Origin of the sequence: Paeniglutamicibacter antarcticus (genome assembly GCF_039544305.1) — a bacterium.
In the GTDB taxonomy this organism is placed as follows: Bacteria; Actinomycetota; Actinomycetes; order Actinomycetales; family Micrococcaceae; genus Paeniglutamicibacter; species Paeniglutamicibacter antarcticus_C.
In genome coordinates this window covers 1-92,711 of record NZ_BAABLK010000002.1, presented here as the reverse complement: position 1 = coordinate 92,711, position 92,711 = coordinate 1, and the positions used below count along the sequence as shown (strand labels likewise).

Annotated in this window: 81 protein-coding genes, 4 tRNA genes, 2 pseudogenes and 3 riboswitches; of the genes and pseudogenes, 32 read left to right on the top strand and 55 right to left on the bottom strand. The window is 62.0% G+C overall.

What is annotated here, in order from left to right; genetic code table 11:
* From ABEA12_RS00430 to ABEA12_RS00410, 5 genes are all read right to left on the bottom strand, one after another.
* A partial coding sequence (locus ABEA12_RS00430; RefSeq protein ID WP_345465684.1) for a DDE-type integrase/transposase/recombinase occupies positions 1-422 on the bottom strand: 422 nt, incomplete at its 3' end.
* Positions 423-652: 230 nt separating this feature from the next.
* Positions 653-1,057, bottom strand: coding sequence for a hypothetical protein (locus tag ABEA12_RS00425; RefSeq protein ID WP_210101907.1), 405 nt, complete (start codon positions 1,055-1,057; stop codon positions 653-655).
* Between the two features lie 673 nt (positions 1,058-1,730).
* Positions 1,731-3,920 carry an Ig-like domain-containing protein gene (locus tag ABEA12_RS00420; protein ID WP_210101908.1) on the bottom strand — a complete coding sequence of 730 codons (2,190 nt, stop codon included), beginning with the start codon at positions 3,918-3,920 and terminating at the stop codon, positions 1,731-1,733.
* Positions 3,890-4,195 (bottom strand): ROK family protein, encoded by a 306-nt coding sequence (locus tag ABEA12_RS00415; protein WP_210101909.1) that lies wholly within the window; start codon positions 4,193-4,195, stop codon positions 3,890-3,892. Before ABEA12_RS00415 ends, ABEA12_RS00420 begins: the two co-directional genes overlap by 31 nt.
* Positions 4,192-5,397, bottom strand: a complete 1,206-nt coding sequence (locus ABEA12_RS00410) for an LOG family protein (RefSeq protein ID WP_210101910.1) — start codon at positions 5,395-5,397, stop codon at positions 4,192-4,194. The genes ABEA12_RS00415 and ABEA12_RS00410 overlap by 4 nt, the downstream gene beginning before the upstream one ends.
* A gap of 101 nt (positions 5,398-5,498) precedes the next feature.
* Between ABEA12_RS00410 and ABEA12_RS00405 the strand changes: the two genes are divergently transcribed.
* Entirely contained in the window at positions 5,499-8,828 is a 3,330-nt protein-coding gene (locus ABEA12_RS00405) for a DEAD/DEAH box helicase (protein ID WP_210101911.1), read from the top strand.
* A 23-nt stretch (positions 8,829-8,851) separates the two neighbouring features.
* Here the strand turns inward: ABEA12_RS00405 and ABEA12_RS00400 are convergent, their stop codons facing one another.
* The gene (locus ABEA12_RS00400; protein WP_210101912.1) at positions 8,852-9,907 is read right to left on the bottom strand and encodes a zinc-dependent alcohol dehydrogenase family protein; all 1,056 of its coding nucleotides are present in this window, start codon (positions 9,905-9,907) and stop codon (positions 8,852-8,854) included.
* A gap of 166 nt (positions 9,908-10,073) precedes the next feature.
* Positions 10,074-10,204, top strand: a riboswitch (SAM riboswitch).
* Positions 10,205-10,227: 23 nt separating this feature from the next.
* On the opposite strand from ABEA12_RS00400, the gene ABEA12_RS00395 reads away from it, so the two are divergent.
* The gene (locus ABEA12_RS00395) at positions 10,228-10,512 is read left to right on the top strand and encodes a hypothetical protein (protein WP_210101913.1); all 285 of its coding nucleotides are present in this window, start codon (positions 10,228-10,230) and stop codon (positions 10,510-10,512) included.
* 95 nt (positions 10,513-10,607) lie between these two features.
* Here ABEA12_RS00395 and ABEA12_RS00390 read toward each other — a convergent pair.
* From ABEA12_RS00390 to ABEA12_RS00355, 8 genes and pseudogenes are all read right to left on the bottom strand, one after another.
* A pseudogene (locus ABEA12_RS00390) lies at positions 10,608-10,772 on the bottom strand (succinate--CoA ligase subunit alpha); the annotation flags it as partial.
* 200 nt (positions 10,773-10,972) lie between these two features.
* Positions 10,973-11,980, bottom strand: a complete 1,008-nt coding sequence (locus tag ABEA12_RS00385) for a PDR/VanB family oxidoreductase (protein WP_345465673.1) — start codon at positions 11,978-11,980, stop codon at positions 10,973-10,975.
* Positions 11,977-13,119 carry an aminotransferase class I/II-fold pyridoxal phosphate-dependent enzyme gene (locus tag ABEA12_RS00380; RefSeq protein WP_345465687.1) on the bottom strand — a complete coding sequence of 381 codons (1,143 nt, stop codon included), beginning with the start codon at positions 13,117-13,119 and terminating at the stop codon, positions 11,977-11,979. The genes ABEA12_RS00385 and ABEA12_RS00380 overlap by 4 nt, the downstream gene beginning before the upstream one ends.
* 55 nt (positions 13,120-13,174) lie before the next feature.
* Positions 13,175-13,942 (bottom strand): amino acid ABC transporter ATP-binding protein, encoded by a 768-nt coding sequence (locus tag ABEA12_RS00375; RefSeq protein WP_345465670.1) that lies wholly within the window; start codon positions 13,940-13,942, stop codon positions 13,175-13,177.
* A complete protein-coding gene (locus ABEA12_RS00370; RefSeq protein WP_210101915.1) occupies positions 13,939-14,901 on the bottom strand; it encodes an amino acid ABC transporter permease in 963 nt (320 codons plus the stop codon). Before ABEA12_RS00370 ends, ABEA12_RS00375 begins: the two co-directional genes overlap by 4 nt.
* On the bottom strand, positions 14,898-15,797 hold the full coding sequence (locus ABEA12_RS00365; protein WP_210101916.1) for an ABC transporter substrate-binding protein: 900 nt from the start codon (positions 15,795-15,797) through the stop codon (positions 14,898-14,900). The genes ABEA12_RS00370 and ABEA12_RS00365 overlap by 4 nt, the downstream gene beginning before the upstream one ends.
* Before the next feature lie 139 nt (positions 15,798-15,936).
* Entirely contained in the window at positions 15,937-17,613 is a 1,677-nt protein-coding gene (locus ABEA12_RS00360; protein WP_210101917.1) for an HAL/PAL/TAL family ammonia-lyase, read from the bottom strand.
* Positions 17,591-18,376 (bottom strand): IclR family transcriptional regulator, encoded by a 786-nt coding sequence (locus ABEA12_RS00355; protein ID WP_210101918.1) that lies wholly within the window; start codon positions 18,374-18,376, stop codon positions 17,591-17,593. The genes ABEA12_RS00360 and ABEA12_RS00355 overlap by 23 nt, the downstream gene beginning before the upstream one ends.
* A gap of 177 nt (positions 18,377-18,553) precedes the next feature.
* Here ABEA12_RS00355 and ABEA12_RS00350 point away from each other — a divergent pair, with 177 nt between their 5' ends.
* Positions 18,554-19,762, top strand: coding sequence for a cytochrome P450 (locus ABEA12_RS00350; RefSeq protein ID WP_210101919.1), 1,209 nt, complete (start codon positions 18,554-18,556; stop codon positions 19,760-19,762).
* Positions 19,763-20,015: 253 nt separating this feature from the next.
* Here the strand turns inward: ABEA12_RS00350 and sucD are convergent, their stop codons facing one another.
* The 3 genes from sucD to pcrA form a co-directional block, all read right to left on the bottom strand.
* Positions 20,016-20,918 (bottom strand): succinate--CoA ligase subunit alpha, encoded by a 903-nt coding sequence (gene sucD, locus ABEA12_RS00345; protein WP_210101920.1) that lies wholly within the window; start codon positions 20,916-20,918, stop codon positions 20,016-20,018.
* 16 nt (positions 20,919-20,934) lie between these two features.
* The gene (gene sucC, locus ABEA12_RS00340) at positions 20,935-22,104 is read right to left on the bottom strand and encodes an ADP-forming succinate--CoA ligase subunit beta (protein WP_210101921.1); all 1,170 of its coding nucleotides are present in this window, start codon (positions 22,102-22,104) and stop codon (positions 20,935-20,937) included.
* A gap of 240 nt (positions 22,105-22,344) precedes the next feature.
* Positions 22,345-24,744: a DNA helicase PcrA gene (pcrA, locus tag ABEA12_RS00335; RefSeq protein ID WP_210101922.1), complete on the bottom strand. Its 2,400-nt coding sequence runs from the start codon at positions 24,742-24,744 to the stop codon at positions 22,345-22,347.
* Positions 24,745-24,817: 73 nt separating this feature from the next.
* On the opposite strand from pcrA, the gene ABEA12_RS00330 reads away from it, so the two are divergent.
* Entirely contained in the window at positions 24,818-25,453 is a 636-nt protein-coding gene (locus tag ABEA12_RS00330) for a hypothetical protein (RefSeq protein ID WP_345465657.1), read from the top strand.
* 88 nt (positions 25,454-25,541) lie between these two features.
* Positions 25,542-25,618 (top strand) — tRNA-Arg (locus ABEA12_RS00325).
* A gap of 562 nt (positions 25,619-26,180) precedes the next feature.
* Here ABEA12_RS00325 and ABEA12_RS00320 read toward each other — a convergent pair.
* Entirely contained in the window at positions 26,181-27,410 is a 1,230-nt protein-coding gene (locus ABEA12_RS00320) for an ROK family transcriptional regulator (RefSeq protein ID WP_210101923.1), read from the bottom strand.
* Positions 27,411-27,617: 207 nt separating this feature from the next.
* Between ABEA12_RS00320 and ABEA12_RS00315 the strand changes: the two genes are divergently transcribed.
* On the top strand, positions 27,618-28,019 hold the full coding sequence (locus ABEA12_RS00315) for an NUDIX hydrolase (protein WP_210101924.1): 402 nt from the start codon (positions 27,618-27,620) through the stop codon (positions 28,017-28,019).
* 10 nt (positions 28,020-28,029) lie between these two features.
* Here the strand turns inward: ABEA12_RS00315 and ABEA12_RS00310 are convergent, their stop codons facing one another.
* From ABEA12_RS00310 to ABEA12_RS00265, 10 genes are all read right to left on the bottom strand, one after another.
* A complete protein-coding gene (locus tag ABEA12_RS00310; RefSeq protein ID WP_210101925.1) occupies positions 28,030-29,886 on the bottom strand; it encodes an ABC transporter ATP-binding protein in 1,857 nt (618 codons plus the stop codon).
* A 211-nt stretch (positions 29,887-30,097) separates the two neighbouring features.
* Complete coding sequence (locus tag ABEA12_RS00305; protein WP_210101926.1) at positions 30,098-32,419, bottom strand: FdhF/YdeP family oxidoreductase; 2,322 nt, start codon at positions 32,417-32,419, stop codon at positions 30,098-30,100.
* A gap of 75 nt (positions 32,420-32,494) precedes the next feature.
* Positions 32,495-33,328, bottom strand: a complete 834-nt coding sequence (fdhD, locus tag ABEA12_RS00300) for a formate dehydrogenase accessory sulfurtransferase FdhD (protein ID WP_210101927.1) — start codon at positions 33,326-33,328, stop codon at positions 32,495-32,497.
* A gap of 64 nt (positions 33,329-33,392) precedes the next feature.
* Positions 33,393-34,586, bottom strand: a complete 1,194-nt coding sequence (locus ABEA12_RS00295) for a molybdopterin molybdotransferase MoeA (protein ID WP_210101928.1) — start codon at positions 34,584-34,586, stop codon at positions 33,393-33,395.
* Between the two features lie 11 nt (positions 34,587-34,597).
* The gene (locus tag ABEA12_RS00290) at positions 34,598-34,876 is read right to left on the bottom strand and encodes a DUF6457 domain-containing protein (RefSeq protein ID WP_210101929.1); all 279 of its coding nucleotides are present in this window, start codon (positions 34,874-34,876) and stop codon (positions 34,598-34,600) included.
* Between the two features lie 15 nt (positions 34,877-34,891).
* Positions 34,892-35,560, bottom strand: coding sequence for a molybdenum cofactor guanylyltransferase (mobA, locus tag ABEA12_RS00285; RefSeq protein WP_210101930.1), 669 nt, complete (start codon positions 35,558-35,560; stop codon positions 34,892-34,894).
* Complete coding sequence (locus ABEA12_RS00280) at positions 35,557-36,054, bottom strand: HNH endonuclease (RefSeq protein WP_210101931.1); 498 nt, start codon at positions 36,052-36,054, stop codon at positions 35,557-35,559. Before ABEA12_RS00280 ends, mobA begins: the two co-directional genes overlap by 4 nt.
* A gap of 305 nt (positions 36,055-36,359) precedes the next feature.
* The gene (locus ABEA12_RS00275; protein ID WP_210101932.1) at positions 36,360-37,298 is read right to left on the bottom strand and encodes an NlpC/P60 family protein; all 939 of its coding nucleotides are present in this window, start codon (positions 37,296-37,298) and stop codon (positions 36,360-36,362) included.
* Positions 37,299-37,303: 5 nt separating this feature from the next.
* Positions 37,304-37,458: riboswitch (cyclic di-AMP (ydaO/yuaA leader) on the bottom strand.
* A 127-nt stretch (positions 37,459-37,585) separates the two neighbouring features.
* Positions 37,586-38,593 (bottom strand): M23 family metallopeptidase, encoded by a 1,008-nt coding sequence (locus ABEA12_RS00270; protein WP_345465641.1) that lies wholly within the window; start codon positions 38,591-38,593, stop codon positions 37,586-37,588.
* A gap of 3 nt (positions 38,594-38,596) precedes the next feature.
* Positions 38,597-38,765, bottom strand: a riboswitch (cyclic di-AMP (ydaO/yuaA leader).
* A gap of 94 nt (positions 38,766-38,859) precedes the next feature.
* Complete coding sequence (locus tag ABEA12_RS00265; protein WP_210101934.1) at positions 38,860-39,558, bottom strand: iron-dependent transcriptional repressor DtxR; 699 nt, start codon at positions 39,556-39,558, stop codon at positions 38,860-38,862.
* A gap of 194 nt (positions 39,559-39,752) precedes the next feature.
* Between ABEA12_RS00265 and serC the strand changes: the two genes are divergently transcribed.
* Positions 39,753-40,874, top strand: coding sequence for a phosphoserine transaminase (gene serC / locus ABEA12_RS00260; protein WP_210101935.1), 1,122 nt, complete (start codon positions 39,753-39,755; stop codon positions 40,872-40,874).
* Between the two features lie 182 nt (positions 40,875-41,056).
* Here the strand turns inward: serC and ABEA12_RS00255 are convergent, their stop codons facing one another.
* On the bottom strand, positions 41,057-41,548 hold the full coding sequence (locus ABEA12_RS00255; protein ID WP_210101936.1) for a DUF3027 domain-containing protein: 492 nt from the start codon (positions 41,546-41,548) through the stop codon (positions 41,057-41,059).
* A gap of 4 nt (positions 41,549-41,552) precedes the next feature.
* Positions 41,553-41,936: a cold-shock protein gene (locus ABEA12_RS00250; RefSeq protein ID WP_210101937.1), complete on the bottom strand. Its 384-nt coding sequence runs from the start codon at positions 41,934-41,936 to the stop codon at positions 41,553-41,555.
* A 245-nt stretch (positions 41,937-42,181) separates the two neighbouring features.
* Between ABEA12_RS00250 and ABEA12_RS00245 the strand changes: the two genes are divergently transcribed.
* The 5 genes from ABEA12_RS00245 (at position 42,182) to ABEA12_RS00225 (ending at position 46,227) form a co-directional block, all read left to right on the top strand.
* On the top strand, positions 42,182-42,412 hold the full coding sequence (locus ABEA12_RS00245) for a hypothetical protein (protein ID WP_210101938.1): 231 nt from the start codon (positions 42,182-42,184) through the stop codon (positions 42,410-42,412).
* A gap of 133 nt (positions 42,413-42,545) precedes the next feature.
* A complete protein-coding gene (locus ABEA12_RS00240; RefSeq protein WP_210101939.1) occupies positions 42,546-43,256 on the top strand; it encodes a response regulator transcription factor in 711 nt (236 codons plus the stop codon).
* Between the two features lie 52 nt (positions 43,257-43,308).
* Positions 43,309-44,778: a sensor histidine kinase gene (locus ABEA12_RS00235; RefSeq protein ID WP_345465630.1), complete on the top strand. Its 1,470-nt coding sequence runs from the start codon at positions 43,309-43,311 to the stop codon at positions 44,776-44,778.
* A gap of 177 nt (positions 44,779-44,955) precedes the next feature.
* Positions 44,956-45,246, top strand: coding sequence for a WXG100 family type VII secretion target (locus ABEA12_RS00230; protein ID WP_210101941.1), 291 nt, complete (start codon positions 44,956-44,958; stop codon positions 45,244-45,246).
* A 39-nt stretch (positions 45,247-45,285) separates the two neighbouring features.
* A complete protein-coding gene (locus ABEA12_RS00225; RefSeq protein WP_210101942.1) occupies positions 45,286-46,227 on the top strand; it encodes a DUF4031 domain-containing protein in 942 nt (313 codons plus the stop codon).
* Positions 46,228-46,402: 175 nt separating this feature from the next.
* Here ABEA12_RS00225 and groL read toward each other — a convergent pair whose 3' ends face one another.
* The 3 genes from groL to ABEA12_RS00210 form a co-directional block, all read right to left on the bottom strand.
* Positions 46,403-48,040: a chaperonin GroEL gene (gene groL / locus ABEA12_RS00220; RefSeq protein WP_210101943.1), complete on the bottom strand. Its 1,638-nt coding sequence runs from the start codon at positions 48,038-48,040 to the stop codon at positions 46,403-46,405.
* Between the two features lie 280 nt (positions 48,041-48,320).
* Positions 48,321-49,019 (bottom strand): LytR C-terminal domain-containing protein, encoded by a 699-nt coding sequence (locus tag ABEA12_RS00215; RefSeq protein WP_210101944.1) that lies wholly within the window; start codon positions 49,017-49,019, stop codon positions 48,321-48,323.
* Between the two features lie 94 nt (positions 49,020-49,113).
* The gene (locus ABEA12_RS00210; RefSeq protein WP_210101945.1) at positions 49,114-49,410 is read right to left on the bottom strand and encodes a DUF3263 domain-containing protein; all 297 of its coding nucleotides are present in this window, start codon (positions 49,408-49,410) and stop codon (positions 49,114-49,116) included.
* Between the two features lie 134 nt (positions 49,411-49,544).
* On the opposite strand from ABEA12_RS00210, the gene ABEA12_RS00205 reads away from it, so the two are divergent.
* Positions 49,545-50,318, top strand: a complete 774-nt coding sequence (locus tag ABEA12_RS00205) for a uracil-DNA glycosylase (protein ID WP_210101946.1) — start codon at positions 49,545-49,547, stop codon at positions 50,316-50,318.
* On the opposite strand, the gene ABEA12_RS00200 is transcribed toward ABEA12_RS00205, so the two are convergent.
* Together ABEA12_RS00200 and ABEA12_RS00195 are read right to left on the bottom strand one after the other, a co-directional pair.
* Positions 50,315-52,129 carry a threonine/serine exporter family protein gene (locus tag ABEA12_RS00200; RefSeq protein WP_210101947.1) on the bottom strand — a complete coding sequence of 605 codons (1,815 nt, stop codon included), beginning with the start codon at positions 52,127-52,129 and terminating at the stop codon, positions 50,315-50,317. The genes ABEA12_RS00205 and ABEA12_RS00200 overlap by 4 nt on opposite strands.
* 325 nt (positions 52,130-52,454) lie before the next feature.
* A tRNA-Val gene (locus ABEA12_RS00195) sits at positions 52,455-52,531 on the bottom strand.
* 817 nt (positions 52,532-53,348) lie between these two features.
* Between ABEA12_RS00195 and ABEA12_RS00190 the strand changes: the two genes are divergently transcribed.
* From ABEA12_RS00190 to ABEA12_RS00170, 5 genes are all read left to right on the top strand, one after another.
* Complete coding sequence (locus ABEA12_RS00190) at positions 53,349-54,584, top strand: aminotransferase-like domain-containing protein (RefSeq protein WP_345465615.1); 1,236 nt, start codon at positions 53,349-53,351, stop codon at positions 54,582-54,584.
* A complete protein-coding gene (locus tag ABEA12_RS00185) occupies positions 54,581-55,879 on the top strand; it encodes a M20 family metallopeptidase (protein ID WP_345465612.1) in 1,299 nt (432 codons plus the stop codon). Before ABEA12_RS00190 ends, ABEA12_RS00185 begins: the two co-directional genes overlap by 4 nt.
* Positions 55,876-57,294, top strand: a complete 1,419-nt coding sequence (locus tag ABEA12_RS00180) for an MFS transporter (RefSeq protein WP_210101948.1) — start codon at positions 55,876-55,878, stop codon at positions 57,292-57,294. The genes ABEA12_RS00185 and ABEA12_RS00180 overlap by 4 nt, the downstream gene beginning before the upstream one ends.
* Before the next feature lie 38 nt (positions 57,295-57,332).
* Positions 57,333-58,088 carry an SDR family NAD(P)-dependent oxidoreductase gene (locus tag ABEA12_RS00175; protein ID WP_210101949.1) on the top strand — a complete coding sequence of 252 codons (756 nt, stop codon included), beginning with the start codon at positions 57,333-57,335 and terminating at the stop codon, positions 58,086-58,088.
* A 167-nt stretch (positions 58,089-58,255) separates the two neighbouring features.
* On the top strand, positions 58,256-59,176 hold the full coding sequence (locus ABEA12_RS00170; protein WP_210101950.1) for a LysR family transcriptional regulator: 921 nt from the start codon (positions 58,256-58,258) through the stop codon (positions 59,174-59,176).
* A gap of 188 nt (positions 59,177-59,364) precedes the next feature.
* Here the strand turns inward: ABEA12_RS00170 and ABEA12_RS00165 are convergent, their stop codons facing one another.
* The 4 genes from ABEA12_RS00165 to ABEA12_RS00150 form a co-directional block, all read right to left on the bottom strand.
* The gene (locus tag ABEA12_RS00165) at positions 59,365-60,852 is read right to left on the bottom strand and encodes an NAD-dependent succinate-semialdehyde dehydrogenase (protein WP_345465605.1); all 1,488 of its coding nucleotides are present in this window, start codon (positions 60,850-60,852) and stop codon (positions 59,365-59,367) included.
* Positions 60,849-62,150 carry an aminotransferase family protein gene (locus ABEA12_RS00160; protein ID WP_210101951.1) on the bottom strand — a complete coding sequence of 434 codons (1,302 nt, stop codon included), beginning with the start codon at positions 62,148-62,150 and terminating at the stop codon, positions 60,849-60,851. The genes ABEA12_RS00165 and ABEA12_RS00160 overlap by 4 nt, the downstream gene beginning before the upstream one ends.
* 139 nt (positions 62,151-62,289) lie before the next feature.
* Positions 62,290-63,186: a LysR family transcriptional regulator gene (locus tag ABEA12_RS00155; RefSeq protein WP_210101952.1), complete on the bottom strand. Its 897-nt coding sequence runs from the start codon at positions 63,184-63,186 to the stop codon at positions 62,290-62,292.
* Positions 63,180-64,352 carry an RsbRD N-terminal domain-containing protein gene (locus ABEA12_RS00150; protein WP_210101953.1) on the bottom strand — a complete coding sequence of 391 codons (1,173 nt, stop codon included), beginning with the start codon at positions 64,350-64,352 and terminating at the stop codon, positions 63,180-63,182. Before ABEA12_RS00150 ends, ABEA12_RS00155 begins: the two co-directional genes overlap by 7 nt.
* A 150-nt stretch (positions 64,353-64,502) precedes the next feature.
* Here ABEA12_RS00150 and ABEA12_RS00145 point away from each other — a divergent pair, with 150 nt between their 5' ends.
* Together ABEA12_RS00145 and ABEA12_RS00140 are read left to right on the top strand one after the other, a co-directional pair.
* The gene (locus tag ABEA12_RS00145) at positions 64,503-65,267 is read left to right on the top strand and encodes an MFS transporter (protein ID WP_210101954.1); all 765 of its coding nucleotides are present in this window, start codon (positions 64,503-64,505) and stop codon (positions 65,265-65,267) included.
* Positions 65,264-66,028 (top strand): annotated as a pseudogene (locus tag ABEA12_RS00140) (SDR family NAD(P)-dependent oxidoreductase). The gene ABEA12_RS00145 and the pseudogene ABEA12_RS00140 overlap by 4 nt, the downstream one beginning before the upstream one ends.
* A gap of 174 nt (positions 66,029-66,202) precedes the next feature.
* Here the strand turns inward: ABEA12_RS00140 and scpC are convergent.
* The 3 genes from scpC to ABEA12_RS00125 all read right to left on the bottom strand — a co-directional run bounded on the left by scpC (position 66,203) and on the right by ABEA12_RS00125 (position 68,976).
* Complete coding sequence (scpC, locus tag ABEA12_RS00135) at positions 66,203-67,774, bottom strand: succinyl-CoA:acetate CoA-transferase ScpC (protein WP_345465597.1); 1,572 nt, start codon at positions 67,772-67,774, stop codon at positions 66,203-66,205.
* Positions 67,775-68,080: 306 nt separating this feature from the next.
* Positions 68,081-68,638, bottom strand: a complete 558-nt coding sequence (locus tag ABEA12_RS00130; protein WP_210101956.1) for a GNAT family N-acetyltransferase — start codon at positions 68,636-68,638, stop codon at positions 68,081-68,083.
* Positions 68,639-68,835: 197 nt separating this feature from the next.
* On the bottom strand, positions 68,836-68,976 hold the full coding sequence (locus ABEA12_RS00125) for a hypothetical protein (protein ID WP_210101957.1): 141 nt from the start codon (positions 68,974-68,976) through the stop codon (positions 68,836-68,838).
* Positions 68,977-70,027: 1,051 nt separating this feature from the next.
* On the opposite strand from ABEA12_RS00125, the gene ABEA12_RS00120 reads away from it, so the two are divergent.
* On the top strand, positions 70,028-70,153 hold the full coding sequence (locus tag ABEA12_RS00120) for a hypothetical protein (protein ID WP_345465593.1): 126 nt from the start codon (positions 70,028-70,030) through the stop codon (positions 70,151-70,153).
* Positions 70,154-70,225: 72 nt separating this feature from the next.
* Here the strand turns inward: ABEA12_RS00120 and ABEA12_RS00115 are convergent, their stop codons facing one another.
* Genes ABEA12_RS00115 through uriH form a run of 3 tightly spaced genes read right to left on the bottom strand, consistent with a single transcriptional unit; the run spans position 70,226 to position 73,600 of the window.
* A complete protein-coding gene (locus ABEA12_RS00115; protein WP_345465590.1) occupies positions 70,226-71,206 on the bottom strand; it encodes a ribokinase in 981 nt (326 codons plus the stop codon).
* Positions 71,199-72,623: a uridine transporter UriT gene (gene uriT / locus ABEA12_RS00110; protein ID WP_210101958.1), complete on the bottom strand. Its 1,425-nt coding sequence runs from the start codon at positions 72,621-72,623 to the stop codon at positions 71,199-71,201. Before uriT ends, ABEA12_RS00115 begins: the two co-directional genes overlap by 8 nt.
* The gene (uriH, locus tag ABEA12_RS00105; protein ID WP_210101959.1) at positions 72,620-73,600 is read right to left on the bottom strand and encodes a uridine-preferring nucleoside hydrolase UriH; all 981 of its coding nucleotides are present in this window, start codon (positions 73,598-73,600) and stop codon (positions 72,620-72,622) included. Before uriH ends, uriT begins: the two co-directional genes overlap by 4 nt.
* A gap of 193 nt (positions 73,601-73,793) precedes the next feature.
* Here uriH and ABEA12_RS00100 point away from each other — a divergent pair, with 193 nt between their 5' ends.
* Positions 73,794-74,837 carry a LacI family DNA-binding transcriptional regulator gene (locus ABEA12_RS00100; protein WP_345465585.1) on the top strand — a complete coding sequence of 348 codons (1,044 nt, stop codon included), beginning with the start codon at positions 73,794-73,796 and terminating at the stop codon, positions 74,835-74,837.
* A gap of 8 nt (positions 74,838-74,845) precedes the next feature.
* Here ABEA12_RS00100 and ABEA12_RS00095 read toward each other — a convergent pair whose 3' ends face one another.
* The gene (locus ABEA12_RS00095) at positions 74,846-75,391 is read right to left on the bottom strand and encodes an RDD family protein (RefSeq protein WP_210101960.1); all 546 of its coding nucleotides are present in this window, start codon (positions 75,389-75,391) and stop codon (positions 74,846-74,848) included.
* A 250-nt stretch (positions 75,392-75,641) separates the two neighbouring features.
* On the opposite strand from ABEA12_RS00095, the gene ABEA12_RS00090 reads away from it, so the two are divergent.
* On the top strand, positions 75,642-76,151 hold the full coding sequence (locus ABEA12_RS00090) for a hypothetical protein (protein ID WP_210101961.1): 510 nt from the start codon (positions 75,642-75,644) through the stop codon (positions 76,149-76,151).
* A 140-nt stretch (positions 76,152-76,291) separates the two neighbouring features.
* On the opposite strand, the gene ABEA12_RS00085 is transcribed toward ABEA12_RS00090, so the two are convergent.
* Both ABEA12_RS00085 and ABEA12_RS00080 read right to left on the bottom strand, forming a co-directional pair.
* A tRNA-Thr gene (locus ABEA12_RS00085) sits at positions 76,292-76,368 on the bottom strand.
* 175 nt (positions 76,369-76,543) lie between these two features.
* Positions 76,544-77,407, bottom strand: a complete 864-nt coding sequence (locus tag ABEA12_RS00080; RefSeq protein WP_210101962.1) for a DsbA family protein — start codon at positions 77,405-77,407, stop codon at positions 76,544-76,546.
* Between the two features lie 183 nt (positions 77,408-77,590).
* Between ABEA12_RS00080 and ABEA12_RS00075 the strand changes: the two genes are divergently transcribed.
* The 8 genes from ABEA12_RS00075 (at position 77,591) to ABEA12_RS00040 (ending at position 86,169) form a co-directional block, all read left to right on the top strand.
* On the top strand, positions 77,591-79,066 hold the full coding sequence (locus ABEA12_RS00075; RefSeq protein WP_210101963.1) for an alpha,alpha-trehalose-phosphate synthase (UDP-forming): 1,476 nt from the start codon (positions 77,591-77,593) through the stop codon (positions 79,064-79,066).
* A 152-nt stretch (positions 79,067-79,218) separates the two neighbouring features.
* Positions 79,219-80,001 (top strand): trehalose-phosphatase, encoded by a 783-nt coding sequence (gene otsB / locus ABEA12_RS00070; protein ID WP_210101964.1) that lies wholly within the window; start codon positions 79,219-79,221, stop codon positions 79,999-80,001.
* A gap of 56 nt (positions 80,002-80,057) precedes the next feature.
* Positions 80,058-81,182, top strand: coding sequence for an ABC transporter ATP-binding protein (locus tag ABEA12_RS00065; protein WP_210101965.1), 1,125 nt, complete (start codon positions 80,058-80,060; stop codon positions 81,180-81,182).
* A 145-nt stretch (positions 81,183-81,327) separates the two neighbouring features.
* On the top strand, positions 81,328-82,656 hold the full coding sequence (locus ABEA12_RS00060) for a DUF4032 domain-containing protein (RefSeq protein WP_210101966.1): 1,329 nt from the start codon (positions 81,328-81,330) through the stop codon (positions 82,654-82,656).
* Between the two features lie 207 nt (positions 82,657-82,863).
* Positions 82,864-84,225 (top strand): hemolysin family protein, encoded by a 1,362-nt coding sequence (locus ABEA12_RS00055; RefSeq protein ID WP_210101967.1) that lies wholly within the window; start codon positions 82,864-82,866, stop codon positions 84,223-84,225.
* Entirely contained in the window at positions 84,218-85,258 is a 1,041-nt protein-coding gene (locus ABEA12_RS00050) for a hemolysin family protein (RefSeq protein ID WP_210101968.1), read from the top strand. The genes ABEA12_RS00055 and ABEA12_RS00050 overlap by 8 nt, the downstream gene beginning before the upstream one ends.
* Before the next feature lie 128 nt (positions 85,259-85,386).
* Positions 85,387-85,740 carry an alcohol dehydrogenase catalytic domain-containing protein gene (locus ABEA12_RS00045; protein WP_210102719.1) on the top strand — a complete coding sequence of 118 codons (354 nt, stop codon included), beginning with the start codon at positions 85,387-85,389 and terminating at the stop codon, positions 85,738-85,740.
* Positions 85,741-86,169 (top strand): zinc-binding dehydrogenase, encoded by a 429-nt coding sequence (locus ABEA12_RS00040; protein ID WP_210102720.1) that lies wholly within the window; start codon positions 85,741-85,743, stop codon positions 86,167-86,169.
* Positions 86,170-86,236: 67 nt separating this feature from the next.
* Here the strand turns inward: ABEA12_RS00040 and ABEA12_RS00035 are convergent, their stop codons facing one another.
* Positions 86,237-86,545: a hypothetical protein gene (locus ABEA12_RS00035; RefSeq protein ID WP_210102721.1), complete on the bottom strand. Its 309-nt coding sequence runs from the start codon at positions 86,543-86,545 to the stop codon at positions 86,237-86,239.
* 123 nt (positions 86,546-86,668) lie between these two features.
* On the opposite strand from ABEA12_RS00035, the gene ABEA12_RS00030 reads away from it, so the two are divergent.
* On the top strand, positions 86,669-88,423 hold the full coding sequence (locus ABEA12_RS00030; RefSeq protein WP_210101969.1) for a glycoside hydrolase family 13 protein: 1,755 nt from the start codon (positions 86,669-86,671) through the stop codon (positions 88,421-88,423).
* 4 nt (positions 88,424-88,427) lie between these two features.
* Here the strand turns inward: ABEA12_RS00030 and ABEA12_RS00025 are convergent, their stop codons facing one another.
* The 6 genes from ABEA12_RS00025 to ABEA12_RS00010 all read right to left on the bottom strand — a co-directional run bounded on the left by ABEA12_RS00025 (position 88,428) and on the right by ABEA12_RS00010 (position 92,524).
* The gene (locus ABEA12_RS00025) at positions 88,428-89,537 is read right to left on the bottom strand and encodes an FUSC family protein (RefSeq protein WP_210101970.1); all 1,110 of its coding nucleotides are present in this window, start codon (positions 89,535-89,537) and stop codon (positions 88,428-88,430) included.
* A gap of 1,019 nt (positions 89,538-90,556) precedes the next feature.
* Positions 90,557-90,633: transfer RNA gene (locus tag ABEA12_RS00020), tRNA-Pro, on the bottom strand.
* A gap of 71 nt (positions 90,634-90,704) precedes the next feature.
* Positions 90,705-90,974: an FAD-linked oxidase C-terminal domain-containing protein gene (locus tag ABEA12_RS18565; RefSeq protein WP_210101971.1), complete on the bottom strand. Its 270-nt coding sequence runs from the start codon at positions 90,972-90,974 to the stop codon at positions 90,705-90,707.
* The gene (locus ABEA12_RS18560; protein WP_425571706.1) at positions 90,898-91,059 is read right to left on the bottom strand and encodes a hypothetical protein; all 162 of its coding nucleotides are present in this window, start codon (positions 91,057-91,059) and stop codon (positions 90,898-90,900) included. Before ABEA12_RS18560 ends, ABEA12_RS18565 begins: the two co-directional genes overlap by 77 nt.
* A 728-nt stretch (positions 91,060-91,787) precedes the next feature.
* Positions 91,788-91,952, bottom strand: coding sequence for a hypothetical protein (locus ABEA12_RS00015; RefSeq protein ID WP_210101972.1), 165 nt, complete (start codon positions 91,950-91,952; stop codon positions 91,788-91,790).
* Between the two features lie 71 nt (positions 91,953-92,023).
* Positions 92,024-92,524, bottom strand: coding sequence for an SRPBCC domain-containing protein (locus tag ABEA12_RS00010; RefSeq protein ID WP_210101973.1), 501 nt, complete (start codon positions 92,522-92,524; stop codon positions 92,024-92,026).
* Between the last annotated feature and the right edge of the window lie 187 nt (positions 92,525-92,711).

The following is a 92,711-nucleotide window of genomic DNA, read 5'->3' as shown; positions in this document are numbered from 1 at the left end:
ACGGTTAAAGCATCACGCAGCAAGTGCGACCTCATGGCTGCTCCCGAGTCCGCGTGCACCGTATGGGGCGCTCCGTGCTCGGCGATGGCCGCTTCAAACATGTCCACGGCCAGGTGGTCAGCTTCGCTGTCCTCCACGCGCCAGCCCACGATCTGCCGAGATAAAATATCCATCACCGAATAGACCTTGAAGACGATTTTCCGCCATGGCGAATACACGTCAGAAATATCCCACGACCAAATCTGACCCGGCCCGGTGGCCTTCAACACGGGCTTGGCACTGCGGCCCCGTTTGTTCTGCGCTCTAGTGGGGACGGTGGGGCGCAGCATCTGATCTTCAATCTCCGCCGCGATACGCCACCACGTACGCCTAGAAGCGAGCACCAACCCGGCATCCCAGGCGGTGGCGAAGGAATGATCCACGGAGACCTGCTCGGCCCAGCCCAGCTTGATGCATTCGCTGATCTTCTCCCGGTCAGCCTCGCTGATCCGGCTCTCGTAGGCGCGTTCGGACTGATGGATCGGGTCCCGGACGTGTTCACGGGGATTCTGTCGGTAATGCCACGTGGAGCGCGATACGCCCGCCAGTTCAAGTGCCTTGCGCTGGGAACCGGTGACGTCCCTCAGGGTGCCGATGAGGTGGTTCTCGGCGGTTATGAACTTTTCGGATCGTTCGTCTGCTTGGTATCGGGCTCTGGCACGTTCAGCGTGTGCAAGAGCCCGATAGCTTTTCCCAAGGCGGTATTGGACCCCTCAAGCATGCGAATGCGTTCCTGGAGCTGTTCGACTTCTAACTGGTGTTCAGCGATTTCTTTGGCGCGAGCTTTTTCAAACGCGGACCGTTCGCCAGATGTTCGGGTCATACTCCCATGATCCCTTGGTACCAGGTTCCGGTCGAGGTCCCCGTCGTAGACCAGCTTCCGCCACTGCTGCAGGGTCCATGCCGGCACGTTCTTAGCGGCCAGCCAGCTTGCTTTGGTTCCGTGTGGTTGAAGGTAGTACTGGTGCATGAACTCACGGATTTCTTCGCGAGTGTATCCCTGGATTGTTGCTGTCATGGCTGTCTCCTTCAGCAAGGTTTGGACGAGCCGGGTGGCTCACAACCAGCCTGACGTAGAGAGCGAGGACTTTTCCGTTCCATCAACTAGAGGGTAATAAGAGCAAACACGCATCTTCGCGAACATGGTCACTTTAAGGACCAAACCACGATGCACCAGGGCTCCGGACATCTCGATTTAATTGATCTGCCCAGGAAACGCGAATGTGACTGTTTATACCGAAGAGACCCTTGGTATTCCGCGGTTATGACTCGGTGGTCTCTGCAAAATCAGGATGAATTATTATATCGAGCTCCTACACCTGGGCTGCTCAGATACGGTTCAAGTTCCTCGTGATACTGCGGATTCTCCAATTTGCTCTCGGGCCGATGTCCGGAGCCCTGATGCACAGCGATTTCGCGTAACTTGAACGATCTGCGGGGGAAAGTGTCGTAAAGAGAATCAGTTTCTCCAAAAAGCCCAGTCAAGCAGACCACATCGAGCGTACATGCCCCGATCCTCCCTCGGGCGGCGAGGCCCCAGTAAACACGGAGGGCACATATCCATTGTTGAGAGCGAATCGTGCTGACAGCACTTTGTGAGTGGACCGCGGACCACTATCTGGAGAGCCTTTTAGATGCCCCGATCCAGAGGCCGTTGGACTGGATACGGATTACAACCATGACATCCGTTACTAGAAATCCCTGTCTAGAGATCCACTCTCTGTCACCGGTGTTGTGGATGAGGCAGCACCGTTGGTGTTCTTGACGGCTGTTGTGGGCGTCCACACCATGTTCGCTGAGTTGGTGTTGGTGCGCAGGCTGTTGGAACCGTAGGTCACATTGCCCACCGTAACGGTGACTATGCTGCGGGGAATTCCGTTGATCGTTACCGTGGAAGTCTTCATGGTGCCGTCAAAGTAGATGGTTCTGGAGTTCCTTGCGAAGTCGCCCTTGGTGTTCACCGATCCAAGGTTCACCGAGCTGCCAGCTCGTTGGATATCTATGGTGTCGCTCTTTCCGCCCTGGGATAGCAGCTTTCCGTCACGTAATCGGACCGTTACTGGAATGGGTGCCCCGTTCCAGCCTGGCGTGACCGATGCCAAGTTCACCTGTTGGCTGTAACTGAAGCTCAGGGTGTCTCCGGCATCCACCCGACCGGCTATTCCGGAGCCATTGATGCTCTGAATATCTGCTGCACGCAGTGGGCTGTTATCCACCCGTCGGTTACTCACCGTGGCAGAAACTGTTTCCTTGCCGGCGGAATCCAGCAGGACCGCACGGACGTCGTAAAGTCCGTCAGTCACCCCGGTAGTGCTCCAGGGGCAGGTAGAGGGTGAAGTGTTGACAGTGCACCGTGTGGTCCACGTGGTGGTGCCAGCGGGTGCCGTTTGAATCCGGACATTGCTAATGCCAGCTGTGGAGTTGGCATCTGCGCGTAGTGTGACAGTGCCCGAAAGGTAGGAGCCAGGATCCTGCACCGAGATAGTGGACACGGTGTTGTCAACGGTGCGGTAGGAGGTGGCCGAAGATATCGACGTATTTCCTGCCTCGTCGGTGGCGACGGCGCGGAAGCTGTAGGTGCCATAGGCCATGGTGGTGGTGTTGAACCGGCAGGAGTATGGCTCATCTTCCAGGGTGCACATATTTACCCAAGTGGATGTGCCGGATCGGAGGTACTGCAGCTGCACTTGGGCGACTCCGGAGGCAGCATCTGATGCCGATGCTTCGAAAGTGGTGGTGCCGCGAATGGTGGGGCCCGGATCTGCCAAGGAAACCAACGGACCATGGTTATCCACCAATACATCCGTGACGAGGTTGGAGTACGTGATGCTGGTGCCAGAGACGGCCACGGAGCGAAGGTCGTAGGCTTTGTCGGCAAGAGCTGCGGTATTCCACAAGCAGTTGTAGGGGGACGCGAGGTTTTGACAGATGGGTTTCCAGTTGTTGCTGTCGGCTACAGAGTATTCCACCCGCACGGTGTAGGGGATCGTTCCCGGGCGGCTCAGCGTCGTGGAAAGGTTGGTTGTCCCGCGGGCGGTCTCGCCCGGATCGTCCAGGAACACAGTAAAGGAGTTCGCTACCGTGGTGCGGATCGGATCAGTCGTGGTGCTGAGACCGGCTTTGTCCGTGGCTTTGGCACGCAAAAGGTAAGTACCGTCCGGCAGCGTCGCGGTGTTCCAAGCGCAGGCATAGGGTGTGGATTCGGAGGTGCACAAGTTCACCCAGCTTCCGGTGGCTGCCGGCGCATACTGGATGAGTACGCTGCGGATGCCGCTTCGGGCGTCCGAAGCGGCTGCCGTGAGCAACACCGTGTCCTTGACAATAGTACCGGGGCTTGTCAGCGCGACCGAGGGCGGTTCCCAGTCGTCGGCGGCGCCGAACGTATTTGATGCGTTGGCAGTGGTGGCCGTGAACGCCGCGGAAGAAAACACGCTGGCGCCCACCACCGTCATGATGGTCAGAGCCGCCACGATTCCAAAGGCTACGCTGAGCCTCTGCACAGGGGAGGCAGCGGCATCTTCTGGCCATGGCACAGTATTTTGGTTCTGGTGTCCGGCCCATGGGGCAGTTTCCTTGCCGCCGTTGCCGCCGTTGCCGCCGTCACCGGTGTTGTCATCCGGTGGAACGTCGTCGTCGGAGTCTTTCTCGGGGCGGCGGCTGGAAACTCCCAGCACAGCAGCAGCCACGGCCACCGAGGTCAGAAGGGACCACAACATAAGCGCAATGAAATCGCCGTTGCGTAGCCACAGGCCCGGCAGGCCTATGTAGGGGATGAGCAACCGTGCTTGCCCGCTGATTTGCTCCCGATTGATAGGGGTGCTGTCTACCTCGACGTTGGCATCGCCGGCCGTCACAAAGGTGCCGTCCGTGTTCTCTGCCACGATGCGATGCAGGCGTGTTTTTTCAACCCCGCTAGGTTCGGCCTCTGCAGGGCTTCGATACTGCACCACGCCGCCCCGACACCCACCTCCGCGTCGGGGATCCCGGCACCGAGCTCTGCGACCAGAGCCGTGACCGTCTCCAGCACGGCCGCAGGATCGTGTCCAACGGTGGAGCGCTGCATGCGCCGTGTCACCTGCCCTTCGGCGTCCACCAATCCAGCAGCGATCTTGGTGCCGCCGACATCGACGCCAATGGCCATCGATCCCGTGCTCATGCCAGTCCCCTGACCCCGAAGTTGGAACCGTCGTTGAGCTCCGTCAGGATCCGCACGGCCTCTTCCGGGTCATCGACGATGAAGATCTTCTCTTCCATGGCCCGTCCACGGGCCAGCTCCTCGAGCAGCGGGAAGGCCGGCAGCGTCTTGGTCCAATGCTCGATCCCAACCAACACCATCGGACTGATGCTGCCAGCCGCGCCATAGTAGTTTTCGCAGGCGTCCTGGAAGATCTCCTGGACGGTCCCGGCCGCGCCGGGCAGAAAGACCACCCCGCCGGTACACTTCTCCAGGAGCACCGCTTCACGGGTGGCGTTGGCAAAGTATTTCGCGATGTGGGTGGCGAACATGTTCGGAGGCTCGTGGCCGTAGAACCAGGTGGGGACACCAAGGTTCGCCACGCCCACCGGCCAGCGTTCACGCACCGCTTCGGCGGCCCGAGCCCAATTGGTGATCGAAGGGTCGAATCCCGGCTCCTTTGCCAGCATCGCAAGCGCGGCTTTGAGTGTCTCCTGACCGGCGGAGCCAAGATACGCACCCAGGTTCGCTGCTTCCATGGCCCCGGGCCCGCCACCGGTGGCAACGATGAAACCGGCCTCGGATAACGCATGGCCCAATCGGGCAGCCTTTTCGTACCCGAGGGATCCACGCTGCTGGGCATGGCCACCCATGACGCCGACCAGGTCCGCGTGGGACAGTTCCCCGGTACGGATCTGTGAATCAAGCCGCGATCCGATCGCATGGTCATGCAAGGTCGTGGACAACGCCGCATTCAGCGCATCATGTGCGCCCGCGCCCAATCGATGCGCGGACCATGCGTAGATCCGCGCATCGGGCACCGACTCATAAGGCCCGGAGTCCAGGCCACCATACAGTTCAGCCCCGGTGTAAAGTTCGCCGCGGTACGGGTCGAAGGGCAGGCCGGGGATCTCCGGGAAGACCAAGGCCCCTCCGGCGCGCAGCCGGCGTTCGATCTTCGTTTCGATCTCGCACCCCATGAACACCGAGCCTGCCGAGCGCAACTTGTCCAGCACCGCACTTCGCTCGCGCAGGTCGACCGATTGCACATGCCACCCGTGCATGGAGGCTGCCAACCGTTTGTCCGTCAATGCCAGTGCCGTGGCCGCGTGCTTGTCGAAATCCTTCAGCGAGGCAATTTCAACCACGCGCGGGAGGGGATGCAAGGCCGGAGTGCTGTTCATGACATCAAAGACTATCTACATTCGGGGCACCGAGATGTATTTGTGCACAGCACATCCCGTCTTGGTTCGTGCTGGCGGGCTGAACGTGAAACGATAGGAGGATGACCGATTCTGCTTTTCCCATGGTCGACGCGCGTGAAATTCTGCGTGTCGTTGGTGGTGTTTCCTTCACCCGAGGCAAGGCCTTGGCCACAGATGCCGCGCTGAGCGGATTCTTGTGGGATCCGGTTGCCCAGGCCCTGGCCGCTACGGTGTCCGAGGATGGCGAGCCCCCACGCGATGTCGCCATCACGCTGGCTACCAAGAAGACGGTGCGCGTCATTGACGCTGCCACCTGCCCCTGTGCCGACGCGCCCAAGTGCCGGCATGTCGCCGCCGTGCTCATTTACTCAAACTCCATGCACCTGCGCGCCAAGGACGTGGTGTACCGCACCACCGCCGCCGCTGTGCCGGCGTGGCAGCAATCATTGCAGGAGCTGCTCGCCCCTGCACCGGCAACCCCCAAGTCCTTGGGCGGGCCCAGTTCCAAGCACCCCGTACTGCAGATGGGTTTGCAATTCGACCTGCAGGACACCACACTCTCGGCACACCAGCAGTGGGCTCCCGGCTCAGGCGTGGGACAGCTCAAGGTCGCCTCCCGCCGTTGGCGCCTAGGGGTGCGCCCGGTAGTGCGTTCCGGGATTGACCGTTGGGCGCGCTCAAACCTGCGCTGGAACAACATCACCTTCAAGACCTACGGGTTGAACCTGGATATCGAGCAGCACCGCTGGTTCTGCCAGTTCGTTCCGCTGTACCGGGCCAAGGGCGAACTCTACTTCGGTGAAGATAACGACTGGTTGTATCTTGACGAGTACTCCTCCGCCCTGCTCTGGGAGCTGCTGCCCGAAGCCAAGGCGCTGGGAGTAGCCCTGGTGGGCATGCGCACCAACACCCGCATCATGTTAGCCTCCCCCGCCCATGTGACCCTGGGGGCACGGGCCACGGAGGACGGGCTGGCACTGGCCCCCTCGGTATCCCTGAACGGGCACAAGTTCATCCTCGATGCGAACATGGCTGCAGGTTCGATCGGTAACCACGGCGTCTACGCCGCCACCGAGGACCACCATGAGATCCTACTGGGTCAGGTTCCCGGCGGGCTGAGCCACACCGAGCTGTCGATGTTGCGCCACCCCGAGACCCTGAACGTTCCCGAGGGTGAAACCGAGGAGTTCTTCTCCCGCGTCTATCCGCGCCTTGCACGCAAGCTGCGAGTCACCAGCCCCGATGCCTCGATCGAGTTGCCGGCGGTGCTGCCGCCCAAGCTCGTAGCCAAGATCCGCTACGGCACCACCGAATCCATCGACGTGGACTGGACCTTCGACTACCAAGGCATGGTCGTTGACGCTGCGGACCGGGACATCGCGGTGGAATCCGCGCTGGAATCCACCGTGCTGGAAATCTTGAACCGGTACCCAGCCTTCGAGGCCACGGTGCTTGGGCCCAAGCACCTGAAGGGGCTCGAGGTCATCGACTTCGTCCGCCGGGTGCTACCGGAACTCACCGAAGTCGAGGGCCTGGTAATCAAGGAAACCGGGAACCGCCCCGAGTTCCACGAACTCACCGAGTCCCCCGAACTGGTGATCACCACCGTGGAATCGGACCGGCGCGACTGGTTCGACCTGGGCTTGCTGATCTCCATCGGCGGACGCCAGATCCCCTTCGCCGAGATCCTGCGAGCCCTGATCAACGGCGAGACCAAGCTGCTGATGCCCGATCGCAGCTACTTCTCCTTGCAGGACCCGCTATTCGACAAGCTGCGCTCCTTGGTCTCCGAGGCCAGTGGGTTGCGGGACATGAAGGACAAGGAAGCGGATATCTCGCTAACCCAGTACCAGTACGCGATGTGGGAGGAACTCGACGCCCTGGCTGCACACGTCGAGGGCCCCGATGCGTGGGTGAGTGCACTGAATTCGCTGGTGGACCTGAAGGCCACCGAAACCGAGCTTCCCGCGACGCTCAATGCGACCTTGCGCCCGTACCAGACCGAAGGTGTCGGCTGGCTTGCGACCCTGTGGCGCAACGGACTGGGTGGGGTGCTCGCCGATGACATGGGCCTGGGCAAGACCGTCCAGGCGTTGGCGTTGATCCTCCACGCCCATCAGGTGTGGGAGAACCCAGAGGCCCACGAGGACGTCTCGGGGACGGCCGCGCAGCGTGCACCGTTCCTGGTGATCGCACCGACCTCGGTTGTCTCGAACTGGAAGGACGAGGCGGCACGCTTCGCCCCGTCGTTGCGTGTAGCCACGATCACCGACACCGAGTCGCGGGCCGCGGCCTCGCTGGCGACCATAGCCGGCGAGAACGACATCGTCGTCACTTCCTACACCTTGCTGCGCCTGGATGACAACGCCTATGCCGACATCACCTGGGCCGGGCTGATCCTTGACGAAGCACAGTTTGTGAAGAATAAGGCGACCAAGGCCCACCACGTGGCCCGGGACATGCCGGCACGCTTCAAGTTGGCGATCACCGGCACACCCATGGAAAACAATCTCATGGAGCTTTGGTCGATCTTCGCCATCGTCGCACCCGGGCTTTTCCCCTCGGCGTTGCGCTTCGCGGAGAACTACCAACGCCCCATTGAACGCCAGGGACTGCCCGAGCCTTTGGCCCGCCTGCGCCGGAGGGTCCGACCCTTCATGCTGCGCCGCACCAAGGCCGCCGTGGTCACCGACCTGCCCCCGAAGCAGGAACAGGTCCTGCACGTGGAACTGGGCGAGGCACACCGCCGGGTCTACGACACGCACCTGCAGCGCGAACGCCAGAAGGTGCTGCGCCTGGTCACCGACATGGACAAGAACCGGTTCACGATTTTCCAATCACTGACCCTTTTGCGCATGCTGGCACTGGATGCGTCCCTGGTGGATCCCGACTACGCCGATGTCCCCAGCGCCAAGCTGGACGTGCTCTTCGAGCAACTCGAGGATGTCCTGGCCGAGGGCCACCGCGCGCTGATATTCTCCCAGTTCACGTCTTTCCTGAAGAAGGCAGCAGACCGGTTGGACGCCGCGGGAACCCCGTACGCCTACCTGGACGGCTCTACGCGCAAACGCGCGGAGGTTATCGATTCCTTCAAGTCCGGCGCCGCACCGGTGTTCCTGATCTCCCTGAAGGCCGGCGGCTTCGGGCTGAACCTCACCGAAGCCGACTATTGCTTCCTGCTCGATCCCTGGTGGAACCCGGCAGCCGAGTCCCAGGCAGTGGACCGGGCGCACCGCATCGGCCAGACCCGCAACGTCATGGTCTACCGGATGGTCGCCAAGGACACCATCGAGGAGAAGGTGGTGGCGCTGCAGGATTCCAAGCGCCAGCTCATCTCCTCGGTCATGGACGAGGGTGCCGGATTCGGCAAGGTGCTCAACGCCGACGACATCAGGGAGCTGCTGCGCTAGAGGCACAGCTGCTCCCCCGGCGCCTATGGCACAAGCATGACCTTGATGGAGCGGCGTTCGTCCATGGCCGCATACGCCTCGGGTGCCTGCTCAAGGCCCATGACGGAGTCGAAGACCAGGCCGGGGTTGATCGATCCGGCCAGCACGTCTTCGAGCAGCTCGGGCAGGTAGGCGCGGGTACTGGCCGCCCCGCCCGCCACCGAGATGTTCTTCGAGAACAGCACACCCATCGGCAGTCCATCTTGGCCGTGGGGTACCCCCACAAACCCCAGCGCGCCACCGGGGCGGGTGCAGGCCAGCGCCTGGTCCATCGCCTCGGCGGTTCCCACGCATTCAAGCACAGAATCGGCAAGGACTCCACCGAGCAGCCCGCGCACCTTCTCCGCGGCTTCGGCGCCGCGTTCGGCCACCACGTCGGTGGCCCCGAACCCGCGTGCCAGAGCGGCACGGTCTTCGTACCTGGCCATCGCGATGATGCGGCTGGCGCCCAGTCGCTTGGCGGCCAGCACCCCGCAGAGCCCCACGGCTCCGTCCCCGACCACCACCACCGTGCGGCCCGGTGCGACACGCGCTCCCAGTGCCGCGTGGTGCCCGGTGCCCATCACGTCGGAAAGCGCCAGCAAGGACTTTGACAGCTTTTCATCGGGATCACTGACCCCGGGTACCGGAACCAGCGTTCCCTCGGCGTTGGGAACGCGCACCGCCTCTCCCTGACCACCGTCAACGGGCAGCCCGTGCTCGTCGGTACCGCCCCAAGTGGCCCGGTGCTCGCAGGCCACCTGGACTCCGTTGCGGCACGGAGGGCAGGAACCGCAGCTGTTGGCCCAGGGTGCCACCACGAAGTCCCCCACCGCCAGGCTGGTGACCCTGGAACCGACGGCTTCGATGACGCCGATGAATTCATGGCCGATGCGCCGTGGCTCCGTCGTCTCGGTGACGCCGCGGTAAGGCCATAGGTCCGAACCGCAGACGCAGGCGGCGGTGACCCGCACCAACGCATCGGTGTCGGCAAGGAGCTGCGGGTATGGGCAGTCCTCGACGCGGATGTCCCGCGGTCCGTGGATCAAGGTGGCGCGCATTCTTCCTCCGCAAGGTCGGGTTGGTGTTTCCACGATCCAGCCTATGCCTGTTTCGTGTTCGTTCTGCAACGTATAACCACAATCAACCTCGCGTTGATGACCGTTTGTTGCCCGGGAAACCCTGTTGCTCGCAAATCGTGCCCGCGGCCAAGTACAGTTGGTAATGCTTCACGAATTCTGGCTGCCGCACGGCAAGGCTCCGACCGGCCAGATACCAACCCCATAGTTGCACGGTGGGTGGTTCGGATGACGAAGCGGCCCCTCGGTTGCATCCCGCGCGAAGGGCAAGGACAACGAACCCCAAGGACGTGTGCGCCATCATGTACAGCCCAACATTGGCCTCTTCACCGCAGACCAATCCATTGCCGCGCTTTGCCGGCGACTGGATCACCGCATGGATCGAGGTCCACGACGATACCGGCCTGCTGCATGTGGGCGCAGGGCCGCGCGAGTGGGTCTTAGAAGCGCTGGCGCCGCACAAGCTCTTCACGGCCATGGCCGGCCACGGGCCTCTCGAGGTCGAATTCAACCCCGAGCTGCTGGTGGTCCTTCTTCCCGGGGCCCACAAGCTGGTCGGGAGCTCATTCTTCCGCCTGCGCAGCTAGGAAGATCAGGCGCGGCAGGACTAAAAAGACCGGTGGCGGCCTCGTTTGCTAGGTGAGTAGCAAGGAGGCCGCCACCGAAAGGGCGATCCACACGCTTAGAGTGCGGCGTAGATTTCGCGCAGCAGCGTCGCGGTTTCCGACGGGGTCTTGCCGACCTTCACACCGGCAGCCTCGAGTGCTTCCTTCTTGGCCTGTGCCGTACCGGCCGAGCCCGAGACGACGGCGCCAGCATGGCTTATGGTCTCGGGCTCCGGGCCGGTGCTCAGGCCCGGAACCCGAGACCATTTCTGGTTGCCTTGGACTAGGCAACGAGAGTCTTTTAGGGAGTACCGTGGGTGGGCCACGTCGCTTGGCATCGCGAACCTGACCACATGCCCCGCCCTCAGACCCTGGCAATCGACCTCCAAAGCTCTTCGTGAATCCCGACGGGCTTTCGAAAACAGATAGGCTTCTGACCGGCCTAGATGTCCAGGATCATACGCAATCCCTTGCACCGGGAGACGCAGATCATCATAGTGTCCCCGGCGTCGCGTTCCTCCTCAGAGAGCAACGAGTCGCGGTGGTCAATCTCCCCCGAAACGACTTCCGTCTCGCAGGTCCCGCAGATCCCCTCCCGGCAGGAGTTTAAGGCCGGGATCCCGGCTTGCGCCAAAGCATCCAAAATACTGGTGCCCACCGGCACCTGGACCTCAACACCAGTCGTGGTTTCAACCGTAAATTCGTGGTCCCCGTCTGCCGGGAGCGTGGCCGCGGGGTCGGCCACGAACCGCTCAAAGTGGAACCGGGTTCTGTCGTCCCAGCCTGTAGTCAGGGACGTGATGAAGTCAAGTAGCGGCCCGGGACCGCATACGTACGTGTGGAAGTCGGCATCGGTGGATCCCAACAAATCCTTTAGCGGATACAAGCCAGCGGTGTCATCGGCATGCAAATGCACCTTGTCCCCGTAGCGTGCCAGCTCCGCTGTAAATGCCATCGAGTCCAGGCTTCGGCCCAGGTAGACCAGCCTCCAGGGAACCCCGGCCGCATCGGCCTGGGCGAGCATCGGCAGGATCGGAGTGATCCCGATGCCCCCGGCGATGAATAGGTACTCGTTGGCATGCCCGAGTGCGAAGTTGTTCCTCGGTTCGCGGACCTTGATTCTGGCCCCTGGCTGCAGGTCGTCATGCACGAATGCCGACCCTCCGCGGCCGCTCGGTTCTCGCAGCACCCCCAACCGCCAACGCCCGGTGCCCGGTTCGGAGCACAACGAATACTGGCGCAGCAGTCCGTTGGGCAGCAGCACGTCGATGTGCGAGCCGGGGGTCCACGCCGGCAACGGCGTCGCTGAGGGATGTTCCAGGTGCAGAGACACCACGCAATCGGATTCTCGGCGGATCTCGGCGATTTCCACCTCGAAAAAGCCGTCGCCTCCGATGGGTGGGCCCTCTCGTGGTTCCGGGACCAGTCCGGTGTCGATTGCGGTGGTCACGACGCACCTCCTGTGCTGTGGTTTTTTGGTGCGGACGGCGCCGCGATGGGGGATGCTGCTTGTCCTGACGGCAAAGTGGAAAGAGAATCCAACGCAGCCAAGACGGCCTCCGATGCCTCACGCACCGAGATCGTTACCCGCACACCAGCACCTTGGAAAGCGCGCACGGAGACCCCATGCGCAACGCACGCGGCTTCAAGTTCCAACGACCGAAATCCGGCGGGAATCCACACAAAGTTTCCACCGCTGGACGGAAACTCCAGCCCTCGCGCAACCAGCTCGGAAGCCAGATAATCTCGCTCGGCCACCACCTCAGCGACCGAGGCCTTTAGATAATCGATATCGGCCCAGGCCGCAACGGCACCGGCTTGGGCCAGCGAGCTGAGCCCGAACGGAGGCGCCACTGCCCTGATGTTCGCCGCAATGTCGGTGTGAGCGAGCAGGTAGCCTGCTCGGGCTCCGGCCAGGCCGTACGCCTTTGAAAAGGTCCTCAGAATCAGCAGGTTCGGATACTTGTCCAACAGCTCGGCGGAGTCGTTGCCCGAAAAGCTGTACTCCGTGTAAGCCTCGTCCAGCACCACCAGTACCTCACGTGGGGCATTGTCCAAGAACTCCGTGATCTCCCACATTTCCAGCACAGTACCAGTCGGGTTGTTGGGGTTACAGAGCAACACCACGCTTGTATCGGCGCCGATGGCGGCCCCAATGGCTTCCAAATCGTGGCGATGGCAAGCATCGAGCGCCACCGGGACCGAATTAGCTCCGGCCAAGGCGATCAGGATTGGGTATGCTTCGTAGCTGCGCCAGGCGTAGATCACGCTGGATCCCGGCGGCGCGTAGGCGCTGAGGATCTGGCCCAGCAGTGCCAGCGATCCGGCACCAACCGCGATCTGTTCGGCGCTCAGTCCAAGTGTGTCGGATATGGCCATTACCAGTTTCTCCCCGGCGATTCCCGGATAACGGTTGGTACCGGCGGCGGCCTCGGTCATCGCGGCGACTGCCGAGGGTGCCGGGGCGATGCACGATTCGTTAGAGGATCCGACCCACTTTACTGTCCCCAGCCCTGCGGCCCGCGAGTACTGCGGCAGTGTGCCCACAACCGGCAGGGGAACCGGGCCGGTTGCCATGCCCGTGTGCATACTCACTGATCTACTCCGGTCATCTGGTACAAGTTGCGGCTCTCCAGGTCCATGGCTAGGCCAAGACCTTGGAAAGGAAGGCCTGCGTACGTGCCTCACGCGGATTTTCCAGCACCTGCGTCGGACTGCCCGATTCGACCAGTTGCCCGTCGGCCATGAAATGCACGACATCCCCGACTTCCTTGGCGAACCCCATTTCATGGGTTACCACCACCATCGTCATGCCCGAAGCCGCCAGCGAGGTCATTACATCAAGCACCTCTCCGACCAGTTCAGGATCCAAGGCGCTGGTCGGCTCGTCGAAGAGCATCAGTTGCGGTTTCAGGGCCAGGGCCCGGGCGATCGCCACGCGTTGCTGCTGGCCACCGGAGAGTTGGGCAGGGTAGTGCTTGTACTTGTCGGCCAATCCAACCCGGTCCAGTAACTCCATGCCCTCGCGCATCGCCTTGGACTTGGGGACCTTCTGCACGATGATCGGACCCTCGACCACATTTTCCAACGCGGTGCGGTGCGGGAACAAGTTGAACTGCTGGAACACCATGCCCACTGCCGCCCGCTGCCTTGCGGTCTCATTTTCCTTGAGCTCGTGAAGGCTGTTTCCGGAGCGGCGGTAGCCGATCCGTTCGCTCTTTACCCACAGTTCGCCGTCATTGATCTTTTCCAGGTGGTTGATGCAGCGAAGGAAGGTCGATTTGCCTGAGCCCGAGGGCCCCAGCAGGCAGGCTACCTGCCCGGTCTGCACCTCCAAGGTGATGCCCTTGAGGACCTCTATGTGCCCGAAAGACTTGTGAACGTTGCGTGCCCGCAGCATGGGTTCGATCATTTGATGGGCTCCAATTCCGGTTCTATGTTCTGGGCCGCGGCGGACGCGGCAACGGTCCCTGCCGGGGCGGAGGTGCCCGGCTTGGGCGGCTTCTTGCCCTTGATAGGGGTAAAGCCGCGCTCGAAGTGGCGCTCGACGAAGTACTGCCCGATCGACAGCAGCGCTGTAACCGCCAGGTACCAGATAGCTGCGACGAGCAACAACGGAATGGTCTGGAAGTTGCGCGAGTAAATGATCGAAACACTGGTGAGCAGCTCGGAGTATCCGATTACGATCACCAATGAGGTGTATTTGAGCATGCCGATGGTTTCGTTGCCGGTTGGCGGGATAATCACGCGCATGGCCTGGGGCAAAACGACCCGGCGCATGGTCTGCATCCGCGACATGCCGATCGCCTTGGCGGCTTCAGTCTGTCCCGTTGAGATCGCCCGGATTCCCGAGCGCACGATCTCCCCCATGTAGGCCCCCTCGTTCAGGCTCAGGCCCAGTAGGGCCGCAGTGAACGGGGAGATGACAGAGTTCGTGTCGATTTCCAGCAATTTCGGCCCGAACGGCACACCCAACCCGATGGTGGGCACCAAAGCTGCCAAGAAAAACCAGAACAACAGCTGAACCATCAGCGGGGTACCGCGGAAGAACCATGAGTATCCCCAGGCGGCGGTGGACAGGATCGGGTTGCTTGAGAGCCGGCAGACGGCCACCACGATCCCCAGCAGGATACCTATGACCATCGAGACCGCCGTGAGCATCAGGGTCTTGCCTAGTCCCGACAGCACCGGTGGGGCAAAGAGGAACTCTCCCACCACGTCCCAGTGGAAGCGCTCATTGGTGAACATCGAGAAGACAAGCATCCCCAGGATGCCCACCACGAGGAATGCCGCCACCCAGCGGCCAACGTAGCGGGCCGGAACAACCCTCAACTCGGGTTCTTCATTCCTGCGAACGGCCGTCGCGCTCATTCCTTGACTCCGTTAACCGGGAAGCTCTCCATCGAGTGGTCTGCCATGTCGTACTTGGTCAGGATCTTGTCATAGGATCCGTCGGACTTGATGGCCTCCAGCCCTTTCTGGATGGTGCCCATCAGCTGCTCTTGATCCTTGGGGAAGACTATGCCGAAGGCTAGGTCCTGGTAACGCTCACCCATGGCCAGCGCCCCCTTGGATTCAGCGGCAATCACCGAACCTGATGTCGAATCCACCAGAAACGCGTCAACGCGGTCGGACTGCAGTGCCAGCACGGCCTGGTTCTGGCCGGCGAAGATGGTCACTTCGATACTCTTTTTACCCTCTTCCTCGCACTTCTTGGAGGCTTCGGCCGCATCGGCGTCCTCCGTGGTGCCCTTGACGATACCCACGTGGGTACCACAGAGGTCTTCAAGGGTCTTGAGCTTCTCTGCGTTGGCCGTAGAGGTCATCACACCGCCGCCAGCCGAGAAGTAGTCCAGGAAGTTCACGGCCTTCTGCCGTTCCACGGTGTCCGACATGGCGGACATAGCCATGTCGTAGCGCGCAGAGGATAGGCCCGGGATGATCGCGTCGAAGGCGATGTTATCGAACTTCATAGTGACTCCGAGCTGTTTTTCCAACTCGTCAGCGATCTCGCGATCGATGCCGACTATGGTGCTGCCGTCAGTGTCGAATGACTCGAAAGGAGGGTATTCCACGTTGCTTGCCACGTTGATGGTTCCCGACTTCTGGACCTTCTCCGGCAATTCTTTGAACAGTGCGGCGGAATTCTCTCCTGCCGACGGTTTCTCGGCTTCTGCGGCTCCGCCACATGCGCTCAGACCAACCATAGCGGCGATGGCCAGGGCACCAAGTGCGGTGGAACGGACGGTGCGATTCGTATTTTTCATGATTCGTACTCCCTTTGCTTGCTGCTCGTGGAATTGCTTGAAGGGTGCCCATCGTCGTTGACGGGTGTTTTTGGGTGCAACCATCCAGGGCTCCGACCTACGCCGGTGTCTGGACTTGGTGTGACGGGGTTGTGTGTGCCTAGCCGGCGAGCACCTGGTTCACAGCCAGCACGACAGATCCGTCGTGGACGAGGTCAAGGGACTTGCGGACTCTGGGGTACAGGACCACATCCGCACGGATGTGGTCGATCGGCCGGCCGTCGTCCGATGTGGTTCCCCGAACCAGGTCCAGGGCCGCGGCCGCAGCTGGGCTCAGGAGCGCATCGGCCGTGGCTTCGAGACCGAGGCGTAGTTCAAGGGCTTGGGACGCCATGAGCAGTTCGATGCCGACCACAGATTCGATGTTCGCCACGATCTGGCGCGCGTGTCGTCCGGCGTTGTTGGCCATTGACACGTGGTCTTCTTGGTTGGCACAGGTCGGGATCGAGTCCACTGAGTCGGGGTGGGCCAGTGTCTTGCAATCGGACACCAGCGCAGCTGCCAGGTATTGCGGCAGCATGTAGCCGCAGTCCATACCCGTCTGTTCGGAGTCAACGAGCATGTCCGGCAACCCGCGATTCAATGTGCCGTCGTCAAGACGAAAGAGCCGTCGTTCAGTGATCGATCCAATCTCTGTGACCACTATGGAGATGAAGTCGGCAGCGAAAGCCACGTATTCAGCGTGGAAATTTCCACCCGATACTGCCTTGAGCGAACGAGTGTCGGGCAGCGAGGGAAAGATCAGCGGGTTGTCGGTCGCAGCATTGATCTCATTTTCCAATATCCCGGCCGCAAACGCGAGGGTGTCTTTGATCGGGCCGAAGACCTGTGGGACGCAACGCAGTGAATAGGCGTCCTGCGGAGGCTGGCGGACCGGATCCGTTGCGGCGTTGCCATCGATGAGGGTGGAGCCCGCCAGCAGTTCGCGAATGCGTGCCGCGACTTCGATCTGCCCCTGTTGACCGCGAGCCTGATGCAGTTCGTCAATGAATGCGTCGCCAAAGCCCATCAACGCCTCGATGGTCATGGCTGCCGTGATCTGTGCGGTTTCCAGCAGGTTCTGCGCATCATAAAGCGCCAGGGCGGCCTGGGCTGCGGAGAAGGAAGTGCCGTTGAGCAATGCCAGCCCGTCCTTGGCACCCAGTGGCAGGCGTTCAATGCCGGCTGCTTCCATGGCCTTGATACCCGAGACCACCTTCCCATCAAGCATGGCTTCTCCGGAGTCCAGCTCCAGGTCTTCGCCAGTATGCGAACGGGACATCACGATGGCCACGTGAGCCAGCGGGATCAGGTCTCCGGATGCACCGAGGGAACCGTATTCAGGGATCGCCGGACAAACCCCAGCGTTAAGCATGGCGGCGAGCGTAGTAACAATTTCGGGGCGGATGCCGGAGTAGCCCTGTGTGAGCGAGACGATGCGGATGAACATGGTCGCCCGCACCACTTCTTCATCGACGTAGCGGCCCACCCCAGAAGCGTTGGAGAGCACCAAGCGGCGCGATAGTTCGGCGGCATCAGAGGGTTCAGCGAACGCGCGGCGCCCTGCTAAGGAACCAAAGCCCGTGTTTACGGAGTAGATCGGTGGGGTCTCAGTCCCCTGCCCCATCGAGTCGACTACGCCCTGCAACCACTTGCGCGACGGTTCCATGGTCTCGAAGACAGCTTCATCAATCAGTAGTGGCCGGCGGTGGCGTGCAACTTGGATGAGGTCGTCGAGGGTGACCCGATGCACACCGATGGTCACCGGTGCGGTCTCAGGCAATAGTGCTGTAGTCATCAAGTGTCTCCCTGGTTGATTTATTTGGCGTGGTGCTTTGCACCGAGTCTGATAGCTTGGCGGCGGCCTCGCGCATCACCTTCAGCGTCGAGCCGATCCAAAGCTTGGAACCACAGCGGATCTCGGGGCCGGCTACGTTGAGTGAGCAGACGATCTCACCGCGGTTGAAGACCGGAACGGCCAGGGACACGGACCCATCGTCGAGTTCGCCCCGGGAAACTACATGTCCCGTTGAGCGGATCTGCGGGATGCTGGCCCGAAGCTGGTCAGCGTTCAGTGTCTTGGAGGTGAAACGGTTCATCGGACCGGAGAGTACCTGGTGAATAACCTCCGGCGGCGCCCAGGCCAGCAGCATTCGCTGCCCGGCTCCGGCGTAAAGAGGGAGGAGTTCATTAATGGCGAAGGTGTATTTTAGCGACTTGTCGGATTCGGCTCGACGCAAGCACATGGCTTGGTCACCGATCCGCACGATCATTACGGCGGTTTCCCCTACCTGCTCGACGATCGAACGCAGTAGGGCGCTTCCGACCTCAACGAGGTAGGACTGGGCGAGATGTCGGCCAGAGACACCGAGCAGGACGCGTCCGGGGCGGTAGCATCCTTCTTCCTCGGTCACGAATTCCTGGTCGCGCAACACCCGAAAGTAACGGTAGGCCGTACTAGGTGGGATGTTGAGTTTCAAGGCCACCGCATCGACTGTGGTTTCACCACGGGCCACGATTTCAGCCAGGATTTGAAGTCCGCGTTCAAACGACGATGACATGTCCGGCCCCTTCCGCTCCCAATGTGATCGAGCCCACATCCGCAGGCTCTGGATAGATGCTCCATGCTTTACCCCGGGAGAACAATCTTGATTCTCGCATAATGAGAATGAAATTAACGGGCAGCCCCAGTCATCGTTAGGTTTGGTCTCATTCACCACTAGTTAAGGGGAAGCCCCATGGAATCAGCCATTGCCGCGTCAACGGTCCCGGTCTGCACGGAAGATCCCTACGCTCCAGAGAACCTGGTCAATCCGTACCCGCTCTTCGAGCGGATGCGGCAAGCCGGTCCACTGACGATGATGCAGTGCCACGGACTGCATGCGATCACACGATTCAATGAATGCAAGGAGGTCCTCGATGACTACAGAACCTTCGTATCCGGGGCAGGCGCAGGCCCGAAGAACCTGCACCACGAACCCAGCTGGCGGGCCCAAGGCATCATGGAATCGGACCCCCCGATCCACACTGAAATGCGCCACGCGATAGGCGGGGTAATCTCCCCGCGCGGAGTTCGCTCGCTACGTGCGGGGTTTCAGGAATACGCCACTGAACTGGTTGATAGCCTGCTCGAACGCGGCAGCTTTGACCTGATTAAGGACATGACAGAAGTCTTCCCGCTCAGGGTCTTCGGCGACGCGGTGGGGATCCCGCGCGAGGGTCGGGCCGAGCACCTGCCTGCCCTTGGAGCCGCGAACTTCTCTACGTTCGGCCCCGATACCGCTCTCGCCCGCGAGCACTTTGCCTCCGGGGCCGGGAACAACGAGTGGGCCATGGCAAACACCGCGCGTGAGAACCTGTCCCCAGGTTCACTGGGCGCCCAGATCTGGGAGTATTCGGATCGAGGGGAAATCACCGCTGACCAAGCTGCACTGCTCGTCCGGGCCATGCTCTCAGCGGGGCTGGACACCACCATCTTCTCCCTCGGCGCTACCCTGCTGGCGCTGGTCCGCCACCCCGGAGAGTATACGAAAGTCCACCAGAACCCGAAGCTTGTGAAGTTCGCCATCGACGAGGCATTCCGCTACGAATCGCCCTTCCAGTCTTTCTACCGCACGACCTCACGCGACACCGAGCTGGGAGGGATGCAGCTGCCCGCGGACACCAAGGTGGCGCTTTTTGTCGGTTCCGCCAATCGCGACGCCGAACGCTGGGGACCCACTGCAGACCAGTACGACATTTCCCGACAGGCCGGAGGTCATCTGGCCTTTGGCATGGGCATCCACCAATGCGTGGGACAGCCACTGTCCCGATTGGAAATGGATGTCCTTCTGACCGAGTTCGCCACACGCGTGAAGTCGATCGAACTCACGGCCGAGCCCGAGCCGTTCCTGCATACCACCTTGCGCGGCTGGTCCTCGATCCCGGTCACCGTTAGCGCGGCTTGATCGCCCCTGAAGTGCGGCCGCAGCATGCTGGCAGGGTGGAGTGGCCCTCTTACATCAGCCAGGGGGCCCGCCCGCAGGTCCAAACCCTCTGATCCTGGATCTCTACGCGTGGATTGCGACCGGCTTCTGCAGCGGGAGTGCGTGCCAAGGTTTATGGCGGAGCCACGCCACCCCAAGACTTAAAAGACCGGTGGCGGCCTCGTTTGCTAGGTCAGTAGCAAGGAGGCCGCCACCGAAAGGGCGATCCACACGCTTAGAGTGCGGCGTAGATTTCGCGCAGCAGCGTCGCGGTTTCCGACGGGGTCTTGCCGACCTTCACACCGGCAGCCTCGAGTGCTTCCTTCTTGGCCTGTGCCGTACCGGCCGAGCCCGAGACGATGGCGCCAGCATGGCCCATGGTCTTGCCCTCTGGTGCGGTGAAGCCTGCCACGTAGCCGACAACCGGCTTGGTGACGTTGGCCTTGATGTACTCGGCTGCACGCTCTTCGGCGTCGCCGCCGATTTCACCGATCATGACGATGGCTTTGGTCTCCGGATCCGCCTCGAACGCAGCAAGTGCGTCGATGTGGGTGGTTCCGATGATCGGGTCGCCGCCGATGCCTATGGCCGAGGAGAAGCCCAGGTCGCGCAGTTCGTACATCATCTGGTAGGTCAGGGTTCCGGACTTGGAGACCAAGCCGATCGGGCCCTTGGAGGTGATGTTGGCCGGGGTGATGCCGACCAGCGCTTCACCGGGGGTGATGATGCCGGGGCAGTTTGGGCCGATGATGCGGGTGACCTGGTTGCCGTCTGCGTCGACCTTGGACTGGGCAAGTGCCCAGAACTCGGCCGAATCCTGTACCGGGACACCCTCGGTGATGACAACGACCAGGCCGATGCCTGCCTCGATGGCTTCAACGACTGCATCCTTGGTGAACGCCGGGGGAACGAAGACGATGGAGGTGTCTGCACCGGTTTCGGACATGGCTTCCGCCACTGCTCCGTAGACCTTGATTTCCTTCTCGCCGTGGGTCACGGTGGTGCCGGCCTTGCGGGCGTTGACGCCGCCAACAATGTCGGTTCCGGCCTTCAGCATCAGGGCGGTGTGCTTTGTGCCTTCGCCGCCGGTAATGCCCTGAACGATGACCTTGGAGGCCTTGTTAAGGTAAATGCTCATGTTCGCGTATCCCTACTTACTTCGCTGCGTTGGCGAGCTCGGCAGCCTTGGCGGCGCCCTCGTCCATGGTTGCTGCCAGGGTGACCAGCGGGTGGTTGGCTTCGGCCAGGATGCGGCGACCTTCCTCCACGTTGTTGCCGTCAAGACGTACGACCAGCGGCTTGTTGGCCGCGTCGCCCAAGGTGTTCAGCGCACCGACAATGCCGTTGGCCACTGCGTCGCACGCGGTGATGCCACCGAAGACGTTTACAAACACCGACTTGACCTGCTCGTCGTTGAGGATGACATCGAGTCCGGCAGCCATGACTGCTGCCGAGGCTCCGCCGCCGATGTCCAGGAAGTTGGCGGGCTTCACGTTGCCGTGATTTTCGCCTGCGTAGGCAACGACGTCCAGGGTCGACATGACAAGGCCGGCACCATTGCCGATGATGCCAACTTCGCCGTCAAGCTTGACGTAGTTCAGGCCCTGCGCCTTGGCCTTGGCCTCGAGCGGATCCGCTGCGTCCTTGTCTTCAAGGTCCGCGTGGTGCGGATTGCGGAATTCGGCGTTCTCATCGATGGAGACCTTGCCGTCCAGTGCCACGATCTCGCCGGCCCCGGTGCGAACCAGCGGATTGACCTCAACCAGGGTTGCGTCTTCCTTCTTGAAGACGTCCCACAGCTTCAGGATCGCGGAAGCGACCTTCTCGGTCAGTTCCGGGGCGAAACCTGCCGCGGCGACGATTTCGTCGGCCTTGGCCTGGTCAATACCCACTTCCGGGTCAACGGCAACGCGGGCCAGGGCCTCGGGACGCTCGACTGCGAGCACCTCGATTTCCACACCGCCTTCAACCGAGCACATGGCCAGGTAGTTGCGGTTGGCGCGGTCCAGCAGTACGGAGAAGTAAAACTCCTCGGCAATGTCGGCACCCTGGGCGATCATGACCTTGTTCACGGTATGGCCCTTGATGTCCATGCCGAGAATGTCGGTGGCGTACTGGAATGCCTCGTCGGCGGTCTTTGCGACCTTTACGCCACCGGCCTTGCCGCGGCCTCCGACCTTAACCTGGGCTTTAACAACCACGACGCCGCCGATTTTCTCGGCTGCGGCCTTGGCTTCTTCAGGAGTGTAGGCAACGATGCCGGCCAGCACGGGTACACCGTGCGACTCGAACATATCGCGCGCCTGGTATTCATACAGGTCCACGGGCTTGTGTCCTTCTTGTCGAAGTCTATGCTGACTCAAGGCAGGGCTCCGTAAATACGGTTCCATGCTTTGAGGGGAAGAGCCCGCCCTGGGAACAGGCCAGGCTCCATTGCTCAGCCTAACGCGTTCGCCGCCAATGGCACAGTTCTACAACAGGTAGAGCAAAATAGCCCGTGATGCGGGGCACAAAGCCGCCAAAGCAACGGCCTAAGGAGGTATGAAAACCGACCGCAAGCGTCGCTAGTCAAGCTTGGACAACGGGGCGTACCGAAGCAATAGCCGCTTCTCCGCATCCGCAAACTTCACCTTGGCCACCGTCTTGTCCCCGGAGCCCTCCAGAGCCAAGACAACGCCCTGGCCGAAAGTCCCGTGACTGACTTTGTCCCCCACGGACAGGGAAACGATTTCCTTGTTCGGTTGTACGCGGCCCTTGGCCGTGGGAGCGGTTCGCAGCGTGTGGATTTCCGGCGCACCCGAAACTCTGCCCCCGCCCCCTCCGCTTGACCCGGAGCCCCAGTAGGAACCCGATTCATAGCGGCTGGTGGCAAAGTTGTCGCGACGCCCGAACGAATCGATACTCGAACGCTTGGTACCTTCACGCTTCCAATCCAAAAGGTCCTGCGGGATTTCCTCCAGGAACTGGCTGGCGGGGTTGTATTGGGCCTGGCCCCAGAGACTGCGGTATTCGGCGCGGGTCAGGTAAAGGCGCTGACGTGCCCGGGTGAGCCCCACGTAAGCCAGCCGTCGCTCCTCGGCCAATTCCTTTTCATCGGTGAGGGACCTCTGGTGCGGGAAGATGCCGTGTTCCATGCCGGTGAGGAACACCACCGGGAATTCAAGGCCCTTGGCCGTATGCAGGGTCATCAGCGTAACCATCCCCTCGCGGTGGGCCATATCCACGCCTTCGGCATCCGAAGGTGCCTCCGGTATGGAATCGGCATCGGCCACCAGTGCCACGCGTTCCAGGAAATCGGTCAGCGTGCCTTCGGGGTTTTCCTTGATGAAGTCCCTGACCACTGCCACCAGTTCGGCAAGGTTCTCCACGCGGGATTCATCCTGCGGGTCGTTGGTCGAGCGCAGCATTTCCAGGTAGCCGGTCTGCTCCAGCACCGCTTCCAGCGCTTCCGCCGGTCCTGAACCATCGGCGACCACCGCCAGGTCATTCATGATCTTCACGAAGGCCCCGACCATATTCTGGCCCCGTGTTCCCAACCCGGGTGCATCCTCTGCACGGCGCAACGCTTCCATGAAGGAAACCCGTTCGCGTTCGGCAAGTGCAGCAACAGAGTATTCGGCCCGGTCGCCGATACCGCGCTTGGGCTCGTTGAGGATACGCCGCACATTGACGTCGTCTTCCGGGTTGACCAGCGCGCGCAGGTAGGCCAAGGCGTCCTTGATTTCCTTGCGGTCGTAAAAACGTGTTCCTCCAATGACCTTGTATTTCAGGTCCATCCGGATCAGCTGTTCCTCGAGCGAACGCGATTGGGCGTTGGTGCGGTAAAAAATAGCGACGTCGCCGGGGCGGATGTCTTCCTCGTCGTTCAAGCGCAGGATCTCCTCTGCGATCCAACGCGCTTCGTCCGACTCGGATTCCCCCACGTACCCGATGATCTTTTCGCCGTCACCCTCGGCAGTCCACAGGCGCTTCTCGGGACGGTCTGGGTTGCGTTTGATGACTTCGTTGGCGGCCGAGAGGATGGTCTGGGTCGAACGGTAGTTTTGCTCGAGCTTGATGGTTTCGGCATCCGGGTAGTCCTTGGAGAACTCCACGATGTTGCGGATGTCGGCGCCTCGGAAGGCGTAGATCGATTGGTCCGAGTCGCCGACCACGGTCAGCTCCCCTCCGGGGGTCGGCCCATCGGGTCCGGTCAGCTCGCGCACGAGTGCATACTGTGCGTGGTTCGTGTCTTGGTACTCGTCGACCATGACATGGCGGAACCGTCGGCGGTAGTTGTCCGCCACGGCCGGGAATGCCCTGAAGAGATTGACCACGTGAGCGATCAGGTCGTCGAAGTCAAGAGCATTGGCTGCGCGCAAGCGCTCGGTGTAGCCGCGGTAGACCTGGGACACGGCAGAGGCGAACGGATCGTTGCTGGCAATGCTTCGGGCATATTCCTCATCATCGATGAGTTCGTTCTTCAGCGCGGAGATCTTGTGAGACATCGATTTGGGAGTGAACTTCTTCGGGTCCAGTTCCAGGCCCTTGGACACCATGGTGATCAGTCGCAGGGAATCTGCGGAGTCGTAGATGGAGAAGCTCGGCTTCAATCCGACCGCGGCAGCCTCGCGGCGCAGGATCCGCACGCACGAGGAGTGGAAGGTCGAGACCCACATCTTTTTTGCCACTTCCTCGCCCACCAGGGCGGCGATGCGTTCTCGCATCTCGGCGGCCGCCTTGTTGGTGAAGGTGATCGCCAGGATCTCGTGTGGACGTGCCCGCCCGGTGGCCAACAGGTATGCAATGCGGTGCGAAAGAACGCGTGTCTTGCCGGATCCGGCGCCGGCAACGATCAGCAGCGGGGAGCCTGCATGCTTGACGGCTTGTTCCTGATTGGAGTTAAGTCCGGCAAGCAGGGATTGGGCATCTGGCAGGGACTGGGGTTCAGCGGGTGCGACGAAGTCATCGAAAAGAAAATCCATGATGCGCCCCAGTCTACGGCGACGGACTGACGGGTTGGTCCGGTCTTGGCCTTTTGGCGGCATAATTGGGGTCATGGGTAAGTCTCAGAAGAAAAAGAAACAATACCACCGCCCTGCTCCGGCAGCGCCGATGGTCAACTCCTCAAGCCAGCGTTCGCCGGAGAAAGCGGCCAGCAACGGGAATCTCATTCTTATTGCCGGCTTTGTCGTGGTGCTCTTCCTCTTTTGGTACTATCACCTGCTTGTACTGAACCAAATGACCGATCTTTCCAACGGACTGACCATGCCCGACCAAATGATCGGCGGTTACTCGGTGGAACACATCGAGGCGCTACGCCAGGCGATGGATGCTGACGCCGTGGGTCAGCTGAACTATGTTCACAAGACAGCGGGTCTCCTCTTTCCGCTTTTCCTCGCGTTGATCACCATGCTCGCCGTGAACATCAACACCGCCCGGGGCGCCGGGCGGTGGGCGTTGTGGTCGGTGCCGATTCTCTTCGCCGTGGCTGACCTATGGGAAAACCGTGCCATTGATGCATTGTTCATCAGTCCGTTGGATCCCTCGGCCGTTTCCCTGGCATCGACGTTGACAACCGCCAGTTGGATCCTGCTCATCGCCACTGCAGCGATTCTGTTCGGGGTGCTCATCGCTTCGTTCGTGCGCACGTTCCGCGAAAAGTGGGAACTATCTAAGAAGGGCCTGCTTTAGGGACATTTCCATGCGGCACGGTGCGCCGCATAACCCATGCTTCGCCAAATACCGTTAGGATTGATTCGGTTCGATTCGGATGAAGCGAGCCCCTGTAGCTCAGTTGGATAGAGCGACTCTCTCCTAAAGAGTAGGCCGTCGGTTCAATTCCGGCCAGGGGCACCAGCTAATGCACGACCTGCTTTGATGCAGGTCGTGCGGCGTTTAATGACCGGATTGGACGACGGATATCTCCAGCGTTTCGATCTCCCCGGGCATCATGAAGGCAGCTGCACCTCCAGGCACGACCATGGCTGCTCAACAAAACGATTTTTCCGGAGCGGATCCGTCCGGGTCACCCCTCGGCCCGGGAATCGGCGCGGATGCCCTTGCGGCAGAGGACCCATCTCCCTTTTGAGGGCGCATTTTGCATCACCTCGCTAAAAACGGCGCGCTAGGTGGGTGCCGTCGACCGGTGAAACCGTGGGATAACTCCCATTACATTCCACGGCACCGGTCGACAGCGTTAAGAGCCGGGCCCCCAGCAACCGACCTGCCGTTCCCCCACGCGCTGGCTTTGCGGACTAAAAAAACTTTCACGCAAACAACGGTGGGCAGCTCAGCTGCAACCAACTCTTAACGGTCATCTAAATCCATTGGACATAGATTGTCAACTGAATTACCTGCGGTAAGTAAATGGGTCGCCAAAAGCGACTTCTAACGACCCATCGACGCAATAAATGCCCGTTTAGCGCAACAGCAATGCTGCTGCCTTGGGCGACAGGCTTGCATCCATGATGGCGCAAGCACCGCCGATTGCTCCCACTTCATGGCCCAACGTGGAGGAGCGAACCTCGATGGCATGGACGTTTTTGGAGCTGAAGCGTTCGTTGATGATCCCACGCACCTCGTCGAGGCACCATTCCCCGACCTCCGACCACAGCGGGCCTGCCATGATCACCAGACCGATATCAAGTGTGTTGCACAACTGGCCGGCCACCTGGCCCACGTGGCTCATGCATTGACGAATCAACTGGACGGCGTTTTCGTTGCCCGATTTTGCCATGGTCACGATCTCGTTCATGCCCGATGCGCGTTCCTCCGCGGTGCCCTCATCGGGAACCGTCAGGTTGAGACCCAGTGCACGGGCGTTTTGCGCGATCAGGTTGAAAGACAAAGAGGCATGCAGGCAATCGTTGCGGAGACAGATGGTGCATTCCTGGGCGACGATGCCTGTCGAAAAGTGCCCCACCTCGCCAGCATTGTTGCTGATGCCTCTGTGGACCTCGCCGTTCAAGACCATGCCAGCGCCGATTCCGGCACCCACGTACATCGTGAGGAAATTATCGCGTTCGGCATCGTTGCTCTTCCACTGCTCGGCGATGGATGCGGCAATCGTGTCCTTCTCGATCACAACGTCGAGCTTGAGCAGGCGCTGCAGCGGCTCAAGTATCTCCACGTCCTTCCAGCCATCGAGCAACGGTGGATCGACCATGACCCCTCGTTCGGGATCCAGTGGGCCGGGGACAACCACACCCACGCCGAGCACGTGCGTGCGTGGAACACCTGATTCGGAAATGATCTCGTCCACAGTCTGCGCCATGGCCTCGATGGTCTTTTCCGGAACTTCAACGGCTGGGATGTCCACCCGGCGCGAATGCAGCGTTTCACCGCGCAGGTTCAACATCACCACGGTGATGACACCGGGGTCGAGGTGGATGCCCACGGCCACCATGCGGTTGGCTTCGAGCTCCAAGACGGTACGTGGCTTGCCCGGACCGGAGACGATCGTCCGGTCCTCGCGGACCAAGCCCTCATCCAGCAGCCGGCGTACGACGTTTGAAATTGTTTGTGGGGAAAGGCCCGTTGAGCCGGCAAGTTCTACACGGCTGACCCCGTCAACCGCACGGCGAATCGATTCAAAGATGACCGCCTGATTAAAATCCCCAAGTCGCCCTAAGTTGGTGCCCCGCTGCATCAATTCTCCATTTGTAGATCCTCATTTGATCCCCCGCTGGTCTTGCCTGACCCGCTGGCCTTTCGGCTAATGCGGTTCAGTCGAACATGGCGTCCTAGCCGGATTGGCTCCGGCCTCCATTGCTAAACGGAAATCACGCCCTGAGACCTGTCCACCAAGCACGTTATCACTCCCACCTGTGTGTTTAATGGTTGTTAAGCTCAAGTTATGCCAAAGATTCTTACGATCGCAGCCCTGCAACTCCTGGACTCTTCCAAACGCATTCTTCTGGTGCGTAAAAGCGGAACACGAATGTTCATGCAGCCCGGCGGGAAACTCGAGCCAGACGAAAGTCCGCTGTCCGCAGTGTTGCGTGAGGTCCACGAAGAGCTGGGGTTAGTGTTCGGTCCCGACGACGTCGTGCCCGCCGGCGTGTGGATCGGTCCAGCGGCCAATGAAGCGGATACCGATATCCATGCACACCTGTTCGCAGCGCAGACCGACTGCACTCCCGTGGTCCAGGCCGAGATCGCGGAGATGCTCTGGATCGACCCCGCTGCAGCGCTGCGGCGCACCGATATTGCACCCCTGCTGCGAGAGAAGGTTCTTCCGGGATTGCTGGGTCCCTAGTCTCCGCCGGTCACTGTGCGAACTGGGTGTCGTGTAGCTCCGCATAGCGGCCGCGTGCTGCCAAAAGCTCGGTGTGGGTGCCGCGTTCAGCGATTCGCCCGTCTTCGATGACCAGTATCAAGTCCGCCGAGCGGATGGTGGAGAGCCTGTGGGCAATCACCAGTGCCGTCCTGTCTGCCAAGGCGTCGGCCAAGGCAGCCTGAACCGCCGCCTCATTGGAGGAATCCAGTGCGGCCGTAGCCTCGTCGAGGATGACGACCTGCGGGGCAGCCAACAGCAACCGGGCAATGGTCATGCGCTGGCGTTCCCCGCCCGAGAGCCGGTACCCGCGTTCCCCCACCACGGTGTCTAACCCCTCGGGCAGTCCGGCGATTGTCGGCTCCAGCCGGGCCCGGCGCAGGGCTTGCCAAATTTCCTCGTCGCTGGCTCCGGGTTTCGCCAACCGGAGGTTCGAGCCGATGGTCTCGTGGAACAGGTGTCCGTCCTGGGTGACCATGGAGACCGTCGAGCGCAGCGAATCGAGCCGGAGCTCGCGAATATTGGTTCCGGCTAATTCAACGGCGCCCGAATCCACGTCATAGAGACGAGCCAGGAGGGATGCAATGGTGGATTTTCCTGCTCCCGACGAACCAACCAGGGCTACCGTGGACCCTGCGGGGATCTCGAAGTCGATCCCGTGAAGCACGGTTTCCCCACCCCTGGTGTCAAGCACCGAGACGTCCTCCAGCGAGGCCAAGGAGACCTTTTCCGCGCTGGGATAGGCAAAGGAAACGTTGGAGAACTTCACTGCGACTGGCCCCGGCTCCAGCACCCTCGCGTCGAGCGCGTCGGTGATCAGTGGTTTGAGATCCAGGATCTCAAAAACCCTGTCGAAGCTAACCAATGCACTGGTGATTTCCACCCGTGCATTGGCTAGGGAAGTCAGCGGAACGTATAGCTTGGTCAGGAGCATTGCCAGGACCACGACGTCGCCGGCCGCCATTTGGCCACGCAACGCGTAGACCCCGCCCAGGCCGTAAACCAAGGCCAAGGCCAAGGCGGCAACCAGGGTGAGCATCGCGACGAAGAAGAACTGGCGCATTGCCATCTTCACCCCGATGTCCCGCACGCGTCCGGCACGCAAGGCGAATTGCGCCGATTCGTCGGCCGGACGGCCAAAGAGCTTGATCAAGGTGGCGCCGGGCGCCGAGAAGCGTTCTGTCATTTGGCTGCCCATCGAGGCATTCAGGTCAGCGGATTCCTTGCGCAACCACGCGATGGACCTGCTGAAGTACCGCGCAGGGAGCAGGAAGATCGGCAGCAGCACCAACGCAAGTGCGGTGACTTGCCACGAAGTGGTGAACATGACGCCGGCTGTCAGCACCAGTGCTACGGTGTTGGACACCAGCCCTGACAAGGTGCCGGCGAACGCGGACTGGGCGCCGATCACGTCGTTGTTCAGCCGGCTGACCAGCGCCCCGGTGCGTGTCCGGGTGAAGAAGGCAACGGGCATCTTTTGCACGTGGTCGAAGACCGCGGTGCGCAAATCGAAGATAATGCCCTCGCCCAGGCGCGAGGAATACCAGCGCACCACCAGCGATACGGCTGACTCGGCGACGGCGACTCCAGCAATGATCAATGCCAGGTTCACAACGACCTGAATTCCGCTCTTGTCCACGATGGCGTCAATCACGCGTCCGGCCAGCACCGGGGTGACCACCGCGAGGACCGCGGCCACCACCGAAAAGAGGACGAAGACCAGCAGCCGGTTCTTGTAGCTTGTGGCAAAGGCCAGTACCCGTCGAGGGGTAGTATCCGCGTAGGCCCTGGACTTCTCCGGGCCCGACATTCGCCACAGCGAATGCCAGGCCGCGTTTTCCATGCTCATGAGTTGCTCTCGCCATCCAGCTAGGTAGTTGTGCGGTGCCAATGGAAGGTTTCCCCGGGCACAGAGACTATCGATCTTAGTCCGCCGCGGGCATCGAATGCCCCGACACAGGCATAACCCCTGTGGGCCCCCGGTTCTTCCCGGACAGCAAAACGGGGGACCTGCCCGGAACCAAAAGCCCGGAAAGCTCCCCCGTTTTGTGTCGTTCCGCCTAGCTGTTCAGCGTCGGTCCCGGGGCCAGTTCGTGCGGCACGAAGCGCACCATCATGGCCTTGAATCCCGGGGTGTTTGATTCCCGTGCCACCAAGTCCCGGTGCACCAGTGCATTCGCCTCGGGGAAGTACGCGGCGGCGCAACCCTTGGCCGTCGGGTAGGAAACCAGCCGGAAGCGGTTAGCCCGGCGCTCGGTACCACGGAATGTGGAAATGACATCCACCAGGTCCTTGTCTTCCCAGCCCATCTCCACCAGGTCATCGGGGTTCGCTAAGATGACCCGGCGTCCGTCCTTGATCCCGCGGTACCTGTCATCGAGTCCGTAGAAAGTGGTGTTGTACTGGTCGTGGCTGCGCATGGTCTGAAGGATCAGGTGCCCCTCGGGGGCATACAGCGCCTCGAAGTCGGAGACCGTGAACTTGCCCTTGCCGATGTCTGTGGCGAAGGAACGCGAATCGCGCGGCGGGTTGGGCAGCACGAAGCCGTTGCGCCCACGCACCCGTTTGTTAAAGTCCTCGAACCCGGGCAGAACCCGGGAAATATGGTCTCGGACGACATCGTAGTCCGCTGCCATGGCCTTCCAATCCACGACGTGGTTATCGCCCAGGATGGCCAGTGCCATCCGTGCCACGATGACGGGCTCTGCCAGCATGTGCTCGGACACGGGCTTCAGGCGCCCTTGTGTGGATTTGATGACCGACATGGAATCTTCCACGGAGAGGAACTGCGGCCCGCCGGGGTGTTTGTCGTCGCGGTCGGTGCGTCCCAGGGTGGGCAAAATCAGCGAGGTCTGCCCATGCACCACGTGGGAACGGTTGGGCTTGGTGGAGATGTGCACCGTCAACTTGGAGCGCTGCATACCCGCTTCCAGGGCCTCGGTTTCCGAGTTCGCCAGGGCAAAGTTCCCACCCATGGACACGAACACGTCGACTTCATCCTTCTCAAAAGCGTCCAACGCCTCGGTGGAGTCATACCCGTGGGCACGCGGGGAATCAATGCTGAATTCCTTGTCAAGGGCAAGCAGCAGGGCCTCTCCGGGTTTCTCCCAAATGCCCATGGTCCGATCGCCCTGGACATTGGAGTGTCCACGTACCGGGCATGCCCCTGCGCCGGGCTTGCCGAAGTTGCCTTGGAGCAGCAGAATGTTAATGATTTCCTTCAGCGTCGGCACCGAGTGCGGTTGCTGGGTCAGCCCGAGCGCCCAGCAGAAGATAGAGGCCTTGGATTTGATCAGCAGCTCAGCCACGGTGGTGATCTCGGCGCGGGTCAGTCCGGTTGCTTCCTCGGTCGCTTCCCAGTCGATGGTGGCGCGTGCATCCTTGTAAGCGTCGAATCCATCGGTTACCGAGTCGATGAAGTCGTGGTCGACAACGGTGCCGGGGCTCTTGGCTTCCGCCTCGAACAGCAGGTGGCCAAAGGCTTGGAAGAGCGCCAGGTCCCCGCCGACCTTGATCTGCAAGAAGTGGTCGGAAATATCCTCGGATTTTCCGAGCATGCCACCCACGGCCTGCGGGTCCTTGAACCCGAAGAATCCCGCCTCGGGCAGCGGGTTCACCGCAACCACATGCGCGCCGCGCTTGCGGGCATCGGCAAGCGACGAGAGCATCCTCGGGTGGTTGGTTCCGGGGTTCTGGCCAATGACGAAGATCAGTTCCGCGTGCTCGAAGTCTTCGAGCGACACGGTGCCCTTGCCGATCCCGATCGTGGGGTTCAGCGCGGAGCCGGAAGATTCGTGGCACATGTTCGAGCAGTCCGGCAGGTTGTTGGTGCCCAGCGATCGGGCCAGCAACTGGTACATGAATGCTGTTTCATTGGCCGTACGCCCGGAGGTGTAGAACACGCATTTGTCCGGCGTTGTCGCATTTACGTGCTCGCCAATGGTGGCGAAGGCCTGCGCCCAGGTGATCGGCGTGTAGTGGCTCTCGCCGGCACGTATGATCATCGGTTCGGTGATCCGGCCCTGGGAACCTAGCCAGTACTCGGTTTTTTCACGCAATACGTTAATCGGGTGCTTGGCCCACCACTCGGGGGTCACGGTGCGGGCGCTGGCTTCCTCGGCAATGGCCTTGGCACCGTTCTCGCAGAACTCTGCGGGTTTGCGCGCCCCGGTGATGGATTCGGGCCATGCGCAGCCTGGGCAGTCGAAACCGCCACGCTGGTTGATGCGCAGCATTGAACGCAATGTCCGGCTCACTCCGGCCTCAGAGAAGCCGCGTTCCAAGGACACCATCACCGCCTTGACCCCGGCCGCGCTGCGTTTTGGCTTCGTGACCTTCAGGTCGTCCTCGTTGATGTCTTGGGATGGGGCTGGCCGATGCATTTGTCCTCCACGTTCAACAACGGTGTTGCGGACCGTAGCCGCTTGCACGCCAAACAGGGAGGAGCCAAACCGTGTTCAGGACCCGGATCTCAGCCTGTCGGCATGCGTGTATATGTTCACCGTACTACCCCGGGAAAACGCCGCAAGTGTCAGCCCTGTTTCATCTGCCAGTTCCACTGCCAGGGAAGAGGGTGCACTGACCGCCGAAAGCACCGGGATTCCGGCCATTGCGGCCTTCTGGACCAACTCGAAGGACGCCCGTCCGGAGACCTGGAGGATCGCGTCACGAAGCGGTAATTTCCGTTCACGCAGCGCGGCTCCGACAACCTTGTCCACGGCGTTGTGCCGTCCCACGTCTTCACGCAGTAGCAATAGCTCCCCGTCGGTGGTGAAAAGCCCAGCTGCGTGCACCCCGCCAGTGGCCGAGAACAGGTTCTGGGACTCCCGCAGGCTGTCGGGCATCTTCAACAGCACTCCAACGTCCACGTGCCCGCGGTCCGGGTCCAGCGGGTAGGAGGATTTCTTCGATACGTCGTCGATGGAGTTCGTTCCGCAAATTCCGCATGCCGAAGACGTGACAACGTTCCTTGCTGCGGCAAGGTCTGGAGGATGGGCACCGAATCCCAGCTGCACGTCAATCACGTTGAAGGTCTGGTGGCCTTCTTCGTCGGTTCCCGCGCAGTAGCGCATGGACACCAGGTGTTCGGTGCGGCTGATGATGCCTTCGGCCAACAGGAACCCTGCAACCATGTCGAAATCGTCCCCGGGTGTTCGCATGGACGTGGTGAAGGAGGTGCCGTTGAAACGGATCTCCAGTGGTTCCTCCACGGCCAGTTTCTCCTCGCGGCTGATCCGCGCCCCGTCAGCAGATGCCCTTACGATCCGTCGGCGGGTTATTAAACGTCCCATGTCTTTGTTTGCCTTCCTTGACTCGGGATTTGCCTGCATGTGCCGTGGTGCAGCGCCGTCCCACTTACCAAGGTAACCCTAGATAGGATACGTGCGCCCCTTTGCTTGTTCCTTCGGGGCCCACCACTAGGATTGCATCGGCCGCGGCCAGTCCGCGCAACATCGCCGGCGCTACGTGTTCCGCCGGAGCCAATGTGTCCAGCTCGTTGGTTGAGGCGATCCAGCGTGCAGGAACCAGCCGTGTCCTGCCGGGAAGGGCAGGGAAGTCGGTGGCTGAAACCGCGGTATGCACCTGTTCCAGTTCGCGGCCGCAGGCCCCGCGCAGCATCGGGTCCAGGACCGTGACCAGGGCCATCAGTGCCGCTAACGGGTTTCCCGGAAGCGCCACCAGCAGCCGGTTACCGGGCAACCGGGAAACCATGGAGGGGTGTCCCGGCCTCATCGCAATGGAGGAGATGACTTCCTCGCCGTCGAGTTCCCGTGCCGCGGCGCGCACGAAGTCGCGGTCTGAGAAACCGGTTCCACCGGTGGTGACAATTATCTGCGCGGCCCGGGCCGCCGGCGAGTCAAGGGCGGCGATCGTTGCCGCGAGGGTGTCCCCTATACGCGTGGTGGTGCATTCCCCGCCCCCCAGCGCCGCAACGACCTGTGGCAGGACTGGGGAAAACCCGTCGCGGACTTGGCCCGGCGCCGGACGCCCGGAGGTGATCACCTCGTCACCCGTGAAAACCAAATGCACCCGAGGCGTTGCGGCGACCAAAAGTTCGTCGTGGCCCGATACCGCGGCAGCGGCAATCACTCCGGCACGCAGCAGCGTACCCGCCACGGCCAGGGTTTCCCCCTCGGCGGCCTCGATGCCAGCGGGGCGGATGTCCGCCCCGCATGGCAGGTCACGCCAGGTGGACAGCACGTTACCTTCAAGGCTTGAATGTTCGACGCGCAAAATGGAGGTGGCGCCTTGCGGAATAAGGGATCCGGTCACCACGGCGGCGGCCTCGCCGACGGCGATGTCCTGCTCGTCCCCGGCCCCGGGGTTGGTCGCCAGGGGTTTGAGCAGCTGCCAAGGTCCGGGTCCATTGACCGCGTAGCCGTCCATCGCGGAGGTGGCGCAATGCGGCAAGGGGTATCTCGTCTCCAGATCGGCCGCAAGGAACCGGCCGGAGACCTGGTGGAGGGACACAGTTTCGGGGGTGCCTGCGATGCTGACCCCCAACTCGTGGGCGGCAAGGCGCGCGGCCTCCCAGTGGTGATCGTTCAACGGGATCCGGGCTAAGCGTTGTCTGTGGTTTCGACGCGTGCGGCAATGACCGCGCGTGCCAATTCATCGGCAGAGTCCATGGCGGGTTTTTCGTCCGACTCTCCCCTGCCTACGGCAAGCCCAGCCGCATAGCCGGCAACGTAAGTGGTCAACGGGGCGGCGGGGCGGACAATGGAGTGCGCGGCTACCCCGGCAAGCGAGAGCACCTTGTCGATGTCGACCTCGGTGCCCTTGAGCTCGAAAGCGCCCAGGAGTTCGTTGATCCACTGGTCGAGTTGGACTTCAGGCATGGTGCGTTCTCCTTGTCAGTGGTCGTTGGCCACTGCTATCCCGTGCCGCCCGGCGTCCCCGGGCGTGTCAATGTCGCTGAAGTCCGCATCCGGGACCTTCAATCGCTCCATCTGCACTGTAGCAAGCAGACGCATCATCGACGCATTCTCAAGACTTCCACGGGGTTCGGCGGCTTGGTCGATGGCTTGGCGCAGAGGCTCGGTGAGAACCGCGCAAGAAAGCGTCTGCAACACACCTGACCCGTCCTGCGGAACCCATGCCTCAATGCCGTCGGCCGGGTGCCTGGTGGCATGGAGCAGTGCAGCGACCACGGGACCGGGGTCAAGCAGGTCCGATGCCAGAACCACGGTGAGTTCGGAGGCAACGTTTTGTTGTTGGGCGCTTTCGTCATCCGGCCCGTCGTCAAGCGCCGTACGTCCGGCGGCGACCGCAGCGGCAGGTCCCGCATAACTGGGGTACTCGCGTGTTATCAGCACCCGCTGGCTATCAGGCGCGGTTTCCATGTACTTGGTCACCACCTCGGCCAGTGCATGACCGCCGACCACGGCAATGGCTTGGGCATCGCGCACCGCATTGAGGGAATGTTCAAGCAGCGTTTCCCCGCGGTGTTCCAGCAATGGCTTGCTGACACCGCCAAGTCGGGAACCGCGGCCGCCGGCCACGATTATCGCATCGAATTTCATGCTGCACTCCGTAAAAAGGGACTCCAGGCCTCCGCGGGCCGCTCGAGCTCCGTGATGAACCACTGGGCTCCCCGAGGTCGACTCGGGGCGAACCGCAGCTTCCAGCCCAGCTGCGCCAACGTCCGGTCTGCCTTGGCGCTATTACAGTTCTGGCAAGCCGCAACTAGATTCTCCCATGAATCCTCTCCTCCGCGACTCCGCGCCACGATGTGGTCGATGGTGTTCGCGTTTCTTCCGCAATAGGCGCACCGGTGCGCGTCACGGCGAAGCACCCCGCGACGCGAAACGTTGATGGTGTTGCGGTATGGGAGTCGAATGTAGCGGTTGAGCAGGATAACCGTTGGCCGTGGCATGACTTGGTTCACGCTTACTACCGGGTATCGGTCGTCATCGGCCAGCACCGTCGCCTTCCCGGTGATGACAAGGAGAAGTGCCCGGCGGAAGGTAATGACCGCCAGTGGTTCAAATCCTGCATTCAGTACTAGGGTTCGCATGTGCGCATCCTTAGATCCTGACCCGGCACAACAGAAGGGACCCGTCCACGACGGAAATCCCTCACGGTGGCGCACGCGGCACTTGGCTTTGGCTCCTGTGAACCAGCCTAAGACAACGAACCGGAGTTTTGCTCGCATTTGGGGAGAACTCGTTCAAAATTCAATCGAAAGTTCTCCAGCCATCCACCCTCGCGCGGCCAAGCTCGATGGCCGCACGTTCGGGGAACACGAATCGTTGGCCCCATTAACGGCAAAGGCCCCGGTCGATCCTTTCGGATCGACCGGGGCCGTTGCGAAGCTGGTACTTAGCCCTTGAGCGTGTAGTAGCCGTAGAGCGGGTTGCGCGAAACGTCGTGCAAGATGGTCCCGGTACTCGGGTTCTGTGCGCCGATCATCTTACCTCCACCGAGGTAGATACCGACGTGGCCTCCACCGTTCTGGAAGACCAAGTCGCCCGGCTTCGGGCTGCCGGTGCGAACGAACTGGCCCGAACCGCGGATCGCGGACGTGCCACGTGCGATATTGATGCCGTGCTTTGCGTAAACGTACTTGACGAACCCGGAGCAGTCCCAACCCGAAGGTGTATTCCCGCCCCATACGTAGGGTGCGCCCACGTATTTGGCAGCGGTTGCAGCGATACCCGAAAGGTTGCCCGTGTTGACAGACTTGGTTTTGCTCTCGGCTTTGGGCGCCTCAGGAGTTGACGCGACCGGTGCCGGCGAGGAGTTGCCGCGGCTTTCGCGGGTCATCGGGGCGCTGGAGTCAGAGTTGTTGCTCGAGCGGGTCTGCGGCGCGGTGGAGTTCGAGTTGTTGCTCGAGCGGGTCTGCGGCGCGGTGGAGTTCGAGTTGTTGCTCGAGCGCGTCACCGGGGCAGTGCTGTTGGACTTCGGGGCGACCTCGTCGGCCACTGCGATCACTACGGGAGCCGGAGCGGGCTTAGAGGTGAATTCCGCGCGCTCGATGTTCAGGTCCTTGGCGCCGGTTGCGGCGACCGATACGGCCTTTACCGCGACGCGTTCTGCCGAAAGGCCTTCAACGGGGACCGCAGTAGCTTCGCGGGAAACATCCCCCTGCGCTGCCGGAACGCCCAGGGTTAGGACGAGGCCTGATGCTGCTGCGATAACGGCTGCCTGACGGCCTACCGATCCGGCGTTCGAGGCGACTGCCTTCGAAATGGACTCGAGTGGGTTGGTCCGAACCGCGGTCGCGCGGTGGCGGCCCAATGCTTGACGACGTGTAGTCACGTGATATTGCCTCTCCTGATGCCTACGGGGTGAGCTGTCGGGTTCGAGTGGGAGTCACTCGGCAAATCGACCGCCAGGTCGAGCTGCTTAACCCCAAGGCTTCCTGGTATAGAAACCGAAATTGGGTCCCCCGCCACTGCCAAACGAGTAATTGAACGGACACCGTGGGCTGGCAGTGCTCGGCACTTCCCGCGGCGGTGAGCAGGGGTATTCCCCGATCACTTATTTAGAATATATGAAGCATCTGCAAAAGTCACGTTACGGTCACGGAACGGTGACAATTGCCGTTATAACCAACCCTCGGGGTCTACCCACTGGCTGTTGACGATGACCTCGAGGTGCAGGTGACATCCAGTCGAGTTGCCCGTGGTGCCGCTCAATGAGACGACATCCCCGCGCTGGACCTTTTGTCCCACAGACACCTTCAAGGCGGAATTGTGGTTGTAGCTTGTTTCCAGTCCGTTGCCGTGATCGACCTTCACACGGTTGCCGGAGTGACCGGCTAACTCTGACTGCACTACCGTGCCCGCGGCGCTCGCCTTGACCGGAGTGCCACAGGCAACTCCGTAGTCCAGGCCGTTGTGGTTCATGAAGCCGGGACCGGTCGGGTTCTTGCGGTGGCCAAAGCGCGAGGTCAGTCGCACGGAGTCCACCGGCTGGGCCAGAACACCTGTTTTGGTCATCGCCGTGACATCTCCGCCGGCAGCGGTCATGACCATTGCCAGCTTGTCTTCCTTGGTGAATTCGCTGGTGACCGAGGCTCGCTCGATCTTGACCTCGTCACCGACAGGGGCCGTCACGTCAACCACGACGGACTGGGCCACGCGCTCGGAACCGGCGACGGTCTCTTCGGCTTCCTGCGCGGGGGTGGCGGCTGCGAACGCGAGCCCTGAAACAGCTGCAACGGCGGCGATCTTGTGCGTAAACCCAAGGCGGGAGCGTTTGGCCCGGGGTGCGAACTTCAGGACGTTGTCCAGCTCGTCAGCTTCACCCGGCACGTCGACCGGCACCACTGGTGCGGTCGGCTCCACGGGCAGTTGGGTGCCAGCGATCGATGCCGAATCCGGGGATACCCCGTAGCGCAGGCCAGCGTCGAAGCGACGCCCTGTGTACTGTGCGGATCCAGCGGCCTCGAAACCTTCCGGGACAGCGCTCAGTGCGCGTCGACCGGAGCGTCGGGAAGTGTTCGCACCGCTCAGGGCGGTGTCGACAATCTGCTCTAGTGAGCCTTCAGCAGGCGAAGCATCAACGGTACCGGACGCACGACGGCGTCCGGAAGTGTGCTGCTGAGTCAAATGACAACCTCTCATATATCGCCTGCGAAGTTAGCTGTCGGATTCGAGTCATGAGGCAACTCGGCCGAGCCCACTTAGGCGGACTCAGCTTCACCCCGAGTGCCATGGCCAATGGCCAGGAACGGTTGAATGGGTCCTCCGCCCCTACCGCGAATTCTTGCTCCTGTATCCGCCGGTAGGGTTATGCGAACCGGATCAGGACTGGATTACCTAAGTGCAACCCAACGTGAAACCCTACCGCCATTTGCGCCAAAGTTACAATTCCGTTATCTATCCATGCGGCGGACGAATACATGGGCGCTGACTTCGGTCGGAAGCTCCAGCGCTCCCTCGATGCCCTGGACGCGCACAACCACGTAATCTTCGGCCCTTTCTAGGGTGACTAGGGCTCCAGGACGAATACCGCCCTCATCGAGTTGCACCAGCAACTCGGGTTCAACCTGGATGGTTTCGGCCAGGCGTTCGATGCGAACGGGCCCGACATTGCCGTCCAGAAGGGCCGAATCGAGACTTTGGACACCTACGGAGATTTCGGATAGCACGGGTCCACCCAATGCTTCGAGTCCCGGTATCGGGTTTCCGTACGGGGACGAGGCAGGCTGGCCAAGCAACTTATAAAGCCGCTGCTCCACCCGTTCGCTCATGACGTGCTCCCAGCGGCAGGCCTCCTCGTGGACGTACTCCCACTCCAGCCCGATCACATCTGCCAGCAGGCGTTCGGCCAGGCGGTGCTTGCGCATCACCCCGGTGGCGACTTCCGCGCCATGCTCGGTCAGCTCAAGGTGCCGGTCGGGAGTCACCACGACCAAACCGTCACGCTCCATGCGGGCCACCGTTTGCGAAACCGTGGGGCCCGAATGCCCCAGTCGCTCGGCAATGCGCGCGCGCAGGGCAATAATGCCCTCCTCCTGGAGTTCCAGGATGGTGCGCAGGTACATTTCGGTGGTATCGATCAGGTCTGACACGTTTGCAGCTCCCGCATGGGTTGATTTTTACAACAATTCACTACGCTTCCACTCTACCTGCGTTCACATTGCCGACTCGTTATTACGCATTGGGCATCAGAGTGCGGGATTATTGAACCGTTGGGCATCCCTGGATCGCATCAAAGAACGGATGCGAGGGTGTCAAAGCGCAAAACACCCTTATGAGGAGCAGCATGAGCACCGTCGTGACCATTCCCGAAGACCTTTTGCCCGTGGACGGCCGATTCGGCGCGGGGCCCTCCAAGGTCCGGCCTGAACAGCTCCAGGCCCTCGTCGACGCAGGCACGCGGCTCCTGGGGACCTCGCACCGCCAGGCCCCGGTGAAAAACCTGGTGGGGGAAATCCAGGAAGGCCTAAAAACCTTCTTCAACGCCCCTGACGACTACGAGGTTGTCCTCGGCGTTGGCGGATCCACCGCGTTTTGGGACGTTGCCACCTTCGGGTTGGTCCGCAACAAGGCCCAGCACCTCTCCTTCGGCGAATTCGGGTCGAAGTTCGCGTCGGCAACCAACAAGGCACCGTTCCTGAAGCCGTCCTCCATCATCGTGGCGGAACCCGGCACGCGCCCGGTTCCCGTGGCCGAAGCCGGCGTGGATGTATATGCTTGGCCCCAGAACGAGACCTCCACCGGCGTTGCCGCGCCCGTTCACCGGGTCGAAGGCGCCGATGAGGACTCCCTGGTTGTCATTGATGCCACCTCGGCAGCTGGAGGGCTGGCAGTGGATGTCTCCCAGGCCGACGTCTATTACTTCGCTCCGCAGAAGAACTTCGCCTCGGACGGCGGCCTTTGGATCGCGTTCTTCTCCCCGGCGGCAATTGCGCGCGCCGAGGAAATTGCTTCATCGGGCCGCTGGATCCCTGATTTCCTGAGCCTGAAGACGGCAATCGACAATTCGCGGCTGAACCAGACCTACAACACCCCGGCCCTGTCCACCCTGGTCACGCTCAATGCCCAGGTGCAGTGGCTCAACGCCAACGGCGGCCTGGAATTCGCGGCCGCTCGCACAGCTGATTCAGCTTCGCGGGTCTACGACTGGGCCGAGGCTTCCAAGGTGGCAAGTCCGTACGTCGCATCAGCCGAGGACCGCTCCAACGTCATTGCCACGATCGATTTTGACGGTTCCGTCGATGCTGCAGCCATCGCCAAGACCCTGCGCGCCAACGGCGTGGTGGACGTCGAGCCGTACCGCAAGCTTGGACGCAACCAGCTACGAATCGCGACTTTCGTCGCGATCGAGCCCGAGGACGTCTCGGCCCTGCTCAAATGCATCGAGTACGTCTTGCAGAACAGCTAGTTTCCCACCGGAAACCTCGGGGCGGTGCACCGACGCTGGTTGATACCAGTTGCCGGGGCATCGCCTCTTCTTTCCCGGCGCCCGTGGAAGAGGTTCATTTCCACGCAAGAAAAGGACCGGGTGGAGCTCCACCCGGTCCTTTTTCGTAACCTAGTAGATATATCACCTAGGTTACTTTTCAGTTATTTAAAGTTTTCTGAATCAGGCTGGTATGCATCCGCTTCGGCAGTTTGACCAGGGCCGTATCCATCCAAGATTTCCTCGGTGGATTGCCCTTCGGAAGGCTCCCCAGCCGGGGTCTCGGCGCCGCTCGCTGCGGCTGCTGCTTCCTCCGCTGCGCTGCGCTCGGCGTCCCTCTCCTCCGGGCTGACGCGTTCGGCCCAGGGAACCCAAGGCGGCGCCAACAACGCATCCTCGCCCGGAACGATCCCGACCTCACACACCGTAAGGTCCTTGGCCTGGGCGCGAGGGATGCGGGTCAGCGTCGCGAACCAGCACCAACCCTCGTACCCCGGGAGCAATGCGGCGAAACGGTGGGTGACCAAGCGTTCGCCGTCGCTGACCGCCTCGAGGTGTTCGCCGATCAGCGACCCATCGGTGATTTCGAGCAATGCCTCACGTGCCGGCCCGATGGCCTTGGCCAGTGTCAGGTCCAGTATCGGTTTGCGTACCATGGGATTAGGCGTCCAAGTCGTCGGCTACGGCGCGCAGCACGGATGCAATCTTGGCGCCATGTGTTTTTTCCGGGTAGCGGCCTTTGCGCAACCCGTTGGAGACCGAGTCGAGCACCTGGATCAGGTCCTCGATCAGCACAGCGGTGTCCACGGCAGGCTTTCGCTTGGCGCGGGCCACCGAGGGTGCGTCGTCAAGGGTGCGCACGCTGAGCGCCTGGGCGCCCTTGTGTCCTTCAGCAATGCCGAACTCCATGCGGGTACCGGCGCGCAGCTCGGTTACGCCCGCGGGCAACGCCGAGGCGTTCAAATACACTTCCTGGCCCTCGTCGGTCACCAGGAATCCGAACCCCTTGGAGGGTTCGTACCATTTCACTTTGCCGGTTGGCACGTCTAGCTACCTCGTTCTTGCGTCTCGATGGGCCAACCACGGGGTCAAGCTGTTCCGCGTTCCCAATTCTGGCGGTCTCCCGGCTCGCTACCCCGCAATCCCCCACCGAGGGGGTCTTGCGGACGGGTTCATGCGTCCGGGGAAGTATATATCTTCTAGGGTACGACATTCGCGGCTTCACACCCTCCACCTAAGAGGGACGGGCCCGATGTGGCCCTTCGCCCTGCGCGCGGTAGTTTTAAAGGGTGAACACCACCGCTTCGAACCCTGCCTCCCAACGCATCCTCACCTTCCTGGCCGGAGGGATCGCCGTCGTTTCTCTCGCTGCGCTGGTGACGGTGCTCGTTCAGTACATGCTGCAGGTGGCCGCCACGCCCGCTCTGCTTGCCGTTGCACTCTACGGACTGCCGCTGGCCTTCATCCTGCTCATGGCCGTCCTGGTGCTGAACTTCCGCGAACGCCGACGTTCCAGCTGAGCGCGCCCACCCGCTCGTTGCTCCGGCTTTCGGCAAGTTCAGGGCACTTTGGGCGCCGGCGCCGGGGCACAAGTCCTTGCGCGCACAAGAAACACACAGGGTTCTTACAGATATCGGTTGCAGACTGGTAGCCATGAACGCCAAAACCCCAGAAGCAAAGCTCTTGGTCGTCGATGATGAGCCAAACATCCGCGAACTGCTTTCCACCTCCCTGCGTTTCGCAGGGTTCGAAGTGGTTGCTGCGGCCAATGGCCGCGAGGCCTTGGCCGCCGTCGAAGCCCAGACCCCTGACCTTGCCGTGCTCGATGTGATGCTCCCGGACATGGACGGATTCACCATCACCCGCCGGTTGCGCGCAGCCGGCAAGCATTTCCCCGTGCTGTTCCTCACAGCACGCGACGACACCGAAGACAAAGTCACCGGGCTCACCGTCGGCGGGGATGACTACGTCACCAAGCCATTCAGCCTCGATGAGGTCGTGGCCCGCATCCGCGCAGTGCTGCGACGTACGCAGCCCGACGAGGAAGATGCCGCGATCATTCGCGTCGATGACCTTGAGCTAAACGACGACGCCCACGAGGTGCGCCGCTCGGGGGAAGTCATCGAACTCTCCCCGACCGAATTCAAGTTGCTGCGCTACCTGATGATGAACCCAAACCGGGTGCTGTCCAAGGCGCAGATCCTGGACCACGTGTGGGAATACGACTTCAACGGCGATGCCTCGATCGTGGAATCCTATATTTCCTACCTGCGCCGGAAGATCGATTCGCGCCCCGAGTGGCCCTCGCTGATCCAGACCAAGCGCGGTGTCGGCTACCTGATGCGAACCGCTGACCGCCGCTAAGACGAAAGACCGGTTCCCCTACGTGGAAAGCGCCCGCAGGTTCTGGCGACAGGTGTCGCTTCGGACCAAGCTCGTTGCGCTCATGAGCTCCCTGATGATCCTGGGAATCGTGGTCACGGCAGTCGGGTCGGCGCAGTCACTGCGGTTGATGCTCACTGCACAACTGGACACCGACCTGAAGACCAACACCGCCACGGTCACCTCCTCGATGCTCAACGACTATGCGGGCATCACCACCATCAACCCCAAATCCAACGGCGTGGCCCGTTTCTACGGGGACCTGCGCGACGAGTCGGGGACGATCCTTTACAAGATGCCGCGCAAGCCGTCCGCGGACCAGAAACCACAGGACGCGCCGGAGGTCGACCCCGACGCGCTGGAACGGTTGCGTGAGGATCCAGCGGCCACGCTTTCTGTGCCAGGCACCAACATTGGCTCCTCCGGATGGCGGGTACGCATCGTGGATCTGCCGCGCACCGACTACGACCTCATCTATGCCCTGCCCATGACCTCGGTAAACGACACCGTCACCAAGGCCACGATGCTGGTGATGTCCACCGGCATGCTGGCCACGTTGCTGATGTCAATGATCGCCTACGGGATCACCACCCGGGCACTGCTGCCTCTGATCCGGGTCGAACGCACCGCCGCCGCCATCGCCGCCGGTGACCTGTCCCGCCGTGTGGAGGACTACCCTCCGGAGACCGAAGTCGGACGCCTCTCGCGTTCGTTGAACGCCATGCTGGCCCACATCGAGCACGCCTTCCGCGGACGGGCCGCCTCGGAACACAAGATGCGCCGGTTCATCCAAGACGCCTCGCACGAGTTGCGCACTCCGCTGGTGACGATCCAGGGCTACTCCGAGTTCTATCGCCAAGGTGGGCTGAACGACCCGGAGATGTTGCGCACCGCCATGGGCCGCATCGAGGCCGAGTCAAAGCGCATGGGCCAGCTGGTCGAGGACCTGCTGACCCTGGCACGGCTCGATGAGCAGCGCCCGCTGGAGCGCAAGCCCATCGACCTGTTGATGCTGGCCGGTGACACCGTCGAGGACGCCCGGGTCAACGCGGCGGATCGCAAGGTGCGCCTGGTCGGCTTGGACGGAGGCTCCCCCCAGCCGGCACCCACCAGCGGGGACGAGGCGAGATTGCGGCAGATTGTGGCCAATTTGATGACTAATGCCCTGCGCTACACCCCCGAGGGCACCGACATCGAGATCGCAGTGGGTGTCAAGCCCGTCATCGACGGATGGTCCGATGCCGTGTTGGAAATCCGGGACCACGGCCCAGGCATCTCCGAGGACGACGCGGGCCGGGTCTTCGAACGGTTCTACCGCGCGGATTCTTCCCGACAGCGCCAAACCGGCGGAACCGGGCTCGGGCTGGCCATCGTCGCGGCGATCGCCGCGCAACACGACGGATCAATCAGGCTCAGCGAGACAGCCGGCGGCGGGGCAACCATGTCGATCCATCTGCCCTACGTCACGCCCGAGGACGACCCTGAAGGCACTGAGATCGACTAGCCACCTCCCCGCGTTATCCACACCCCGCTGCGGCATCTCCCAACAGCGGGGTGCGTGTTTTTACCCTGAAGACGGAAGCACGCACGACATCCTTGGCGGGTTTCCCACCGGTGCCCCAGGAGCAACGCCCTGCATGGTCCCGGCGCCAGCAACCATCGCACGGGAGTGAAGACGATCATGAGCACTTTTGCCGCCAACACCAATGAGATGCAGGCCCGGTCAATGAACCTGCATGCCACCATCGAACGAGTGCGGGCGGAGGTGAACTCGTTGACGTCCTCGCTGCAGGACTTGCAAGGTACTTGGCAGGGGGCGGCCTCGAGCAACTTCCAGTCGGTGGTCGCTGACTGGCGCAACACCCAGGCGCGCGTGGAGGAGTCGCTTTCTTCCATCGGCACGGCGCTGAACCGCGCTTCAACGCAGTACGACGAGGCGGAAGCAGCCAATGCGAGCCTCTTTACCTATTGATCCGCGTTGCCAGGGTTTGGGGCGTACTAGTGTGGAAACGTGTCCCTTCTCATTGATCCCCCCTCCTGGCCGGCCCACGGAACGCTCTTTTCGCACTTGGTCTCGGATGTCTCCTTGGGAGAGTTGCATGGCTTCGCCAGGGCCCAGGGTTTGCCGGAGCGTGCCTTCGACCGAGACCACTACGATGTGCCACAACGTCGCTATCAGACGCTGGTGGCCGCCGGCGCGCTCCCGGTCCCGGCCACCGAGCTGGTGCGCCGCCTGATTTCCTCCGGGTTGCGGGTGCGCGCAAAGGAGCGGCCCGAACGCCTCGAAGCAGTGTTGCTCTCTCGCTGGGACGCCTTGGGCCTGGCCGCACCCGCGCTTGGCCGCGAGCTGTTGTCTTGCTGGAGCCAGAAACAACGTTTCTACCACGACCGGGCACACCTGCTTGCGGTGCTCACTTCCCTTGAGGCCTTGACCCGATCAACTACCTATGTGCCTGCACACCTCCCGGTGTACCTTGCAGCGTGGTTCCACGACGCCGTCTACCAGGGCACGGCAACGGACGAAGAGGATTCCGCGGCCTTGGCCCTCGACCGCCTGGAGTTCCAGGGGGTTCGTGCACCGGTCGTGGAGGAAGTGGTTCGGCTGGTCGCGCTAACCAAAACGCACAAGCCCGAACCGGGGGATTCCGCGGGGGCACTGCTCTGCGATGCCGACCTTGAAGTGCTGGCGCGGAAGCCTGCCGCCTACAGGCGCTACGCCTCTGCGGTGCGCCTCGAATATGCCCATGTTTCCGATGCCGAATTTGCCCGAGGCCGCACCCTGATCCTGCACAGGCTGCTGGATGGCCGTTCGCTGTACTCCAGTTCCCGGGGCCAAGAGCTCTGGGAGGAACCTGCTAGGGCCAATATCGAGGCCGAACTGCGGGACCTGGAACCCTGGGGTCGGCTGAACGGTGGAATCCAGCTCCCGGCGCATCGCTCCGGCATGTCCTGAAGCTACGCAAGCAACCTTGGGCCCATCGCAACGGCGCGGACCCGGGTTAAGCGAAACGGGCCGCCTCCCCCGCCTGTACACCGTCCGCCCCGAAGGGGAACAGTGCACGGGAAGGGAAAGCGGCCCGTGGTTTCGCTAGCGAAGACTACACGCTAGGCGTGGTGCAGCAGGGGGATTAGAATCCGCCCATGCCACCCATGCCACCCATGTCATCGCCACCCGGTGCTGCAGAGCCGGCCGGGGCCGGCTTGTCTGCAACCACGGCTTCGGTGGTGAGGAACAATCCGGCGATCGAGGCGGCGTTCTGCAGTGCAGAGCGGGTCACCTTTACCGGGTCGTTCACGCCTGCTGCAAGCAGGTCCTCGTACACGCCGGTTGCTGCGTTAAGTCCGTGGCCTGCGGGCAGGCCCTTGACCTTGTCGGCAACGACGCCTGGCTCCAGGCCTGCGTTGAAGGCGATCTGCTTCAGCGGGGCTTCGATGGCAACGCGCACGATGTTTGCACCGGTTGCTTCGTCGCCTTCCAGCTTCAGCTTCGGGAATGCGATGGCGCCGGCCTGGATGAGGGATACGCCGCCACCGGCGACGATTCCCTCTTCGACTGCAGCCTTGGCGTTGCGCACTGCATCTTCGATGCGGTGCTTGCGCTCCTTGAGCTCAACCTCGGTTGCCGCTCCGGCCTTGATGACTGCAACTCCGCCAGCCAGCTTGGCCAGGCGCTCCTGCAGCTTCTCGCGGTCGTAGTCCGAATCGGAGTTCTCGATCTCGGCGCGAATCTGGTTCACGCGTCCGGCGATCTCCTCGGCGTCTCCGGCACCTTCGACGATGGTGGTCTCGTCCTTGGTGACGACTACCTTGCGGGCGGAGCCCAGCAGGTCGATAGTGGCGTTTTCGAGCTTCAGGCCGATTTCCTCGGAGATGACCTGGCCACCGGTGAGGATGGCGATGTCGGCCAGCATGGCCTTGCGGCGGTCGCCGAAGCCCGGTGCCTTGACGGCGACGGACTTGAACAGGCCACGGATCTTGTTCACGATCAGCGTTGCCAAGGCTTCGCCTTCGATGTCCTCTGCGATGATCAGCAGCGGCTTGTTCGACTGCATGACCTTCTCCAGGATGGAGACCATGTCCTTGACGTTGGTGATCTTCGAGTTGACGATCAGGACGTACGGATCCTCAAGGACCGTTTCCTGGCGCTCGTTGTCGGTGACGAAGTAGGCCGAGATGTAGCCCTTGTCGAAGCGCATGCCCTCGGTGAGCTCAAGCTCGAGGCCGAAGGTGTTCGACTCCTCGACGGTGATGACACCTTCCTTGCCGACCTTGTCCAGTGCCTCGGCGATCAGTGCGCCGATTTCGTTGTCACCGGCGGAGATCGATGCGGTGGCAGCGATCTGTTCCTTGGTCTCGATTTCCTTGGCGGAGGCCAGCAGCTCTGCGGTGACCGCGTCCACTGCCTTCTCGATGCCTCGCTTCAGGGAAAGCGGGTCGGCGCCAGCAGCAACGTTGCGCAGGCCTTCCTTGACCAAGGCCTGTGCCAGGACGGTGGCGGTGGTGGTGCCGTCGCCTGCGACGTCGTCGGTCTTCTTGGCGACCTCCTTGACGAGCTCGGCACCGATCTTCTCGTACGGGTCGTCGAGCTCGATCTCCTTGGCGATGGAGACGCCGTCGTTGGTGATCGTGGGTGCGCCCCACTTCTTCTCAAGAACGACGTTGCGTCCACGCGGGCCAAGGGTAACCTTGACGGCGTCAGCCAGGATGTTCAGTCCGCGCTCGAGGCCTCGGCGGGCTTCCTCGTCGAATGCAATCATTTTGGCCATAGGGGCTTATGTCCTTTCGGGACGGTCATGCGTATCTACGACCTGAGGCAACGCCCGCGACGGACGAAGAATCCGCGATGTCATGGGACGATCGCAAAAACTTCTCGCTGCCTTGGTCAAGGACTCACTCAAACAACATCACCAAACCGCATGGATCCGGTCGAAACTTCAACCGAACTAGCAGTCGATACGTGCGAGTGCTAATACAAATCTTGGCACTCTAGGACTCGGAGTGCAAGCTGTGGGGCTTTGCCGACAGCGTAGTCGGCTCCGGGAAGGACTAACGGAAGTTGCTTCCCAGCACGATAGCGATATTGCCGGGGATATTTACGCTCTGCATGATCGAGGTGATGCCCAGTTCCTTGGCCGCAGCCTCCGCCGTGGCCTTATGGCTCTCACTGCGGTAGTAGACGGTGGAATAGGTGACCTTCTTGGTCCAGTTCGACGCCGAGACGTTGCTGTATCCGGCCTCCAGCAGGGTCGTGCGGGCCGTGCCGGCGATACCGCCGACGGTGGCGCCGTTGTAGACACCCATCGCCATGGATGCATCCACGCCTTCGGGCATGTCGCTTTCACCGGCATCGGCCGACTCCGAGGACCCGGTCGATTCCCTCGGATCAGCGGACTCATCAGCCGAATCGCTCGGTTTTTCAGATTCGCTCGCAGCGCTGGATTCGGAAGGTTTCCCGGATTCGGGGTCGGACGCCGATTCCGGCGGCGCAACAGTTGGTTCCTGGGTGCCCGAGGAACTCGCCGCCGCCGGCGCCGGGTCATCCGAGGAGCCCACGAGCTTGGGCAAGACCATGAAGGAGAAGAGTCCCACCACCAAGGCCAGCGCACCAAAGACCATCAACCAGCGCAACCCGGATTGAGCCCCGCCCACGGATGCGGCAGATGCCCAGCCGTTCTCGCGGTGCGAGCCGCTACGGTTACTGAACTCAGGGACGCGATCAAATTCATCGCGCGGATAGTTGGTCATGCCCGTCCTCGGTGAAGTGGCTTGCAGTATGGGCGTACGCGGATACAGGAGCACAAGCGCCGTCGAGCCCCGAAATGCCCCACGAGCGTTGCGATCATGCCTCGGAATCGTGCCTTTTCGCCGTCCGAGCGCGATGCCTCGTCGTTCGTAGTCTACGCAATCGCTTGACCAGCATGGGGTCATGGGCCAGCGCCGCGTCCGTGTCGATAAGTGTGTTCAACAGTTGATAGTAATTTGCCGCCGAGATGGAGAACATCTGGGAGATGGCTTGTTCCTTAGCACCGGCGTACTTCCACCAGTGGCGTTCCAGCGCGAGAATCCGCTGGGAACGCTCGTCCAGGTCGCTGGATTCATCTAGCTCGAATTCGAACCCAAGCGTCTCTGATGACATCGCACTTCCCTCATTGATCCGGTTCCCGATACACGGCGAACCACCGGGCAATCTGCCTCAACTCTAAGTATCCTAACGTGTCACTCGACGAGCCAGCTGTCATTCGTGCCGGGCCACGGCCCACAATGGTTTCCATGGAACCGCACGAAACACCACTGTTCGAGCTCGCCGCCCCGGCCAGGGACGCCACGCCCTTCCCCTTCGCCAACGGGCTCTGCCAGGCCGTTGATAAAGGCTTCGTGGCGGCAGACTGGGCCGAGGCACTGGCCCCGGTGGAAGGGCAGCTGGTGGCACTGGCACACATCTTGGAGGCAAGGCGTGCCGCCGGCGAGCGCATCCTGCCCGAGCCGGGGAACATCCTGCGGGCCTTCAGCCGTCCGCTGGCCATGGCCCGGGTGTTGGTCATGGGCCAAGACCCCTATCCCACGCCGGGGCATTCGATGGGGCTGAGTTTTGCCGCGCTGCCAGCGGTGCACCCGCTGCCGCGCAGCCTGAAGAACATCTACACCGAGCTTCACGAGGACACCGGCGTGAAGACCCCGGGGCACGGGGACCTTTCTGCGTGGGCGGACCAAGGCGTGGTGCTCTTGAACCGAGTGCCCACGGTGGGTTCGGGCGATGCTGGGTCACACCGGAAGCTCGGCTGGGAGGCAGTGACCGACGCCGCGATGGGGGCCCTTGCCGCCCGCGGTGGTCCGATCGTCGCCATATTATGGGGCAAGGACGCCCAGTCATTGGCTCCTGCCTTGGAGCCGATCCCGATCATCTCCTCCGCGCACCCCTCGCCACTGTCGGCACGGCGCGGGTTCTTTGGCTCCAAGCCCTTCTCCCGGGCCAACGCGCTACTGCTGGCTTCCGGCGGGGCACCCATCGACTGGACGCTTCCGGCCGTTGCCCAGAGGTCTTAACGCCGGCGGATGTTACGGCGTTCAGCCAGTACCTCGGCGCCGATCAGCGGGCGCGCGATGGTGTCGCCAAAGACCACGCCGCCGGCAATGGCCATCATGATCGTGAAGGCGGTGAACATCTGGATCATGGCGCCGGACATGTCATCGACGTTGAAGACGATCCCGTACATGGAACGGAAGATCATCAGTCCGGGCAGCAGGAACACAATGGCCGGTGCGGCTAGCACCAGTTGAGGGGCACGCAACTTGAAAGCCACCCAGCGACCGGCCAGGCCAATGAACGTCGCAGCGACGGCGGGCGAAGCCCTGTCCCCCACGCCCAAGGCCTGGATCCCCAAAAGGATCAGGTAGCCCATCAGTGCGATTGCCCCGGTGGGCAGCAGGAGCTTCGGGTCCGATTGCTCGGTGATCGCCCCGGCGATGACCGCCACCACCACCAAAGCGGCCAGGAGCCAACCAGGATAGGAAATCGTGTCGATGACACTGACATCCAGCTTCGGGGCGCCAAACATCGCTGCGGATACCAAGGCAGCCATGATGCCGGTCAGGATCGCGGCATAGGTCAACGCCGCGGAAAAGAAACGCCCGGCGGCAGTGACGGGGAACCCGTTGATCGCATCCTGAAGCGCGGAAACGAACCTGGCAGAGGGCAAGAGCAGAAGGATTCCTCCGGCCACCACCAGCGCAGGATCGATGGGCGCCCGCAAAGCATGGAAAAGCACGGCTATGGCGGTAACAATGAAGCTGGAGGTCGCTATGGCAAAGAACTCCGGAACGCGCCACCGAGATGCATATTTCGCCACCGGGCCAAGCGCCACCGATGAGACGAAAGCCAAGGCCGACCCCAGCAGGGAGCCGCCGATGAAGACCACGAAACAGGCGGCAAAGAGCCCGGTTGCCGCGGCGACCATCCAGCGCGGGAACGGCCTTGGCTTGCGTGAAATATCGCGCAGCCTGTCCACCGACTGTTGACGCGTCACGCCGCCGGAAACAATATCCGAGACCAGTTGGTGCACTTGCGCCAGCCCGGCAAAGTTGTTCGTCCAGGAGCGTACAACGCGCAGCATGGAGAACGATTCGCCCTCCGGCGGGGAGAAGTTCAGGTGGATGGACTGGTTGGTGATGTCCACGTCGGTATGGCGAAGCCCCAACGCCGCAGTCACGGCGATGACGCTCGTCTCGACCTCCAATGACCCAGCCCCGTAGCGGAACATGCTCTCTGCCAGGTCTAGGGCGAATTCAAGGGTTTTGCGGGCCGAAGCGTCCTTGGTCGCATTCACCTTCGGGTTCGCGTACGGAGTTCCCCTGAGCTTTTCAACGATGTCGATCGCCTGGGTGGGCGGGGAATCCGAAGCCAGCAAGCGCGAAATCATTCGCTTGGCCGTGGGGTTTACCCGCGGAGGCAGTGAAGGGGCCCCGGAATGGGTAACTCCGACCAAACCTGTCTTGGCATTGATGGCGTCCTGGGCCAACGTGGTGGGACGCTGGCTGCGGGCGGGACGAACAGGCTTTGGCTGCTTTGGCGGCCGCGGGCTCCCCGGACGCTTCGCCACGGGTTTGCCCCCTGGCTTGATCGCGGGCTTTGCGCCCACGGAGGCTTGCGGGAGCGCAGCGCCGGGCGCGTCGGTCTTCCGCGGTGCTGCGTCGGGAATCCTGGGGGCATTTTGCGCGTGGGCTGCTGCGTCCGTCAGGGCCTGGGCGATGTTGATCATTTCCCGCGTTTGGACACGGCGAATGCTCGAGACCTGCGGGTTGGGATCCTCGCCGGGGGATGCCGGTGTGTTGGCGTCCGGGTCCTTACCTGAAGACACGCTTTCTCCTGTCAATTGCGCCTGTTCACACCACACTACAGCCGCGGTATCGCCCCATGATCCACGAGCCGTGCATCTCACATTCAGCGCCGTGGACACCGTTGTCGCCGCTGCCGCGGGAAGACCCATAACGGGTACGGAATTTAGACAATTTTGGTGTGCACATAGGGAAAGTTCTCTTGGAAGCACCCCCGGAAATCATGAGCACTTCCACTGCCTGCACACAGCAAACCGGGTTCGGTATCTAATTCGTCGATGAGCCCACCGGCGATGCCAAGAGCCTTAACCGCGAAAAGAACCCCGGAACGCCGGGGTTCTTTTCGTATGGTGGTTCTTAGCAGACTCGAACTGCTGACCTCTCGCGTGTGAAGCGAGCGCTCTAACCAACTGAGCTAAAGAACCGTCTTGCCACTCCCAAGGGAGTACCAAGCAAGATTAGCCGAGCATCACGGTACTCGCCAAATCGGCGAGCCCGTTGCCGGGCGCCATGACCATCGGTCTCGGCCGGCATTCCTTGCCGCTCGTAGTGGCCAATGGAAGAACCCGAAACACCCTTGATCGCCCCGCGATCGACACCCTGAAGATGATGCAGCGATGCCTGGGCGCCGGTTTCGGCATCTACCGTTCCGGAAGACCGGTTCGCATCCGAACGCCATGCCGTCCAGGGCAGCGCCTCCAACATGCGATGCAGTGGCATGTTTCCGTTTCTCGGAGGTCTTACTCCGCGCAACCCTCGATTCCATCAATAAGCTCAACTTAACGATACGGACCTGATTTACTATCTTCCTCTAATGGTTGCCGTCACAATATGATGGACATCACAGGTCATGGTTCATCGGGGCCCAAAGAAAGACGAGGGTTCAATTGGTCGAGGTTCTTCTGGGCCACGATGCTTCGGAGCCAGCCGAACGCGCTCCAGTCCAGAACCTGCTCGCAGAAGGGGTCAAACGAACAGTACCTCGACGCACGGCTAGTGCCGGTCCCGGCAATTTCGCAGTGCTTCACCGGCTCGGCTTTTCCATGCACGAACCACGTCGATTCACGCGATGCACCCCACTCCTCCAACGGCACTTCCCCACGGAATGTCCATGACTATCCCCACGAGATCGTGCCGGCTCGGTTACGAGGTCTCCGTACCTGTCCAGGTGGCCGGCGGCATCGAGCCTACTGGCCGAGATAGCTCGTAAGCCAACCATCACTAAGGTAAGGAGTATTTACCATGTCCATGACATCACTGCTCAGCCCGCTAGGAACACGGCTCGCCTCTCGCGCAAGCCAGCTGAAGGGATCGATAATCGATAACTCCACGTCCTTGCTGGCCAGCCAGACGCACGATATCGTGCGTTTTGCCATGGGCGCACCGAATGCGGAACTGATCCCGGAGAAGGACTTCACCCGGCTCTCGGGAATGCCGGCCAATGGCCGCTACGACTACGCTGCGACCGAAGGGGTCCCGGAGCTTGTCGACCAGTTGGTCGAGTACCACGCCCGTCACGGGGAAGACATCGACCCGGCCCGCGTGCTGATCACCACTGGCGGCATGCAGGGCCTGGATATCGCTTTCAAGCTGTTTGTGGATCCCGGTGACGTTGTCATCGTCGAATCCCCCACCTACACCAACGGGATCGGCACCGCCTTGAGCTACCAGGCCAAGGTGGTTGAGGCCCCGGTGGATGATGACGGCTTAATCGTCGAAAAGCTGCGGCAGCTGGTTGAGGAGACGGGGCAGGCGCCGAAGGCCATCTACACGATCCCGAATTTCCAAAACCCCTCGGGCCGGACACTGTCCGAAGCCCGTCGTCGACTGCTGCTGGAGCTGGCCGAGGAATGGGACGCGTTCATCATCGACGACGACCCATACGGGGCCTTGCGCTTCGACGGCCAGGAAGTCCCCGGCTTCCTGGATTTGAGCCCCGGAAACCCCCGGGTGGTGCAAGTCCGGACCTTCTCCAAGGTCTTGGCGCCCGGGTTGCGCGTTGGCTGGATGAACCTCGATCCGGCTTTGCGCCAACTGGCCATTAACGCCAAGCAGTCAATGGACACCTGCACCAACGGACCGATGCAGCAGCTCATTGCCGATTACCTGGCCGAGGGAAAGCTCGACAAGCACCTTGATGGATTGCGCTCGGTCTACCGCGAGCGAAAGCAAGCCATGCGCGCGGCACTCGCCTCGGAACTCGGTGACGATGTCGTGGCCACCGATCCCGAGGGCGGCTTCTTCCTCTGGCTCACCTTGCGTGGAAAGTATGCCGCGGTGAACACGGAAGACTTGTTTCCCACTGCACTGAAGCACGGGGTCGCCTACATCCCCGGACCTGCCTTTTCCAACTCCGGGACGTTCACCGATGCGTTGCGGCTGTGCTTTGCAACCTCGACTCCCGAACGGATCGTGACGGGAGTTCAGCGATTGCGGGCGGCACTGGATGAGCAGATAGAACTCGGAGGCAATTCTTGATCACCCACACCTCTTCGGACCCGTCGCCGACACGGACGGTTGCGAGAGACCAGCACCCCACGCGTGAAGAGCGCATACTGAACCGGATCAGCCGCACCGACGTGGTGGACCTGGCCTCAAGGCTCGTGGCTGCGGCCAGCGAAAACCCCGGCGGCACCGAGCATGCAACGGTCCAGGAACTGGAAAAAGCGCTCAGGGCCATCGGTGCCGAGGTGCACCTGACCCAGGTTGCCCCCGGCAGGCCCAACCTGGTCGCGCACCTCGGAGGCACCCCGGATGCACCGGGCATCCTCTTCCTGGGCCACAGTGACGTGGTGCCTGCCGGCCCGGGATGGGACCATGATCCCTTCGTTCCGCGCCAGGAGGGTGACCTGCTCTACGGCCGGGGATCCACAGACATGAAGGGCGGGCTGGCTGCCGTGGTCACGGCCATGGCAGCGGTCCATGCAGAAGCACCCGAGACCGCCATGACACTGATCTGCACGGTGGACGAGGAAGCCGACGCCCTGGGCATCGAACACTACATCGCGCAAGCACCACAGCGGCGGTATGCGGCCTGTGTGGTGGCCGAGCCCACCGATCTTGTGACCATCGTAGGCTGCCGTGGCGCGGCAAACCTGGAAATCACCATCACCGGCGCCAGCGCGCACGCCGGCCGGCCAGCGGACGGCACCAGCGCCATTCTGGGCGCAGGAGAAGTGATCAAGGCCGTTGAAAGGGACTGCGCCAGCTTGGCGTCGGACCCGCACCCTGTGCTGGGAGCCGCAACCTGGAACATCGGCACGATTTCCGGGGGGCACGGAACTTCCATCGTCCCGGACACCTGCAACCTGGCGATGGACCGACGACTCCTGCCGGGGGAAGAACCCGAGCGGATCCTGGACCGGCTGCTCACCGCGGTTCGCGCCTCGGCACAGGACTCCCAACGCGCCGAGTCGGGCCGCATCGATTTCGAGGGCCACGTGACAATGCAGATGCCCGGGTTCCTCACCGACCCTGATTCCGCTTTCCCCACTCTCGTAACCCGTGCGTTGCAGGAGATGGAAATAGATCGGGGAACCGGGATTTGGACCGCCTCATGCGAGGGAGGATTCATTTCCGAGCACCACGGCGTCCCCACCGTTGTTCTGGGCCCCGGGGATCTTAACGGCCAAGCCCACCAACCCAACGAGAACGTCTCAATCAACGACCTGCACGCAGCGGCCGGTGCCTACGCACTGATCGCCATGCGAAGCGCTTGCGCACCACGGATCGATCCACCCGGTACTACCACGCTGCAAAGGAACAGGCGATGACCACCCCACACACAGAATTGCCAGAGCTGAGGCTCGAGGCCGACTTCACGCCGGCGGAGCTAAAAATGGCCCGCAAGTCCGTTGCCGGTTCAGCGATCGGAAATGCCATCGAGTGGTTCGACTATGGAATCTACGGATACCTGATCGTTTACATATCCCAACTATTCTTCACATTCGGTGAAAACGACGGGGCCATGCCTCGGATCCTGGCCTTCTCCACGTTCGCAATCTCGTTCATGATCCGTCCACTGGGTGGCATGATCCTGGGACCGCTCGGTGACCGCTTTGGACGACGCAAGATCCTGATCTTCACGATCGTGATGATCAGCGTCTCCACCGCTTGCATCGGCGCGCTCCCAACCTTTGCGCAGGCCGGCTACCTGGCACCGATCATGTTGGTCTTGCTGCGCATGCTGCAGGGTTTCTCGGCAGGCGGGGAGTATGCAGGGGCTGCCGTCTTCATGGCCGAGCACGCCCCGGATAACCGCCGAGGCTTCTACGGATCCTTCCTCGAATTCGGTACGCTGGCAGGTTTCAGTGCAGCAGCCATCCTGTGCACATTGCTCACGTTGGTGGTGGGCGAGGACGGAATGATGGCAGGCTGGTGGCGTTTGCCATTCATCCTGACCCTGTTCCTTGGTTTTATCGCCATGTGGATGCGACGCCACCTAGCCGAATCCGAGACCTTCACCCAGGACTCAAAGGAATCCAAGGAAGTGAATACCGCCCCGCAGGCACTGCGTACCTTGATGCGAAAGTACCCGGGTCAGCTGATCAAACTCTTTGGCCTCATTGTGCTGGTCAACGTAGCCTTTTACCTGGTGCTCACCTACATGCCCAGCTACCTGACGGCCACACTGGGGCACGGTGCGACCGAATCGAACCTCAGCCTGGTCGCCATCCAGCTGCTGATGATTGCGGTGATTGTTCCGCTCGGCGCGCTCAGTGACAGGATAGGTCGCAAACCATTGCTGATCACTGCCAGTACCGGCTTCGTGGTGTTCTCCGTCCCGGCAGTCCTCCTGCTACAAACGGGTGGGATTTGGGGACAGCTGGCTGGCATCGGCATCCTTGGCTTCTTCCTGGTGATGCTCTTGTCAACGATCTCTTCGACGCTGCCGGCGTTGTTCCCGACTTCGGTTCGATACTCGGGCTTTGCCATCGGCTACAACCTATCGACGGCCCTCTTCGGCGGTACAGCGGCGGTGGCGAACGAAGCGATCATCGGAGTCACCGGCAACGCGTTGGTTCCAGGCTGGTACCTGATGGCCGCCGGCGTGGTGGGGCTGGTTGCCGTGCTGACATTCAACGAAACCTCGGGGCGGTCGCTACGTGGCAACGTGATCCCTGGCAGCGACGACAAGGTTCGGGCTGAAAAAGGCCAAGTCCTGGTTGGTTCTGTGAACAAGGGATAGACATGCTGGATACAAGGAACTTGAAGGAGAACTTGCACATGAAGACTCAGCAACGCGTGGCACTGGTCACCGGCGCAACCTCTGGAATCGGCTCGGAAGTAGCCCGCCGTTTGGTCAATGACGGAATGTTCGTCATACTCACGGGACGTTCGGCCGAACGCGGCCAGCGCATGGCCAACGAGCTTGGCGAGAGCTCGCATTTCGTGCAGGCGGACCTCACCGCCCCGGACGGTCCCCAGGAATTGGTGGACGCAACACTGGAAGTGGCAGGCCGGCTCGATGTCTTGGTGAACAACGCGGCCATCGACCACACCGGTCCGATGCTTGATGTCCCTGCGGAGGAGATCCGTGAAACATTCGAGACCAACACGATCGCCACGATCCGCTGCCTCCAGGCAGCCGGACGGGTCATGCGCGAACAGGACTCCGGAGGCGCCATCATCAACGTCACCTCGCGGTTGGCGAGCATCGGCGTACCCTCCATGGGGATCTACAGCGCAAGCAAGGGCGCGATCCTTGCACTGACCAAGGCCGCTGCGGTCGAGCTGGCTCCCCATAACATTCGGGTCAACGCCGTGGCTCCGGGGATGACGCGCACCCCGTTGTTTGAGGAATGGCTGGCCTCGCAGGAGGATCCGGCGGCCACCGAGAGGGGCGTCTCGGCAGCCATCCCGCTGGGCAGGGTGGCCCGGCCCGAAGACGTGGCCGAGGCTGTGGCCTATTTCGCCAGCGAGACCAATACCTACGTAACGGGTGTTTCGCTGCCCGTCGACGGTGGCTACCTCGCAACATAGTTTCGGGCTCAGGCTCGGCGCACATCATCGCGCCGCCATTGCATGGTGGTAGCACCGACGAGCCTGCCGAGCCACGGCGACGCACCTCGGCAGTGTTTGAACACGCCTTGACTCGTAAGTTAAACTGATGGGCCTGGGCATCACCCCTCAGGGAACTGGGAGGTATCGTGCTCGACGTCAAGCGCCTGGCACTTCTGCGCGAACTGGAACTACGTGGAAGCATTGACGCAACTGCCCGTGTTTTGGGTATCAGCCCATCCGCTGTGTCCCAGCAGCTCACCAAGCTTGAGTCGGAAGTCGGAGTCGTCCTGTTGGAACAAGTCGGACGTAATATCCGGCTTACTCCCGCTGCGGAGCAACTGGTGCTTCGGGTCGAGGAAGTCGTAGCCGTCTTGGAGCGCGCCGAAACCGAGCTTGAATCTAGGCGCAGCCGGATCCAGGGTGTGGTGCGCTTCGCCGGCTTCAGTACGTTCGCACGGCGGTATCTCCCCGAGGTGCTTCGCCTAATGGAGCAAACCCACCCCGACGTTGTGGTTGAATTCATGCAGCTCGAACCGGAAACAGCCTTGGACATGGTCGCATCCAAACGCGTCGATATAGCCGTGATCGACGAGTATTCGCACAGCCCGCGGCGAGCTGACCCCGGGATCGTGCGCACCCACCTGATGCGTGACCAGATCGATGTCTACACTCCGCATCCGGTTCCAAGCCTTCAGGCACTTGCAGGGCTTCACTGGGCATTCGAGCCGGCCGGAAGTGACTCCGCTCAATGGGCTACGCGCATCTGCCGTGAATTCGGCTTCGAGCCGGCGGTCCTCTTCGAATCCCCCGACCCACAAGTCCACCAAGAGCTGGTCCTGGCCGGCGTTGCGGCCGCGTTCCTGCCGCAGATGCTGCTGGAAAGCCCCAGAGTGCCTTCCCTGCCGATGTCCCATTGGACCTCGTTGCCGCAAGGTGTGGAAGACGAAATGTACCGGGATGTCTATGCGGTTTGCCGGCGCGGCGCCCAGTTGCGGCCGGAGTTTGCCGGCTTCCTCAAGCTCCTGGGCGAGGTCACGGCCAAGCAGCCGACCCACCTTTCACCTTAGACCGGGCCCCTGGAAGACTTCGTCCCGGATTTTGGCGCCCTCGGACTCGACGGCGTCGTGCTGCCACAAGCCCGAGCAGCCGGCCAAGGCTTTGGTGCAAAAACCGGCTCGAAGCCCCGGAGAGTCCGGAACCCTGTCCACCACAGCGTTCCGGACTCTCCCGGGCACCCCGGGCCGTGCGCATCTCTCTAGCTCGTTGCGCGGCGGGCAATATTGTAGAAGCGGATGCTCTGGTATTCCTCGATACCCTCGGCACCGCCTTCGCGGCCTAGTCCGGATTGCTTGACTCCCCCAAAGGGCGCCGCCGCATTCGACGGAACGCCTTGGTTGATTCCCACAATTCCGGTTTCCAAGCGGTCCGCGACATTCAGTGCGCGGTCCAGGTTCTCGGAGAAGACGTAGCCGGCCAGACCGAACTCCGTGTCATTGGCCTGGCTGACCGCCTCGTCTTCCGTGCTGAAGCGCTGGATGGCGGCGATGGGACCGAATATCTCTTCCCGCACGACATCGGCGTTTGCCACGACGCGATCAAGCACCGTGGGGGCAAAGAAATGGCCAGGCCCGTCGTAGCTATATCCCCCGGTCAGCAGCTCGGCGCCCATGTCCACCGCGTTCCGTGTCAAGGACTCCATCTGCCTCACCGCGCGATCATCGATGAGCGGACCGAGCACGCTACCTGCGCCAAGCCCGGCACCAACTGGCACCTGGGCGAAGCGCCTGGCCAACTCCGCACCAAATTCGTCGGCGATGCCATCCTGTACGTAGATGCGGTTGGCGCCGATGCAGGACTGGCCGCCATTACGCAGTTTGGCTGCCAAGGTGCCCTCCAGCGCCCGCTCCATGTCCGCGTCGTCAAAGACAATGAGCGGGGCGTTTCCGCCGAGCTCCATGGAGCTGCGCAGCACGTTCTTGGATGCCAGTTCCAGAAGCTGCCGACCGACGGGTGTCGATCCGGTGAACGAGACCTTGCGGACCCTCGGGTCCCGCAGAACCGCACCGCTGAATGCCGCCGAATCCGCGGTCGTGACGACCTGGATGAGACCTTCGGGAACCCCCGCCTCCACGGCAAGTTTCACCGCGTAATAGGTGGTCAGCGGAGTTAGTGTCGCAGGCTTGACGACCACCGGGCAACCGGCGGCCAGTGCGGGAGCGATCTTTCGGGTGGCCATGGCCAGAGGAAAGTTCCACGGGGTGATCAGAACGGCAAGGCCCACCGGCGCCCTTCGCGTCAGGATGCTGGCCCCTCCGTCCGGAGCCTCTCGGTAGTCCCCGGCCGGCCGAACCGCTTCCTCGGCGTACCACCGCACGAAGTCCGATCCGTATTTGACCTCACCGGCCGCCTCGGCCAGGGTCTTGCCCATTTCACGCGAAATCAGGTGCGCGATTTGTTCGCGATGGCGGATCAGCAGTTCGTGCCAAGCATGGAGTACGTCAGCGCGTCCACGGGCGCTGGTTTTTGCCCAAGCCTGGCCAGCCGTCTCTGCCCTGCCCACGAATTCCAGCGCTGTCTGCACGCTGCGGTTTGGGACGTGCCCAATGGTCTCACCGGTCGCGGGGTCAGCCACCGCGATTCCTTCGTCATGAAGGCCGATCGATTCGATCGCGGCATCGGCGATGGCCATGGTCGCGGCATCGGGGGCAATAAGGGTGCGCGTCGCCTCGGTCATCTGGCTCATCGATTCTCACGCTCCACAATGGCATGCTCAATCGCTGCGACATACCCCGTGAGTTCCTCGTCGCTGATGATGAACGGCGGGCTGATCTGGAGGGTGTTGCCGCGCAGTGGGCGACTGATGAAACCCAGCTCAATGAGGTCGTCGCAGATCTGGACGGCGTTGAGGTGCCCGGCCAGTGAAACCCCGCCCAGCAGGCCCGCAACCCTGACCTCTGTCACCGCACCCTGGCGTTGTGCCAGGCCGGTCAGTGCTGTGCGAAGCACGGCCTCGAGTTCGCTGACGCGCGGAACAAGGTTCTCACGCTCGAGGATTTCCAGGTGGCGAATCGCCACCGCGGAAGCCGTGGCGTGGCCGGCATAGGTCGCACCGTGCCGGAAGATCGGGGTATCAGCGGAATCCACGTAGAACGGTTCCCAGATACGTGGGCTAACAAGTACGCCACCCAGGGGAGCGTAGCCCGAGGTGACCCCCTTGGCGAAGGTGACCATGTCCGGCTCGAGGCCATACCGTTCGGAGGCGAACATGGTGCCCAGGCGGCCAAAGCCGGTGATCACTTCATCGACGATGAGCAGGATCTCGTGCTGGCGGCATAGCCGCTGGATCGCTTCGAAGTAGCCGGGCTCCGGCGGGTTGACTCCGCCGGTGCCTTGCACCGGCTCGGTCACCAGTGCTGCGATGTTCTTAGCACCGACCTGTGCGATCAGTGCTTCCACCTGCGCTGCGTCGTTGAATGAGATCCGTGCGGTTTCCGGGACGAGCGACTCGGTGCCGTAGCCTTCACGGTTGAATTCCAGCCCGGCGATGCTCGTCCCGTAGGCGTGCAAGCCATGGTAGGCGAACTCGCGGCTGAGAATGATTTTCTTGGTGGTCCGGCCTTCACGCTGCCAGTGCCGGCGCGCAAGCTTGCAAGCAACGTCGATGGCGTCGGAGCCACCGGAATTCAGGATGACCTTGGAGCGTTCGATAGGCGAGATCCCTGCCAGGAGCTCTCCCAGGACCACTGCCTTGTCGTTCGTGAAGCGCGCAAAGGTGTGATAGGTCTCGAGCTTGAGCATCTGTTCGTGGGCGACCTGTGCCAGCTCCGGGTTGCCGTGGCCGATATTGGCATGCCACAGTCCGGCGGTCCCGTCGAAGAGGCGTCGTCCGTCGTCGGTATAGACGTAGGAACCTTCGCCGCGGTCAATAACCAGTTGTCGGCCGACCACCGTGGGAGTGTGCCCCTGGGCGGGCCACAAGGCCGGTGCATCGATCAGGGTGTTGGCGGCATGGGCCGAGGCGGCCATTTCGTTGACGGTCATCGCGAATCGTTCCTCTCAAGCTGTTATGTGCTATCCGGCATGCGCCGTGCGCTAAGCGACAGGTGCACCCACTACCAATCTAGCCAGCATCATGCGTAAAGATAAGCGAAAGATCTTGACAGTTACCTGTAAGTGATACTTACAAGACCAGTCTGTCGGCTAGGGCACGGGTCACGGCTTTGCGCACCGCGAGCAAGGCCCGGTCCTCCTCGGTGCCGCTGCGCACCAGAAACTGGATGATGCGCTGCTGGTCAACAGGCAGCCACGGGCTTGGCCGGATTCCACTGTCAGTTTCCCTCAAGACCATGTCCGGCAGGAAAGCGGCCGCCAATCCGTGCTCCACCAGGCGCAAGTGAAAAAGCAGGTCGGAGGAAACGTGCGCGACAACCGGTTCGATGCCACGTTCGCGGCAGACCCTCATTGCCCATTGGGTAGCTGCGGATTCCGCCGGCTCCATGACCCACCGAACCTGGCGCGCATCATCAAAGGAGTTGAAGTCCCGTCCGTGGGGCAGATAGCCCCGCACCGAATCGTGGCCCAACACCGTGGTGTGCAGGTCCCCGACAGCCTGTTCCGCGGTGCCGGGAAAAGAATCGGTGATGACGGCGTCAACGCGGCGGGACACCAACCGAAGAACCGCGTCCTCGGGCTCATAGCGATGGATCCGCACTTCCAGGTCGGGGTGCTCGAGAGCCAGGGCTTGCAGAACGGAGGGGAGCACCGTGCGGCTGATGGTGGCAAACGCGGCAATTGTCACCACCCCTTGCACGCGTTCGTGTGAAGTCGCCAGGTCGGACTCGGCCCGCTCCAAGGCAGCAAGGATCGTTTCGGTGTTGCGCACCAATTCCTCGCCGGCGGAGGTAAGTTTCACGTTCCGGCCGACTCTTTCCAGTAGCTTCACACCAGCTTCCTTCTCCAGCACGGCCAGTTGCTGGGAGACAGCCGAATGGCTGTAGGAGAGGTTTCGGGCTGCGGCGCTCATGCTGCCATGGAGCTTGACCTCGCGCAGCAGGGTGAGCCGGTGGATATCTAGCATGGGTCCGCCAAATCATCGTTGATTGAGGTGATCGCGAGGATCGCCAATGCCGCTTGAATGGGGATCCCCAGGTTGGCGCCGGTCAGCTGCTCGAAACGTGCGAGTCGCTTGACCACCGTGTTTCGGTGGCAGAAATGAGCCTCGGCGGTTTCCTTGATGGAGCCGGTGTGCGAATAGGTTGACACGGTTTCAACCAGCCGCTGGCGGTCATGCCGGGGAACACCGGCGATGCCATCCAGATCGATAGGCAGCAGTTCCGCAGGGATGCTCTGGACGAGGTTTTTCCATGCGACCGCCGGCCATGCCGAATCGATGGCCACGGCCGATGGCCGGCGGGAAGCCCTGGCTTCAACGATGGCCAGTCCGGCCTGCACTGCGTCCGGAAGCTTCGCCAACCCGGCAACCGAGGGGATGCAGGCGATATGCATGTGCGGAGGAAGGTTGTCGAATGACCCGGTGGCACAAGGGGAAAAGTGGCACGTGCCACCGATGAGCTCGTGGACGTAGACAGGGCTTTCGTGCGATTCGCAAACCCGGCAGTCCATTTCGTGTGGTCCGAGTTGCAAGGAAACGTCGAAGACGGCGTCGATGCCCACTCCCAGGTCCAAGGCGATCGAAATCAGTTCATTCCGATCCGGGAGAGGGTCCGTGAAGATCTTCGCAAGCGTCCGTTGGCGCCGTTGGGCACTATAACGATTGAGGAGTTCCTCTTCCCGAAGATATGAGCTCTGGACTGCCTGGACATGCCATTCAACAAGCCCCAGCACCGCATCGGTGTTGCGCACAAGCGCTCCCATGGTCTTGTCAGTGGCAATCTCCCTGAGCGCATTCCAGATCACCCGCGAGTTTGTTCTGACCCCTTCAAGCAATTGCTCTGCGGACACGCCTTGCCTGGCGCGTCGCCTACCAAGCTCAAATGGCAGCCTTTCCAGCTCTGCCACGATCTTCCCGCCGCCTAGCAGGATGAGATACATATCCATCGTTGAACCGATCAACGACCTGATCTCTTCGGAGGATACCTTGTCGTCGTAGAAGTGCTCGGCAGGAAAGCGCACTTGGAAGTCCTCGACCAGAGCGGCCCTGCGCTCACGCAGCTGCGCGATGAGACGGAGCCATTCAGGGTCGCATTTCAGCTCCGACGTATTGGGAACCTGTATGAGTTCCAAGCATTCCTCCTTGCAGGACACGGTCGATCGTTCAGTGTTCTTTTGGGGGCTGTCGCCTCCTATGCCCACCCTACAGAGCCGCAGGTACGCCAGCCTGCCCCAGCTAGGTTCACCATCGGCAATATCCTCAGTTCGGGTGCCTTCCTTTCATTGAGTTTCCTTCCGCCGGAATCCTTCGACGCCTGGGGTTGGCGCCTTCCGTTTATCGCTGCCTTTCCGTTGCTCTTCGTGGCCCTGTGGATCCGCGCACGTGTAGACGAGTCACCGGCATTCAAGCAGGTCAAGGGTGAAGCCGAGGTACGAAAACTCCCTGCTGTCACGGTGATCCGCGAGTACCCCCGCGCAATCTTCATGGCTGCCGCACTTGCCTTCATCTCCATTGGCAGCTTCTTCCTGGTGACCACCTTCGCCATCAGCTACGGCACAGGCACCGTTGGCCTCAGCTCAGCGACCATGCTGATCGCGACCCTGTCGGCGGCGATCTTGCAGATCGTTACGGTGCTCGTGACGGGACGGCTTGCCGACAGGATCGAGCCGACCAGGCTCGCACTGATCGGTTGCATAGCAACCGCATTGCTGGCATTTCCCGCCGTTGCGGCGCTTTCCTCGGGCAGCCCCGTGCTGGCGGTCCTGGCCATCGTCGTCATCGTTCAACCGATCGCCATCTCCTATGCCGTCACCGGGGTGATCCTCCCGAGGCTGTTCGGAGCGGATGTCCGCTACAGTGGCGTTGCCATTGGGTTCAACATTGCTGGCCTGGTCGGTGGATTCGTGCCTTTGATCGCGACGTACCTACTGCTCGTCTCGGGCTCCCAGTGGTGGACAATCGCAGCGTTCCTGCTGGTCATCGCGTTGATCTCCATTATCGGCACCTTGGCCGCACAGACCACCATCAGAAAGCGGATGAATGCATGAGCAACCACCGCCAAAAGCCCCCGACACGCACGGCTTTGGTCACCGGAGGCACTTCCGGAATCGGTGCCGCCATCGCATCCATGCTGCGCTCCCGGGGCTTCGAGGTTTCTGTTGCGGGACGTTGCACCCGACGTGGCTCGGAGTTGGCCGCTGAGGATGAAGGGATGCATTTCATCGAAGCGGACCTGACCTTGGCCGGGGCGCCCCAGGAAGTGGTTGCCCGGGCAGTGGATAAAATGGGTCGGCTCGACGTCCTGGTCAACAATGCCGGCCGCCGCCACGCGGGAATGATCGTGGAGACGCCGCTGGATGAAATCACCGAGGTCTTCGCATTGAACACCTTCGCCGCAATGGCGATGACCGCTGCTGCGGCCAAGGTCATGGAGAAGCAGGGCGATGGAAGCATCATCCACGTTCTCTCCCGATTGGCCACCGTGGGCGTTGCTACACTGAGCACCTACAGCGCATCCAAGGGAGCCCTGCTGGCCTATACGAAGGCAGCAGCCGTTGAACTGGCGCCCTCGGGGATTCGCGTCAATGCCGTGGCCCCGGGAATGACGATGACTCCATTGATCGAGGACTGGCTCGACGAGCAGGCTGATCCCGAAGGCGCGTTGGCTGGCGTGATGGCCGCAATTTAGCTGGGACGCCTGGCAAGGGAGGAAGACGTTGCGGCCGCCGTATGCTATCTGGCTTCCCCGGAAGCCGCATACGTCTCCGGTGTTGCCATTCCCATAGACGGGGGCTACACCGCCCAATGAATCGTGCTCGACAAGACGTCCAGGAAAAGCCGGCATCCTGGCCTCGTGGGCCAGCCCCGCGATGCCAGGATGCTCTTGGTTTTCACGGCAGGCGGCGAGCCGGCCGATCCATGCTGGCTTCCCCAACAGGCTTGCCGCTAATGCGGGAAACGGGTGGTTTCCCGCCGCCCCCGTTTAGTCCGTTCCGGGGGCAGTGCGCATGTCTCCGGTGTCGATGTAGCGCTGGTGCCAGGCCAACGACTCGTTCAGCAGGTGAGGGGTGTGCTTGCCGTAGCTGCTGACCTTGGCACGGTCGAAGTAGTCCTGCAGCATCGGGCGGTACTCCGGGTTGGAGCACTTGTCGATGATGACCTGGGCTCGCTGCTTCGGGGAGAGCCCGCGCAAGTCGGCCAGGCCCTGTTCGGTAATCAGGATCATGGTGTCGTGTTCGGTGTGGTCGACGTGGCTGGCCATCGGCACGATCCCCGAGATCTTCCCGCCCTTGGCGATCGACGGGGACATGAACACCGAGAGGTAACCGTTGCGCGCGAAGTCGCCGGAGCCGCCGATACCGTTCATGACGTGGGAACCAACCACGTTGGTGGAGTTCACGTTGCCGTAGATGTCCGCCTCGATCATGCCGTTCAAGGCGATGGCGCCCAACCGGCGAATGAGCTCTGGGTGGTTGGAAATCTCCTGGGGCCGGAGCAGGATGCGTTCACGGTAGAACTCGACGTGCTTGTTGAATTCCTCGATGCCATCGCTGGAGAGCGAGAACGAGGTCGCCGAGGCAAAGCCCAGCGTCCCGTCCTTGAGCAAAGACAGCATGCCGTCCTGGATGACCTCGGTGTAGGCCTGCAGGCCCTTGTAACCACCGCGGGCCAAGCCGGCGAGAACCGCATTGGCGATGTTGCCGACGCCCGACTGCAGCGGCAGCAACTTGTCCGTCAGGCGCCCGGCCCGGATCTCGTGGTCAAGGAAGTCGAGCAGGTGGTCGGCGATCTGCGTGCTGGTTTCATCGATCGGGGCAAACGGGGACAGCCGGTCCGGGGCGTTGGTCTCCACCACGGCGACGATCTTTGCAGGATCCACCCGCAGGTAGGGCTCGCCGATCCGCTGGTCTGCGGTGGTCATTTCGATCGGCTTGCGGTGCGGAGGCAATGCCGTGCCGTAGTAGATGTCGTGCATGCCTTCCATGGCAGCTGACTGTTCCGTGTTGACCTCGATGATGACTTTTTCGGCCATGTCCAGCCACGTCTTGTTGTTTCCCACGGAGGATGAGGGGATCAGTCGCCCGTCATGGGTGACTCCAACAACTTCGATGATCGCCAAGTCGATCTTGCCGTAGAAGCCGAACCAGGCGTGCTGGGCAACGTGCGAGAGATGGATATCGAGGTACTCCATCTCGCCGTCGTTGATGCGGCGGCTCAGCTCCGGGTCGGACATGTACGGCAGACGCAGCTCCATGCCACCGGCGCGCGCCAGCACGCCGTCGAGCTCGGGTGCGGTCGAGGCGCCCGTGAGCACCTTGATCTTGAAGCTCTGCCCGGCGGCTTGTTCCTTTTCCATGAGCGCGGCTAGCGCCCCCGGGACTGCCTTCGGGTAGCCGGCGCCGGTGAACCCGCTCATGGCCACCGTCATGCCCGGTTTCACCAGTGCCGCGGCCTGCTCGGCCGGCATGAGGAGGTCAAGGAGTTTTGAGTATTGGATCCGATCGTGCAAGGCTGCCCTTCCGTAGGATGTGCGGCACACGTTGCTTCGTGCCATCTGCGACACTTTAGCCGGTGATCGCATCACATTCTCGCCACTTAGTGGATACCGCGCCAGCAACGCGCGCCGCTTTCGGTGAACTGACCTGCATTTGCGATGACTGGCGGCACTTTCTTGGTGCTCGATAACGCTGAAGACCGGCCAACAACCGAAAAGGCGTGCTTCGGGGTGCTATGGCTGGAATTTTCCGGACCCGTCCGTCCCGGCCAACCCGGTAGCGGGCATCTGCGAGGAGTGATGGTGAATGCCCGGATGCCCGGCCGAGGGACAGCCGGCAGGAATCCGAATGGTCGGACGTGGCTCTCAGGTCCCGTAGAGCTTCAGGACATATTGGCGGCACACGTAGACGCGCTTGAACTTCCGGCGCATGACATGCTCGTGCTTGATGTCGGCATGCATGAACGCACCGACGGGCCGGGATAGGCCAACGGGGCTTTGAAAGCCTTCATCGGGGTCTTCGTGGGACTTGTAGACGTGCAGGTACCTATAGGCCTCGACGAAGCCGTTCTCCTTGTACCAACTATTTGCCGCAGCGTCTTCCCGGGTCCAGGCATCGAGTTCCCGCATCTCGGGAGGCAGCCTGTCCAGTGCTTCATCGAGCAAGACCGAGGCAAGTCCTTCTTGCCGGGCGACAGGGTGCACGGCGAGTGAATCGATGGTTGCGGTTGTCCCGTCCATTTCGATATCGATGAGGCCGACGACCTTGCCTTCGGACTCTGCAACCAAACTCAAGCAAGGTGCTTGGATACTGCTGCGGTCGGTCCTGACATCGTCGTAGTAGTCCGTGTCCAGGAAGCTCAGCACTCGGCACTCGAGCCAGCCGGTCTCGTCGGATGGCTGGTATTCACGAATCTGGAACATGTGGAACGACCTGTCCTTGCCGTTGCGGATCACGCCGCCAAATTAGCACCTGGCGGTCATTCAATTCAAGCACCCCGTGCCCGAAACCGCTCATGGACGGCAAAGAAAAACGGTTGCGTCACCCATTTCAATGGTTGACGCAACCGTTTCCGCTACCCATTGGCCCGGGCCGTTCATACCCGTGCCGATTTGCCTAACTATGCGACCTGTTCGGCGTTCAGTTCTTCGTACTCATTGTGCTCCTTGCGGTATCGAGCGACCATCGCGAAGCTCAAGATGCCCAAGAGTCCGATCATGGTGAAGGCCGTAATGATGAGTGCTTCATGACCTGGTGTCATTATGGTTCGTCCTTTCCTGAAAATGCGGTGGGTGACCGGGGCGTTGCCCGACATCCTTCACCGCCGGAAGTGCCTCCGTTCACCGCCGGGAGGCGTCAAACGGAGGCTACGTTCCGAATCCTGCTGTTCTTGCTGTTTGCGTTGCTTCCCCTGCTCCATGGCAAGGGCGGGCCAGCTCGTTGGGTCCTTTGGCCGTGCCGCGAACCGGCTTGCTGCACTTCGTTGGCGGGTCCCGCCATCGAGGTGCCGGCGTTATTGACTACGGTCATTCGTACCGAGCCGACCTCGTCGGATTCCCTGCAATCGCTTGCGGGAGAACCTGTTTGACGCGATCATTCGGATTTCCCGGTCTCCGAAAACAATGCTGCTTCCGGCTGTGCGGACGCGTCTCGACCCAGCTGTTCGTTCAATCAAGGGTTGTTCGTTGAATTTGAGCGGCGGCACGAATTCCATTCGGCTGCTCACGCTCTTCTATCAACCCTTGGTACGATCCTTAATAATCGCACATTTGTACTAAGAAATCAAATTGATTGACTATTCATTGTGTTGTGCAAGTCCAACTCAACCAAGGAAGTCACGTCACGAACCGGCCGGGAACGCACATCGACAGAGGTTGGTTTCCGCGTTCATCCGGATCAGGGTTTCGCACTGCCGGACGGCCCCTTGAACGTGAATTGGTCCATTTTGATGAGGTGAGGCCAATATCGGTTTCCGCCCTGCACGAAGCGCGGTCGTTCCCACCTTGTGTGGCTGCTTGGCCTCGCAGAAGCCTGCGTGGAAACAGGGAGTGCCCGTGAACTCCTTCAAGCGCGGCGGCTGGACCGGCGAGTGTAGCCGAACGCATCAAACCCGGCCTTCCGGCCCCGCTGACCATGACACAGGAATCGACGATACCGGTGGCGAGCACCTCAGCCTTCTGGCCCGAGCCAGGTAGCTGCTTCGCCGTGATCACTTTTGGCCGCTCGTCACGCCCCGACGCGGTGACGGCCCTGGATGCAATGGATGCACATGTCATCGGGCGGCGACTGGAACGCACCGGTGGCAACGGACCGTGCCCTGCGGGCCTTGCACCGACACCCACGAGCTGACGCTGCCGGAATCCTTCAGCGGACACCCGGTAAACATCCTGGTGACATTGGCGGAGTCCGCAAACACCGCGGCATTGGTCCTGGGCTGAGGCCTTGGCTCGCCGGAACGACAAAAGCCGCAAGCGGAACCCCGATCGCTCAGGATCCCGCCACCAAGAATTCTATTCCTCGCGCTTGGCGTTCACCGCGGCAGCGTCCGGGTAAGCGGCTTGCGTACCCTTCTTGGTGGCGGCAAGGGCAGCTCCCACCGAGGCGAACGCGGCCGCGTTGGCCAGGGTGTCCCCTGCCGCCAGTCGCGCAGCCAAGCCCCCGGTAAAGGCATCGCCGGCTCCAGTGGTATCCACCGCGGCCACCCGGGTCGGAGCGATGCGCACGACCCTCCGGTCTTCGATGGCTTCCGAGTCCAGCACCACCGAGCCGTGGGCTCCGAGAGTCACTACGGCACTTTGAAGGCCGCGTTCGACCAGGTGTTCGAGCACCGGCACCCAGGCGGAAACGGTTGCCTCGGGTCCGGGAATCCGTGCCCCGCCAAGAAATTGCGATGCCTCATGGGCGTTGACCAGCAACACGTTCGCAAGCCTGGCCAAGCCAGGCGGGATCGGTGCGTACGGCGAGAGGTTCAACAACACCTTGGCACCCGCTTGGGCGCCGGCGAGCGCTGCGGCTTCGACGGTCTCCAAGCGGACTTCCAGGCATAGGCAGAGAACGGAGGCCCCCTGGAAAGCCGATGCGGCGGAGGCAATGTCGGCCGGGGACAGCGTCCCGTTGGCGCCGGCGGAAATGACAATGCTATTTTCCCCCTCGGCGTCAACGGTGACCACCGCGACGCCGGTCTCCACACCATCGGCCCGGCGCACGTGGGCGATGTCCACGTTGGCCGCCGCACAGGATTCGAGCAGCATGTCGCCGTTGGAGTCTTGCCCCACGGCTCCCACCAAGCTCACGTTGCCGCCCAGCAGTCCTGCAGCGACTGCCTGGTTGGCGCTCTTGCCGCCGGGGTTCACGGTGAACCCCTCGCCGTGCAGGGTCTCCCCCGGCCGGGGCAAACGCTGGGTGTAGATACTCAGGTCGGCGTTCAGCGAGCCGACCACCACGATCCGGGCGTTCTGTGTGCTTGTGGCTTGCGCGTTCAACTTATTCAACCTCTGCGTCTACGGGTTTGGGAATCAGGAGCGAGGCGGCGAACGCAGCCACGGTAATGAGCAGGCCGACGACCACCACCATTGTGTAGGAGGTGCGCTCGCCCATGGACGAGGTTCCCATAAGCACAGCGGGCAGCACAAGGAAGCTCAGCCCGGCACCCAGGTTGAAGGCCCCGGCGTTCATCCCCGGCAGGAACCCCGGGTTCGAGGCCGGCGAGAGCACGATGCCCAGTCCATTGAGCATGATGTTGGCGGTTCCTGCGTACATGATTCCCAGCAACGCCGTGCCGGCAACCATTAAGGGCAGCGAATCCAGGCCAAAGAGCACGATGACCAGCAGGGCGAGGATGGAACCGACCATGCCGACGCGCAACACCACGGTGTAGCCCCATATCGGTGCCAGCCGTCCGCTGATTGGCCCAAAAACCCAGCCCAGCAACGCGAAGGGTGTCAGGATGAGCAACGCGGTTTGGGTAGGACCTACCCCGAAACCAGGGGCCGCGGCTTGGACAAAGGCAGGGACGATGCCGTTGATGACGGCGAAGATGCCCGTCATGGTCAGCACGGTTGTCAGAAGCGGCGCCCAGGTGGCACGCTGGCGCAGGTGCTCGATCTGCACCATGGGTTCGGCCACGGACTTCTCGGTGGCCCAAAAACCGTAGAAGGCCGCTGCGCCAACGGCCAGCAGCACCAAGGACAGCAGCACCGTTGGGCCATCGATGCCACCGACCAGTGTGGCGGCCTCGTTCAACGCGGTCAGCACGGCGCCGACGGCGATGACGATGAAAAACACCCCGCGCCAGTCCATGCGCGTACCGGCCTGTGGCTTGGATTCGGAGCTCAGCAGTGCGACGAACAGGGCTGCAAGCACGGACAGGACGACCATGAACCAGAAGATGGAACGGAAGCCGTGGTTCTCGGCCAGGTAGCCGCCAAGGAACGAATCGATCCCGGCGACCCCGCCGTTCACGGCAAGGATTAGTCCCATCAATGTGCCGTAGCGGCGCGGGTTTGGCACGGCGCTGCGCAGCATCAACAGTGCAAGCGGGACGGTGGGCCCGGATACCCCCTGGATGATGCGTCCGGCAAAGAGCCAGCCGATGTTCGGGGCCAATGCCGCCACGACGGATCCGCCTGCAGCCAGCAGCATCATGATGACCAGGATGCGCTTGCGGCCAACGACGTCGGAAAGCCGGGGCAGGAAGAGCGAGAACAGTGCGGCGGTGGTGAAGAACCACGTCTGCGACAGGCCAATGGCCGCTTGGTCGGTGCCCAGTTCCTCGCCCATGGTAACCAGCGCCGGGCTGAGCATCGAGGCATTGAGCTGGAATGCCACGCAAGCTGTCAGCAGCGCGGCCGTCAGGGCGGCAGCGCCTCCCCGGGACGTGGCGGGGGATTCCTGCATCAGGGTGCTCATGCGCGGAGGACCTCGACCTCTCCGATATTCACCAATGCGTCGGTGACAAGATCCCAGAAACGTTGGTGGTCAAGGTCCACTGCCACCGAGGTGTTGCAGTCTTCCGGTGCCGGTGCGCGGAAGTCAGCAACCGTCATGCCTAGGGTCAGCTTGCCCTGCAGCTCGATGTCGACCGGGACCTTGCGGGTGGTGACAATGGTTGGGTCAATCACGTAGGCCACCGCACAAGGATCGTGGACCGGCGGGAACTCGAACCCCTGGGCACCCTTGTAGGCGTCGGCAAAGAAATCCATGAGCTCGCGCACGAACCTGGCCGGTCCGGTTCCTATGGCCTCGATCCTGGCTACGACCTCGTCTGTGGCCAGCGCCTGGTGGGTCAGGTCAAGCCCGACCATGACCACCGGCCACTTCTCGTTGAAGACGATGTGGGCGGCCTCGGGGTCGATGATGATGTTGAATTCGGCCACGGGGCTCCAGTTGCCCACGTGGTATCCCCCGCCCATCAGGACGACTTCCTTGACCCGCTCCACGATGCGTGGTTCCTTACGGGCGGCCATGGCGATGTTGGTCAGCCCTCCGGTGGGAACCAAGGTGATGGTTCCGGGTTCGTGGGCCATGACGGTGTCGATGATCAGGTCCACCGCATGGCGCGGATCAAGCTCAATGGAAGGCTCGGGCAGTGCCGGTCCGTCCATGCCCGATTCGCCATGGATATCGGGCGCATTTTCAATGGTTCGCACCAACGGACGTGCACATCCCGCAGCGAAGGGAACCCCGGTGATGCCGGCGATGGCTCCTGTCGCCAAGGCGTTCTTGGTGACCTTGGCCAGGGTCTGGTTGCCTACCACTGTTGTCACCGCCAGCAGTTCGATCCCAGGGCTTCCGTGTGCCAACAAGATAGCAACGGCGTCGTCATGGCCCGGGTCGCAATCAAGGATGATCTTGCGCGGCTCGGTGCTCGTCCTGGGTGCGCCCATTTTCGTTCTCCACATCGTCGGGGATACCTCTTCCGGGGCCTTGGCACCGCGGACGGGGAAAGGTGTTTCACCGGAATTCTGGCACCTTGGGCCCCGGTGCGTCAAACGCTTAACTTAGCAAGCTAAAAAAATCGGGTCAAACGCTTGATTTTAACACCGACAGGCTTGCCGCGACTCGACTAGGATAAAGGCCATGCATCCGACCCATAAGCCGCGCGCCATCCCGCCGAGCCGACGGCGGGTCACTGCGGCCATGGTCGCCGAACACGCAGGGGTTTCCACCGCAACGGTGTCCCTGGTCGCCAATGGCAAGGCCATCGGCAGGGTATCGGCCTCCAACGAGGCCAAGGTCCGCGAAGCCATTCGAGAACTCGGCTACGTCGTGGACGGGATCGGCAGCTCGCTGGCCCGGGGCGTGAGCAACACCGTCATCATGGTAGCCCCGGATATTTCCAACCCGTTCTTTGCCACGGTCATTGCCGGGGTGCGCTTCGCCCTGGGTTCCGAATACCAGTTGCTGCTTTCGGTCACCGACGCCGGCCAGCTGCCCAGTGCCGATGACACGCGAAAGTTATTGGGATTGCGCCCGGCAGGCCTGCTGGTTGACGCTCCGGATCCTTCCTTCCTTGAGGAGCTCTCGGCCCCCGGTCCCTTGGTGCTGCTTGACGCCCCGGAATTCGGGTCCGATGTCCCGGCTGTCAACCTCGACGTCGCCCAGGGCGCGCGACTGCTGGCCGAGCACCTTGCCGAAACCGGCCACAAGAAGGTCGCCTACCTTGACGGCACCACCGGCACTACCACCTTCGAGGTCAGGCGTGAGGCCTTCCTCCTGGCTTCACGGGAACTGGGCATGGAGGTCCCCGAGTGCGCCTTGGCTGCCACCACCGTGAATGTGGCCTTGGCCGCGGAGGAATTCAGCGCGGTATGGCCGAGGTGGAAGAAGGCGGGCGTTACTGCCGTGGCATGCGCAACCGACACCCATGCCTACGGCATTCTGCAAGAGGCTCGGGCAACGGGGATCTCCATCCCCGGGGAACTTGCGGTGGCAGGATTCGACGACCTTCCATATTCCCGGACCAGCGCACCGGGCCTGACCAGTGTGCATCTACCGGGCGAACTGCTGGGACGCCGGGCCGGCGAACAGCTTCTGCGTCTCATGGCCGGCGAAGAGCTGGAGACCCAACAGGTGGTTCTTCAGAGCTCACTGATGGTGCGCGGCTCGACCCTCGAGGCCTGAGGTGTTCCTCAAGCAGCGGGCTTCACTCGCAATCGCACCATGGTTCGGCCCGCCATGTCGTGCGGTCCCCGACCCGTGACTAAAACCCTCACGATATAGACCAAGGCCGCGGCGGTTGCTGGATTCAAGCCCACGAAGACCCAGACCGGTGGCATCGCTTCCCACCCCTCGCGGTAGAACACGTACATCATCTGCCAAACGAAAATGTGGGCGAATTCCCAAGGCACCAATTTCACGATTGTCCGCAGCAGGATCTGCATCTTGTTGGGCGTCCTACCATCCGTGCTTCGCACTTCGAGTCCCATTTTTCGCTTGCCCCAGGTCGCGTGGTATTCGCCCGATTCGGTCTTGAAGAGGTAGACGCCCACCGCAAAGACCAGAAGGAAGAAATAGAGCACTCCGCTGCCCAAAGGCGCGAGCATTCCCAGGGTGTCAGGCAGCTCCCCGCGGACCAGGAACACGACGGTTGAGCACACCCCAAGGACGGCCAACCAGCCCATGATGACCAAGTAATCCAGTCCCAGCGCGGCAAAGCGCTTGGTCCGCTTACGCATGGCGCCAGACTAACCAGTGCGCCCGCGTTTTCCAATGCTTGGGTCGTTTCGGCCGCGGTGCGGAAGCCATGCTCGCGCTCCGTGCACCAGATGGAAAGTCCCCGCCAGGATTCGAACACTTGGCTGGGGGCGCGGCATCATTGGCGCTCCCACTTGGCAAATCTGGAAAGAGGGTCCCTGAACGGACCCGGCGGGTCGTTCGCGTTCATGCCTGACACGGCGCACGGCAACGAAGGCACAAGGGGCTTGAATGACTGAGAAACCAGGTATACCTGGACGTTCCGAGACAGTGCTCGACAGCTCGGCACTTCGACTCTTATTCCTGGCCCCTGTCTGTTCCCTCGTCGTGGTGACGGTGCTTTACCTGTTCCTTGTCCCCCATATGCCGGAACACGTTGCCCGCCATGTTGGTCCGGACGGAGTCGGATACAGTTCCACGCCAGTTGTTTTCACCCTCATCTGTTCCGCGGCAGCAATAGCGTTCGCCATAGGAGCCTCCACCGCCAGGGGCTTCATGAAAGCCGGCCACTGGTACCAGAAGGAAAAATCTATCGCCGTGGCGATCCTGTCCTTGGGATACGGCGTCGTAGGCATCGCGCTGGCAACACTGGTAAGCATCGCTGGCACCCGAGCGGATCCCCTTTCAGGAGATTCGATGGGGACCTCCATGCTCGCTTTCCTCTTCTTTTTCATCGGAGCGGCATGGATCCAGACCGTCGCCCTTCCGCGCGGCAAAATGGAAGAGCTCAACGGGAGCTAGTTGCACGGCTGGATTCTTGAACTCCGGTTCCCCCTTCCCACAGCGTTCTTCAGGTGCTTTGGATGATGCCAAGCTCTCGAAGAAAACCAAATATCCCCGCATTTCCTGGCTTTTACGCCTAGGAAACACGGGGATATCGATGGAGCCCCCTGCCGGATTCGAACCGGCGACCCTCGCTTTACAAGAGCGATGCTCTGGCCAACTGAGCTAAGGAGGCGTGCTGCCAAGGTCTATTCGATCACGACCCAAGTGCAGGAACCAGCGTAGCGGATACACCCCTGTGACCGGAAACCGGAGCATCGCGAGCAACAGGCACATCAATCCGCACTTGGGTGGCTCACCGAACTAACGGAGAACCACCCAAGGCCGGGGACTGCGTGGCATCGTGTTGTTTACTTGTTCGCCTTGATGGCTTCTTCTACCACTGAAGCGAAATCGGGCTCGGCGTTGGCGTCCCATTCCTTGCCCTGGATGAATGTTGTCGGGGTTCCGGCAATAGAATCGGCCAGCGCAGCCTGGTTGGTGAACTCGACGAACGGGTGGAAGGTGCCGTCGTCTATGCATTTACCAACGTCAGCACCGCTGTCCTTGGCCATCTGGGCCAGTTCCGCATTCTTCATCTCGCCCTCGGGGTAATGGGCAAACAGGGCCTTGGAGAATGTCAGGTACGAGGCCGGTGCCGCGTCGGCGACGCAGGCCAGCGCGTTTGCTCCGCGCGAGGAGAAGTTGGTCGGTGATCCCCTGTCCAGGAAGGCCACGGTGCGATACTCGACCTTGACGTCGCCGGCCGCCAGCCAGCTGCCGACCTGGTCCGCGTATTCGGTCTCGAAATCGGCGCAATGCACGCAGTTGACATCCACGTAGAACAACAAGTTGACCGGCTCGCCCTTGGGAGCGGCCTTGTCATCACGGGGCGCGGGTTCCTTCGGCTCGGTCGGCGCGGCGCCGGCTGCGTTGACGTCTACCGCGAGGCCGGAAGTATCGGCAACGGTGGTGTCGGAGGTGAGCGTAATGCCACCGGCGGCGTTCCCGCCCTTGGGCACGGCACCGGATTCGGCGACCTTGCCGGAGTTGTTCTGTACGACAAGCCCGACAATCAGGGCAATCACAGCGAGCACAGCCACCAGGACGCCCACCTTGATGAGCAGTGACTTGCGCTTGTCAGCGGCTTCTTGGGCCACTCGCACTTGCTGCGCTTGTTCGCGCGCGCTGGCGGTCCGCTCGGCCTTGCTCGGCCGCTGGCTATTTGATGCCATAGGTCAAAACGTCCTTCAAAAGTTGGATTGGTAGTTCCCCGACCAACCCAGTTTAGGGCACTGGGAGCGCGTAGCTTATCTTCCCAATGTCGCTTCCATCACGTCGTTGACCTAAGCTCAAACTTACTCTTGAGCTTCAGAATGCTTGAGCTTAGGAATAGCTTTAGGAATGGAAGGGGCAACATGCAAGAGGAACAAGGAATCGAGCCTCCATCCGGTAGCGAGAACCCAAGCTACGACTTCATCGTGGTGGCCAACCGACTACCCGTGCACCGCTTTGAAGGCGAGAACGGTGAACTCTTGTGGCGCCGCTCCCCGGGCGGTCTGGTAACCGCCATCGCCCCGGTGATGCAGGCTTCGGATGGCGCCTGGGTCGGTTGGCACGGAGCCACGAACGAAGTGCTTGAGCCATTCGAGAACGAACGCATCCACCTGGTCCCGGTCCCCTTGGACGACGAAGACCTGGAAATGTACTACGAGGGCTTCTCCAACTCGACCATCTGGCCGCTGTATCACGACGTGATCGTGCCCCCGGAGTTCCACCGCACCTGGTGGGACAACTACAAGAAGGTCAACAAGCGTTTTGCCGATGCCACCGCGGCGGTCGCCAGCGAGGGCGCCACCGTATGGGTGCAGGACTACCAGTTGCAGCTTGTCCCCAAGCTCCTGCGTGAGGCCCGCCCGGACCTGCGCATCGGTTTCTTCAACCACATCCCGTTCCCCTCCCCCGGGATCTTCTCCCAGCTGCCTTGGCGCAAGCAGATCCTTGAGGGCTTGGCCGGTGCCGACGTGGTCGGTTTCCAGCGCACCGCCGACGCGAGCAACTTCCTGCGATCGATGCGCCGCTACACGGACCGCACGGTCAAAGGTTCGCTGGCGATCCCGCCAGCATCGCCAGAGGCCAGCGGTTCAAGCCCGAATATCTGCCGTGCAGAGGCCCACCCCATCTCAATCGACACCCAGTACGTCGCCGATCTTGCGCACGATCCGGAGATCGTTGCCCGTGCCAAGCAGATCCGCCAGGAACTGGGCAATCCCAAGACGATCCTGCTGGGCGTTGACCGCCTTGACTACACCAAGGGGATCCGGCACCGGCTTAAGGCCTATGGCGAACTGCTGGCCGAGGGCTCCGTCACTGTCGGCGAGGCGTGCCTGGTGCAGGTTGCCAGCCCCAGCCGCGAGAACGTCGAGCGTTACCAGCAGCTCAAGGACCAGGTCGAGCTCATGGTAGGCAACCTCAATGGCGAGCACGACACCATGGAACACACGGCAATCCGCTATCTGCACCACTCCTACCCGATGCGGGAAATGATCGCCCTGTACCTGGCCGCGGACATCATGTTAGTGACGTCGCTGCGCGACGGAATGAACCTCGTGGCCAAGGAATTCGTGGCAGCACACACCGATGACACCGGAATGCTGGTGCTCTCGGAGTTCACCGGGGCCGCGGACCAGCTGACGCAGTCGGTGTTGGTGAACCCGCACGACATCGACGGAATGAAGTCGGGGATCCTGCGAGCGCTGCGCATGGATCCACAGGACGCGTCCCGACGGATGCGCCGCATGCGCCGGCACCTGCGGGAGCACGACGTGGCCAACTGGTCCCAGACCTTCCTTGCTTCGCTGGGCCAGCCGCTGCCGGTGGACGTGCTGGTCTAGCCTGGGAGTGATTATGGCGCGGGTGCCGCGGGTAACGTCCAGTTGCATCCGCGCAGCTTGTTTTGCCCCGGCTGTGGATTTCGGCCGCTGGCACGCACTGTCCCACCCATCCATGCCCGTCTCATCTGCCTGAAAGGATCAGCTGGTTAATTATGGGTCCCATCACCCCCGAACTTGCCGACGCCATCGAGTCCCTGATCGACACCCCGGTCCTGCTTGTGGCCCTGGACTTCGACGGAACACTGGCCCCGTTGGTCGACCGCCCGGAGGACGCACGCCCCCTGCCCGCCGCCGCAGAGGCCCTGGCGGGCCTTTCGGCCCTGGAAAACACCGTGACCGCACTGATCTCCGGGCGCGATCTGGCCTCACTGCGCGCGGTTGGCAGCCCGCCGGAACAAACCCTGCTGGTGGGCAGCCACGGAACGGAGCGCTGGGCACCGGAAATCTTCGGCGCCGACGACGAGCACATCGATCTCAGCTCCGCTCAAAGCACGGCACTGGCCAAGGCCACCGGAATCCTGGAAGCCATCAGTGCCGCCCACCCGGGCACCACACTGGAATACAAGCCCGCCGCGATCGTGCTGCACGTTCGCCAGGCAGCGACCGAAGTCGCCACGGCCGCATTGCACGCGGCACATGGGCAGCTCGACGACATCGAGAACCTGCAGGCCCTTGACGGCAAGGCAGTGCTCGAAGCCAGTGTCCTGGTGGGCACCAAGGGCGATGGGCTGAATTGGTTGCGCGAGGTTGCAGACGCCACGACCGTTGTATTTGCCGGCGACGATGTCACCGATGAGGACGCGTTTGCCGTGCTGCGCCCCGGAGACATCGGGGTCAAAATCGGGTCGGGCACCACCAAGGCACAATTTCGCCTTAATGGGCCCGGGGAATTGCCAGCCCTTTTGGATTCCATCCTCGATATGAGAAGCTTGTGATTCCATTCACTTCGGATCGTCGGGCACGTACCTGCCCGTGAAAGGGTCGTTGCCCCATGGCATCAGTAACTTTTGACCAAGCTACCCGCGTTTACCCGGGCTCCACCAAGCCCAGCGTCGACAAGATTTCATTGGACATCGCCGACGGCGAATTCCTGGTTCTCGTCGGCCCATCCGGCTGCGGAAAGTCCACCACGCTGCGCATGCTCGCCGGCCTGGAGGACATCAACTCCGGACGCATCTTCATCGGCGACCGCGATGTCACCAACGTTCCACCCAAGGACCGCGACATCGCCATGGTTTTCCAAAACTATGCGCTCTACCCGCATATGTCTGTTGGTGACAACATGGGATTCGCCCTGAAGATCGCCGGCATCGACAAGGAAGAACGCGCCCGCCGCGTACAGGAAGCAGCAAAGCTTCTTGACCTTGAGGACTACCTGGACCGCAAGCCCAAGGCACTCTCCGGTGGCCAGCGCCAGCGTGTGGCCATGGGCCGGGCCATTGTCCGAAGCCCGCAGGTCTTCCTCATGGATGAGCCACTGTCCAACCTTGATGCCAAGCTGCGCGTGCAGACCCGTACGCAGATCGCCTCGCTAACCCGCCGACTGGGCGTCACCACGGTCTACGTAACCCACGACCAGGTCGAGGCATTGACCATGGGCGACCGCGTTGCCGTGCTCAAGGACGGGTTGCTTCAGCAAGTCGGTACCCCGCGGGACCTCTACGATTTCCCCGCCAACATCTTTGTTGCTGGCTTCATCGGTTCACCCGCGATGAACCTACTGGAACTTCCGGTGGTCAATGGCGGGGTCGCCTTCGGCGGCACCACCTACCCCGTCTCCTCCTCGACCCTCGAGGCCGCCACCGGCAACACGGTGACCTTGGGTGTTCGTCCCGAGGACCTTGGCCTGGTTTCGGCCGGCGAGGGCCTAGCCGTCGAGGTTGACGTGGTTGAGGAACTCGGCGCGGATGCCTACGTCTACGGGCACACCACCGTGGGCGGCACCGAGTACCAGATGGTCGTGCGCGTCGATGGCCGCAAGCCACCATTCAAGGGCGAGACCGTCTACGTATTGCCGAAAGCCGGACACATCCACCTCTTCGACACCGCATCCACCGAGCGATTGGCTGAACCGGCGAGCACCGGGGCGCACGCCCAGGTAGCCGCCGAGGTCTAGGACCGCCCGCCCGCTCGTTCACGAGCGGCACATAGCACTACGGCCACTGGCGGCCGTATCCAGCCCATCGCTGGGTACGGCCGCCAGTGGCCTATCCACCTACTTCCCGCTTCCTCCCCACTGCAGCAAGAGACGGCAGCACGCCATGATTCGCCACACCGCCAATTGGCACGACGAGCCCACCAACCATGCCCAGGCCGGCAAGTTGCCGCGTGATGCGGCTACGTCCATCCCACCGGCAGTGACCGGTTCGCTGTCGATCACCGCTGCGACGGCGGACCCAGCCCTGCTGGACCTGCCCTGGCACATCGCGCTCGAAGACTGGCCCAGCGAAACCCTGGCCCCGCTGCCGCGCGGCATCTCACGCCACGTTGTCCGCTTCGCCATGATGGGCGGCACCGTCATCGCCATCAAGGAAACCAGCGAGCACGTGGCCCGGCACGAATACCACATGCTGCGCAAGCTACGTCGGTTGGCGGCCCCCTGCGTGGAGCCCGTTGCCGTGATCACCGGCCGCAAGGACACCAGCGGCAACGACCTGGATCCCGTACTGGTCACCGGGCACCTGAAGTACTCCCTGCCCTACCGGGCGCTGTTCTCCCAGAAGCTGCGCCGAGAGACCCTCACCCGGCTCATTGACGCCCAGGCACTGCTGTTGGTCCGCCTGCACCTGACCGGTTTCTATTGGGGGGACGTGTCACTGTCCAACACACTCTTCAGGCGCGATGCAGGCTCGTTTGCCGCTTATCTGGTGGACGCCGAAACCGGGGAACTCTACCCCGGGCTTTCCTCGGGGCAGCGCGAGTACGACCTGGAGATCGCCCGGGTGAACATCGCCGGGGAACTCATGGACCTCATGGAGGCCGGGTTGATCGAGGACACCGTCGACCCTGTGGCGACCAGTGAAGACATCCTGCATTCCTACCGTGGGCTCTGGGCCGAACTCAACGACAAGGAATCCTTCGACTTCTCCGAACGCTGGCGCGTTGACGAGAGGATCCGACGGCTCAACGAGCTGGGCTTCGACGTTGAGGAGATCAGTCTCAAGACCTCCGCCGACGGCGGACAACTGCTCATCCAGCCCAAGGTCGTCGACGCGGGCCACCACACGCGCCGGCTGCTGCGCCTGACCGGGCTGGATGTGGAGGAGGGACAGGCGCGCAGGCTCCTGAACGATCTCGATGCCTACAAGGCCAAAAAGCATCCTGAAATGGACGAGGAACTCGCCGCAGCCCGATGGGTGAGCAACGTCTTTGACCGGATCACCGGCGCGATTCCGCGTGAGTTTCACGGCAAGCTTGAACCGGCGCAAATCGTCCACGAGGTGCTTGAGCACCGCTGGTACATTTCCGAGGCGCGCGGCTCCAACGTCCCCATGGAGGAAGCCGTCGCCTCCTACGTGGAGGCAGTGCTGCGCCACCGCCGCGACGAGGCCCGGCTGATGCTCGAACCCGATGTCGAGCTCGGGGAGTAAACCAAGGGACTTGGATCGGCGGTCGGCCATAAAGCCGTTTAACCGCAAACTCACAGCATTCCCGGAGCCTGCGCTGAATAGTTATCAGCGCTGGGCGCAATCAGCCCCGTTATACTAGTTGGACTATGGATGACCCCCCTTCACATATGCCCAAGCCCCTCGTCCCACTAACCGGTTATCCGGTCACTGCCGGACAGGGGCGCCCAAATGAATGAATGGATCATGATCGGCATCGGTCTCGTCCTGACCGTTGGCACGGGATTGTTCGTTGCATCCGAATTTGCGCTGGTCAACCTCGACCGCCATGAACTTGAAGCCCGCGCCCAGCGCGGCGAAAAACGCCTGGGCACCACGATCAACGCACTGAAGATCACCTCGACGCACCTCTCCGGTGCCCAGCTCGGCATCACCATCACCACCCTGCTCACCGGGTACACCTTCGAACCGGCGATCAGCTCCCTGTTGCGCGAGCCGCTGCTGGACATGGGCCTGGGTGAGTCACTGGTCCCCGCGCTCGGTGCCGTGAGCGGGATCGTCATCGCCACGGTCTTCTCGATGATCATTGGCGAACTGGTTCCCAAGAACTTCGCCCTAGCGTTGCCGCTGGCCACGGCAAAGCTCGTTGTGCCCTTCCAGGCGTTGTTCACCTTGGTCTTCAAACCGGTGATCGTGGCGTTCAACAACACCGCCAACGCCATCATCCGTTCCTTCGGCATCGAACCCAAGGAGGAGCTCTCCGGCGCCCGGAGCGCAGAGGAACTCAGCTCGCTGGTGAGGCGATCCGCCCTGGAGGGAGTATTGGATGACGACCACGCCACGTTGCTGCACCGGACCCTGCGTTTCTCCGAGCGCAGCGCCGCCGATGTCATGACTCCGCGGGTGCGCATGGTCGCCGTGGGTGCGCAAGACACCGCCGAGGACGTCGTCAACGTGTCCATTACGACCGGTTTCTCCCGCTTCCCGGTCATTGGTCGCGACCGGGACGAGGTCCTGGGCGTGCTGCACGTGAAACAGGCCTTCGCGCTCCCCCTTCAGCAGCGCGCGCGGTTGAAGGCCGCCGATCTGATGATCGAACCGTTCCTGGTTCCCGAGTCCATGGGCGTCGATTCGTTGCTCGGGCTGTTGCGCAACCACGGGCTGCAGGTCGGCATCGTCTCCGATGAACACGGAGGCACCGCGGGAATCGTCACGCTCGAAGATCTCGTCGAGGAAATCGTCGGGGAACTCGAGGACGAGCATGACCGGGCTCGGGTCGATGTCATCAAGACGGGGCGCTCGATCATCTTCGATGCGTCCCTGCGCCCCGACGAACTGCTGGACCGCGCCGGGATCAACGTCCCCGACGGCGAAGACTACGACACGCTGGCCGGGTTCGTCACGGACCGACTGGACAGGATCCCCGAGCTCGGCGACGAGGTCTCCCTGCTCGAGGGCACCCTGCGGGTCGAGCGCGTGCTGGGAACCCACGTGGAGCGCTTGAGGTTCACCCCCTCCGGATCCATCGAAGTTCTCGCTAACCAGCACGACGACATCATAGAGCGCATCACCGAGGAGCTAACCCATGAGTGAGTACGTCCCCGGAATCATTTGGCTCGTGGTGCTGCTGGCCATCAATGCCTTCTTCGTGGGCGCGGAGTTCGCCGTGATTTCGGCCCGTCGATCCCAGATCGAGCCCAAGGCCGAGGCCGGCTCCAAGGCCGCCAAAACTGCTCTGTGGGCCATGGAGCATGCAACGCTCATGCTGGCCACCAGCCAGCTGGGCATCACCGTGTGCTCCTTGGTCATCCTGAACGTCTCGGAACCGGCCATCCACCACCTGCTGGAAATCCCGCTGGGCTTCACCTCGCTCTCCGTCGAGGCCATCGGCATCATTGCGTTCATTGCGGCCCTGCTACTGGTCACCTTCCTGCATGTGGTCATCGGTGAAATGGTTCCCAAAAACATCTCATTCTCGGTTCCCACCCGCGCGGTGCTGCTGCTGGCTCCCCCGTTGGTGCTGGTCGCGCGCATCGTCAAGCCGGTGATCTGGTCCCTGAACGGCATCGCCAATTCGGTGTTGCGGCTCTTCCGGGTCCAACCCAAGGACGGGGCAACCAGTGCCTTCACCCTTGATGAGGTGGCAAGCATCGTGTCACAGTCAACGCGGGACGGCGTGCTCTCCGACGCGAGCGGTACATTGAGCAAGGCTTTCGAATTCACGACCAAGACCGTCGCCGACGTCGAGGTTCCCATCACCGAGATGGTGCTGCTTCCGGTGGACTCAACACCCTCCGACATCCAAAGCGCAGTGGCCACGCACGGGTTCTCCCGATACATCCTGACCACGCACGACGGAGAACTCGGTGGCTACCTCCACCTGAAGGATGTCATGGACCTGACCGGTGCCGGGAAATTCACCGAGGCGGTTCCGCCTAAGCGGATCCGCGCCCTGGCATCGGCCTTCAGCGGCAGTGACCTCGAGGACGCCCTGGCAACGATGCGCCGCACCGGCGCCCACGTTGCCCGCGTTTTCGACGGCGAGTCAAACACCACCGGCGTCTTGTTCCTCGAAGACATCATCGAGGAACTTGTCGGCGAGGTGCGCGATGCCACGAGCACCTGATCACGATCGGCTAAAGAACCCGCGGTTTTAATCCACCTCAGGTCTGCCGCCGGGTCTCCTTTGCCGTCCCCGCTTTTCGACATTCTTCCACCTTGTAGTGTGCGCCGCACTCAAGGATAGGAGAACCCATGAAGGCCGCCATGTACTACGGCAAGGAAGATATCCGCATCGAGGAGATCCAGGAGCCCCAGGTACGCTCCGGTATCGTCAAGATCGTACCCGCGTTCAACGACATCTGCGGAAGCGATGTGCACTTTTTCCACGAAGGGCCCATGGCACAGGCCCCGTCGTTCAATGGACCTCACCCGCTATCTGGCGACATGCCTTCAATCATCCTGTGCCACGAATTGTCTGGCATCGTCCAAGTGGTCGGAGAGGGAGTTCAGGACATTGCGGCTGTCGATCACGTGGTGGTCGAACCACTCATGGTCGATGGCACCTGTCCCGCAGGCCTCAAGGGCAAGCACAACCTTTGCGAATAGATGGGCTTCATCGGCCCATCGGGTCCTGGCTGCGGACTGAGCGATTCCATCGCCGTGGAGAAACGATGGGTGCACCCCATCGGTGACATCCCGCTGGACCAAGGTGCCATGGTCGAAGCGTTGGAAGTGGCGGTGCATGCCATCAAGCACGCCGACGCCGACGAAGGACAGGTCGCAGTCGTTGGCGGTGCCGGCCCCATCGGCCTGCTCACCGCCGCCATGCTTCGGCCCAAGGGAGTGAAAACCATTCTCATCGAGGTTTTCGCTGCCACTCGGAGCAAGGCGCCGACCTCTGGCGTCGCCGACGTGGTCGCTGATCCCGTAGCGGAGGATTTGGCTGCCGTCGTGGCTAAGCACACCGACGGCGCGGGCGCCGATGTTGCTTTCGACGCAGCGGGGGGTCGCCCCCCGGTGGTGGACCAGCTGTAGCAGGTCCTTGGTGCCGGCGGTCGCCTTGAAGCCATTGCGTTGCACTCGAAACCGGTCCAATTGGACATCACCGCGCGGTTGGCCACGAAAGATCGGTGCTCGGCAGCAGCGTCTGATACGCGAACGACCACGTCGAGGCCATCGAGCTCGTGAGCAGCGCCAAGGTCGATTTGGCCCCGTTCCTCACCTTCAGGATCAAGATCCTCGTTTCGATGCGCTGGGCGAGCACGATGCCGAACGGGGTCCTGCTGCGGCCGGGGCCCCGCCAGGCATCCGCGGCTTGCGCTGTTTCATTGCCACACCAGCGACATCTTATAGATGGATTGCACGATTCTGGATCTGGGTGGCCGCGCGCGTCTTCTTTCTTCGGGCCCATCTGGCCCATGCACCTGGATCGGAGGCCAACGTGCTCCACGTCGTCGCCTGGCTTGCCAGGCAACCATCGCGCGATTCCTGCTGCCTACCTCAAATCCCAGGCCCACTGGATAGGCTTGGGAGCATGTCGCTACCCCAAGATGCATCTTCGGTCCCGGCCGCCCGGGCCACGTCCGGTTCCCCCTATACCCTCCAAGAGGTGCTCCATGCTCCCTCGGAAGGACAGCAGTGGTGGCGGAGTTCTGTGATCTACCAGATCTATCCGCGCTCCTTCAAGGATTCAACGGGCAGCGGCATGGGAGACCTGGCGGGCATCACCGCGCAGCTGCCAAAGATCTCCACCCTGGGTGTGGACGCCATCTGGCTTTCCCCTTTCTTCCCCTCGCCGCAACAGGACGCCGGCTACGATGTTTCGGACTACCGGGGTGTTGATGCCCTCTTTGGCACCTTGGACGATGCCAGGACCATGATCAGCACGGCAGCAGCCTTGGGCATCAGGATCATCATCGACGTCGTCCCCAACCACTGCTCCAGCGAACATGCCTTGTTCAAGGCGGCACTGGCCGCCGCGCCGGGTTCCGCCGAACGTGCCATGTTCCACTTTGCCGATGGCAGCGGTGAGGGCGGCAACGTCCCGCCAAACAATTGGTCTTCGCTCTTCGGGGGCTCGGGTTGGACGCGTGTCCCCGACGCGGGTGGTTCCCCGGGACAGTACTACTTCCACCTCTTTGACTCCTCCCAGCCCGATTTCAACTGGCGCAACCCCGCGGTCCTGCAGGAATTCGAGGACACCTTGCGCTTCTGGCTCGATGCCGGTGCCGGTGGCTTCCGCATCGATGTCGCCCACGCGATGTTCAAGAGGGAAGGGATGCCCGACTGGGGCGGCGCCCCCGACGGGACACCCCGGCCCGGCTTCCCCTTTGCCGACGCTCCCATGTTTGGTCAGCCCGAACTGCACCGGGTATTCGCTCGCTGGCGGGAAATATGCGATCAATACCCGGGGGAACCGGTGCTGTGCGCCGAGGCGAACGTCCGCCCGCTGACTCGTCTTGCCGACTGGGTGGCCCCGGGCCAGATGCACCAGTGTTTCAACTTCGATTTCCTGCGCACCCTGTGGGACCGGGAGGCGTTGGCCACCGTCATCGGTGATTCGCTGGCGGCCTTCGACACCGTCGACGCCCCTACCACCTGGGTTCTTTCCAACCACGACGTCTCCCGGCATGCTACCCGTTTCGGGCTCGATGGCATCGCCCTGGATCTGGGCGACGGGATCGGCCCGGGCGACCCGCAACCCGACACCGCACTGGGCCTGGCACGTGCCCGGGCGGCAACGCTGTTCATGCTGGGGCTGCCCGGTGGCGCCTATCTCTACCAAGGTGAGGAACTGGGCCTGGGTGACCACACGACGCTTCAGGACGCCTATCGGCAGGACCCCACGTTCCTGCGCACCGACGGTGAGCGCACGGGACGCGACGGCTGCCGGGTACCGATCCCTTGGGTGCATGACGCACCGGCCTATGGGTTCTCCCCCACCGGGGAAACATGGCTGCCGCAACCGGATAACTGGGCGGGCTACTGCCGCGACGTCCAGGAGGAGGATCCGGCCTCAACGTTGAACATGTACCGCGGGGCACTGGCCCTGCGCCGTGAACTGGGGTTGGGCCTGGGATCGCTGGCCTTCTTCGTGAACCCTGAGTTACCGGATGTCCTGGCCATCCGCAACGGGGACACCGTCAACGTCCTGAATCTCTCTGCCCACCCGGTGCCGCTTCCGGCCGGTGAGCCATTGCTCTTCTCAGCCTCCGACGGATCCACCTTGGCAGCAAACGGTTTGCTGGGGGCCAACTCGGCGGCCTGGTTGCGCGCGGCTGGTGCATGAGGGCCTAGGCAGGCGCCGACACGTCCTCGCGGCGCAGCCACGGCAGCGAGCCGATGAGCAGTGATATCAGGCATCCGATGAGGGTATCCACCAGACGCTCAGTGAGCAACCCGGTGTCGGGGTGGCCGCCGGTGCCACCAAGCACGACGATCAGCGGTGTCATCACCAACGCGTAGCTCGTGTAGTTGGCGCTCTTCAGGTAGAGCCGGCTCGCCCCGATCATCGCGACAATGCCCACCAGCAGTGCCGGTGGCATCGGACCGAGCATCCACCACCCCAGCAGCACACCCAACGAGGTCCCCACGGCGCGTTCGGTGGTGCGCAGCAGCGCCGCATGGTGGTCGCGTTGGACGACCAAGACAACAGTGAGCATGATCCAGTACGAGTGGCGCCCCGAAACCAGGTGGGCGAAGAGCTCGGCGACCACCATGCACGATGCCAATCGCACCGTGTAGTGCCACCCGTCCCACTTGGACATGCGCTTGGTCCAGGATTCAAGGGCCACCCGCCATGGTTGAGCCGGAGCTGGCGGCTCTGGCTTGCGCTTGAGCAGGTGGAATTCGATCCCGTAAGTCAACATTCCCATGACCCCGCCCAGAAGCACCCCTGAGGCAAAGATCGCCAGCAGCTGCTGCGTCGGGGTGGACCCGACGGACAGCGAAGCACCGATGATCAGGAATATTGTGGCTTGGCTACCCGCCTTGGCCACACGGGGACGGATCGTGCCCGTGGCCGCCACCAGGACGACGAGCACCAGGATCGCCAGGTCGCCGGCCACCCGGCCACTCGAAAGCAGGTGGCCCGCTCCCAGTGCTGCGGTGCCGATCACCGCAGCGGCACCCAGGTCGCTGGTCCTTGCCCTCAGGTTGCCGTCGTGGCCGCTGCCGGCGACCAACAGTGCGCCCAAGGCAGCAAGCACTCCGGAGTTCGGATCGCCCAGCAGCATGGCAATGGTCAGGGGCAACGCCAGCGACAAACCCGCTGAAACCATCTTCAGTATGTTGGCTTCGGTCCGGTTCCAAGTGAGCGCGCCGGAAAGAACCTCGCGTCCAGCCGCTGAGGCGCGTGCGACGTGGGGTGAACGCCTGCCACTGTTTTTGGGATCTTCGGCCACGTTTCCGATTATTCCACGGTGAACGTGGATACGAACGGTTGGCCGGAGGGCATACGTCCGGTGCCGCGTCGTGGCGAACATGCCTTGCGCTTCATCCCCGAATTCCATATACAGGTGTGGCCTGGTTGTTGCCCTAAGCCAGGGGCTAGGAATGCACCGCCGGTGGGGCGTCGTCCAATGCATGAGCCAGAGGGCATGAACAGGGCTCGGTGTATTCGTGGAATGCCAATGCCTCTAGGCAGACGACTGTTTTACTGGTGTACAGGGCACTTGGCGCCCAACCTCAATATCAGGTGGCCCCCAAACATACGTATATTCAGTTGGTCGGGTCCGCCACGCTCACCACCTGCAACACCCCCGCGGGGGACATGGACGCAGGGGCCTCTCACATAGCTGCCGTTGCGTCGTCGGGGGATCATGAGAGTGGGTTGTGACCGGGCCGGCACGAAGGAGACTGGAAGAACGCACCCCGGTGCTGATGACCTGGCCATCGGTCCGATGGTCTACCAAGGTGCCGTCCTTACCTACCAAGGCAAGGATTTGCCCGGCGCACCTCCCAGTCCGGATGCCCATGGGCTCATGTATTACAAGACAAGGGCGCAGTTGCCTCCTGATGCCACGATGACGGTTTTCGTTGTTGGGATCTCACTCCCATTCGCCGGCATCATGACGGAGAACGGTCCGGCGGCAGGATACCCGAGTGCGACTTACCCGGGGGCTGTCTGGCGCAATGGCGGCGCGGGGCGGGCATTGTGGGCCGGTGGCTTCTCGCTCTTCGGCCAATTTTCCACCTGCCTACTGTCTGAGGTACGGGTCGAGGGAAAAACGACACCCTTAAGGTTTCCGTCTCTCACGGCATCGATCCCTGCGGCCAGTAGCGGCAGCGCCAAGGATGCAGCGGCGGCATACCCGGGCCAGGCACGCATTTGCGTTACGAACAATCGAGCGTCGATGCGGCCATTCGGCTGTTAAATGGGACGAGCCCCGCAGAAAACCGAAGTTTCCAGTGGGGCTCGCATTGGTCGGGATAACAGGATTTGAACCTGCGACCTCGTCGTCCCGAACGACGCGCGCTACCAAGCTGCGCCATATCCCGGTGATGTACCAACGAGTAAAAAGTCTACCGACTTTTCGGCTCACCACCTAATCGGGGTCACGGTTTTTGGCTTAGCAGATCGCCTTTCCAGGGCCGGAAATATTTTGGGGATCGAAGATTGCCCCGGTCCTGCGTTGCGGCTCCAAGACCTCCACGGACTGCTCCGAAGTTAACCTCTCCTGTTTCACGGTATCCACGCCGTGTTCCGCGGTGACGGTGCCGCTGATGTACAACGCGGCCCAACTAGACTCGTTCAGTCCTGTATTAAGCTGTTTCTTTCCCAGCGCACCATCGTCGGGGTTCCCTCCAGGATCTCGGGCACAGGTTCCCGTCCTTGACATGGGCGACGACGCGCGCCATGGCATTGTTGCCGGCAGCTACCTTGTTCAGCTTTTCCATGCAGTCGACGATTGCCGATCTTGGCAGCGCGGTTTATTCGCCCACACGATATTCCTCGTTCTGTCCATCGATACGCATAGGCAGGACCACGCACCCTCGGACGCTGAGTCCCAATCCGTAGTTGTCATCCGGCACGTGCATTGCTCCGAGTTCAAGCCCCTCCAGGATCAAGGGATGGAAGCGGGTTGAGGCAATCGCCGCACCCTGGCTGAACCCTGGCTCACACCCCGTAAGACCGCGTGGATCGAACTGGTTTCTTCGCGGAGGTAACGCAGCCCTGCGGTTACGGAGAAAACGACGCCCAGGGTTCCTTCGAAACACTTCGACAGCTACGTCAGGCCCTAACCGGCAACCCCTTGCAGGTGTTGCCCCCCGTGCCGATCAAGGTACCGGATGCCAGCAAGACATCGAGACCCAGAACGGGGTTCGTGGTGATCGCGGCACGGTTGTTGAGCGTTGCGTTGGAAGCAGCATTCCGGCCAATGGTTGCGTCCTTGTAGCTGACCTGGCCTGTACATGAGTCCGGGCTTGGCCATCGCATTGTTCAGCACCGCATTGATGACACTTGGCTTGACGACTGCGCCTTCGCCATCGGCCGGATCTCCAGAGCCCCGCCCCTGCGCCTGATGGCCAGTACGATACAGCGTGCTTCCGCATGCACCCGACCTGAGATGGCCGTGCCGGCTCCACATGGCACAACTCCTGGCTGCGGCCGCCCAAGCAAGCAAGGGGCCGCCTGGACATCGTCTACGCGTTCAGCGACGACGACCGACAACGGCAATCGGTGATCGGTGATCAACGATCTTCCCGAAGTCGTGGCCGTGGGACTGGAGCACCTGTTGGCCAAGGGGCACTGCGCCCTCGCCGATATGCAACATCATGCCATCGGTCACGGACGCATCCGCGGTTTGGAGACCCATTCCATCTTGTCAAAGTGCTGTCGATGCAACGGCGCAGCGGGCATGCCACCGCGACCATGACTGGTGTCGGCCTACCCTTCGTGTTGGTCGTTGCCGCCCATGAAACGCGCAAAGTAGTCAAGGATCTCGGGCCAGTGCGAATACTCCTCGTACTGTTCCTGTCCGGCATCGCCCGAAGCCCATCCATCATGGGCCAAGACCACTTCGGTCCCACTCCCCTGTTCGTGGAACTCCAGGCTTAGGTGCGTGGGCGGCAGGGACTCAAAGCCCATGGTGAAGTCCATGACGATGGTCTGCGGCGCATCAAGATGCACGATCTTGCCCCAAAGGTGCTGTTCGCCATCTTCAGATTCCTCAAGCAAGTCCCCGCGCACGAAGGTGACGTGACTGCCCGAACCGAATTCGGAAAACTCACCGACCGGCCACCAGAGGTGGATGTAGTCGGTAAAGCCCTCGAAGGCCTGGTCTGCGGGAACCGGAACGATCACCGTATGGCGACGTTCCGGCAAGCGATAGTCGCCTTGGTGGCCTGGGTCGCTGGCTGACGCCGCGTGTGAAAATAGTCCGTCCATGCCCCAACTCTAACGGGTCTTTTCAGGAAGGTCGTCCGCAAGTCATCGGCGGTGATTCCGGGGTTTTGGGGGTTAAACATCGGAACCCCCGAACACACAGTGTTCAGGGGTTCCGGGACAAATTGTCCGGCGGTGACCTACTCTCCCACACCCTCCCGAGTGCAGTACCATCGGCGCAGTGGGTCTT

Coding starts and splice junctions, on each gene's coding strand:
- ABEA12_RS00425 (WP_210101907.1), bottom strand. CDS start 1,057: ATGACAGCAACAATCCAGGGATACACTCGCGAAGAAATCCGTGAGTTC.
- ABEA12_RS00415 (WP_210101909.1), bottom strand. CDS start 4,195: ATGAGCACGGGATCGATGGCCATTGGCGTCGATGTCGGCGGCACCAAG.
- ABEA12_RS00410 (WP_210101910.1), bottom strand. CDS start 5,397: ATGAACAGCACTCCGGCCTTGCATCCCCTCCCGCGCGTGGTTGAAATT.
- ABEA12_RS00405 (WP_210101911.1), top strand. CDS start 5,499: ATGACCGATTCTGCTTTTCCCATGGTCGACGCGCGTGAAATTCTGCGT.
- ABEA12_RS00400 (WP_210101912.1), bottom strand. CDS start 9,907: ATGCGCGCCACCTTGATCCACGGACCGCGGGACATCCGCGTCGAGGAC.
- ABEA12_RS00395 (WP_210101913.1), top strand. CDS start 10,228: ATGTACAGCCCAACATTGGCCTCTTCACCGCAGACCAATCCATTGCCG.
- ABEA12_RS00380 (WP_345465687.1), bottom strand. CDS start 13,119: ATGCACACGGGCATGGCAACCGGCCCGGTTCCCCTGCCGGTTGTGGGC.
- ABEA12_RS00375 (WP_345465670.1), bottom strand. CDS start 13,942: ATGATCGAACCCATGCTGCGGGCACGCAACGTTCACAAGTCTTTCGGG.
- ABEA12_RS00370 (WP_210101915.1), bottom strand. CDS start 14,901: ATGAGCGCGACGGCCGTTCGCAGGAATGAAGAACCCGAGTTGAGGGTT.
- ABEA12_RS00365 (WP_210101916.1), bottom strand. CDS start 15,797: ATGAAAAATACGAATCGCACCGTCCGTTCCACCGCACTTGGTGCCCTG.
- ABEA12_RS00360 (WP_210101917.1), bottom strand. CDS start 17,613: ATGACTACAGCACTATTGCCTGAGACCGCACCGGTGACCATCGGTGTG.
- ABEA12_RS00355 (WP_210101918.1), bottom strand. CDS start 18,376: ATGTCATCGTCGTTTGAACGCGGACTTCAAATCCTGGCTGAAATCGTG.
- ABEA12_RS00350 (WP_210101919.1), top strand. CDS start 18,554: ATGGAATCAGCCATTGCCGCGTCAACGGTCCCGGTCTGCACGGAAGAT.
- sucD (WP_210101920.1), bottom strand. CDS start 20,918: ATGAGCATTTACCTTAACAAGGCCTCCAAGGTCATCGTTCAGGGCATT.
- pcrA (WP_210101922.1), bottom strand. CDS start 24,744: ATGGATTTTCTTTTCGATGACTTCGTCGCACCCGCTGAACCCCAGTCC.
- ABEA12_RS00330 (WP_345465657.1), top strand. CDS start 24,818: ATGGGTAAGTCTCAGAAGAAAAAGAAACAATACCACCGCCCTGCTCCG.
- ABEA12_RS00320 (WP_210101923.1), bottom strand. CDS start 27,410: ATGCAGCGGGGCACCAACTTAGGGCGACTTGGGGATTTTAATCAGGCG.
- ABEA12_RS00315 (WP_210101924.1), top strand. CDS start 27,618: ATGCCAAAGATTCTTACGATCGCAGCCCTGCAACTCCTGGACTCTTCC.
- ABEA12_RS00310 (WP_210101925.1), bottom strand. CDS start 29,886: ATGAGCATGGAAAACGCGGCCTGGCATTCGCTGTGGCGAATGTCGGGC.
- ABEA12_RS00305 (WP_210101926.1), bottom strand. CDS start 32,419: ATGCATCGGCCAGCCCCATCCCAAGACATCAACGAGGACGACCTGAAG.
- fdhD (WP_210101927.1), bottom strand. CDS start 33,328: ATGGGACGTTTAATAACCCGCCGACGGATCGTAAGGGCATCTGCTGAC.
- ABEA12_RS00290 (WP_210101929.1), bottom strand. CDS start 34,876: ATGCCTGAAGTCCAACTCGACCAGTGGATCAACGAACTCCTGGGCGCT.
- mobA (WP_210101930.1), bottom strand. CDS start 35,560: ATGAAATTCGATGCGATAATCGTGGCCGGCGGCCGCGGTTCCCGACTT.
- ABEA12_RS00280 (WP_210101931.1), bottom strand. CDS start 36,054: ATGCGAACCCTAGTACTGAATGCAGGATTTGAACCACTGGCGGTCATT.
- serC (WP_210101935.1), top strand. CDS start 39,753: ATGAGCACCGTCGTGACCATTCCCGAAGACCTTTTGCCCGTGGACGGC.
- ABEA12_RS00255 (WP_210101936.1), bottom strand. CDS start 41,548: ATGGTACGCAAACCGATACTGGACCTGACACTGGCCAAGGCCATCGGG.
- ABEA12_RS00240 (WP_210101939.1), top strand. CDS start 42,546: ATGAACGCCAAAACCCCAGAAGCAAAGCTCTTGGTCGTCGATGATGAG.
- ABEA12_RS00230 (WP_210101941.1), top strand. CDS start 44,956: ATGAGCACTTTTGCCGCCAACACCAATGAGATGCAGGCCCGGTCAATG.
- groL (WP_210101943.1), bottom strand. CDS start 48,040: ATGGCCAAAATGATTGCATTCGACGAGGAAGCCCGCCGAGGCCTCGAG.
- ABEA12_RS00215 (WP_210101944.1), bottom strand. CDS start 49,019: ATGACCAACTATCCGCGCGATGAATTTGATCGCGTCCCTGAGTTCAGT.
- ABEA12_RS00210 (WP_210101945.1), bottom strand. CDS start 49,410: ATGTCATCAGAGACGCTTGGGTTCGAATTCGAGCTAGATGAATCCAGC.
- ABEA12_RS00205 (WP_210101946.1), top strand. CDS start 49,545: ATGGAACCGCACGAAACACCACTGTTCGAGCTCGCCGCCCCGGCCAGG.
- ABEA12_RS00190 (WP_345465615.1), top strand. CDS start 53,349: ATGTCCATGACATCACTGCTCAGCCCGCTAGGAACACGGCTCGCCTCT.
- ABEA12_RS00180 (WP_210101948.1), top strand. CDS start 55,876: ATGACCACCCCACACACAGAATTGCCAGAGCTGAGGCTCGAGGCCGAC.
- ABEA12_RS00175 (WP_210101949.1), top strand. CDS start 57,333: ATGAAGACTCAGCAACGCGTGGCACTGGTCACCGGCGCAACCTCTGGA.
- ABEA12_RS00165 (WP_345465605.1), bottom strand. CDS start 60,852: ATGAGCCAGATGACCGAGGCGACGCGCACCCTTATTGCCCCCGATGCC.
- ABEA12_RS00160 (WP_210101951.1), bottom strand. CDS start 62,150: ATGACCGTCAACGAAATGGCCGCCTCGGCCCATGCCGCCAACACCCTG.
- ABEA12_RS00155 (WP_210101952.1), bottom strand. CDS start 63,186: ATGCTAGATATCCACCGGCTCACCCTGCTGCGCGAGGTCAAGCTCCAT.
- scpC (WP_345465597.1), bottom strand. CDS start 67,774: ATGGCACGAAGCAACGTGTGCCGCACATCCTACGGAAGGGCAGCCTTG.
- ABEA12_RS00130 (WP_210101956.1), bottom strand. CDS start 68,638: ATGTTCCAGATTCGTGAATACCAGCCATCCGACGAGACCGGCTGGCTC.
- ABEA12_RS00125 (WP_210101957.1), bottom strand. CDS start 68,976: ATGACACCAGGTCATGAAGCACTCATCATTACGGCCTTCACCATGATC.
- uriT (WP_210101958.1), bottom strand. CDS start 72,623: ATGAGCACCCTGATGCAGGAATCCCCCGCCACGTCCCGGGGAGGCGCT.
- uriH (WP_210101959.1), bottom strand. CDS start 73,600: ATGGGCGCACCCAGGACGAGCACCGAGCCGCGCAAGATCATCCTTGAT.
- ABEA12_RS00100 (WP_345465585.1), top strand. CDS start 73,794: ATGCATCCGACCCATAAGCCGCGCGCCATCCCGCCGAGCCGACGGCGG.
- ABEA12_RS00095 (WP_210101960.1), bottom strand. CDS start 75,391: ATGCGTAAGCGGACCAAGCGCTTTGCCGCGCTGGGACTGGATTACTTG.
- ABEA12_RS00090 (WP_210101961.1), top strand. CDS start 75,642: ATGACTGAGAAACCAGGTATACCTGGACGTTCCGAGACAGTGCTCGAC.
- ABEA12_RS00080 (WP_210101962.1), bottom strand. CDS start 77,407: ATGGCATCAAATAGCCAGCGGCCGAGCAAGGCCGAGCGGACCGCCAGC.
- ABEA12_RS00075 (WP_210101963.1), top strand. CDS start 77,591: ATGCAAGAGGAACAAGGAATCGAGCCTCCATCCGGTAGCGAGAACCCA.
- otsB (WP_210101964.1), top strand. CDS start 79,219: ATGGGTCCCATCACCCCCGAACTTGCCGACGCCATCGAGTCCCTGATC.
- ABEA12_RS00065 (WP_210101965.1), top strand. CDS start 80,058: ATGGCATCAGTAACTTTTGACCAAGCTACCCGCGTTTACCCGGGCTCC.
- ABEA12_RS00060 (WP_210101966.1), top strand. CDS start 81,328: ATGATTCGCCACACCGCCAATTGGCACGACGAGCCCACCAACCATGCC.
- ABEA12_RS00055 (WP_210101967.1), top strand. CDS start 82,864: ATGAATGAATGGATCATGATCGGCATCGGTCTCGTCCTGACCGTTGGC.
- ABEA12_RS00050 (WP_210101968.1), top strand. CDS start 84,218: ATGAGTGAGTACGTCCCCGGAATCATTTGGCTCGTGGTGCTGCTGGCC.
- ABEA12_RS00045 (WP_210102719.1), top strand. CDS start 85,387: ATGAAGGCCGCCATGTACTACGGCAAGGAAGATATCCGCATCGAGGAG.
- ABEA12_RS00040 (WP_210102720.1), top strand. CDS start 85,741: ATGGGCTTCATCGGCCCATCGGGTCCTGGCTGCGGACTGAGCGATTCC.
- ABEA12_RS00035 (WP_210102721.1), bottom strand. CDS start 86,545: ATGGGCCCGAAGAAAGAAGACGCGCGCGGCCACCCAGATCCAGAATCG.
- ABEA12_RS00030 (WP_210101969.1), top strand. CDS start 86,669: ATGTCGCTACCCCAAGATGCATCTTCGGTCCCGGCCGCCCGGGCCACG.
- ABEA12_RS18565 (WP_210101971.1), bottom strand. CDS start 90,974: ATGTCAAGGACGGGAACCTGTGCCCGAGATCCTGGAGGGAACCCCGAC.
- ABEA12_RS00015 (WP_210101972.1), bottom strand. CDS start 91,952: ATGGGTCTCCAAACCGCGGATGCGTCCGTGACCGATGGCATGATGTTG.
- ABEA12_RS00010 (WP_210101973.1), bottom strand. CDS start 92,524: ATGGACGGACTATTTTCACACGCGGCGTCAGCCAGCGACCCAGGCCAC.